Here is a 113565-nt window from a genome sequence, read left to right as displayed (position 1 = left end):
CGGGTCGGGGTTGGTGATCTCGCCGGTGCCCACGCGGAACCACACCGGCAGCCGGGTGTCCGCGGCCAGTGCGCGGTCCAGGCGCCTGCGCGCCGCGTCGCGGATCTCCTCGCGGGCCTTCTCCCCCGCGATGACCGCCTCACGCCGCCAGCTCTCCTCGCTCGCGTGCCGGTCGGCCTCCAGCCTGCGCACCGCGGTGGCCGCGTCGGCTTCGCGGGCGCCGATCTTCCAGCCCAGCTGGTGCACCTCGTGCTCCAGCGCGTCGCGCTCGATGCGGGTGATCCGCCTGCCCGACAACCGGGTGCTGGCGTTCGCGCGGCGCGCTTTGAGCTCCTCGAAGTCGGCGACCTCGTTGCGCAGCTCGACCCGCACCGAGTCGGCCAGCAGCTCCTGCTCGGCGTCCCAGGCCGCGCGCAGCGCGGCCACGACGTGGGCGATCTCGTCGTCGACGCGGTCCAGGTCCTCGTCCGGTCCGGAGCCCGCGCCCGCCAGCCTGCGCTCGAGCACCAGCAGCCGGGCGCTCACCCGCCCCAGTTCGGCGGCGAGCTCCTGGGTCGCGGTGACGAGTTCCGCGACTACCGGCTCGACCGCGTCGAGCCGCTCCTTCTCGGTGGGGGCCACGCCCCCCAGCCAACCCGACGGAACGCGCCAGTCCAGGTGGTCGGCGGGAAAACCACGCGGACGGGCTGACGCCAACGCCCGTGCAGGTCAACCACCCACTACGCACAGTGAGTGAATGAACACGTGGTGATCGGTGTATGCCTGGGGCATGGCGACGTCGGTGCGGGAAACGGAGCGGAAGTACGAAGCGCCTGCGGGCACGGCGCTGCCGGACCTGGCGGGCCTGCCGGGTGTGGCCGCCGCGGCGGGTCCGGAGGAGCAGCGGCTGGAGGCCGTCTACTACGACACCCCGGACCTGCGCCTGGCGCGCGCCGGGTTGACGCTGCGCAGGCGGACCGGCGGGCACGACGCGGGCTGGCACCTGAAGCTGCCGGTGGGCGGCGACACCCGCGAGGAGGTGCGGCTGCCGGTGGGCGAGGCGGCCGAGCACCCGCCGGAGGAGCTGGGCGCGCTGGTGCGGGTGCACGCCAGGGGCGGTGAGCTGGGCCCGGTGGCGCGCATCGAGACCACGCGGCAGCGCTGGCAGCTGGTGGACGCGCACGGGGAGCTGCTGGCCGAGGTGGTGGAGGACCTGGTGTCGGCGCAGGCCGTCCCGGACGGGACCGGGGCCGACTCCTGGCGCGAGATCGAGGTGGAGCTGGGCGAGGGCGGGGAGCCGAAGCTGCTCAAACGGGTGGAGCGGCTGCTGGCCGAGGCGGGCATCCGGCGGTCGACCTCGTCGGCGAAGCTGACCCGGCTGCTGGCCGACCGGCTCTCCTCGCCGGGGCCCGCGCCGGGGTCGGCCGGGACCGCGGGCGGTGTGGTGCTGGCCTACCTGCGGGAGCAGGCGGACGCGCTCAAGCGGCAGGACCCCAGGGTGCGCCGCCAGGAGGACGACGCGGTGCACCAGATGCGGGTGGCGACCCGGCGGATGCGCAGCGCGTTGCAGGCGTTCGGCTCGATCGTCGACCGGGACCGCACGCGCGAGCTGACCGACGAGCTGAAGTGGCTGGCGGGGGTGCTGGGCCAGGCGCGCGACCTGGAGGTGCTGCGCGGGCGGTTCGAGGGCGTGGTCGCCGGGCTGGAGCCCGAGCTGGTGCCCGGACCGGTGGCGGCCCGGCTCACCCGGCACTTCGCGCCGCTGGAGACCGAGGCCCAGCGGGCGCTGGTGGCCGCGCTGGACAGCTCCCGCTACTTCGCGCTGCTGGACGCGGTGGACGCGCTGCTGGCCGACCCGCCGCTGACGCCGCTGGCGGACAGGAAGGCGGTGAAGGTGCTGCCCTCGCTGGTGGAGCGCACCTACCGCAGGCTGGCCAAGCGCGCCGCCGAGGCCACCCGCCACATCGGCGACGACGACACCGCGCTGCACGAGACGCGCAAGGCGGCCAAGCGGCTGCGCTACGCGGTGGAGGCGGTCGAGCCGCTGTTCGGCAAGCGCGCCACCCGCTACCGCAAGCGGCTCAAGGCGTTGCAGGAGCTGCTGGGCGAGCACCAGGACAGCGTGGTGGCGCGGCCCGTGCTGCGGGAGCTGGGCGCGCAGGCGCAGCGCGACAACGAGAACGCGTTCGCGTTCGGTCTGCTGCACGGGCTGGAGCAGGGTCGCGCGCGGCACGCCGAGGAGCGCTTCCCCGCCGCGTGGCGGGCGCTGGGCAGGCCGAAGCTCTCCTGATTGGTCCAGACCTTGACACCGGGTGAGCGGCTTGACACGGTGGGTTCGCCGCCGCCCGCTGCCACCGCGCCGCCAGGAGGATGTCGTGGTCCCCACAGGAATCAGAGCCGGGTTGGGCCGGGTGCTCGCCGCGCTGCTGCTCGTCGGCGGCGTCGCGGGCACGGCGGTGCCCGCCCACGCCGCCGCCCCGGAGTCGCCGTTGCGCACCATCGTGCCCGCGCCCGTGCAGGTCACCCCGCGTCCGGGGGCGGACTTCGCGCTGGAGCCGGATGCCAAGATCCTCACCCAGCCCGGTTCGGCCGAGGCCAGGAAGGCCGGTGAGCACCTGGCGGGCGTGCTGCGCCCGTCCACCGGCTACCGCCTGCCGGTGACGCCCGGCCTGGTGGGCAAGGGCGTGGTGCTGCTGCTGGTCGGCGCGGACCACCGCGTCGGCGCCGAGGGCTACCAGCTCGACGTGACCCGCAAGGCGGTGTTCATCCGCGCCCGCACCGGGGCGGGGCTGTTCGCGGGCGTGCAGACGCTGCGCCAGCTGCTGCCCGCGCGGGTCGAGGCCAGGACCCCGCAGCCGGGGCCGTGGACCGTGCCCGGCGGCAGCGTGCTGGACTACCCGCGCTTCGCCCACCGCGGCGCGATGCTCGACGTGTCGCGGCACTTCTTCTCCGTCGACGAGGTCAAGCGCTACGTCGACCAGATCGCCGCGTACAAGGTCAACCGGCTGCACCTGCACCTGTCCGACGACCAGGGCTGGCGCATCGAGATCAAGAGCTGGCCCCGGCTGACCACCCACGGCGGCAGCACCGAGGTCGGCGGCGGTCCCGGCGGCTTCTACACCCAGGAGCAGTACAAGGAGATCGTGGCGTACGCGCAGTCGCGCCACATCACGGTGATCCCGGAGATCGACATGCCGGGCCACACCAACGCCGCGCTGTCCTCCTACGCCGAGCTGAACTGCGACGGCGTGGCCCCGCCGCTCTACACCGGCATCGAGGTCGGCTTCAGCTCCCTGTGCATCGACAAGGAGATCACCTACCAGTTCGTCGACGACGTGATCGGCGAGCTGGCCGCGATCACGCCCGGCCGGTACATCCACATCGGCGGCGACGAGGCGCACGCCACCACCGACCCGGACTACCAGACGTTCATGGACCGGGTGCTGCCGATCGTGGCCAAGCACGGCAAGGTCGCCACCGGCTGGCACGAGTTCGTCAAGACCGGACCGGACCCGTCGGCGGTGGCGCAGTTCTGGGGCACCTCGCCGGACGCGCCCACCCTGGTCGAGGCCGCCGCGCGCGGCAACAGGATCGTGCTGTCCCCGGCCAACCGGGCCTACCTGGACATGAAGTACCACAAGGACACCCCGCTGGGCCTGAGCTGGGCCGGGTACGTCGAGGTGCGCGACGCCTACGACTGGAACCCCGGCAGCTACCTGCGGGGTGTGCCGGAGTCGGCGATCCACGGCGTCGAGGCCCCGCTGTGGTCGGAGACGCTGAGCGAGTCCGCGCACATCGAGTACATGGCCTTCCCGCGCCTGGCCGCCATCGCCGAGCTGGGCTGGTCCCCGTCGGCCGCGCTGGGCTGGGACGGCTTCCGGGAGCGGTTGGCCGCGCAGGGCCCGCGCTGGCGGGCGGCGGGCGTGAACTTCTACGCCTCGGCCCAGGTGCCCTGGCAGTCCTGACCGGTGCGGTGGGGCGGCAAGTACTACCCGACCGGGTAGTACTTGCCGCCCCACCGGGGGTGCGGGCTAGAACAGCCCCTGGGCGTTCTCGGAGTAGCTGACCAGCAGGTTCTTGGTCTGCTGGTAGTGGTCGAGCATGGCGCGGTGGTTCTCCCGGCCGATGCCGGACTGCTTGTAGCCGCCGAACGCCGCGTGCGCCGGGTAGGAGTGGTAGTTGTTCACCCACACCCGCCCCGCCTGGATCTCCCGGCCCGCGCGGTAGGCCACGCCGCCGTCGCGCGACCACACGCCCGCGCCCAGCCCGTACGGAGTGTCGTTGGCGATCTTGATGGCGTCGTCGAAGTCGTCGAACCGGGTCACCGACACCACCGGCCCGAAGATCTCCTCCCGGAAGACCCGCATCTTGTTGTCGCCCTCGAAGATGGTGGGGGTGACGTAGTAGCCGCCGGACAGCTCGCCGCCCAGGTCCGCGCGCTCCCCGCCGGCGAGCAGCCGCGCCCCCTCGCGCTTGCCGACGTCGATGTAGCCGAGGATCTTCTCCAGCTGCTCGACGCTGACCTGCGCGCCGATCATCGTCTCGGTGTCGAGGGGGTCGCCCTGCCTGATCGCCCTCGTGCGCTCGGTGGCGTCGGCCAGGAACCGGTCGTAGATCGAGCTCTGGATCAGCGCGCGGGACGGGCACGTGCACACCTCGCCCTGGTTGAGGGCGAACATGGTGAAGCCCTCCAACGCCTTGTCGTAGAAGGCGTCGCGGCGCGCGGCCACGTCGTCGAAGAAGATGTTCGGGCTCTTGCCGCCCAGCTCCAGCGTCACCGGGATGATGTTCTCCCCCGCGTAGCGCATGATCAGCCTGCCGGTGCTGGTCTCCCCGGTGAAGGCGACCTTGGCGACGCGGGGGCTGGAGGCCAGCGGCTTGCCCGCCTCCAAGCCGAAGCCGTTGACCACGTTGACCACGCCCGGCGGCAGCAGCTCGGCGATCAGGTTGACCAGCACGTGGATCGACGCGGGCGTCTGCTCGGCGGGCTTGAGCACCACCGCGTTGCCCGCGGCCAGCGCGGGCGCCAGCTTCCAGGCGGCCATCAGCAGCGGGAAGTTCCACGGGATGATCTGGCCGACCACGCCCAGCGGCTCCTGGAAGTGGTAGGCGACCAGGTCGTGGCCGATCTGCGAGATGCCGCCCTCCTGGGCGCGGATGACGCCCGCGAAGTAGCGGAAGTGGTCCACCACCAGCGGCAGGTCCGCCGCCAGCGACTCGCGGATCGGCTTGCCGTTCTCCCACGTCTCGGCCACCGCGAGGGCTTCGAGGTTGTCCTCGACGCGGTCGGCGATGTCGTTGAGCACGCTGGCCCGGTCCGCGGCCGAGGTGCGGCCCCAGGCTCGGGCCGCGCCGTGCGCCGCGTCCAGCGCCCGCTCCACGTCCGGCGCGGTGCCCCTGGCCACTTCGGTGAACACCTCGCCGGTGACCGGGGTCCGGTTCTCGAAGTAGCCGCCCTCGGCGGGTGGCACGTACTCGCCGCCGATGAAGTGGTCGTACCGCTCGCGGTAGCTGACCATGCTGCCCGGTCGCCCTGGTGCCGCGTACTTCGCCATCTGGTCGGCCCTCCCCGCTTCGCCGCGTCGGATGCCGGGAAGTTAGGTGAACCTACGTTGCAGCCGCGTTGCACCCGAACGGATTACATCGGAGGTTGGCACGCGGCCCGTGCTCCGGCCATCCTGGTCCCCCTGGGAGGCAGAGGATGCACAACGACGCGCGCGAGCTCGCCCGCCTGCGCGAAGCGGTGCTGAGCGGATCGCCCGCGCCGGGTGCCCGGCCGCTGATCGTGGAGTCCTGGCGGCGCTCGCTGGCCGCGCGCATCGACCCCGACCGGCACGAGCCGCCGGTGGTGCTGGACCCGCACGAGGTGGCCGACCTGCGCGGCGGGCACCCGCTGGCCGAAGCGCTGCCGGTGCTGCGGGAAACCCTGGTCGGCATCGCGGACGAGGCGGTGCACGTCATGCTCGTCACCGACGCGGAGGGGCGCGTCCTGTGGTGCGAGGGCTCGACGCGGGTGCGCGAGCTGGCCGAGCGGGTGCGGCTGTGCGAGGGCGCGCGGTGGAGCGAGGACGCGATCGGCACCAACGCGATGGGCACCTCGCTGGCCACCGGCTCGTCGGTGACCGTGCACTCGGCCGAGCACCTGGTGCGGACCTACCACGGCTGGACCTGCGCGGCCAGCCCGGTGCACGACCCGGACACCGGCCGCACGCTCGGCGTCGTGGACGTCAGCGGCCCGCTGACCAGCGTGCACCCGGCCACGGCCGCGCTGGTGTCGGCCGCCGCGCGGCTGGCCGAGGCCCAGTTGCGGGCCCGGCTGGCGGCGCGGGAGGAGCGGCTCAGGTCGGTCAACATGCGGCACCTGATCGCGCTGCACGGGGAGCCCGGCGCGCTGCTCAGCCCCACCGGCCGCGTGCTCGCCGCCGAGCCGCACGGCCTGCTGACCTCGCGGGTGGACGTGGACGCGGAGCGGGTGCGCCTGGCCGACGGCCGCGAGGCCGTGGTGGAGCCGCTGGACGAGGGCTACCTGCTGCGGGTGCCGCGGCGGGCGGTGCGGCGGCCGGTGCTGTCGCTGCGGTTCCTGGGCGAGCCCGCCGGGCGGCTGGAGGACCGGGAGCTGGTGCTGACGCTGCGGCACGCCGAGCTGCTGACCGCGCTGGCGCTGCACCCGCGCGGGCTGTCGGCCGAGCAGCTGGCGCTCAAGCTGTACGGCGAGCGCGGCAACCCGACCACGGTGCGGGCCGAGCTGCACCGGTTGCGCGCCCAGCTGGGCGGTGTGCTGCTGACGCGGCCGTACCGGCTGCTGGCCGAGGTGCGCGGCGATTTCCTGGCGGTGCGCGAGGCTTTGCGGGCGCGGGACGTGCCGCGCGCGGCGGCGGCGTACCACGGCGAGCTGCTGCCGCGCTCGGACGCGCCGGTGGTGCGCGAGGAGCGCGAGGACCTGGCGGCGGCGGTGCGCCGGGGCGTGCTCGACTCGGGCGACGTGGAAGCGCTGTGGTGCTACGCCAGCGTCGCCGACGACGCGGAAGTCCTGGACCGCCTGGCCCACCTGCTCCCGCGCACCGATCCCCGGCACGCCCTGGCCACCACCAAGCTCCGCCGCCTCCTCACCACCCCCTGACGCCCACTCCCCCGCGAGTCGAACGCCCAGGTACCGCGAGTTCTACGTTCAGGTAGTGCGAACGCGGCCCCGGCGTCCCCGAGCCGGGCTACCGGGGCCACGGTTCAGCCGAGCCGCCCACTCCGCACAGCGGCGAAGAACGCTCCCACGGCGGCAGGCGTCCAGGCGAGCACCGGCCCGTCGGGGTTCTTGCTGTCCCGCACGGCTAACCTCCCACCGGGCCAGGCGAGCTCGACGCACGAATTGCCGTTCTCACCCGACCTGCCGGCCTTGCGCCACACCAAGGGGAAGCCGGTCATACCAGCCCCTTTCAGTTGTCGCTACGAGCTGCGGCCGCCAGCGTATCCAGCGCAGTCCGTGTGTCCACAGGTGAGAGTGCAGCAGCACTGATCTGCTCGAATAGGTCGACGTGGGCTTGGACCTCACGCTGCTTCTCGTAGTACGTAGCGGACAGCCACCCTTCGGCGTAGGCGACATCCATGCCCGGCGCAGGATCGAACCGCAGCACCGAGAAGGCATACCCCATGCCTCGGTAAGGACCAGCCGACTTCGGCATGAGTTGGAGGTTGACGTGCGGCAACCTCGACATGAGGATCAAGTGCTCGATCTGTGTCGCGATCACTTGAGGACTGCCGACAACCCTGCCGAAGACTTCTTCATCGAGGATCACTCGCAGGCGCGGCGGGTTCGCACCGGTCAGTCGGCGCTGACGTTCAGCACGCAACTCCACTGCCTGTCGCAGCTCTGTCTCAGTTGCATCCGGTTTCGATATCAACCGTACAGCCCTGATGTACTCGGGCACTTGTAGTAGTCCAGCGACGAACGCCGTCTCCAAGGTCCAGACTTCGGTGGCGTACGACTCCAACTTGACGTAGTCCCTGGCGAAATCAGCCACGACGTCGGCATGAGCCACCAGCAAACCGCGCTGGTTGCTCTCCCTCGCCATCCGTAGCAACATGTCCAACTCCGGGGATGCCACGCCATAGGCACCCGCCAAGAGTCGGACGTTCTTCTCCAAGATCGCTTGCTCCGCGTTTTCGATCTTCGAGATGGTCGATCGACTCAGACCGGTCGCCCTGACTACATCGTCCTGGGTCATGCGCGCTTCGTCACGCAACTCGGCAAGGCGGTAGGCCAGCTGCCTGCGACGGATCGGCGGTGCCGGCTTCGGCTCAGCGGTCATGGCACTCCTCGAATCAGGACGCACCCCAGTCTGCCGGTCCTGATCACCTGATGGAGAACGGGTTCACTCGAACGATATGTTCCCCACGCGACGTTCCTGACGCTACATTTTCGTCTGGCCGCTCACCTTGCTCCACTACCTCCCGCGAGGAACCGAGGTGAGGTTCTGACCATCAGGCCTTACTTCGGGTTCGAACATGGAGGTGCAGGTGGACGGCGAGTTCTGGATCACCTTGGTTATGGGCGCAATCGCCGGATTCACCGTCGCGGCAACGATCGCTCCCCTCCTGGTGGCTCGCAGAGTGCACCAACTAGTGCGCACCGAGGTTCGAGCCGCACTACAAGCTGGCGTCGGGCGAGCCAGCGGCAGGCACCGACGAGCCGCCTGATTCCACAACTACCGAAAGGCACACCGCATGAACGAGCTCGCCGATCAGGAACCGCTGTGGGACGAAGCCGGGTTCGCCGACTTCCTCCAGGGGCTCGCCCAGGACGACGCGCCACGGCTGTTCGCCATCGCCCACGAGTACGGCACCCGCCAGGACGGCTGGATCGCCGCGTGGGGCATGGCCTTCGCCGACCGCGCCGACGTCGTGTCCACCGAAGGCGATTTCCGCGCCACGGCCAAGGACCCGGACAGCGCGCTGGCCACCTTCGAGCGCTTCAAGGGTGGCGAGGACGTGAAGCTGCACCTGCTGTGGGTCAAGTCGTAGCTCAACCACAGAACCGCGCCTGCAAGTACCACCCGACCCACCGAAATGGGCCGCTGACTACTACTGAGGTTTGTTTTTGGGGTTGATGTGGCTGGTTGCGGTCGCGGAATGGCCGTCGGTGTGTTAAGCCGGGACGATGAGGCTGGGTGGTGGTCTGACCGGCCCGGAGCGTCAGGAGCGTGAACAGGTCCGGCTCAGGGCGGCGGACCTGTTCGACCAGGGGATGTCCCAGGCCGATATCGCCCGCCTGCTGGGCGTGAGCCCGCAGGCGGTGTCGCAGTGGCGCAAACACTTCACCGAACACGGTGTCGACGGGCTGCTCTCGGCAGGCCCGTCGGGTGCGCGGTGCTACCTCGACGACGAGCAGATCCGCACGGTGCTGCGGGAACTGGACAAGGGCCCGGCCGCGCACGGCTGGGCCGACCAGCGCTGGACCCTGGCCCGCATCGGCCGGGTGATCACCGAGACCACCGGCGTGGTCTATGCCGCCCCCGACGGCATCTGGCGCCTGCTGCGCCGCATCGGCTGGTCCTGGCAGATGCCCCGCACCCGCGCCCTGGAACGCAACGAGGAGGTGATCACCGCCTGGCGCACCGAGGTGTGGCCGCGGGTAAAACATCCGCGGGCCAGACAGCGTGGATCTGCTTCCAGGACGAAGCGGGCGCCTCGATGACCCCACCCACCCGACGCACCTGGTCCCCGGTGGGCCGCACCCCCGAACTGCGCATCGCCGGACGACATCGCAACGGCATCAGCCTGGCCGGCATCTGCTGCTACCACCCCGACCGGGCACCGGTACTGCTCTACGCCACCCGCGAGCACAGCTTCACCAACACCACCTTCCCCGCCCTGCTCACCCGACTGCACCGCCGCCTCAACGCCCCCATCGTGCTGATCTGGGACAACCTCTCGGCACACCTGTCGGGCAAGACCCTGCAATACACCAAGGACAACACCGCCTGGCTGACCGTGGTCCAACTGCCCGCCTACGCCCCCGACCTCAACCCCACCGAAGGCGTCTGGGCACACCTGAAAAACACCAGCCTGGCCAACCTGGCCGCCCGCAGTCTCCCCGAACTCACCCACGCCGCCCGCCGCGGACTACGCCACATCCAACGCCACCCCGCCCTGCTCGCCGGCTTCCTCACCCACACCGGCCTCACCCTCGACCCCACCCCATCAACCCCATAATCAAACCCCGGTACCCGCCTCATGGTCCGCCGAGCCGGGTAGTAGTTACGCGCCCGTCAGGGGGCCACGGGTAGTACTTGCAGGCGCGATTGGTGGTTGGCCGTGGACCCGGATGACGGACGCGGCGACCACCGCCGCTACGGAGCCGAATCCGCCCGCGTGGTCATTCCGGTCCACAAAACCGGCCCCGCCTAGGCTGGGCCGCATGGGCTACTTCTCGCCGGGTGACGTGGTGCTGCGCCGCGAGGTGCTGCACGGCAGGCCCTGGTCGGTGATGCCGCTGCGGGTCGTCGAGGACGGGCCGGACCTGCTGGTGACGTTCAGCGTCCCCGGCACGGTGCTGGGTTTCCCGCCGCACCACCGCCCGCACGGCTGGCAGCTCAAGGGGAACACGGTCTGGCGCGGCCACGGCAGGCTGCAGCTGCACCGCCCGGACCTGGCCTACTCGGTGGACCTGTTCTGGCACGGCCCGCAGCGCCGATTCGCGGGCTGGTACCTCAACCTGCAGGACCCGTTCCGCCGCACCCCCGAGGGCTTCGACACCCTCGATCACGAGCTGGACTACGAGGTGGCCCCGGACGGCACCTGGCAGGAGCTGGACCGCGAGGACTTCGAGCGGCAGGTGGTGGAGGGCAAGTACTCCGCCGAGCAGGCCGAGTCGATCCGCGCGACGGGCCGGGAGATCGTGGCGATGCTGACCGCCGGGACGACGTGGTGGGACCCGGCGTGGGCGCGGTGGGAGCCGGACCCGGACTGGCCGGTCCCGGTGCTGCCCGAGGGCTGGGAGGACTACCCGCAGCCGTGAAGGTCACCCCGCTGTCCCCGGAAACCCTGGTCGCCGAGCTGGTCGACCGGATCGACGCGCTGCCCCGCGACGGCCACGCGCGGGTGGTCGTCGACGGCGCCACCGCGACCAACCCGCACGAGCTGGCCGACGCGCTGGTGGACCCGCTGCGCGCGCTGGGCCGCCCGGTGCTGCGCGTGTCGGCGAAGGACTTCCTGCGCCCGGCGTCGGTGCGGCTGGAGCACGGCCGCACCGACCCGGAGTCGTTCCGGCACTCCTGGACCGACACCGGCGGTCTGCTGCGCGAGGTGCTGGAGCCGCTGGACCCCGGCGGCAGCGGCCGGGTCCTGCCGGCGCTGTGGAACGCCGAGACCGACCGGGCCAGCCGCGCGGACTACGTGGCGCTGGCCCCCGGCGGGGTGCTGCTGCTGGACGGCACGCTGCTGCTGGACAAGTGGCTGCCGTTCGAGCTGGCGGTGCACCTGTGGTTGTCGCCGGGCGCTCTGCGGCGCCGGACCCCGCCGGAGTGGCAGTGGACGCTGCCCGCCTACGACGACTACGAGCCGCAGGCGGACCTCGTGGTGCGCTACGACCACCCCAACCGGCCCGCGCTCGTGGGTACAGTGGAGGGGTGACCCGGCTCCAGCTGCTCTTCGCGCTGCACCTGCCGGGCCTCTTCGCGCTCACCCTGCTGCACTCCCCCGCCGAGCTGCTGGCCGCCGTGACGGCCGTGGCGGTGGTCGTGCTGCTGCTCACCGCCACACCCGCGGTGCGGAGCGCGCCCGCGTGGATCAGGTCCCTGTCGCTGCGCGAGAGGTCGCTGCGCGCCGCTTTCCTGCGGTTGCGCGACCCCGACGCGGCGGGGCGCCCCCGTCCCCGAGCGCCGGGGCTCGGCCCCGCCGCTGTCTAGTCGACGTCCCGAACGCTCGGTTCAGAGTGCGCGAACGCTCGGTTCGCGGTGCTCGAACGCGCGGTTCGCGTGATCGGCAGGGGCAGTGGCCGCCGGTCCCTGACCACGTGAAGACCCGGCGGAGCCGGGTCGATCCAACACGGAGTTCCCCATGTTCCACGCCTTGGGCTCTGCCCTGTCCTCGTTCGCCGCGCCCGCGCTCGCCATCGTCCTGTTCACCGCCGTGGTCCGCCTGCTGATGCACCCGCTGGCCCGCGCCGCCGTGCGCGGCGAGAAGGCCCGCGCGGCGCTGGCGCCGCAAGTCCGGAAGTTGCAGGAGAAGTACGGCAAGGACCCGGTCAAGCTCCAGGAGAAGACCGTGGAGCTGTACCGGGAGTCGGGCACCTCGCTGTTCGCGGGCTGCCTGCCCGCGCTGGTGCAGGCGCCGTTCTTCATGATCATGTACCGCCTGGTGACCACGCCCAGCCCGCTGCTGGAGGACACCCTGCTCGGGGCGCCGCTGGGCGCGCACTGGCTGGGCGAGTTCGGCCACACCCCGGTGTTCCTGGCCCTGTTCGCCGCGCTGACCGCGGTCGCCTACGGGACCTTCCGCTGGCAGGCCGGGATCGCCGCGGACAGCGGTGCGCCGCAGCTGCCCCTGGCGAGGCTGCTGCGGCTGCTGCCGTTCGGCACGGTGCTGGTGGCCGCCGTGCTGCCGCTGGCGGCGGGCGTCTACCTGCTGACCACCACTACTTGGACGCTGCTGGAGCGAGCGCTGCTGCACCGCGCAATTCAGCTCCCGCCTCGTGCAGGTGGCGCAGCACGTGCCCGTACGAGGTGAACAGGCCGCACTCGGCGTAGGAGATGGCGTGCCGGGCGCAGAAGTCGCGCACGATGACCTGCGCCCGGCGCAGGTTGGGCCGGGGCATCGACGGGAACAGGTGGTGCTCGATCTGGTAGTTCAGCCCGCCCAGCAGCACGTCGGTGAACCAGTTGCCGGTCACGTTGCGCGAGGTCAGCACCTGCTTGCGCAGGAAGTCCAGCTGGTGCCCGGCCGACAGCACCGGCATCCCCTTGTGGTTGGGCGCGAAGGAGCACCCCATGTAGACGCCGAACAGGCCCTGGTGCACGGCGATGAACGCCACCGCCTTCAGCGGTGACATCACCAGGAACACGGCGGTCAGGTAGCCCACGACGTGCACCGCCAGCAGGACCAGCTCCAGCCGCCAGCCGCGGACCGAGCGGCGGACCGCGGCGGCGGTGCTGATCGCGTGCAGGGAGAAGCCTTCCAGCAGCAGGAGGGGGAAGAACAGCCAGGCCTGGTTGCGCACCACGAACCGGAAGAAGCCGCGCTTGCGCTGCGCCTGCTCGGCGCTGAACGCCAGCACCGCGATGTCGACGTCGGGGTCCTCGTCCTCGTGGTTGGGGTTGGCGTGGTGGCGGCTGTGCTTGCCCATCCACCAGCCGTAGCCCACGCCGATGAGCAGGTTGCCCAGCAGCAGGCCGGTGGTCTCGTTGGCCCGCTTGCCCGCGAAGACCTGGCGGTGGCCCGCGTCGTGGCCGAGGAAGGCGATCTGGGTGAACACCACGGCCAGCACGGCGGCCACCGCGAGCTGCCACCAGGAGTCGCCGATCAGGACCAGCGCCACGCCGGTCGCGGCGAGGGCGGCCAGCACGCCGCCCAGCCGCCACAGGTAGAAGGGGATTCGCCGGTCGAGCAGGCCGGCCTGCTTGACCTCGCGCGACAGCTCGGCGAAGTCGCTGCCACGCCTGCTCGGTGCTTCGGGAGTCACCCCTCACAAACTACGGCCTCGCCGCCGCGGCTTCATGACAGGCGCAGTTGCAGTTGGGCGAACAACCGCATCAGGGGGTCGTCCAGGTCGAACCCGCCGAGCGCGGCGGCGCGGCGCACCCGGTAGCGCAGGGTGTTGGGGTGGATGTGCAGGCCCGCCGCCGCGGCCCGCACGTCGCCGAACGCGTCGAGGTAGGCCAGCAGCGAGCGGGCCAGCTCGGGGGGCAGCCCGGTCAGCCGGGGGTCGCGCACGCGCGGGTGCTCGGCCAGCAGCGCCAGCGTCTCGCTGACCAGCACCCGCGACCGCACGTCGGCCAGCGTGGCGACCTCGGCGTCCAGGTCGCGGCCCATCGCGTCGAGCACCCGGTCGGCCTCGCCCCTGGAGAGCACGACCTCGTCCACCGAGGGCACCGTCGAGCCGATGGCCGCCTGCACGCGCAGCCCCATGTGCCTGCGCGCGGCGGCGACGATCTCCCTGGTCAGCGGCAGCAGCGACACGCCGGGCGGCAGGTCGGGCAGCAACGCGTAGGTGCGCCCGCCGGACTGGCTGACCAGGGCGCTGCGCCGGTAGGCGGCGGCGTGCACGGAGATCAGCCCGGTCATCTCGGCGCGGCGCAGCTCGACCTGGGTGCGGTCCGCACCGTCGCCGCCGCGCAGCGCGAACACCACGACGGCGGCGGGCTTGGCCGGGTCCGCGCCGATCTGGTCGGCCGCCGACGCGGCGTCCACCCGGCCGTCGAGCAGGGCGGTCAGCAGGTTCTCCCGGAAGGCGGCGGTGGGCTCGCGCTGCCGCACCAGGTGCAGCGCGGTGACCCGCGCCGCGCCCAGCAGCGCCCGCTCGGCCTGCTCGGTCAGCGGGGTGGCGCCCTCCTGCACCCAGATCGAGCCCAGCGGCCTGCTGCCCGCGTGGATGCCGATCGCGATGCGCCGCCGGATGCCCAGCTCGGGCCGCTCGTCGACGCGCACGACCTCCTCGCCCGCGCGCAGCCGCTGGTAGACGCCCCACTCGCGGAGCATCGCCAGGTACGGTTCGGGGCCCTGCCTGCCCAGGATGGACAGCCTGCGCAGCTCGTCGACCTCGTCGCTGGAGCGCGAGTAGGCCAGCACCCGGCTGGCGGTGTCCTCGATGCTGACGATGCCGCCGGTCAGCGCGGCGATGGTCTGGGCCAGCCCGAACAGGTCGCCCGAGACCTCCCCCGCGTCGGCGGTCAGCCGAGCGCTGCCCACCACGGCCCTGACCAGCGACTCCAGGTGCTCCCACCGCACGTCCGGGCGCACCGCCAGCAGCGCGACGCCCGCGTCCGCGGCGGCCTGCCGCAGCACCGGCGCGGGCGCGTCGACCTTGACCGCCACCGCCGCCGCGCCCGCGGCCCCGGCGGCCCGCACCAGCGGCAGCGCCGCCCGCCCCCGCGCGCCGATGACCAGCGCGAAGTCGCCGGGGCGCACGTCGGGGGCGTCGTCGGGGTCGAGGATCACCACGTCGAGCACGTCCACCGCCAGGCCGTGCGGGGCCACCTGGACCTCCACCAGCGGGTCACCCAGCGCGACCAGGACCTGACTCAGGCTCACGGCTTTTGTCCATTCGTACAACGGCGGTGCCGCAAGCCTAGTCGCGCGGATAACGGGCAGCCGGGGGTGGAGACCTACCGTTCTGGGTACCGCAAGCACGTCGAAGGGAGCCGCTCGTGGATGCCGTGACCAAGGTGCCCGCACCGGTGAACGAGCCCGTCCTGACCTACGCGCCCGGCTCGCCCGAACGCGCGCGGCTGCAGGCGAAGCTGGCCGAGCTGGCCAAGGAGCCGCTGGAGCTGACCCTGACCATCGGCGGCGAGCAGCGCGTCGGCGGCGGCGAGCGCTTCGACGTGGTGCAGCCGCACAACCACCGCGCCGTGCTGGGCACCTTCCGGGGTGCCACCCAGCGGGACACCGAGGACGCGCTCAAGGCCGCCCGCGAGGCCGCGCCCACGTGGCGGGCGATGTCCTTCGACGACCGCGCCGCGATCCTGCTGCGCGCCGCCGAGCTGCTGTCCGGCCCGTGGCGGGCCACGCTCAACGCGGCCACCATGCTGGGCCAGTCCAAGACCGCCGTGCAGGCCGAGATCGACGCCGCCTGCGAGCTGGCCGACTTCTGGCGCTTCAACGTCCACTTCGGACGCCAGCTGCTGGCCGAGCAGCCGCAGTCCAGCCCCGGCGTGTGGAACCGCACCGACCACCGCCCGCTGGAGGGCTTCGTCTACGCGATCACGCCGTTCAACTTCACCGCCATCGCGGGCAACCTGCCCACCGCGCCCGCGCTGATGGGCAACGTGGTGCTGTGGAAGCCCTCGCCCACGCAGACCCTCGCCGCGCACCTGACCATGCGGCTGCTCGAAGAGGCCGGGATGCCGCCCGGCGTGATCAACCTGCTGCCCGGTGACGGGCTGGCGGTCTCCGAGGTCGCGCTGAACTCCCCGGACCTGGCTGGCATCCACTTCACCGGCTCCACCAGGACCTTCCAGCACCTGTGGGGCCAGGTCGGCGCGAACATCGCGGGCTACCGCGCCTACCCGCGCATCGTCGGCGAGACCGGCGGCAAGGACTTCGTGCTGGCCCACCCGTCGGCCGACCTCGACGTGCTGCGCACCGCGCTGGTCCGCGGCGCGTTCGAGTACCAGGGCCAGAAGTGCTCGGCGGCCTCCCGCGCCTACCTGCCGCGCTCGGTGTGGAACCGGGTCAAGGACGCCTTCCTGGCCGACGTCGAGTCGCTGACCATGGGTGACGTCACCGACTTCTCCAACTTCATGGGCGCGGTGATCGACCGGCGCTCGTTCGACAAGCTCTCCGGCGTGCTCGACGCCGCGCGCTCGGACTCCTCGCTGGAGGTCGTCGCGGGCGGCACCGCCGACGACACCGACGGCTTCTTCGTGCGGCCGACCGTGCTGCTGGGCAGCAACCCCGAGCACGAGGTGTTCACCACCGAGTACTTCGGCCCGGTGCTGGCGGTGCACGTGTTCGACGACGCCGACTACGACACCGTGGTCACGCAGATGGAGAGCGCCGCGCCCTACGGCCTCACCGGCGCGATCATCGCCAACGACCGGGCGGCCATCGCGCACGCGCAGGAGCGGCTGCGGTTCGCCGCGGGCAACTTCTACATCAACGACAAGCCCACCGGGGCGGTCGTCGGCCAGCAGCCCTTCGGCGGCGGTCGCGCGTCGGGCACCAACGACAAGGCGGGCTCGGTGCACAACCTGCTGCGCTGGGTGAGCCCGCGCTCGATCAAGGAGACCTTCGTGGCTCCGACCTCCTACCGCTACCCGCACCAGGGGTGATGACCGTGCTCCGCTCCACGCTGCTGGCCGCCTCGCGGTCGACCGCCGCGCGCTCGCTGGTCGAGCGCACCCCGCTGACCCGGCCGGTCGTGCGCCGGTTCATCGCGGGCGACGACCTGGACGCGGCCATCCGCACCACCGGCGAGGTGCTCGCCGACGGCCGCCTGGTCACCCTCGACCACCTCGGCGAGGACACCCGCGACGCCGAGCAGGCCGACGCCACCGTCACCGCCTACCTGGACCTGCTGGGCAGGCTGTCCGACGCCGGGTACGCCGACCGCGCCGAGGTCTCGGTGAAGCTGTCCGCGGTGGGCCAGTTCCTGCCCACCGACGGGGAGAAGATCGCCCTGGAGAACGCCCGGCGGATCTGCGCGGCGGCGGGCGCGGCGGGCACCACGGTCACCCTGGACATGGAGGACCACACCACCACCGACTCGACCCTGGGCATCCTGCGCGAGCTGCGGGTGGACTTCCCGTGGGTGGGCGCGGTGCTGCAGGCCTACCTCAAGCGCACCGAGCAGGACTGCCGGGACCTGGCGCACGCCGGGTCGCGGGTGCGGTTGTGCAAGGGCGCCTACCAGGAACCCGCCTCGGTGGCCTATCAGGACAAGGCGGACGTGGACCTGTCCTACGTGCGCTGCCTGAAGGTGCTCATGGCGGGCGAGGGCTACCCGATGGTCGCCTCGCACGACCCGAGGCTCATCGCCATCGCCGCCGACCTGGCCCGCGACCGCGCCAAGGACGGCTACGAGTTCCAGATGCTCTACGGCATCCGGCCCGAGGAGCAGCGCAGGCTGGCCGCCGAGGGCAACCGGATGCGGGTGTACGTGCCCTACGGCGACCAGTGGTACGGCTACTTCATGCGCAGGCTCGCCGAGCGTCCCGCGAACGTGGGGTTCTTCCTGCGGTCGCTGGTCACGACGAGCTGACCTCCGGCTGGTCGCGCGCGGCCATGGCGCGCATCCGCCGCCGGGCGGCCTCCGGGTCGGGGTGGGCGCGCACCACCTCGTCGGCGGCCGCCACGGCCCGGATGAACCGGTCCGGGGTGGCCCTGGCCGTGCGCAGCACCAGCACCGCCCGGTGCGCCAGCTCCAGCGCGGTGTCCAGCTCCCGGCCCGTCTCGGCGCACAGCCGGGCCAGCAGCGACAGCGCGTCGGCGTAGCGCAGCTCGGTGCGCAGCTGCTCGGGCGTGCGGGCCAGGTGCCACAGCAGCAGGGCGCCGCGGGCGCGGGGCAGCGCCCTCGGGTCCGCCGCGCCGTGCAGCAGCACGGCGGTGTGGTGCACGGCCATGGCGAACGCGATGGGCGCGCCGCGGTGGTGGCCCAGCAGGTCGCGCCAGATGTCCGCGGCCTGCTCGGCCAGCCGCAGCGCCCACCCGTGGTGCTCGATCCCGGCCAGCGCGGTGGCCAGGGCGTGCAGCGCGCCCGCCAGCCCGCCCGCGCGGGTCATCAGCAGCCGCCGGGGCAGCCGCCGCTGCGCCGCCAGCACCTCCTCCACCAGCGCGCCCGCCTCGTACTCGCGACCGGCCACCAGCAGCAGCCTGGCCAGCCGGGCCTGCGCGACGACCAGGTCCACCTCGTGCCGCACGGGGTGCTCGGCGGCCAGCGGTCGCGCCAGGAGCACCGCCTCCTCCGCGGCGGCCACCCGGTCGGCGGGCTCGGGCAGCGCGTCGACCAGCGCGACCAGCGACGCGGCCAGCTCCGCCCGCGCCGCGGGCTCGCCGTCCCCGGCCAGCCGCCGCCGCAGCGCCACGGCCTCCCGCGACACCTTCAGCGCCTCGCCCATGCGCTCGGAGCGCAGCAGGACCGCGCCCAGCGCCTCCAGCGCCCCGGCCAGCTCCGGCTCGAACGCGGCCGGGTTGGCCTCGGCCAGCCTGCGCAGCACCCCGATCGCCTCGCGCAGCACGCTGCGGGCCCGTTCGCACTGCCCGAACCCGGACAGCAGCGCGGCGATCGAGACCAGCGTCCTGGCGTGCTCGGGCTCGTAGCGCGGGTCGGCCTGCGCGACCTTGCGCCACCGCCGCACGGCCGCGTCGGCCGCGCCCAGCCCCTCCCGCTTGCGGTCCACGTCGAACAGCCGCACCGCGAGGTGGTGGCTGGCCTTGGCGAAGTCCAGCCGGAACCGCGTCGGGTCGTCCTTGGCCAGCTGCTGGTAGAGCACCGAGGCGCTGGTCAGCGCGGTCAGCGCGTCCTCGCGCCGGTCCACCGCGGCGTAGCGGGCGCTCAGCCGCTCCAGCGCGGCGGCCAGCTCGGGCGTGCCGTCCCCGTCCTCGGCGACCTGGCCGCGCAGCTGGACGGCCTCCTCGGCCGCCGCCAGCGCGTCCTGCTCGCGGCCGACCGCGACCAGCCGCAGCCCCAGCTCGTCCAGCGCGTCGGCCAGCGCGCCCCGGTGCTCGCGCGGGTCGGCCGCGACCAGCTCCCGGTACAGCGCGACCTCGCGTCGCGACGCCTCCACCGCCTCCTCGCGCAGCGAGGCCAGCGCGGCGCGGGCGCTGAGCATCCGGTGCAGCTCGGCCAGCTCCAGCCGGTCCGCGTGCGGCGCGCGTTCCCGCAGCAGGGTGCGGGTGAGCACGGCGGGCAGCGGGTCGCGGTGGAACCGCTCGTCGTGGAACACGTGCCCGGCCACGGCCCGCGCGATCGCCGGGCACTGCGCCAGGGTGACGAGGGTGGCGCCGCTCGCGGTGCGCACGAGGTCCGGTTCGGCGCTGAACAGGGCTTCGACGCGGCGGCGCGCGTGCGGCCAGCGCTCGGCGGCGCGCAGCAGGGTCTCCAGCGCGTCCGGGGAGCGCTCGGGCTCGATGCGCTCGTCCAGCAGCGTCACCGCGAGCACGTCCTCGGCCAGCTTGCCGGGCGGCGGCGGGGCCGGGTCGACGCTGACCAGCCAGCGCACCAGCTCCTGGCCGCCCGCGTGGGCGTTCGCGCCGTGCACCGCGGCCAGCGCCGCCAGGTGCAGGTCGAACGTGGTGGCCGAGGCGGGGGCGGGGCCGGTGGGCGCGGGCAGGTCCAGGGCGGCGGCGAAGTGCTCGCAGGCCGAGGCGAACGAGGTCGCGGGGTCCTCCGGCGAGGGCGCCAGGACCAGCTCGGCGGTGGTGTAGTCGAGCTCGCCCGCGTGCTGCCGCAGCGCCGACCACCACCAGCCCGCGGCGCGGGCGGTCAGCAGCACGCGGACGTGCGCGGCGGGCGTGGTCACGGGTTCCCGCAGGAGCCGGAGCAGCGCGGGCCACGGCCAGCGGTCGGCGTCGTCGACCACGACCAGCACCCGGTCCGGTTCGGCGTCGCGGGCGGCGAACTCCCCGGTCAGCCGCGTCCGGCCGGAGCCGGCCGGACCGTGCAGGAGCAGCAGCGACCAGGGGCTGTCGGCGTCGCGCCAGCGCCTCAACCGGTCCAGCTCGGCCTCCCGGCCGTGGAAGGGCACGACCTCGCGTCGCGGGTCCAGCAGCTCAGCGACAGACGGCGTCCGATCCACGCGCCCATGGTCCCCAGCTACAGCCGCCACGAAAGAGATCCCCGGCCCCACCCCAACGGGCCCACCCCCCGCGCCTGCAAGTACTACCCGACGTGTCCACCAGGGCCGTCAACTACTACCCGACGTCGCGAGCGCCCGGTGCTCGCCACCGGAATTGTCGGGGGTGTGGCGCAAGATGAGCTGTGCTCATCGCCCTCGTGTCGCACGCGGAGAACGCCGGTCGGCTCCGGCCGCTCTCCGACTCCGGCGTGCCCGAGGGGCCCGTGGTGGAGACCGCCGACCTCGCGGGCGCGGTGGCCGAGCACGAGGCCAGGCACCGCCCCCGCTGGCTGTGGGCGGCCACCGCCGAGGTCTACCCGGCCCTGCTGGCCAGGGGTGTGCGCGTGGAGCGCTGCCTGGACCTGCACCACGCCGAGTCGCTGCTGCTGGCCTACCAGGGCCGCCACCACGAGCCCAAGGAGCTGCCCGCCGCAGTGGCCAGGCTGGCGGGCTTGCCGCCGCCCGAGGACCGGGGCCCGCGCAAGCGCGACGCCCAGCCCACCCTGTTCGAGCCCGAGCAGGAGCCGCTGCCCGGCGGCGCGGACCCGCTCGACGCCGTCGTGGCGGTGCACGCCGCGCAGCAGCGGGTCGCCGCGACCCTGCCGCACGCCGATCCGCTGCGCCTGCTGCTCGCCGCCGAGTCGGCCAGCGCGCTGGCCGCCGCCGAGATGACCCACCACGGGCTGCCGTGGCGGGCCGACGTGCACGAGGCGCTGCTGGCGCAGCTGCTGGGGCCGCGCACCGCGCCGGGCGTGCGGCCCGCGCGGCTGGCGGAGCTGGCCGACCGGATCACCGAGGCGTTCGGCGGCAAGCCGGTCAACCCAGACCACCCGCCGGGCGTGGTGCGGGCGTTCGCCAGGGAGGGCATCGACATCCCGTCGGCGCGGGCCTGGGTGCTCAAGTCGGTGGACCACCCGGCGGTGGAGCCGCTGCTGGCCTACAAGGAGCTGGCCAGGCTGTGGGTGGCGCACGGCTGGTCGTGGCTGGACGCCTGGGTGGCCGACGGCCGGTTCCGGCCGGACTACGTGGTCGGCGGCGTGGTGTCGGGCCGGTGGGCCACGCGCGGCGGGGCGGCGCTGCAGATCCCGCGCACGCTGCGCACGGCGGTGCGCGCCGATCCGGGGTGGCGGCTGGTGGCCGCCGACGCCGCGCAGCTGGAGCCCAGGGTGCTCGCCGCGCTGTCCGGCGACCGCGAGCTGGCCGCCGCCTCCGCCGGGGACGACCTCTACACCGCGCTGGCGGCCGGGGCGTTCGAGGGCGACCGGCACAAGGCGAAGACGGCGATGCTGTCGGCGATGTACGGCGGCACCAGCGGTCCGGCCGCCGCGCTGCTGGCCGTGCTGCGCCGCCGCTTCCCCGAGGCGGTCGGCTACGTGGAGGCCGCGGCGGTGGCGGGCGAGCAGGGCCGGATGGTCCGCTCCCGGCTGGGCCGGACCAGCCCGCCGCCCTCGGCGGCGTGGCGCGAGGTGACCGGCAGCGCCGACGACGACGAGGACTCGCTGCGCCGCTCCCGCCGGGCCGCGCGGGACTGGGGCCGGTTCACCCGCAACTTCGTGGTGCAGGCCAGCGCGGCGGACTGGACCGCGGCGCTGCTGGGGGCGCTGCGGCGCAGGCTGCACGCCGTCTCCCCGCAGGCGCACCTGGTGTTCTTCCAGCACGACGAGGTTCTGGTGCACTGCCCGGCGCCGCTGGCCGAGCAGGTGTGCGCGCAGATCACCGCGGCGGGTGAGGAGGCGTCCCGGCTGGTGTTCGGGGCGACGCCGGTGCGGTTCCCGCTCAAGGCGGTGCCGGTGGACAGCTACGCCGACGCGAAATAGGGGTCGTTGCGCCGTTCGGGTGATTGAGACCCGGCCGTGAGAGCGCTCTCATGAAAGCGCTCGCAGTGCAACACCGTGACAAGGAGGTCACCCGCGCATGGAGCCCCGAAGCAACCGCGCCCGACGCGCGCTGGTCGCCGCCGCGGCCGTGCTCGCCGCGGCGCCGGCGGCGGTCGCCGTCACCACGCCCGCCAACGCGTCCGTGCCCTCGACCCCGCCGGGCTGGACGCTGCAGTGGAGCGACGACTTCACCGGCGCCGCGGGCAGCCTGCCCTCGTCGTCGAACTGGATCTTCGACCTGGGCCACAACTACCCCGGCGGGCCCGCCAACTGGGGCACCGGGGAGATCCAGAACTACACCAACAGCCCGAACAACATCAAGCTCGACGGCGCGGGCAACCTGCGCATCACCGCCCTGCGCGACGGCGCGGGCAACTGGACCTCCGCCCGCATCGAGACGCAGCGGTCGAACTTCAAGCCGCCGGCGGGCGGCAAGCTCGCCATCGAAGGCCGCATCCAGATGCCCAACGTCACCGGCGATGCCGCGCTGGGCTACTGGCCCGCGTTCTGGGCGCTCGGCTCGCCCTACCGGGGCAACTACTGGAACTGGCCCGCCATCGGCGAGTTCGACATCATGGAGAACGTCAACGGCCTCAACTCCGTGTGGGGCGTGCTGCACTGCGGCGTGAACCCCGGCGGGCCGTGCGACGAGACCAACGGCCGCGGCGCCAGCCGCGCCTGCCCCGGCTCGTCCTGCCAGTCCGCGTTCCACACCTACCGGTTCGAGTGGGACGACGGCGCCAAGGAGCTGCGCTGGTACGTCGACGGCCAGCAGTTCCACACCGTCAGCCAGAGCCAGCTCGGCGCGGAGACGTGGAACAACATGACCAACCACGCGGGCTACTTCATCCTGCTCAACCTGGCCATGGGCGGCGCGTTCCCCAACGGCGTGGCGGGCTTCAACACCCCCACCGCGGCCACCGTGCCCGGTCACTCGCTGGTGGTCGACTACGTGGCGGTGTGGTCCAGCGGCAACGGCGGCGGCGAGAACCCCGGCGGCAGCGGCTGGGACGCCTACGGTGAGATCCAGGCCGAGCAGGCCACGTCCCGCTCCGGCGGCACCGTCGAGGGCGGGCAGGCCGTGGCGCAACTGGGCAACGGCAACTCGCTGAAGTTCTCCGGCGTCCGGTTCGGCAGCCGCACCGCCACGCAGTTCAACGCCCGCGTGGCCTCCGGCGCGGCCAGCGGCGTCAGCGGGCTGGTCGAGGTGCGGCTGGACAGCCCGACCGCGACCCCCGTGGGCAGCTTCGCCATCGCCAACACCGGCGGCTGGCAGAGCTGGCGGACGGTGCCCGCGAACATCGCGGGGGTGACCGGCACGCACGACGTCTACATCACCTTCACCAGCGGCCAGCCCGCACCGTTCACCAGCGTCGACTGGATCAAGTTCGGCTGACCCCAGCGTCTGCAAGTACTACCCGCCCCGCCGCGACGGGCCGCTGACTACTACCCGCCCCACAACGCGGGTAGTAGTTACGCGCTCCCAGGAGCCGCACGGGTAGTACTTGCAGACGTGTTTGTTGGGTGGGGCGGCGCTAGGTTGGGGCCGTGTACGAGGAACTGCCCGCTCCTGCGGGTCTGCGCTGCCGGTGGCGGCGCTCCTCCACGACCGCCGAGGTGGGCCGGGTGGTGCCGGACGGCTGCACGGACATCATCTTCTCGGCCACCGGCGGCGAGGTGTTCGTGGCCGGACCGGACACCTCGGGCAAGGTCACCGAGATGGGGCCGACCGACCTGCACGCCGTCCGCTTCGACCCCGGCGTCGGCCCGGCGGTGCTGGGCGTACCCGCCCACGCGCTGCGCGACCTGCGCGTCCCCCTGGCGGAGCTGTGGGGCCGCACGGACCGGCTGTGCGAAGAACTCTCCTCGGCACCCGACCCGTCGGCGGTGCTCGCCCGCGTCGCGGTCGAACGACTGCGCGCCACGCCGCCCGACCCGCTCACGCAGGCCATCGCCACAGCGGTCCGCACCTGCGGCGTCGCCGACCTGGCCGACCGGCTCGGACTCAGCGCGCGCCAACTGCACCGGCGGAGCCTGGCCGCGTTCGGCTACGGACCCAAGGCGCTGCAACGGATTCTGCGCTTCGACGAGGCGATGTCGCTTGCCTGGCGGGGAGTCCCGTTCGCCGACATCGCCCACCGCACCGGCTACGCCGACCAGGCCCACCTGTCCCGTGAAGTCCGCGAGCTCGCGGGAGTCCCGCTGGGTCAGCTGATCCGTCCGTAGGCGCGCAACGTCAGCAGTGCCTCGATGGTCACGATCGACCGCCACTCGTGCTCGACCACCGGCGTCCACACCGGCCACGGGAACGTCCAGCCGCCGTCTTCCCGTTGCGCCGCAACGAGAGCGTCCAGATCGCGCGTCATCTCCTCGTCGGTGAACCACCGGCGCGCCAGGCTGTCCGGTCGGGAGGCGTAGTCGTGCGGCTTGTGCGTCTCGCCCGCCGCGTAGCCCTCGTGCGCCCTGCCCTCGCCCAAGTCCACCAAACCCTGCTCCCGCACCAGTTCCCCGAGCCGCGCGGCGGCCCGCTCGGCACGCGGGCGGTCGGGCACGCGGTCGAGGAAGACCAGGCAGGCGTTGGCCTCGTAGGGGTGGCTCTTGGTCAGGTTCTCCACGCGGTCCCAGCAGAACTCCGTGGCGCGGTCCAGCCACGGGTGCTCGACGCCCAGGCGGTGCAGCGCGCCCGCCAGCAGGCCGGTCATCAGCAGGTCGCTGCCCTCATCGATCACCCACCACGGTGCCCTGGGGTGCTCCGCCGCCGTGCCCAGCGCGTTGGGCACACCGCCGTCGGGATTGGCCACGGAGGCCAGGAAATCGCACGCGGGCAGCGCGTGCTCCGGCGCGCCCACCTCGGCGAACAGCTCCAGCGCGGTGCGCGTGTGCAGCGGCTGGCTGCTCGGCCCCCGACCGTCCGGCTCCAGCGCGTGCCCGTACCCGCCGTCGGCGTTGCGGTGCGCCAGCACCGCCGCGACCACCGGCTCGGCTGGCCCGCCGTCGAACAGGAACGCGAAGCGCCGCTGCTCCAGGACGCGGGCGTGGTGCCACAGGAAGGTCCGTGCTCGCTCGATCATGCGGCGACCCTAGGCGTGCTCACCCCATCGGGTCTTGAACGAATCGGACACCTGTCACTCGAACGAGCGCATGTGGGTCGACGCGGCCGATATGCCCCAAACCTCGTGCGATCATCGCTCGCGGGGGGCGGTGCGTGAGGGGAGCGCAATCGTGTTCGACGCTGCCGAGGGAGCGGCCAAGAGGATCGGCTTCGTGGCCGAGAACGTCGCGATGGATGCCGCCGGTCCGGTGGCGCGGACGCGGTTCACCGTTGCCCCGGACCAGGCCCAGAAGTTGATCGTCGGCTTGGAGGAGGCGCTGCGGCACCTCATCGCCGCGCGGCGCTCCGCCGACGAGATCAACCGGGTCGGCTCACCCGGCAAGGACGTCTACAGCGGGATGGCCACGATCTCCCTCCAGCAGGTCGCGGGGCAGAACGAGGGAGGCTACCTGTGGGCCAACCTCAAGGCGAAGGAAGCGCTCGAAAAGACGATCGAGAACGTCCGCAATGCGTTGGAGGAGTACCAGCGGACCGAGTCCGCGGCCACCGACGCGTTCAAGCCAAAGGGATGAGATTCTTGAAGCGCATCATCCGAGCCCTCCTGGCCACCAGTGCCGCTGCGGCTGTGCTGAGCGCGTGCGCCGAAACCGGTACCTCGGACCCGTCGCCCGCGACGAGCGGCGCCCCGCCCGGTGGAGACGCCCTGGACATCTCCCGGTACGTCGACGCTCCCTGCGGCATCCTGAAGCCGGACCAGGTGACCGCGCTGGGCACGTTCCGGGAGCCGGAAGCCGGGACCAGTGTCAGCGGACCGAGTTGCACCTACGAGGGCTCGGACGTGCTCAAGGACTCGACCTACGAGATCATCTTCGTCAACGACGGCAGCACCTACGAGGAAATCGTCGACAACAGCAAATCCGACCCGACCTTCAGCCAGTCCGATGTCTCCGGCGTGCCGATCATGAGCAGCGACGCCATCGACGGGCTGCGCAGCTGCACCACCGCGATCCGCACGTCGGACAAGGACGCGATCCTCGTCCAAGCCGACATCGCCAAGAACGACGCCGAGAACAACGGCCAGGCGTGCGAGGCCACCGAAAAGCTGGCCGCAACGGTGATAGCGAACCTGAAGGGCTGAGGTCATGGCTCCGGGCAACGCGGGCGTGGACCAGAGCGGCTTCGCGACATCAACGACCAGCCGACCCGACACCAGAAGCCGAATCCGCGCTCACCGACGCGTTCAAGCCGGAGGGATGAAGTATTTGAAGCGCATTCCGCGAGTCCTCCTCTCGGGCACCGCCGCGGCAGTCGCACTGGCCGCGTGCTCCGACGTCGGCGGCACGCCGAACCCCGCGACCACCACCACAGCCCTGGGCGTCCCGAGCAGCACGCCGACCGGCGGTGACGCGCTGGACATCTCGAAGTATTTCGACGTGCCCTGCGACGTCCTCAAAGCCGACCAGGTCAGCGCGCTGGGGAAGTTCCGGGAGTTGGAGACCGGGACCAGCGCCAGCGGACCGAGTTGCACCTACGAGGGCTCGGACGTGCTCAAGGACTCGACCTACGAGATCATCTTCGTCAACGACGGCAGCACCTACGAGGAAATCGTCGACAACAGCAAATCCGACCCGACCTTCAGCCAGTCCGATGTCTCCGGCGTGCCGATCATGAGCAGCGACGCCATCGACGGGCTGCGCAGCTGCACCACCGCGATCCGCACCTCCGGCAAGGACGCGATCATGATCCAGATCAGCACGGCGGGCCAGGACGACCCCAACTACGGCAAGGCGTGCGAGGCCACCGAGCGGATGGCCGGAACCGTCATCGCGAACCTGAAGGGCTGAGGTCGTGGCTCCCGGCGACGTGGACATGGATTTCGGCGGCTTCGCCCTCCTGCAAGTGGGCGTCGGGGCCGAGAAGATCTACGGGTGGTTCCACGAGGGCAAGGGCCCCGGTCAGACCACCGACGCGGGTCAGCGGAACTGGGGCGACCTGGCCGACCTGCACAGCGAGATCGCCGACCTGATCAGGAAGGCCGTTCGCGACTCGGGTGCGGTCTGGGAGGGCGTGGCGGGCGACCAGGCCCGCGCTTCCACCATCCCGCTGGCCACCTGGTCCGAGGCGGTGGCGTCCGACGCGGCCGTGGCCGCGAACCGCACCGGTTCCCTCAGCGAGGCGTTCCGACGGGCCTACCACGAGGTCGAGAAGCCCGTCGATGTCCCGGACAAGCCCTGGTGCAACGACGCGGTCCCGTGGGACACCGATTACGACGACGCGGTCGAGAAGAGCCAGCAGGTCAACTCCCGCAACATGCGGGTGTTCAGCACCTACGGCAGCGCCGCGAACGCGGCGAGCGCTGGGCTGCCCACGTTCCGGCCGCCCGACGAGATCGGCGGGGACAGGCCCGCTCCACCCCCGCCGATCACTCCGCCGGTCGTCCCGCCGCGTCACCCCTGGTACCCGGTGGACCGGCCCGGCGGCGGTGACGACCGGGTCGGCGGGGGCACCGACGAGTCCTGGACCGGTCCGAGTGCTCCGCCGCCCAGCGGCGACGACGGCAGCACCCGCCGGTCCGGTGTGGTCCCGGACCGGCCGCTCGGGCCGCCGCAGGTCGACCTGCCGGGCTCGGACGTTGCGCTGCGACCGAGCGACCCGCGCCCGTGGGGGTCGGACGTCCCCGCGTTCGGTCCCCACGCCACGCACAACCCCGGCAACCGGCCCGGCGGGCGTGGCGGTGGTGGTGCGGGCGGCCGGAGTGCGAGCGGCACAGGGGGCGTGCCGCGCATTCCCGGCACGGGCGGTCCTGGTACCGGCGGCCCTGGCACGGGTGGCACCGGCGTGGTCCCCGGCGGCAGAACGGGCGCGCTGGCGCACGGGCCGGGCGGCGGCGCGGCGGCGGGGCGCGGAGGTCCCGGCGGCATGGGCGCGGGCGGGATGGGTGCCGGCGGCGTGGGCGCCGGTGCGGGCCGGGGGCAGGGCGACGAGGACAAGGAGCACAAGTCCGCGTCGTACCTGCAGGAGACCGAGGACATCTTCGGCGACGGCACGATGGTCGCCCCGCCCGTCATCGGCGAGTAGGACCACCAAGGGGGGAACGTGCTGCGGACCAGGGTCGTGGTCCCGGCGGTGGCGCTGTACAACGCCTGGCAGGCGGAGGGCCTGTCCGCGCTGCACAACGCGCTGCTGACGCGAGTCGAGTTCGACGAGGACCGGTTGGCGGAGGGGGACGTGGGCGGGCTCGCCGAGCTGGCCCGCTCCGGGTGGGCCGAGCTGGAGCGGGCGGGGCTGGCTCGCGGCGGGCGGGTCCACCCGGACCTCGGCCGGTCGCTGCGGCTGGTCGCCGAGGCGGGCGCGGAGTACTACGCCTTCTTCAACCAGGGCGACGAGGACACCCGGTCGGCGCTGGTGGTGGTGTCCGGGGACGACGCGCTGCGCGTGGTCCTGCTGCCGGACCGGCACTTCGCGCTGGAGCCGATCCGGCCGGAGGACGCGGTGCGGTCGCTGGTCGCCGCGCTGCCGGAGATGCCGCCGGGGCGCGGCGGGGTGATCTCGCTGCCCGCGGAGTCGTTGCGGGACAACGGACCTCAGCGGGCGGGCTCCGACCACGGCGAGCAGTCGTTCCTCCAGGCCAACTACCGGACCGGCGGCCACGTGGTCGAGGCCGGGCTGGTCCGCAAGCTGCTGGCCGAGCAGCGCTTGGGCGGCGGTCAGCTGTTCGCCGCGCGGCGTGACCGGTTCGGCCGCAAGCACCGGTGCGCCGCGCCGCTGACGTTCTTCGACACGACGACCGGCCGCTACCTGTCCACCCCCTCGACGGGCCGCGACGGCACGGCGTGGATCACCGTGCAGCCCGGCGGCCCCGCCGCGCTGACGGCCAGGCTGCGCCTGCTCAGCGACGCCGCAGCACCTCCCGGTTGAGCTCGGCCGGGCTGCGGTGCCCGGACAGGCCCAGGGTGAGGTCGAAGTCGGCGAGCAGGCCGCGCAGCACGTGCCGCACGCCGACTTCACCGCCGTGCGCCAGCCCGTAGGCGAACGGCCTGCCCAGCAGCACCGCCTTCGCGCCCAGCGCCAGCGCCTTGACCACGTCCGCGCCGGAGCGCACGCCCGAGTCGAACAGCACCTCGACCTGCTCCCCCACCGCCTCGGCGATCTCCGGCAGCACGTCCAGCGAGGCCACCGCCCCGTCGACCTGCCTGCCGCCGTGGTTGGACACCACGATGCCGCTCACCCCGGCGTCGACCGCCTTGCGCGCGTCGTCGGGGTGCTGGATGCCCTTGAGCACGATCGGCCCGTCCCAGTGCTCGCGCAGGAAGGCCAGCTGGTCCCAACCGCGGTCGGTGCCGGTGAACAGCTGCACCCAGCGCAGGATCGCCATCGGCAGGTCCTCCTCCGGTGGCGCGGCCAGTCCGGCGCGGAACGCCGGGTCGCTGAACGGGATCGCGGTGCCCACCCCGCGCAGGAACGGCAGGTACGACTGGTCCAGGTCGTGGGGGCGCCACGCCAGCGTCCAGGTGTCGAGGGTGACCACCAGGACGGTGAACCCGGCTTGGCGGGCCCGGTCCAGGATGCTGGCGCACACGTCCGGGTCGTTGGGCCAGTACAGCTGGAACCAGCGCGCCGCGTCCCCGGCCGCCTCGGCGACGTCCTCGATGGTGTGCGAGGAGGCGGTGGACAGGATGAACGGCACCCCCAGCTCGGCCGCCGCCCGCGCGGTGGCCAGTTCGCCCTCGGGGTGCAGGATCGACTGCACCCCGATGGGCGCGAGCAGCACCGGCGCGGGCAGCTCCGTGCCCAGCAGCGAGGTGCCCAGGTGGCGGGTGGTGGCGTCGGTGAGCATCCTCGGCACGATCCGCCACCGGTCGAACGCCTCCCGGTTGGCCCGCGCGGTGGCCCCCGTCCCGGCCGATCCCGCCACGTACCAGAACGGCCCCGGTCCGAGGCGTTCACGGGCGGACGCCTCCAGCTCGTCGGGGTTGGTGGTGAAGGGCGGCTTGTTGTCCGCCAGGCCCTGCAGGTAGATCTCGTTCTGGTACGCGGCGAAGCTCGTCATCCCACACCATCATCCACTCGGCCAACGGTCCGCCGATCATGCTCTTCCCGGCCCGCGCCACCCGCAAGCACGGGCGCACCGGCGGCCAGCAGGCGCTGCGCCAGCACGCGGCAGCGGTCCCGCAGCTCCGGCGGGTCGAGCACTTCGAAGTCGTGTCCCAGCAGGACCATGTGCATCAGCACGAAGTCGAGGTTGTCCGCGCCGCTGACCACCTCGCAGTGCTCGCCGCGCGGGTGCACGACGGCCGCCGACGCCGGGATCTGCGCCCGCACCACTTCGGCCGACGCGCGCACGAGGCAGCGCGCTTGGTGCCGGTAGACCCGGCTGGCCACCCCCTCCTGCACGTACGCCGCCGCGTCGGGTGCCGCGCGCGGGCGGAAGCGCCAGGTCCGCGCGGACACGTCGGTCATCCGGTCGACGCGGAAGCTGCGCCAGTCGTCGCGGTCGAGGTCGTAGGCCAGCAGGTACCAGCGCCGGTCGGAGGCGACCAGGCGGTACGGCTCGACCCGCCGCTGCCGCACCTGGCCGCCGGACGGGTAGCCGAAACCCGCCTCGACCTCCGCGCGGCACGCCCTGGCCAGGGTCATCAGCACTTCGGGGTCCACCGGTGTGCGGCCTCCGCCGAAGGATTCCACCGAGCCGGACAGGGCGCGCACCTCGTGCCGGAGTCGGGTGGGCAGCACCCGGTCCAGCTTGGTCAGCGCCCGCAGCGCCGCGTCGGTCGCGCCCGCGACCGCGCCACCGGCTCCGGCCAGCAGCGAGACGGCGGTGGCGATGGCCTCCTCGTCGTCGAGCAGCAGCGGCGGCAGGTCCTGGCCGGGGCCGAGCTGGTAGCCGCCGCCGACGCCCTGGCAGGCCTGCACCGGGTACCCCAGCGCGCGCAGCCGCTCGACGTCGCGGCGCACCGTGCGCGAGGTGACGCCGAGCCGGTCGGCGAGTTCCGGGCCGGTCCAGACCTGGCGCTGCTGCAGCAGCGAGAGCAGGGTGAGCACCCGCTCCGTGGTCCCCCGCTCCTCCGCCATGCGACCACCCTGCCAGAGATAGCGGAACGATCCTGTCCGCTAGGGGTGTCACGGTGTCCCCATGAACGATTTCGACTGGAACCGGACGTTGCGCGAGCAGTGGGAGTTCCACTGGGACCACCAGCTCCGGGCCAGGCTCGACGGCCTCACCGACGACGAGTACTTCTGGTCACCGGTGCCGGACGCCTGGAGCGTGCGCCCGCGCGGCACCTCGACCGCGCCGGCGCAGGGGGGCTCGGGGGACTTCACCATCGACTTCGCCTTCCCCCAGCCGGTCCCGCCGCCCTTCACCACGATCGCCTGGCGGCTGGGCCACGTCATCGTCGGCGTGCTCGCCATGCGCAACGCGGCGCACTTCGGCGCGCCGGAGGCGTCGTACGAGACCTGGGACTACGCGGGCGACGCGACCACGGCGCTGGAGCAGTTGGAGACCCAGCTCGACCGGTGGACGGCCGGGGTGCGCGCTCTCGACGAGGCCGGGCTGCGGGCCCCGGTCGGGGACAAGGAGCCCTTCCCCGAAGCGCCCATGGCGGACCTGGTGCTGCACATCCAGCGCGAGCTGATCCACCACCTGTCCGAGGTCTGCCTGCTGCGCGACCTGCACCTGCACAGGAACGGGACGACCCGATGAGCCTCCAGGTCCAGATCACCTTCGACGCCCACGACCCGGCGGCGCTGTCGTCCTTCTGGCGCGACGCGCTGGGTTACGTCCACCCCTCCCCTCCGGGGGTCGACCTGCCCGAGGGCGCTGACGTGCCGGCGGCGTGGGACGAGTTCCTCGCGCGGATCGGCGTGCCGGAGGACCAGCGCAACGACAGTTCCGCGGTGGAGGACCCGGACGGGGTCGGCCCACGGCTGTTCTTCCAGAAGGTGCCCGAGGACAAGGTCGCCAAGAACCGCGTCCACCTCGACGTCCGCGCGGCTCCCGGTTTGCGGGGCGAGGAGCGGATGGCGGCGCTGGAGGTCGAGTGCGACCGGCTGGTGGCGCTGGGCGCGAAGCGGGTGCGCCGCCACGAGCCCGCTCCCCCGCTGAGCGCGGGCCACATCGTGATGGCCGATCCCGAGGGCAACGAGTTCTGCCTGGACTGACGTGCGGTGCCGGGACGGGGGAACCCGCCCCGGCACACCGCCTCAGTGGCGTGCTCCGGCCTTGGCGAACAGCCGCGCGGGCAGCAGCCAGGTCAGCTCGTGCGACCGCAGCACGGCCAGCGGCCCGATCACCGCCAGCAGCAGCACGTAGCCCGCGACGAACGGGGCCACCCGCGAGTCCAGCCCCGCCGCCACCGCCATCGACGCCAGGACCAACGAGAACTCCCCTCGGGTCAGCACGGTCAGGCCGATGTCGACGCCCTGCTGCCGGTCGAACGAGTGCAGCTTGGCCGCGAACAGCCCGGCGCCCAGGTTGAGCGCGATGGTGACCACGACGGCCAGCAGCACCGGCACCACGACCGGCCCCACGGCACGCGGGTCGATGCTGAGCCCGAAGATGAAGAAGAACAGCGCCCCGAAGGCGTCCCGCAGCGGCAGCACGAGCTTGTGCACCCTCGGCGCGACCCCGGAACCGCCCAGCACCGCGCCGACCATGAACGCGCCGATCGCGTCGGAGACGCCCAGTTCGTGCGCGACCGCCGCGCCGGTCACCGCGACGCCGACGAAGCACACCACCAGCAGTTCGTCGTCGGCCGAGCCGAACAGCCCGGTCACCACCCGGCCGCCCCAGCGCGCGACGGCGGCCAGCGCCAGCAGGAACAGCAGCGCCTTGGCGAAGTCCAGCACCGCCGCGCCGAAGCCGTCCGCGCCGCCGAGCACCGGCTGCAGCACCGCCAGGTACACGGCCAGGAACAGGTCCTCGATCACGATGATGCCCATGATCAGCCGTGACTCGGGGTTGCCCATGCGGCCTGCCTCGATCAGCAGCTTGGTCACGATGGCCGATGAGGAGATGCCGATGGCGCCCGCGACGACCAGCGCTTCCCGCGTGCCCCAGCCCAGGGCGAACCCGAACGCCAGCCCGCCGCCGATGTTGAGCAGCAGGTAGCCGGTCCCGGCCACGGCGAGTTTCCGCCCGCCCGAGACCAGGTCGTCCACGGAGAACTCCAGGCCCAGGTAGAACAGCAGGAACACCAGGCCCAGCCCGGAGAGCACGCCCATCTCGGCGGGATCGCGCACCAGGGACAGCCCCGGCGTGTTGGGTCCGAACAGGATGCCGGCCACCATGAACAGCGGGATGGTCGGCAGTCCGATCCGGACGCCCGCCCGCGCGATCAGGCCCGCGGCGAGGAAGGCCCCGCCGACCGCGAGCAGCGCGTGCCCGGTGCTCATCGGCGCTCCAGGGCGATCGCGACGGGAGCGGCGGTCACGACGGTCGAGGCGGTGCCCGCGACCAGGCCGATCAGCAGGGCGGTGGCGAAGTCGGCCAGCGACCCGTCACCCAGCACCAGCAGTGCGGCCAGCACGAACAGCACCCCGATCCCGGTGTTCACGGTGCGTGGCACGGTCTGCAGGACAGCGTTGCCGACCACTGTCGCGAATGGTTGGTCCCCTTGCGCGCGGCGCAACTCCCTCACTCTGTCGAACACCACCACCGAGTCGTTGACCGAATAGCCGATGACCGTCAGCAGAGCCGCCAGGAACACCCCGTCGACCGTCTTGCCCAGCCAGGCGAACGCGCCCACCAGCACGGCGACGTCGGCGACCAGCGCGACCACGGTCGCCAGCCCGAGCCGCCAGTCGAACCGCACGGCCAGGTAGGCCAGTTGCGCGGCCACCGCGATGGCCAGCGCGATCAGCGCGTCGCGGCGCAGCTCCGCGCCCAGGCTGGGGCCGATGAGCTCGTTGCCGACCCGCTCGGCCCCACCGGTCGCGCGGTCCACCGCCGCGCCGATCCGGGCCGCGGCGGCCTCGTCCACCGGTCCGGTCCGCACGGAGATCCCGTCCGCCCCCGAGGTGGTGACCACGGCGTCGCCGAACCCGGCCGCGGCCAGCTCCGCCCGCACGCGACCGGTGTCCACCGCGGCGGCGGTGTAGTCGAACATCCGCCCGCCGGTGAACTCCACGCCCAGCTCCAGCCCCCGCACCAGCAGCCCGGACAGCGCCACCAGGACCAGCAGGCCCGCCGCGAGCAGCCACCTGCGGGGCCGCTGGAACAGCCGCGTGCCGCGCGCGGTCAGCCACGTCCGCACCCGTCCGAGGTCGTGCAGGCCGCTCCACCGGGGCCGCTTCTCCAGCAGCGGCACCACCAGCCGCATCAGCACGCGGCTGAGCACCAGGGCGCTGAACATCGAGGCCAGCACGCCGATGGCCAGCGTCACGCCGAAGCCCTTCACCGGCCCGGTGGCCAGCCAGAACAGCAGCCCGGCGGCGAGCAGGGTGGTCACGTTGGAGTCGGCGACCGCGCTGAGCGCCCCGCGGAAGCCCAGGTCGACCGACCGGGGCAGGCGCTTGCGCCGCGCGTACTCCTCCCGCGCCCGCTCGAACACCAGCACGTTGGCGTCCACCGCCATGCCGATGGCCAGCACGAACCCGGCCAGGCCGGGCAGCGTCAGGGTCGCGCCGACGGCCAGCAGCGCCGCGTAGGCCACGGCCGCGTACCCGGCCAGGGCGAGCACCGCGACCAGGCCCGCCACTCGGTAGGCGAAGATCAGGAACAGGCTGGTCAGCGCCACGCCGATGATCGCCGCGCGGCTGCTGGCCTCGATCGCCTCGGCGCCCAGCGTGGGGCCGACGGTGCGCTGCTCGACCACCTCGACGGGCACCGGCAGCGCGCCGGAGCGGATCACCAGCGCCAGTTCCTCGGCTTCGGCCTGGGCGAACTGCCCGGTGATCTGGGTGCTGGTGCCGATCATGCCGGTGCGGCAGGGCACCGACGGGTCGACCTGCGGCGCGGACACGACGTCGCCGTCGAGCACGAAGGCGATCTGCCTGCGCGGGTCGCCGGGCGCGGCGCAGGCGGCCTCGGCGGTGATCCGCTGCCAGGTCGACGGGGCGTCGCCCTGGAAGTCGACGGTGACCTGCCAGCCGACGCCCGCCGGGTTGGGCGTGGCCCGCGCGTCCCGGATGCCCTCGCCGGTCATCGCCACCGGTCCGAGGGCCAGTCCGGCTCCGTCGGGGGACTGCTCCTGGCCGGGGCCGGTGACCGGGCGCACGGCCAGCTGGGCGGTGCGGCCGAGCACCTCGACCGCTTCGGCCGGGTCCTGGACGCCGGGCAGCTCGACCACGATCCGCCGGTCGCCGGAGCGGGCCAGCACGGGTTCGGCCACGCCGAGCTCGTCGACTCGGCGGCGCAGCACCTCCAGGGCGCGGTCGGTGGCCTCGGCGGTGGCCTCTGGCGGGGTTTCCAAGACGATCCGGGTGCCGCCGCGCAGGTCGAGGCCGAGGCGCGGTTGGCTGGTGAGCAGCAGGAAAGCGGACGCGGCGAGAACGCCCAAGGACAGCAGTCCTCGGACGAGCAGCTCTCGCCGCGCCGGTGGGCGCGGCATGGGAAGGGGACCTCCGGGTGAGGGCGAACGGGGTGGGTTCGGCTACCTGGAGGTGCGGGGAGGGGCGCGTTCGCCGAGCGGGACCTGGCTCAGGCCCTCGGGGGCGAGGTGGGTCGGGTCGACGACGTCGGCGCGCACCACGGGTTGGGGCGGCACGTGCACGGCGGGCTGCACGCCGTCCAGCGGCTTGCCGAGGTGGCCGAGGTGCTGGACCGGGTGCGCCGCCGGGGTGCGGTTGGTGGCGCTGGGCAGGTGCGCCGCGTCGATCGGCGTGGCGACCGCGGCCACCGCGCCGACGTGGACCGGGGCGACGGGGCCGAACACGACGAAGCCCGCGATCAACGACATGATCACGAGCACCGCGCGTCGGGTCATCCGCCCCCCTTCCGACAACCAGGTTAACCGGTGCGGCCGAGCACCACGACGGTTCCGCCCGCGAGCGCGCACAGCCACGCGACGACGAGCGGCTGCACCGTGCTCGCGCCGAGCAGGAGCGCGGCGGTCCAGCCCACCAGCACCAGCAGCGCCAGCCCGAAGGCGGTCGCCACGACCGCGACCTCGGGGCGGTGCCGGGGCAGGTGCAGCAGGGCCCTGCGGACCGCGCGCCCCCGCGCCGCCGGCCGCAGCACGATCACCGCGCACAGCAGCACCAGCGCCCCGGACAGCGCGCCGGTCGCCGGGGTCGGCCTCGGCATCCCCGCCAGGAGCAGCAGCGGCCCGCCGATGACGAGCACCGCGGCCAGCCGGGAGAACGCGGGCCACACCAGCGCGTGCGCGGCGGCCAGCGCCTCGGCCGCGGGGGACGCGGTGGGCGCGGGTGCGCCGCGCTTGCGCCGCACGGTCGCCAGGTTGGCCCGCACGTCCTCGGCGGACGGGTCCAGCCGCAGCGCGGTGCGGTAGGCGTGCTCGGCGGTGCCCCAGTCCCGCACGCGCAGCGCCGCGTCCCCCAGCACCTGGAACGTCCGCGCCTGCTCGGGCGCCAGCCGGGTGGCCTCCCGCGCCACCGCGACGGCCTCCCGCCGTCCGCCGGGGTCGGCGGCGAGCACCTCGGCCAGCACGACCAGGCACCGCCAGTCGCCGGGCGCGCGTCGGGCGCACTCCCTGGCCGCGACCGCCGCCTCGGTGTGCCTGCCCAGCTCGCTCAGCGCCAGCGCGGTCAGCCGCTGCGCCCAGGACTGGTCGCCGCCCAGCACCAGCGCCCGCTTGGCGGCCTCCAGCGCGGGGTCGGGCTCACCGGCGTCGAGGTGGGCGGCGGCCAGCCCGCACCACGCCTCGGGGTGCAGCGGGTCGGCCGCGAGCGCGGGCCGCAGCAGGGCGATCGCCCGGTGCGGGAGTCCGCTGGCGGTGAGTTCGGCGGCCCGCACGACGGCGGTGGTGATCGGCTCGGACATCGCACCTCCCGGACGCGCGCCTCCCGGACGACGCCGATCAGTGTGACAGCGCCCACGTGGTTTCCCGATCAACAATGATCTTGCCTTACTCCATGTGAGCAAATGATCACCCGTTCGGCCCTACAGAGCGCGATGACGTCTACCGCAGGTCCGAGCCGGGGGAATCGCGGCGCGCGGATCGGGCAGCACCTGCGGGCGTTCGGGGCATCGGGGTTGCCAAGGCGGATTTCCCCTGCGTATCAGGCATTTCCGGGGCTCCGTGCGCCGACTGGCCGAAGAGGACCGACCTGCCGGAGCAGCACCGACCCGGCCGCGCGGCCACCGACCGGGGCTGACCCGATTATCACGATCCGTTGCGGTTTAGCCATTTTTCCCTCTTCCAGGTGACCAAGATGAACACGCTGTGCGACGCTATGGCGGCTCGGCACGGTCGCCTGGCGGAACTCCCGTCATGCCACCAGTCCGCGTGCGTCTCCACCCCCGCGAGCGCCCGGATTGGTCCGAGCACCCGTGTCGAGGAAGTGGGAGGTAGGGGGACGTGAGCACAGCCAAGGAGTGGCAGATCGCCTGCCGGGACATCGCATCCCGTCGTCGCGACATGACCGTCTTCGTCAGCCAGGGGCACGTCGTGGTGACCGTGCCGCCGGGTGAGGCCGCGGTGCTGACACCGCTGGAGGTCGGCAGGCTGCGGGCCGCGCTGCGGGACGCCGTGGTCAACGCCTCGGACACCCCCGAGAGCTGACCGGATTCACCCGCGCCCTTCCTACTCGTGGGTAGGTAGTGCCACTATCGGGGCCGTGCGCAATCACGGTCGGGGCACACGGGCACGGGGTGTGCTGTGGTGAACGCCGATCCGCGCGCCACCGCGGTGGCCAACCTGCGCGAGGCGCGGATGGCCCTGGACGAGGGCCGCCCCGGCGACGCGCTGGAGTCCGCAGAGAAGGCGGTGGCCGCGTTCTCCTGGCTCGACGACGCCGAGGGCGTGGCGTTCGGCGTGCTGGCGCAGTCGGTGGCGCTGGGCAAGCGCGGCCTGCTGCCCGGCGCGCTGGACACCATCGACCGGGTGCAGCGGATCGCCTCGGCCAACCGGCACGCGCTGCTGCAGGCGTGGTGCGGCTTCTCGCGGGCGGTGGTGGAGCTGCGGCTGGACTCGCGGGAGCGGTCGCTGCACTCGCTGGCCAGGGCGCTGGGCCTGGCCGAGCTGACCGGCGACGCCGAGCTGACCGGCTCGATCCTGTTCGAGCAGGCCAAGCTCATGCGCACGCAGTACCACGAGCACTGCATGACCCGCACCGACGGGGCCCGGTGCAGCCTGGACGGCGAACCCTGCGTGCGCAAGCTGCGCCGCGCCGAAGCGCTGTGCGGGCAGGCCCGCGACCGGTGGAAGCAGCTGGACGAGCCGCTGCTCATGGCGCGGGTCAACCTGCTGGTCGCGCACGTCCGGCTGGACCTGGGCGAGGTGGAGCGGGCACAGCGCGCGTGCCGCCGCGCCGAGCGGCTGCTGGCGGGCCGGGACCGGCCGGTGCTGCGCGCGGAGCTGCTCATCGCGCGGGCCCGCTGCAGCGGCAGCCGCAACCGGCTGGCCGACCAGATCGCGCAGCTCACCGAGGCCGCCGAACTGGCCATGAGCTGCCTGGCGCGGGAGGTCGCGGTGCGCGCCCACGGCGCGCTCAGCACCGCCCACGAGCGGGCCGGTCAGCTGCGGCAGGCGCTGCGGCACGCCCGGCTGCAGCTGGAGCAGCACCGGCTGTGGGAGTTGCAGGAGGGACGCGACCTGCTGCGGATGCGCGAGCACGACCCGTCGGCCCGGCTGGCGGAACAGCTGGCGCACCACCGCTTCGAGCCGCACCGCGAGCGGACCTTCGCCCCGCCGCGCGGCTACCGGCCGCTGCGCAGCGGCACCACCGCCGAGCAGACCAACCGGCGCATCGCGCGGGCGCTGCAGGCGGGCCTGACCAAGCGCGGCATCGAGGTGCTGCGGCGGGTGGCCGACGGGGCCAGCACCGGCGCGATCGCCGAGGAGCTGGCGCTGTCGCCGAAGACCGTGCAGAACCACCTCCAGCGGATCTACCGGACGCTGGGCGTGCGGGACCGGGCGGGGGCGGCCGTGTGGTGGATCGGTTTGGACGACGCGACCGCCCAGCCGTGAAAGTCGGGGGTTCTACCTACCCCAGTGCGGGCAAACTGGGTGATGAGCTGGACATCTTCGGTGTGCCATGCTCCGCTTGGACGCTTGTCCCCTGGTCGAACGGAGCTTGACGATGGTTGTGCACTCTCTCCGCAGACTCCTGGCCGCCGCGGCCCTCTGCGCGTCGTTCGGAGTCGTCACGGCCACAACCGCGAGTGCGAACGCGGGGACGCCCTGCCAGGAGGGGACGGCGGTGGAACAGACCGCCTCCTGCACCTTCACGCCGCCCTACACGCAGCCCTAGGAAGTGGACGCGAGGCCGGGTCCGCGCGCACAGCGGGCCCGGCCTTGCGGCACAGTGGGGGCGTGAGCACCGACGTGTTGCGCCTGCGTGCGCCGAGGCACCGGGTGAGCCGCAAGGCCATCACCCTCTGGACGCTGCACGCCGTCATCGGCTGGCTCGTGCTGCTGGTGCCGCAGGGCGTGCTGCTCCTGCTGGTGGACCAGCCATGGCCGTGGCAACTGCCGGTCGCGGTCGCGACGCTGGCGCTGGGCACCGCGCACACCGCGGTCATGCCGCGCTGGCGCTACCGGGTGCACCGCTGGGAGTCCACGCCCGAAGCGGTCTACACCCTGTCCGGCTGGTTGAACCAGGAGTGGCGCATCGCGCCCGTGTCGCGCATCCAGACCGTGGACACCAAGCGCGGCCCGCTGCAGCAGATGCTGGGGCTGTCCACCGTGACCGTCACCACCGCCTCGGCGGCAGGCCCGGTGCACATCGAGGGCCTCGACCACGACGAGGCGGTGCGACTGGCCGAGGAGCTGACCAGCACCACCCAGGCCACGCCGGGTGATGCCACGTGAACCCCGAGACGGCTCCGCAGGGCGCACCGGAGCTGCCCGCCGCGCCGGAGTACGCCGAGCCGGTGGTGGACTGGCACCGGCTGGACGGCCGGATGCTGGTCGTCCGCCCGCTCAACGAGCTGATCAACCTCGTCCCGGTGCTGGTCGGCCTGCTCGTGCTCGGCAACGGTGACACCTGGCGGTTCGTCAGCGGCATCGCGGTCATCGCGCTGATCGTCGGGTTGGGCCTGCTGCGCTGGCTGACCACCCGGTACCGGATCACCACCGAGCAGGTCGAGCTGCGCACGGGGCTGTTCGTGCGCAAGCGGCTGGCCGTGCCGCGCGACCGCATCCGCACCGTGGACCTGACCGCGAAGCTGGGGCACCGCCTGTTCGGCCTGTCCGCGATCCGGGTCGGCACCGGCAGGCGCGACACGCCCGGCGAGGACGGCCTGACGCTGGACGCGGTGTCCTCCGCCGAGGCCGAACGGCTGCGCCTGCTGCTGCTGGACCACGCCCCGGCGGAGGAATCCGCCCCGGCCGCGCCACCGCGTCCGAGCACCGTGCTGTCCGCTTTGGACAGAAGCTGGCTGCGCTACGCGCCGCTGACGCTGTCCGGCCTGGTGGGCATGGGCGCGCTGTTCGGCATCGTGATGAACTACGCGCGCGAGTTGGACATCGAGGTGCTGGAGCCGATGACCGACGCGGCGCACTGGGTGGTGGAGCGGCCCCTCGGGCTGACCATCGCGGTGTCAGTGCTCGTCGTGCTGGTGCTGTCGACGCTGGGCTCGCTGCTGCTGTACCTGGTGCAGTACTGGAACTACCAGTTGACCCGCGAGCCCGACGGCACCGTGCGGGTGCGCCGCGGTCTGCTCACCACGCGCTCGGTTTCCGTTGCGGAGCAACGGTTGCGCGGTGTCGAGATCAAGGAGCCGCTGCTGCTGCGGGCGGGTCGTGGCGCGCAGGCCACCTCCGTCACCACCGGCCTGGGCAGCAAGGGCGAGAGCAACCTGCTGCTGCCGCCCGCGCCGGTCGGCGAGGCGCACCGGGTGGCCGCCGAGGTGCTGGGGGTGCCGGAGTCGCCGACGCTGACCCCGTTGCGGCGGCACCCGCGCGCGGCGCTGCGGCGGCGCATGGTCCGCGCGCTGGCGCCGGTGCTGGTGCTCGCCGCGGTGCTGGCGGTGTTCGCGCCGGACTGGGCGTGGCAGGCGGCGCTGGCGCTGCTGCCGTTCGCGGCGTGGCTGGGTTGGGACCGGTACCGCTCGCTGGGGCACGCACTGACCGAGCGCCACCTGCTCAGCCGCGGTGGCTCGGCGCTGCGGGAAACCGTTGCGCTGCAACGCACCGGCATCATCGGCTGGCGGATCTCCCAGTCGTTCTTCCAACGCCGCTCCGGCCTGCTGACCATCTCCGCCACCACCGCCGCGGGCGACAGCGCCTACCACGTGACCGACGTCGGCGAGACCGACGGCCTGGCACTGGCCGACGAAGCCGTGCCGCACCTCCTCCGCCCCTTCCTCGAACCCACCCCCGACGCCGGGTAGTAGCAAGCGTCGCTCAGCCCCACCCCCGGTAGTACTTGCAGACGCCCCGACCACCACGCGAGGCCGCGTCGGTCTGTCGGCATGCCTTTCGCGGAAAATCACGCTTTTCGATTTTCCGCGAAACGCGTGCCGATGGGCCGACTTCCAGGCGGCCGAGCCGCCCCGGCGGAGCCGGGGCCATTGAACACAGCCCGGTAGGCGGTCGGGGAGACGCCGAGGGCGGCGGCCAGTTGTTGGCGCAGGGCCGCGCCGGTGCCGAACCCGGCGTGCCGGGCCACCTGGTCCACCGGCAGGTCCGTGGTCTCCAGCAGGTGCCGCGCCCGCTCCACGCGCTGCTGCGCGATCCACTTGCCGGGGCTGACGCCGGTCTCCTCCCGGAACCTGCGGGTGAACGTGCGCACGCTCATCCGCGCGTGGTCGGCCAGCGCGCGCAGGTCGAGTGGTTCGTGCAGCCGTTCCAGCGCCCAGGCGCGGGCGGGCGCGGTGGACGTGCCCGCCACTTCGGGCACCGGTCGGACGATGAACTGCGACTGCCCGCCGGGTCGCCACGGCGGCACGACGCAGCGGCGCGCCGCCCGGTTGGCGACCTCGCTGCCGTGGTCGTTGCGCACCAGGTGCAGGCACAGGTCCACGCCCGCGCCGACGCCCGCCGAGGTGAGCACGTCGCCGCCGTCGACGAACAGCACGTCCGGGTCCAGGTCCACGGACGGGAACAGCGCGCGGAAGTTGTCCGCGTGCATCCAGTGCGTGGTGGCCCGGCGGCCTTCCAGCAGCCCGGCCGCGGCGAGCACGAAAGCCCCCGTGCAGATGGACATCACCCGCGCGCCGCGCGCCGCGGCGGCGCGCAGGGCGTCGCGCACCTCGTCCTCGACGGTGCCGTCGGCCAGCACCCGCGCGCCGTAGCTGATGCCCGCCACGACCACCGTGTCGGCCTCGGCCAGCAGTTCCAGCCCGTGGTCGGGCGTGACCGTGAACCCCGATGAGCTGCGCACCGGCCTCGTCCCCGGCGTGCACACCCGCACCCGGTACAGCCGCCGATCCCGGTCGTCCCGCGCCGCGTTGAAGATCTGCGGCGGCGTGCCGAGGTCGAAGCCGACGACCTGGTCCAGCGCGAGGACGGCCACCTGGTGCGGTCTCATGGCCGGATACTTTCACATAATGGCCAACGGGCCACTTCCCCGAACGCGGGCCCATCGCGCACGCTTCGGTCGTGACGAGGAGCAAGCAGAACTGGGCGTGGGTGGTCGCGGGCGTGGCGTTCGTCGCCCTGGTGGGCGCGGCGGGCTTCCGGGCCGCCCCCGGCGCGTTGATCGAACCGCTGCAGCGCGAGTTCGGCTGGTCCACCAGCACCATCGGCCTGGCCGTCTCGACCAACCTGCTGCTGTTCGGCCTGACCGCGCCGTTCGCCGCCGCCCTCATGGAGCGCTTCGGCGTGCGCGTGGTCGTCGCCTGCGCGCTGACCCTGGTCGCGGTCGGCAGCGGGCTGACGGTGTTCATGACCAGCAGCTGGCAGCTGGTGCTGTGCTGGGGCGTGCTGGTCGGCCTGGGCACCGGGTCGATGGCGCTGGCGTTCGTCGCCACCATCACCGGCCGCTGGTTCGTCAAGCACCGCGGCCTGGTCACCGGCGTGCTCACCGCGGGCGGGGCCACCGGCCAGCTGGTGTTCCTGCCGCTGGTCGCCTCGATGGCCGAGTCCTCCGGCTGGCGCACCGCGTCGCTGGTGGTGTCCTGCGCCGCCCTCGCCGTGGTCCCGCTGGCACTGCTGCTGCTCCGCGAGCACCCCGCCGACCTGGGCATCCCGCCCTACGGCGGCGACGAGGTGGTCCCCGTGCCGCCCGTGGGCACCGGCGCCGCCCGGCGCGCCGTCACCGCGCTGACCACCGCGGCCCGCACCGGCCCGTTCTGGTTCCTGGCCGCCGGTTTCGCCATCTGCGGCGCCACCACCAACGGCCTGGTCGGCACCCACTTCATCCCGGCGGCGCACGACCACGGGATGCCCACCACCACCGCGGCGGGCCTGCTCGCGCTGGTGGGCGTCTTCGACATCGTGGGCACCGTGCTGTCCGGCTGGCTCACCGACCGCGTGGACCCGCGCCTGCTGCTGGCCGTCTACTACGCCCTGCGGGGCGCGTCGCTGCTGGTGCTGCCGCAGCTGTTCGGCGACCACGTGCAGCCGAGCATGCTGGTGTTCATCATCTTCTACGGCCTGGACTGGGTGGCCACCGTGCCGCCGACCGTGGCGCTGTGCCGGGAGGTGTTCGGCGCCTCCGGCGCCATCGTGTTCGGCTGGGTCTTCGCCTCGCACCAGGTCGGCGCGGCCATCGCGGCGACCGGCGCGGGCCTGGTCCGCGACCACCTCGGCGACTACGCCCCGGCCTGGTACGCCGCGGGGGTGCTCAGCATCGGCGCGGCGCTGCTGTCGGCGCGGGTGCGCAGGCCCTCGCCGGTGGTCGAGCCGGTCGCGGTGGCGCGGGCGTGACCGGATCGGTAACCGGCACCACCCGAAGCGACGGCGTCCACGATGGACCCGGCGACTAGGCTCGCAACGGTGATGGATCGCTTGGTGTGGATCGACTGCGAGATGACCGGGCTCGACCTGGGCAAGGACGCCCTGATCGAGATCGCGGCGCTGGTGACCGACGCGGAGCTCAACGTGCTCGGCGAGGGGGTCGACGTGGTGATCCACGCCGATGACACAGCGCTGGACGCGATGCCCGAGGTCGTGGTCCAGATGCACGCCAAGTCCGGCCTCACCGAGGAGGTGCGCCGGTCCACCACGACCCTGGCCGAGGCCGAGGCGATGGTGCTGGCCTACATCAAGCAGTGGGTGCCCGACCCGCGCACCGCGCCGCTGGCGGGCAACTCCATCGCCACCGACCGCGGGTTCATCGCGCGGGACATGCCGGAGCTGGACGCGCACCTGCACTACCGGATGGTCGACGTGTCGTCGATCAAGGAGCTGTGCAGGCGCTGGTACCCGCGGATCTACTACGCCCAGCCGGGCAAGGGCCTGGCCCACCGCGCGCTGGCCGACGTGCGCGAGTCGATCCGCGAGCTGGCCTACTACCGGCGCACCGCGTTCGTGCCCCAGCCGGGGCCGACCTCGGAGCAGGCGCAGGCCGTGGCCGCCGAACTGCTCGCCGCCGACCGGCCGGAATAGGGTCGATTTCAGTCCCGGCGGGGTGGCACTGTATGCTTCTGCCGCCGGGTCAGCCGGTGATGGTGGGTGTAGCTCAGCCGGTAGAGCACTGGGTTGTGATCCCAGGTGTCGCGGGTTCAAGTCCCGTCACTCACCCCAGGCGAACGCCCCTCGGCCCTCGTGGCCGGGGGGCGTTTTGTCACGTCGGAGGGGGTTTTCCAGGTGAGCGCCACGCTGGTCGCGAAGGACCTGGCCGCCGGGCACGGCGACCGGGTGCTGTTCTCCGGGCTGGACCTGGTGGTCGCCCCCGGCGACGTGGTGGGGCTGGTCGGCGTCAACGGCGCGGGCAAGTCCACCCTCCTGCGCACCCTCGCCGGGCTGCTCCCCGTGGAACGGGGTGTGATTCGCCTCTCTCCCACCACGGCGACCGTGGGGCACCTGCCGCAGGAACCGGACCGGCGGCCCGGCGAGACGGTCCGGCAATTCCTGGCTCGCCGCACCGGCGTGGCCGCCGCGCAGGCGGAGCTGGACCGGGCCACCGAGGCGCTGACCGCGGGCGTGGACGAGGGCTACTCCGAGGCGCTGGAGCGGTGGCTGGCGCTGGGCGGGGCCGACCTGGCCGAGCGCGCCGAGGAGGTCGCCGCCGACCTGGGCCTGACCGTGGACCTCGACCAGCCGATGACCTCGCTGTCCGGCGGCCAGGCCGCCCGCGCGGGCATGGCCTCGCTGCTGCTCAGCCGCTACGACGTCTTCCTGCTCGACGAGCCGACCAACGACCTGGACCTGGACGGCCTGGCGCGGCTGGAGGCGTTCGTCACCGGCCTGCGCGCGGGCACCGTGCTGGTTTCGCACGACCGGGAGTTCCTGTCCCGCACCGTCACCCGCGTCGTCGAGCTGGACCTGGCGCAGCAGCAGGTGCGCACCTACGGCGGCGGCTACGAGTCGTACTTGGAGGAGCGCGAGATCGCCCGGCGGCACGCGCGCGAGGACTACGAGGAGTACGCCACCACGCGGGCGGCCCTGGAGCAGCGCGCCCGCGCCCAGCGCGCGTGGATGGAGAAGGGCGTCAAGAACGCCCGCCGCAAGGCGTCGGACAACGACAAGATCGGCCGCAAGTTCCGCACCGAGGCCACCGAGAAGCAGGCCGCCAAGGCGCGGCAGACCGAGCGCCTCATCGAACGGCTGGACGAGGTGGAGGAGCCGCGCAAGGAGTGGGAGCTGCGGATGGAGATCGCCGCCGCGCCCCGCTCCGGCGCGGTCGTGGCGGTGCTGCGCGGGGCCGTGGTCACCCGCGGCTCGTTCACCCTCGGCCCGGTGGATCTCCAGGTCGACTGGGCCGACCGGATCGCCATCACCGGCGCGAACGGCGCGGGCAAGTCCACCCTGCTGGGCGCGCTGCTGGGGCGGGTGCCGCTGACCTCGGGCACCGCGTCGCTGGGCCCAGGCGTGGTGGTCGGCGAGATCGACCAGGCGCGCGGCCTGTTCCTGGGCGGGGAGCCGCTGGTGGACGCCTTCGGCGCGGCGGTGCCGGACATGGCGCCCGCCGACGTGCGGACCCTGCTGGCGAAGTTCGGCCTGAAGGCGGCCCACGTGCTGCGCCCCGCCGCGTCCCTGTCGCCGGGCGAGCGCACCCGCGCGGCGCTGGCGCTGCTCCAGGCGCGCGGGGTGAACCTGCTGGTGCTCGACGAGCCGACCAACCACCTGGACCTGCCCGCGATCGAGCAGCTGGAATCGGCCCTGGAGTCCTACACCGGCACGCTGCTGCTGGTCACCCACGACCGGCGGATGCTCGACGCGGTGCGCACGACCCGCCGCCTGGAGGTGGCGGCGGGTCGCGTCACGGACCGGTGATCCCCCGCGCTGTCAGCGGTTGCCCTTGACCCACTGGTCCCACGGGACCTGCCAGTCGCCGAAGCCGTCCCACGCCTCCAGCCGGGGGCCGCCGGAGTTGGTCACCACGACGACGTCGCCCTGCTTGGCGTTGTCGAAGACCCACTTGGCGTTCTCCGGGGACAGGTTCAGGCAGCCGTGGCTGACGTTGCGGTGGCCCTGGTCGCCCACCGACCACGGCGCGCTGTGGAAGAAGATGCCGCTGTTGGACATGCGCACCGCCCAGTCCACCGGGGTGACGTAGCCGCCCGCTTCCAGCGACAGGCCGTAGGTGCGCGAGTCCATGACCATGTTGGAGTGCTTCTCGGTGAGCACGTAGGTGCCCACCGGGGTGGGGTTCTGCGCATCGCCCATGGAGGTCGGCATGGTGCGCACGACCTGGCCGTTGACCTTGGTGACGACCTGGTGGGTCTGCCCGTCGGCCTCGTGGATCACCGCGTCGCCGATCGTGGTGGTGACGTGCCGGTCCTCCTGGCCGTAGATGCCGTTGCCCACGTGCTTGCCGTAGATGCGGGCGTCGATGGTCACCTTGGTGCCCGGCGTCCAGAAGTTCTGCGGCCGCCAGTGCACCTCCTTCTCGTTGAACCAGTAGAAGGCGCCCTCGACCTTGGGCTCGGTGGTGATGGAGATCATGGACTCGACGGCGGCCTTGTCCGCGATCGGCTCGTCGAAGTAGAACCCGAGCGGCTGGCCGACGCCGACCGTGGTGCCGTCGAGCGGGTTGATCGACAGGAAGGTCAGCGTGCGCGGCTTGACCGTGGTGAAGGTCGAGGTCTTGGTGACGGGCTTGCCGTCGGAGCCCTGGCCGGTCACCGAGAGGGTGTACCGCTTCTCGTAGCCGAGCGACTCGGTGTTGGTCCACTGCAGACCGTCCGGGCTGAGCTGCCCGGAGACCGCCTTGCCCTCGGCGTTGGTGAGCGAGACCTCGGTCAGCTTGCCGTCGGCGGCGGTGGCCACCACGGGCAGGCCCGGCGCCACGTCCACGGCCTGGTCGGTGACGCCCAGGCTGAGCGACACCGGCTTGGCCGGTGGGGCGGACGAGGTCTCGACGGGCCCCGCCCCGTCGGACCCGCCTGCCCCACCGGAAGAGCACGCTGTGACCAACGTCGCAACAATTCCCAGCGCGGCGATCCGCAGCGCCCCCCTGTTGCCCAACATGTTCATCCCCGTTCCGTCCACTCCACGTCCCCGACTACTAGGAGCACCTGCACACCATCGGTTCAGCGTCCCCCGTCTAGGGGACGCCCCAAGGGTTGACGACGTTGCTCGGGATGCTGGATCGTTATCCCGCGAAGTTCCCCCCGGTTCGGGTGGTCGCACCCGCCCTGACCAGGCGATTGGGAGCTGCGGAGGACGCTGTGCTAATGTTCTCCACGTCGGACGGAGCAAGACAGTCCGAGCGCCGCTAGCTCAACTGGCAGAGCAGCTGACTCTTAATCAGCGGGTTCGGGGTTCGAGTCCCTGGCGGCGCACTCCACGATGAGGCGGTCACCATTCCGGTGACCGCCTCATCGCTTTTACCGGCACTTTTGCCGCCCATGGGCGCTCGAGTCCGATTGGTCCGAACCGACCCGAGCAGGCTCAGCCGATCGCAGGTGCCGAGGCGCGGTTCCGATGCACTGATCGATCGAATTCCGGTGCGGTTGGTGTGGTTCTCCGGCCACACCGCCGTGACGGCGTTCTCCCCGCCGTACGGTCGTCTCCGTCCTACTGGCGTCGCGCGGGGGGTGCCATGGCCGAGGCGGGCGGCAAGCGGTGGACACCACCACCGAATGTGACGAACACCTTGTCGGGGACAGCCGGTGCCGCGCTCCAAGCCGGCGTCGTGCACGGAGGCGTGCACTTCCACCACGATCCACCCCCGTCTCCGGTCGTTCCCCGGCAATTGCTCGCGGCACCCGCTCATTTCACCAACCGGGATGGGGAAGCGGCCGAGCTCGACGATGCCCTGGCACGGTCGCTGCATGGTGGAGAACGCATGGTGACCGTGCTGAGCGGGCCGGGCGGCGTCGGCAAGACCGCGCTGGCCCTGCACTGGGCGCACAGGACGCGGGACCGGTTCCACGACGGCCAGCTGTACGTCGACCTCGCGGGCTTCAGCGGCGACCAGCCCGTGCCGCCCGACGAGGCGCTAGGCCTGTTCCTGCGCAGCCTGGGTGTCCCACCCGGCCGCGTCCCGGTGGAACTTGTCGAGCAGGCCGCGCTCTACCGGTCGTTGACCGCGGACAAGGCCCTGCTCGTTCTGCTCGACAACGCGTTCTCCGCGGCTCAGGTGCGGCCGCTGATACCCGGCTCCGCGACCAGCGCGGTGGTGGTGACCAGCCGCAGCAGGCTGACCGGGTTGGTGGCCGACGGTGCCCGCTTGGTCGACATAGGGCCGTTGACGGCCTCTTCATCGGTGCGACTGCTGGACAGAGCGGTGGGCGGCACGAGAGTCAGCGAGGAGCAGGACCGCGCACGGGCGCTCGTCGTCATGTGCGGCGGTCTGCCGATCGCGGTCCGCGTGGCCGCGGCCAGGCTGGCGGCCAGGCCCCGGTGGTCGGTCAAGCGGGTGGTCGCCGAGCTGAGCGACGAACGCGGTCGGCTCTCGGTGCTATCCCCGTCGCACGAGCTGTCCGTGCAAACCACGTTCGACCTGTCCTACCGCGCGCTGCACCCATCCGCCGCGGCGCTGTACCGCCGCTTGGCGCTGCACCCAGGACACGATTTCGGCTCCTCGATAGCGCTGTCGGTGCTCGACGACGGTGCGGGGGCCGCGCTGGAGGAACTGGTGGAGGGAAGCCTCGTGGAGGAGATCAAGGAGGACCGCTACCGCTTCCACGACCTGCTGCGGTTGCACGCGCGGGAGAAGGCCACCGCGGAGGACGGCGACGACGAGCGCGCCCGAACCGTGCGGCGGATCGCCGAGTGGTACCTGGCCGGAGCGCAGGCCGCGGACCGCGTGGTCACGCCGCATCGGCGGCGGCTGCCCTACGAGTTCGCCGACCCGCCGCCGGTTGACGTCCCCTCCTTCACTGGATCCGAAGCGGCGTTGGCCTGGCTGGAGACCGAGCGGGCGAACCTGATCGCGACGGGCCGCGAAGCACTGGCACACGGGTGGCCGCGACTGGCTTGGCAGCTCTGCGACGTGCTGTGGCCCCTCCTGCTGCACCACAAGCACTACCGCGACCGCTTGGGGATCTACGAGTGCGGTGTCGAGGCCGCTCGTCGGTGGGGCGACCGGTTCGCCGAGGCGGACATGCTCAAGCGCTTGGGCTTGGCGTGCAGCACGCTGCGCCGCTTCGAAGAGGCTGAGGAGCACTTCCTGGCCTCGGAGGCGTGCGCGAACGCCATCGGCGACCGGCGCGGCGCCATCGACGCGCGCGAGGGCATCGCGCTGCTGAGGCTGGACCGCGGTCAGCTCGCCGACGCGGTCGCCCGATTCGGGGAACTGGTGCGCGACAACCGCGAACTCGGCGCCGACCGCGCCTTGGCGCTCACCCTGATCACGTTCGGCCGCACCCTCGCCAAGGTGGGCCGTGCGGCGGAAGCTTTGGCGGCCCTGCGCGAGGCGGACGAGCTGATGGCCGCGCTCCCCGAACCGGACCCGTACAACTCGGCGCGAGTGACCGTCGCCCAAGCCGAGGTACACCTCGGCGCGGACGAGGTGAGGTTGGCGGCCGAGGTGGGGCACCGGGCGTTGCAAGCCATGCGGCAGCTGGGTTCCGACCACGGCATGGCGCAGGCGCACGAGGTGCTGGCAGAGGCCGCTCACCGGTCCGGCTCGGCCGACGGAGCCGCAGAGCACTGGCAACAGGCCCTGCGGCTCCTCACCAAGATCGGCTCGTCACGCGCCGCCCACGTCGAGCAGCGGCTGCGCGCGCTGGAACCACCCACAGGCGGGTGAACTCGCGGTCCGGTGCGTCGGGCACCACAGCGGCAACCCATGCCGCCGCAGCAGTGCGAGGTCGAGCCGCGCCGTCCACCAGGCGTAGAGCGACTCGATGGCGGAGCCGACCGCGTCACCCCACGACAGGCACGACGAAGTGGTGACCCGGTCCAGTTCCATCACCTGCTGCCCGCTCCTCACGACCAACCGCCCCTCCGACACCACGACGATCAACGCGGCGAAGGGGTTGCGGCGTGCCAAAGAGCACAGCAAGTCCATCTCCGCTTTCTCGGGCGCGGCACAGAGGACGACGTCCGCGAGGCCGTCACCGGTGTGGCCCGCTGCCCTCCACCACACGAGGGGACCGGTCAAGGCCATCGCCCGCTCTCGGTGGGCGGCGGCACCGGCGCGACCTGCCGATGCCTGCCGGGCTCGACGAGCCCCAGCAGCCGGTACATGGCCTTGCGCAGTTCGGCAGCGGACCGCCCCGGATGTGAGGTCAACCGCTTCCGCACCTGGTCGCGGATGTGCGGCGCCACGGTCGCGGCGCGTACCAGCTGCTGCTCCAGTGGCTCCCCCATGACCAGTCGTGGAGCCATGCGCCGCAGTAAGTCCTGCGCCGAACCAGTGCTGGTGGCGATGCTCACCGGCGGATCCGCCAGCACCACCGGTCGTCCCGCCGCGGCCGCGTAGACCCCGACCGAGCCGTGGTCCGCGACCACGCAGTCGGCGGCCACGATGACCGCGCGCCAGTCGACGTGAGGGTCAACCACGACGAGCCCGGCGTCACGGCAGTCCGCCAGCCACGCTTCCACCTGGCGCCGCCCGTGGCCGAACCACGCCGCGGGGTGCACGAGCGCCACCACGCGGTAACCGATCGGCGTCAACTCCTCCAGCAGCCTCGGCAGTAGATCCTCGAACCGGGCGAACAACGAATCGAGGCCCCACGTGGAACTGACCACCAGAACGCGTTCGTCCGGCCGGACTCCCAGCGCGGTCCGGTATGCGTCGCGCTGCGGGAGGCTCGCCATCATCCGGTCGTAACAGGGGTCCCCCACGACCACGGAGGCCTCCAGCGCCTCCGGACACTGCCTGCGCAGCACTTCGCGCTCCTCATCGTGGGCCAGCACCAGCGCCTTGGCCAGCAGCTTGCCGTTGTGCAGCAACCGCTGGGCGTCCAATCCGTAGACCACCGGCGAACCGCCCGCTGGGAAGGACTTGCCGTAGCCCGCCCCGTGCGGCATCACCAGCAGGGGCGCGTGAACCTGGTGCAGGCTCCCGTAGGACGCGGCCACCGCGAGGTCGAACTCCTCCCTGACCGCCTGCTCCCAGGGCAGCACGACGCCGCGGGTGGCGCGCAGGAAGTCCGCCACGCCGTTGCTGAAGGTGTCCGGCGCCTGGCTGAACACCACCTGGACCCTGGGGTCCGATTCGATCAGCTCGATCGCCTCCAGCAACCGCTGCCCGCTGACGATCGTGTGCACCACGGCGAGCACCGACCTGCACTCGTCGCGGCTGACCCACCGGTGCGCGTCGATGCCGATGGGCACGTGAAGCCACTCTGGACGTGTCATGCAATCCCCCTCGTACTCTCTCCCGTGCCAAGAGAGTGACGGCGGGGTTTGCCGTGAACTTGCAGTCCGCTTGCACACGGCCAATCGTCGGGTGGGACGGTCGTCGCTTCGGACCAATATCCGATCGATGTGCGCGGCTCACCTACGGGAAGTCGCCGCAGTGAAGCACACTGTATCCACCGAATACGCTGGACCAGCGAAAGGGGCGGCGCTGGTGGAGTTCAAGATCCTAGGCAAGACCCGATTACGCATCGATGGGAATGACTTCGATCTAGGTCCGGCCAGGCAACGCGGCGTGTTGACCATGCTGCTGTACTACTTCCCACGTCCGGTGCAGGTGGACACGATGGCCCAGGTGCTGTGGCCGGCCAGTGTGGCGAACGACGTCAGGAAGTCGCTGCAACCGATCATCAGCAAGTTGCGCGCGGTCCTGCGGGAGTCCCAGTCGGGTGGCTCGATCCTCAAGGAGGGCAACGCCTATCGGCTGCTCCTGCCCGAAATTGTGCGGATTGACTTCCATCAATTCCACAAGTTAGCGACCGAGGGGCGGGCCGCTGCCGCTCGCGGTGATCACCGCGTGGCGAAATCACTGCTGCGTGAAGCCTTGTCGTTGTGGAGCGGCCGCCCGCTGCAGGAGTTGGAAGGGATGTGGGCGGAACGGCTCCGGGACCAGATGGAGACGTATGACCGGCTCCCCGCTCTGCACATGCTGCTGGACAGCCAACTGCACCTCGGCGAGCATGCCGAGGTGATGGCGGTGGCGGGCCGTCTCACCGAGGACCAGATCCCCGAGGAAGCAACGGCGAGCCTCTACCTGCGGGCCTTGGACGGCTTGGGAAAGTACTCCACTGCACTCGACTTCTACGGGCGCTTCTGTCAGAACTTGTTCGACCACGTCGGCTCCGAACCGGGTCCGGTCCTACGGACGCTCTACCAGAGCATCCTGCGCAAGCAGTCGGGCACCGGCACATCCACCGCTCCGCCGCAACTCGCGCCACCGCGCCAACTTCCCTTACCAGCCAAAAACTTCGCGGGTCGCCAGGATCTCCTGGCCAAGCTTGACGCCTTGCACGACGCCACCGGCGGAGAGCGTGGCCACGTCGTGGCACTGCACGGGATGCCGGGCGTGGGCAAGAGCCGCTTGGCCGCCCACTGGGCCAACCTCCGCGCGGACCGGTTCCCGGACGGCCACCTCCACCTCGAACTCCGCGGATTCAGCCCCGGAACACCCATGACCCCCGATGACGCTCTCGCCATCCTGCTCAGGTCGTTGGGGGCGGATCGGATACCCGCCACGGGAGATGAGCGCCGGGTCGAGCTGCACCGGCTCATGGCGAACCGGAGGATGCTCGTCCTGCTCGACGATGCGCAGAGCAGCAACCAAGTGCGCCCGATACTCGCCGCCACTCCCAGCTGCTTCACCATCGTCACCAGCCGAACCCGCCCCTGGGGATTGCCAGTTCGGGACAACGTCGACGTGATCCTCGTTCCACCGCTGTCCCACGACGAGTCGATCTTGTTGCTGCGGAACGAAATCGGCGATCAACGCGCAGATGAGGACCCCGCAGCTCTGCGGGATTTTGCCAGCAGGTTGGACGGCCTCCCCTTGGGATTGCGCATCATTGCCCAGCACGTCGCCCATCGGCCCGAGACACCCGTGGCCGACTTGGTGAACGAGTTCAAGGAACAGGAAGGGCTCGGCATCCTGGGTTCTGTGGACGACAGCGACGACGAAAACGCCACCTTGCCCGTCGCCTTCTCCTGGTCCTACCGCGCGCTGTCGCCGGAAACCGCGAGGCTGTTCCGGCTCCTCGGCCTGCACCCCACAGCCGAGTTCAGCACCGCTGCGGCGAGTGCCTTGCTCGGGGAGCACGATGCCGCCACGAACCGGCACCTGCGAACTCTGACGAAGGTCAACCTGCTGCAGTACGGAACATCGCGGCGGTTCCGACTGCACGACCTGCTGCACGGCTACGCCGTTGACCTGGTGCGGCACGAGGAGTCGCCGCAATCACAGAAGTCTGCGCTGACCCGCCTGCTCGACTGGTATCTGAACTGGACAAGCGCGGCCGCACGCTCCTTGAACCCCCATCGGTCCCCGGTGCCCCCACTGGTGGGCATGTCGGTTTCACCGGAGCCCGACCTCCACGACGAGCACGACGGTCTGGCGTGGTTCACCCGTGAGCGCATGAACCTCGTCATGACAGTTCCGCACGCCGTTCGCCACACTCTTCACGAACACGCCTGGCGTCTGTCCGCCAACATGCACGAAGCGTTCGACCGCTTGGGGTACTACGACGACCTACTGTTGAGCCACCGAGCAGCGTTGAAATCCGCTCGCGTGCTCGGTCATGCCGAAGCGCACGGCGGAACGCTGAGCAATCTAGGTATGACGCACTTCAGGTTGCGCCAGTACCAGCAGGCAACGCAATACATGATGGAATCTCTGGACATTGTGCGCCGCCTAGGTCTCCGCGAACTTGAAGTGATCTGCATTCACAACCTGGCCAGCATACTACTGGAACAAGGTGAGACCAGCGGTGCGATAGCCAGGTACCGACAAGCCCTAGAGTTGACCAGGAAACTCGGCGACCGAGGTATCGAGGCGTCGACGCTGGACCAACTGGGTACTGCGTACCACCGCCTAGGAAATGACGACATCGCCCTTGAATATTACTTCAAGGCATTGCACATACGAGAAGAAATAGGCCACCGAAGAGGGCAGGGGACCACACTGACAGAACTAGGCCGACTCCTCTTCGAACGCGGCGAGCACATCGAGGCGTTGAAGCGCCTGTCATTGGCGGTCGATATCAACCAGAGCACTGGCGACCGACCGCGCACCATTGAAGCGCTGGTAGCCATCGCCGAGATAAACTTCGACTTCGGCGAATTCGAAGAGGCAGTCGCGCACGCGCAACAGGCCGCCTCCCTGTCATCCGACATCGGCGCACGCGACCAGCAGGCACGCGCCTTGCACGTACTGGGTCACGCCCTACTGAAACTAGAGCTGCTGGAAGACGCCGAGCGCTGCTGGTCGGAAGCTTATAAGATTTTCCAGAGCAGTTCGACCACGCCAGAAGCGGACGTGGTGCACAACCACCTGACCGCCCTGCGAGCCCAACTCGCCATTCCCAATTCACGGATCGCTACTGACGGAACTCCGGAACGCCCAGCCGCCGAGTCGACCAAGCACAACCACTGAGAGCAGCACGGAGGATGCCCTTCAGGTGACACCGGTGGACATTGTCGGTCGTTATTTCACTGAAGCGAAGGCACACTTCTGCGGTCTAGACCTTTCACTCCCTTCACGGGAGCGCTCCCAGAAGTGTCGAAACGGCGGTTGAACACCGGGTAACCCGCTAAGCGTTCGCTTAGCGCGCTCGCCCCTACGCCCAACCGGAGGACCCCCGTCAGTGTGAGCTTTCCAGGGTGTGATGGAATGACACCGTGTTTGATCACAACCCCCTGACGGGCGGACGGAAAGCGGTCGTTGCCACCGTGATGGCCATCGGCTTCCTGGTGTCCACCCCAGCGGCCGCCCTGGCTTGGACCGGAATCATCAACGACGTCAACCCGGACAAGACGTCCACGGTCATCGCCAACAAGCGCTGAACCTCGGTTCAACTCGGAGGGATCGACCAATGTTAAGATTATGCATCAAGCGTTTAACGGCGACTAGATGCCGCAGCGCGATCCAGCACGACACACCCTGTCCGGAATCGAACCAGGCGCCATAACGTCGAGGTCGCCAGCGTGGCTGGGGTCGACTGCCCAGCCACGCTCGGCCATGCGCCAGAACCAAGTCGACGAGAGATCTTAACGAAAGCGTCACCGCCGCGCCGCAGCCGAGGTGAACAGGTCGCGCACCAGCAGAGCAGAACCGTCCCCAACCGCCACGGCGAGCAGGTCTGCAGCGCCCTGCGAGAATTTCACGACGCTGTGCAGCGCGCCGAGCCCTGCGGCACGAGCGGCTCCACCTCGTCACCCCACTCGTCCTCCTCTAACGCCCATCGGATACCCATCAGTCGCGCGAAGTACAGCAGGCGGTGGTCCCCCGCCGTCAACTCCGCCCACGTGGTGCTGTTGGAGGACAACGTGCAGGTCCGCTGTACTCCTTGCCCAGCGCCTCGTTCTCGAAAGGCAGCCCAAGGATGACGCGATTACCGGCGGCGCGCACCACAGCGATCTCGCTATCGCAGTACGCGGAGCGATCCGCGGATCCAGCGCGGCAGCGAGCAGGCGGAACACCGGCTGGTTGATGCCCCGGTTCGTCGTGCGGAGAAACGTGTTGAAGTACTTCTATAAGCACGGCCGAGTCGCCCTTGAAGCTGCCCCACTGGCACTCCTTCACCAACCACGTGGACCTGACGCCCGCTCGAGTCGATAGGACGCGCAGCTCGCTCACCGGAGCGTCCGAACGCTCCCGGCTCCGGCTGGCGCACCTACACAGGCCCTTCCCTTTCTTCCATGAAGGCTTGCCGGGATCGTCGATATCGCAGGTGCGGGCTCCTGATCGACTCTTCAGTCACCTCCACCAGCCCTTCCTTGCGCATGAGGCGCAACCACCGGGTGACGGCAGGAGCGGTCAATCCGCTTCGCTCGACCAACTCCGCGCGGGACAGCTGCCCGTCACCGAGGATGTCGAGCAACTGCTCGCGGCGGTCCGCCCGACGAGCGCCCAGCCCGGCGGTTCTGGTGTTCGCGACAAGAGCCGGCGCCAGTGCGTAGCGCGTCCAGCGGCGGCCACCGTGCTGCACCACGAGTTCTCTGGCGACGAGATCGCGGAGTTCAGCGCGGGCGACTTGGGAGTCGAGCCCCGCAGCGGCCCGGTAGGTCTGGTTGTCCAGCAGCTTGCCATCCCGCAACAACGCCAGCGCGACGCACTGGCTGTCCGACAACCCGTGTTCCCCCAACGAGTTGATCCAGGCCACAACCTCATCACCCAGCAGCGTGTGGTTCGGAAACGTCACGCTGAAGTAACTGATCCGGTCCACGAACTCCGGGGCGCTCATTCGCGCTTCCCGCAACGCCTTCACCATGGTGCGGATGCCAGAACCGCGGTTCTCGCACACCGTTCTGGTGCCGCCGGGGACCGGAACGTCCTCCAGCACCTGGATGAGCATCGAGTTGCGCGCCGACGATACGGCCTCATCACCGAGCTGATCCACGGTCACCGGCCCGTAGAGCCCGCCGGGGTTTCGCACCACCAGTCGATCGGGATACATCTCGACCTGAACCTGAGCACCGCGGGATGCGCTTGAAAGGTCTCGGTGCACCAAGGCGTTCACGATCGCCTCGCGCAGGGCCGTCTCCGGGTACTCCCACACGTCCTGCCGTCCCGCACCGATGACGACAGCACGTCTACTCATGTTGCGCCGCAACGCGGCCAGAGTGTCGCGGACGATGACCGGAATCGGTCCTTCGAGCATGACGTTGTCGAGGAACCGCTGTCCTGACACCACATCGGCCCCGTCAACCGTCGGGTAGTGCACAAAGGACAACATCAGCTGCGGAAAGTGCTCCTGGGGATATGTCCCCAATGCGAGCAGCCCTCCCAACGACACCACCAGCTCCCCCGAGCCGTCCTGGACCAGCACGCGAGCACGCCGGAGCGCCGTCGTCTCGTCCAGCTCCGAGAAGGCGTACGGCCTGCTCACCCGCAGACGCGCGAGCAGTTCAGCCACCAACCTGCGGTCGAGGTCTTGCACGCTCGTACCCGGAACGGGCTCCAAGTCGTCACGCGGCTGGCCTCGTTTGGTCAGCAGCATCTGCACCTCGTAGCTGCTGAGCTTGCGATCACCGTCGCCCACGCGCACGTAGCTTCCCTGGGTGATTCCGGCACCGCGGTAGAAGCACGGTTTGATCGCGGCTTCCAGCTCCGCGATCTCGGCGACGACGAGATCCACCCCCTCGAACGAGTGCACGTTGATCAGCGGACGCAGCGGCGGCTCCATCTCCGTCGAGCACCACGACGCAAGATCAGCGGCCACCTTCGCCGCCTCTTGGACACCGGTCGCGGCGAAGCCCGTCGCTTCGTCGAGCCCGAGGATGAGGACGCCACCCCTGGTGTTGGCGAAGGCCGACAGCGTCTCCCGCACCGACGCCGGGAGCTTCCGCTCAGCTCGCTTGACCTCGATGTCCGCGACATCGGCGCCGAGAACCCGGAGGTTCTCGACGATTTCGGCGAGTTCGCTGTCCAGCACGGCCACTTCATAGCATAGTAACAACCATAGTAACTAGCCCTTGTTCCGATGCTAGTTACTATGCTTCGCCGCGCTCAGCCGAAGGCCAGCGCTATCCGCCTGCCCGCCAGCAGGCGCGTGCGCCACACCTCGACGTCCACCGCCAGGTCGGCCTGCCGGTCCAGCCGGTCGTAGGACTTGGACAACAGCCAGTGCGCCGCCGCGGGCGCCACCCGCTCCAGCGGCCCCTGCTCGCTCAACCGGACGAGCGCCACCGCCACGTCCCGCGTCACGAACGCCTTGCGCACCATCCCGCCCGCCAGCTCGTCGACCAGGAACACCATGGCGTGCTCCCGCACCCCGTACGAGTAGGAGCAGATCAGGGCCAGGTATCCCGCGTCGATGGACCGGTCGCAGATCCACGCCTCACCCACCACCAGCTCGGGCGGGAGTGGGGGCGCCGCGCGGGCGGCCCACTCGCGCGGACGCCCGGTGAGCAGGGCCGCCAGCGCGCGCAGCAGCGCCTCGTTGCGCCTGGTGGGCAACGACACCGCGTGCTCGATCACGCCCGCCCAGAACTCCTCGTCCACGGGCACGTCCGACACCGCGTGGCTGACCACCAGCTCGATCTCCAGGGGGTCGGTCAGCTGCGGCAGCGCCCGGCAGCGCCGGACGACCTCCCGCTGAGCGAGGGTCAGCGGCGTCCCGTGTGGACGGCCTACCGGCGCGATCGGCCACCGCTTCGGGCAGTGCGTCTTCCGGCTCACCGGGTCGAGGCTGGCACGGCCGGGGCTGGGTTCCGCGTCACCACACCCGAAAGAGGACAATGCCGTGTCGTGGAGTCATTGCGCCAGGCGATGTGGCGGGCCGCGGCCAACCGCCGGGCCCCGCTGCCGCCCACGTCGGAGCTGTCCGCGACCGAAGTGGACGATGCTGCCCGGGCCGTGCTGCGCCGCGCGTTCGACCACCTGTGGGGCAACGGCTGGCTGCCCTACGACGTGCACGAGGTGGTGCGGCGCAACGAGGACGACCGGGTGCTGTCGTTCCTGGTGGACTCGCTGGCGGCGGACGCCGAGCGGTTCCCGGTGCTGCACCCCCGGTGGCGCGAGCAGCTGGCGGAGGTCGGCGCCGAGGTCTGGTGGGACCGCGACCAGCCGCACCTGGACCAGTGGGCCACCAGGCACATCGAGCGGCGCGACGACGCCGTGGCCGTGGTCGTGGCGCTGCTGGCCCGGCTGATGACGTTGCCCGCCTTGCCGCGGATCATCCCCGAACCGGGCAGCCCGCTGGCCGAGGTCGACCACCACGGTGTGGACCGCAAGGTCCTCAACCGGGTCCGGGGGTTGTTGGCCAAGGCGGAGTCCACGCTGTTCCCCGAGGAGGCCGAGGCGCTGTCGGCCAAGGCCCAGGAGCTGGTGAACCGGCACGCGCTGCAGCGGATGCCGACCGAGGCGCCCGCCGCGACGTCGCGCCGGATGTGGCTGGACAAGCGGTACTTCGACGGCAAGGCGCACATCGTCCACGTCGTCGCCGAGGCCAACCGCGCCCGCGCGGTCGTGTACGACGACCTGGGGTTCGTGGCGCTGGTCGGCGAGGAGCTGGACCTGGAGATCGTCGAGCTGCTGTCCACCTCCCTGCTGGTCCAGGCGACGCGGGCGATGGTGGCGGCGGGCGACGGCGCGCCGAAGGGCGACGAGACGCGGTCGCTGGGCTACCGGAAGTCCTTCCTGCTGTCCTATGCGCACCGGGTCGGCGAGCGCCTGCGGGCGGTGAACCAGGTGGACGACGACCGCTTGCTGCCCGTGCTGGCGCAGCGGAAGAAGGCGGTGGACGAGCTGTTCGGCACCCTGTTCGCCAGCACCACCTCGAAGTCCACGCGCGTGCGCAGCGCGGCGGGCTGGGACGCGGGCCGGGCCGCCGCGGACCGGGCGGATCTGAGCGTCGACCGCTGACCGCGACCAGGTCGCACGGCGTCCCGCACCCCGCGTAGGCCATCATGGCGCGGTGCGGAAGCTGGACACGACCGACGACGTCCGGGCCAGGATGAGCAAGCAGCGCTCCCGCGACACGGGCATCGAGGTGGCGCTGCGCCGCGAGCTGCACCGGCTGGGCCTGCGCTACCGGGTGCACCAGCGCCCCGTGCGGACCGTGCGCCGCGAGGCCGACGTGGTGTTCGGCCCCGCCAAGGTCGCCGTGTTCGTCGACGGCTGCTTCTGGCACGGCTGTCCGGAGCACGGCACGTGGCCCAAGCGCAACGGCGAGTTCTGGCGCGCCAAGATCGAGACCAACCAGGCGCGCGACGCCGACACCGACCGGGTGCTGGCCGACGCGGGCTGGCTCGCGGTGCGGGTGTGGGAGCACGAGGACCCGGCCGCGGCGGCGGACCGGGTGCGGGAGGCGGTGCGGGCGCGGCGCGATCGGTAGCCTGGGCGGGTGCTGTCCATGATCGACCTGTTCGCCGGGTGCGGCGGCATGACCTCCGGCTTCGTCGCGACGGGCGGTTACCGGCCGGTCATGGCGGTCGAGTGGGACCGGCACGCGGCCGCGACGTACGCGGCCAACTTCGGCGAGGACCACATGCGCTGGTCGGACATCGCCGCCGTCCCCGACCGGGAGATCCCGCGCGCCGACCTGATCATCGGCGGTCCGCCCTGCCAGGGGTTCTCCAACCTGGGCTCGCGCGACGTCAACGACCCGCGCAACGGCCTGTGGCGGGAGTACCTGCGGTTCGTGCGCGTGGCGCGGCCCGCGGTGTTCGTGATCGAGAACGTGGACCGGTTCCTCAGCTCCGCCGAGTTCTCCCTGCTGCGCGCCGAGACCGAGGGCTACCAGCTCAGCTCCGGGCTGCTGATGGCGGCGGACTTCGGCGTGCCGCAGCGCAGGCGCCGGGCGATCGTGATCGGTTCGCGGATCGGCCCGATCCCGCTGCCCGAGCCGACCCACCCGCGCGGGAGCTGGCACACCGTCCGCGACGTGCTGGCCGGTCTGCCCGAGCGGCCGGCCACGACGGCGCTGCCCAAGTCGACGGCGCGGTTCTTCGGCACCGAGCTGCCCGGCCGCTTCAAGAGCCTGGACCTGCACGTCGGCCGCAACCCGACGCCGCTGTCGGTGCGGCGCTACCGGCACATCCCGCCCGGTGGCGGGCGGTTCGACCTGCCGGACGAGCTGCTGCCGCGCTGCTGGCGGGAGAAGAAGACCGGCACCACGGACGTGATGGGCCGGATGCGGTGGGACCAGCCGTCGCTGACCATCCGCACCGAGTTCTACAAGCCCGAGAAGGGCCAGTACCTGCACCCGCAGTGGGAGCCGGGCGAGGACGGCCACCGGGTGGACCGCCCGATCACGCACCTGGAGGCCGCGCGCCTGCAGAGCTTCCCGGACGAGTTCGAGTGGTGCGGCACGAAGACCGAGGTGGCCAGGCAGATCGGCAACGCCGTGCCGCCCCTGCTGGCCATGGCGGTGGCCCGGCACCTCCAGCCCTACCTCACCGGCGTCACTCCTTCAGGTGATCACTGCCCGCTGTGCCGCTAGCGGGCCCGGAATTGTCGGACCTCGTCCGTAGCGTCATCGCCATGACGACAGCCACGTACGAAAGCGCGGTCCGGATCGGTTCCACCGAGTACCGCCTGCTGGCCACCGCGGACCCCGACCTGGTGGTGCGGCTCTCCGGCAGCGACCTCTCCGGGGCGCTGGTCGCCGAGGGCGAGCTCCGGCTGCCCGCCGAGGCGGGCAGCGCCGTCGGCAAGGTGCTCGGCCAGGTCTTGGACGCCATGGCGAAGCTGGGCGCGCCGCGCCCGGCCGCCCGCTCCCGGCCCGCCAACGCCAACCAGCCGTGGACCGCCGACCTCGACGATGACCTGCGCACCGCGTGGCTGGCGGCCGAGCCGGACGCGCCCACCGCGGACCTCATCCGCGGCATCGCCCTGCGCATGGAGCGCTCCCCGACCTCGATCCGCTCCCGGCTGGCGCGCGTCGGCTGCGACCCGGACGTGCCGGGGCGGCCCCTGTCCGCCGAGGCGGCGGCGGTGCTGGGAGTTCGGGGTCGGGATCAGGGTGGGCTCGGGGACAAACCCGATCCGCCGAGGTGGGAGGAGGGGTGATGCTCGCGGTGGACGGTTGGCGTTGAGGGGAAGGACCTCCCGTGGAGATCACCGGCATCATCTCGGCCCTGTTCATCGGGTTGCTCATCGGCGGGTTGGGGCGCCTGGTCGTGCCAGGCAAGCAGCGGATCTCGGTGCTGCTGACCGTGCTGGTCGGCATCGCGGCGGCGCTGGTGGGCACCTTCGGCGCGTCGGTCATCGGCGTGGCGGAGACCGACGGCATCGACTGGATCGAGCTGGCCCTGCAGGTGGGGCTGGCGGGTGTCGGCGTGACCGCGCTGGCCAAGCGGAGGAGCCGCCAGCTGAGCTGATCGACTTGGGCTGACCACCGCTGGACTGGCCACCGCTGGACTGACCACCGCTGGACTGGCCACCGCTGGACTGGCCACCGCTGGACTGACCACTGCGGCGGGGGGCGCTTCGGGTCCGGCTCGGGCGTGCCGCGCCCCTGGACACCTCGGGCTGCGGGGGCACATAGAGTCCTCCCGTGCTGGTGCTGCACGGTGTGTGCGCGACCGACGGTCGACTGGGGTGGTGGGCCGAGGACTCCCGGTTGCCCGCGCGAACGGGGAAGCGGCTCGGGCGGGCGGCCGTGGCGCACCCGTTCGCGGTGGGTGAGGACGGGTTGGGCGACCTGCTCGGCGGCAAGGTCGGCGTGCTCGGTCTGAGGTTGCCGTCCTTCGCGTCCGCGCCCTCGGCGTCGCCGGAGCTGGTGCGGGACCCTGCCGCTGTCGGGCCCAGGCCCCGCGGGGCGCTGCGGCTGCGGGAGTGGCTGGTCCCGGTCGGGTGGCTGGGCGAGGAGGTGCCCGAGGACCTGCCCGAAGCGCGGCTCGGGGCGTCGGCCCGGTACCTGATCGACCTGGTGCGGTTCGCCGAGGACCTGGTGAGCCGGGGGCGGGTGCTGGCCTCCGTCGCGGACGAGGTCGCCGAGGCGCGGTGGCGGGCGGCCCTGTCCGGGGTGGACTCGCTGCGGTTCGCCGCGCTGCGGGACGGGATGCCGCCCGCGTTCCGCGCCGCTGACGTGCGGGACCAGCCGGAGGAGCTGCTGCGGCTGGCGCTGGACGGGTTGGTGGACCGGGAGGTCCGGGCCAGGGTGGCGCGGGCACCTCGTGCCGACCGGTCGGTGGTCGGGGCCTGGGTGCGCGCGCTGGTGGGCGACCCGCGGTTCGACGCCGCTGCCGAGGAGGTCGACGGGCTTCGCCGCGCCCTGGCGGGGTGGCACGCGAGCCTGCTGCGGCAGAGCCCGGTGCGCACCTGCTTCCGGCTCAGCTCGCCCGAGCAGGACGAGCCGGGCGGTGACGTCAGCGGCGCCTCCGGTGGCGGCCCCCGCGAGGGGTGGCGGCTGGAGTTCCTGCTGCAGGCGGTGGACGAGCCGAGCGTGCTGGTCCCGGCGGGCGACCTGTGGGGTCGCGACGAGGTGTTGCGGCGGTGGGTGCCGCGACCGGAGGAGGTGTTGCTGGCGGACCTGGGGCGGGCGAGCAGGCTCTACCCCGCGCTGGACCGCGCGCTGGCCCAGCGGCGGCCCGCCGAGCTGGAGCTGGACGTCGAGGGCGCCTACGAGTTCCTGACCCGGTCGTCCCTGCTGACCCAGGCGGGTTTCGGGGTGCTGCTGCCGTCGTGGTGGCGGGCGCCCCGGCAGCTCGGGCTGAAGCTGACCGCGTCCGCGCCGGGCACGGCGGGCGCCGTGGCCAAGGAGAGCGAGCTCGGCCTGAAGGTCCTGGTCGACTACCGGTGGGACTTGGCGGTGGGCGAGGAGGAGCTGACCGAGCCCGAGCTGGCGGCGCTGGCCAGGACCAAGGTGCCGCTGGTGCGGGTGCGCGGGCAGTGGGTGCACGTCAACCAGAAGCAGCTCGCGGCGGGGCTGGCGTTCCTCAAGCGCGGGGGCGGCGGGCGGATGGCCGTGGCCGACGTGCTGCTGCACTCCGGCCTGCGCCCGGACGACGCCGCACTGCCGTTGCCGGTGACGGCGGTCAGCGGCGTCGGGTGGCTGGGCGACCTGCTGTCCGGGCAGGTGGAGCACCAGCTGGAGCCGGTGGAGCCGCCGCGCGGGCTGACCGCGGTGCTGCGCCCCTACCAGCTGCGCGGGCTGTCCTGGCTGGCGTTCCTGGACCGGTTGGGGCTGGGCGCCTGCCTGGCCGACGACATGGGGCTGGGCAAGACAGTCCAGCTGCTGGCGCTGGAGGCGCTGTGCCGCCAGGACCGCACGCGGCCGCCCACGCTGCTGGTGTGCCCGATGTCGGTGGTGGGCAACTGGCAGCGGGAGGCCGCGCGGTTCACGCCGGGCCTGCGGGTGCACGTCCACCACGGGGCCGCGCGGGACGCCGAGGCGCTGCGGTCGGGCCACGACCTGGTGATCACCACCTACGCGGTGGCGACCAGGGACGCGGCGCTGCTGCGCGAGGTCACCTGGGACCGGGTGGTGCTGGACGAGGCGCAGAACGTCAAGAACAGCGCCACGCGGCAGTCCCAGGCGGTGCGCTCCCTGCCCGCGCGGCACCGGGTCGCGCTCACCGGCACGCCGGTGGAGAACCGGCTGGCCGAGCTGTGGTCGGTCATGGACTTCATCAACCCCGGCGTGCTGGGCTCGGTCAACACCTTCCGCGCGCGGTTCGCCGTCCCCATCGAGCGGCACCACGACGAGGACGCGGCGGTGCGGCTGCGGCGGGTCACCGGGCCGTTCGTGCTGCGCAGGATCAAGACCGATCCCCGGATCATCTCCGACCTGCCGGACAAGATCGAGGTCAAGCAGCTGTGCACGCTCACCGTCGAGCAGGCCTCGCTCTACCAGGCCGTGCTGGACGACATGCTGCAGCGCATCTCCGAGTCCGAGGGCATGGCGCGCCGGGGGCTGGTGCTGGCCACGATGTCCAAGCTCAAGCAGGTGTGCAACCACCCGGCCCAGCTGCTCGGCGACGGGTCGCGGGTGGCGGGGCGGTCGGGCAAGCTGGCCCGCTTGGAGGAGATCCTCGACGAGGCGCTGGCCGACGGGGACAAGGCGCTGTGCTTCACCCAGTTCACCGAGTTCGGCTCGCTGGTGGTGCCGCACCTGGCCGCGCGCTTCGACACCGACGTGCTGTTCCTGCACGGCGGCACGCCGAAGAAGGCGCGCGACGCGATGGTGGAGCGGTTCCAGCGGTCCGACGGGCCGAAGCTGTTCGTGCTCTCGCTCAAGGCGGGCGGCACCGGGTTGAACCTGACCGCCGCCAACCACGTCGTCCACCTCGACCGCTGGTGGAACCCGGCGGTGGAGGACCAGGCCACCGACCGGGCGTTCCGGATCGGGCAGCGCAAGCACGTGCAGGTGCACAAGTTCGTCTGCGTCGGCACGGTGGAGGAGCGCGTGGACCGGATGATCGAGGAGAAGCGCGGGTTGGCGCAGCTGGTGGTGGGGGCGGGTGAGGACTGGCTCACCGAGCTGTCCACCGCCGAGTTGCGCGACCTGCTCGCGCTGTCCGGGGAGGCCGTCGGTGAGTGACCGCTGGTACCGGTCCCGGCCGCCGTCGCGGCCGATCCGGGTCGAGGGCGGGTTGACGCTGCGCAGCAAGCGCGGCGACGTCGCCCGGACGTGGTGGTCGCGGCGGTTCCTGGAGGTGCTGGAGTCCTTCGGCATGGGCGGGCGGCTGACCAGGGGCCGGGCCTACGCGCGCTCCGGGCAGGTGATGAGCCTGTCGCTGTCGAGCAGCCTGGTGGTCGCGCTGGTCATGGGGTCGCAGCCGAGGCCGTACCGGGCACGGGTGGCGGTGCGCAAGTTCACCGACGAGCAGTGGCGGCGCGTCGAGCACGCGCTGGCCGACCGGGCGGTGTTCGCCGCGCGGCTGCTCGCGGGCGAGATGCCCGAGGAGGTCGAGGAGGTCTTCGCCGACCTGGGCCTGTCGCTGTTCCCGCGCACCACCCGCGAGTTGAGCATGGACTGCACCTGCCCCGACTGGGAGGTGCCGTGCAAGCACCTGGCCGCCACCTGCTACCTGCTCGCCGAGTCCTTCGACACCGACCCGTTCGAGATCTTCGCCTGGCGTGGTCGGTCGCGGGAGGAGCTGCTGGACCGGCTGCGCGCGTTGCGCGACCCGATGCGGGCGGAGGAGCCCGAGCCGCGGCGGGAGTTCCCGCTGGAGGACTGCCTCGAGTCGTTCTGGCAGCGCCCGCAGGTCGCGACGGTGTCCGATCTCGGGCAATCCGATTTGGGGCAGGTCGCCGAGCGGCACCCGGAGGCGGTGCTGGACGAGTTGGGGCCGCTCACCGCGGCCGGGCGGTCGGTGCCGGAACTGCTGCGCCCGCTCTACCGGGCCATCGCGGAGGGCAGCTAAGTTACCCACTGGTAACGTGCGGTGGACGACGAAGGGAGCCACCCGGTGCTGTTCCACCCCACCAGCTACGACCCCGCGCACCTGGACGCCGAGAGCCGCCGCCTGCTGCGCGCGACCATCGACTGGTTCGAGGAGCGCGGCAAGCGCAGGCTGATCGCCGACGACCAGGCCAGGGTCTGGTACACCGAGTTCCTCGACTTCGTCGCCCGCGAGAAGCTGTTCGCCACCTTCTGCACCCCCGCCGCGCAGGCCAAGGGCCACCCGGACAAGCGCTGGGACGCCGCCCGCAACGCCGCGCTGAGCGAAGTCCTGGGCTTCTACGGCCTGCAGTACTGGTACGCCTGGCAGGTCACCGTGCTGGGGCTCGGCCCGATCTGGATGAGCGGCAACGCCGCCGCCCGCGAGCGCGCCGCCGACCTGCTCGACGACGGCGCGGTGTTCGCGTTCGGGCTGTCGGAGAAGGAGCACGGCGCGGACGTCTACTCCACCGACATGGTCCTCACCCCCGACGGCGACGGGTTCCGGGCCAACGGCGGCAAGTACTACATCGGCAACGGCAACGTCGCGGGCATGGTCTCGGTGTTCGGCCGCCGCGCCGACGTCGAGGGCCCCGACGCCTACGTCTTCTTCGCCGTCGACTCGCAGCACCCGAACTTCAAGCTGGTCAAGAACGTGGTGAACTCGCAGATGTTCGTCAGCGAGTTCCGCCTGGAGGACTACCCGGTCCGCGCCGAGGACCTGCTGCACACCGGCCCCGAGGCGTTCAGCGCCGCGCTCAACACCGTCAACGTCGGCAAGTTCAACCTCTGCACGGCGTCCATCGGCATCAACGAGCACGCGTTCTACGAGGCCATCACGCACGCCCACAACCGGGTCCTGTACGGCAAGCGGGTCACCGACTTCCCGCACGTGCGGCAGAACTTCGTGGACGCCTACGCGCGCCTGGCGGCCATGAAGCTGTTCGCCGACCGCGCGGTGGACTACTTCCGCAGCGCCTCCCCCGACGACCGCCGCTACCTGCTGTTCAACCCGATCACCAAGATGAAGGTCACCAGCGAGGGTGAACGGGTCATCGACCTGCTGTGGGACGTGATCGCGGCCAAGGGCTTCGAGAAGGACACCTACTTCTCGATGGCCGCCCGCGACATCCGCGCCCTGCCCAAGCTGGAGGGCACGGTGCACGTGAACCTGGCGCTGGTGCTGAAGTTCCTGCCCAACTACCTGTTCCACCCGGCCGAGTACGCCGAGGTGCCGACCCGGCACGACCCGGCCGACGACGAGTTCTTCTGGCGGCAGGGCCCGGCCCGCGGCCTGGGCGCGATCCGGTTCCACGACTGGGAGACCGCCTACGCCAAGTTCGCCGACGTGCCCAACGCGGCGCTGTTCCACGAGCAGGCGCGGGCGCTGCGCGAGCTGCGCGTCGAGGAGGGCCAGCAGGAGGACCTGGACTTCCTGCTCACCCTCGGCCAGCTGTTCACCCTGGTCGTCTACGGCCAGCTGGTGCTGGAGCAGGCCGAGCTGACCGAGTTCGACCGCGACGTGCTGGACCAGGTCTTCGACGTGCTCGTGCGGGACTTCTCCGAGTACGCGGTGGCGCTGCACGGCAAGTCTTCCTCCACCGAGGCGCAGCAGCGGTGGGCGCTGGCGCGGGTGCGCAAGCCGGTGGTGGACGGCGAGCGGTCCGCCCGCGTGTGGGAGCGGGTGGCCGCGCTGTCCGGCGCCTACGAGATGAACCCCTGACCCCACCGGGGGAACTCGTTGGTGAGCACCCATCCGCACTCTTGACTGGTGCCATTTTCACCGGGTTCGCTCGGTGGACATGACGTCCACCGGAGATGGGGCGACGCTGCCCATCCGGACGAGGAGTGCGCGTGCATCAACGCAGATCACCGCGACGCGGGTGGGCGGTCGCCCTGGTCGTGCCGCTGGCCGCCGCGGGTCTGGCCGTGACCGGTCCGACCCCGGCGGCCGCCGCCCAGCCGGTCGTCCGCCCGCTGGCGGACGGGCTCGCCCTGACCCCGCCCATGGGCTTCAACAACTGGAACACCACGCACTGCGACGCCGAGTTCAACGAGGACATGATCAAGGGCATCGCGGACATCTTCGTCTCCCGCGGGCTCAAGGACGCGGGCTACGAGTTCGTCAACATCGACGACTGCTGGGCGCTGCCCCAGCGCGGCCAGGACGGCAACCTGGTGCCCGACCCGGTGCGCTTCCCCAACGGCATCAAGGCGCTGGCCGACTACGTGCACGCCAAGGGCCTGAAGTTCGGCATCTACACCAGCGCGGGCACCATGACGTGCAGCACCATCGGCTTCCCCGGCAGCCTCGGCCACGAGCAGCAGGACGCCGACCTGTTCGCCTCCTGGGGCGTGGACTACCTCAAGTACGACAACTGCAACAACCAGGGCGTGGACGCCAGGCTGCGCTACACGACCATGCGCGACGCGCTGAACCGCACCGGCAGGCCGATCGTCTTCTCCATCTGCGAGTGGGGCGAGAACCGGCCGTGGGAGTGGGCCAAGGGCGTCGGCCACCTGTGGCGCACCACCGGTGACATCAGCGACAACTGGGACAGCATGGTCGGCATCGCCAAGTTCAACATGACGCTGGCCGAGCACGCCGGGCCGGCGCACTGGAACGACCCGGACATGCTGGAGGTCGGCAACGGCGGCATGACCGACACCGAGTACCGCACGCACTTCAGCCTCTGGGCGATGATGGCCGCTCCCCTGCTGATCGGCGCGGACCTGCGCGAGGTCGGCGAGGACACCTTCGACATCCTCACCAACCGCGAGATCATCGCGCTGGACCAGGACCGGCTGGGCGCGCAGGCCCGGCTGCTGCGCGCGGAGAACGGCCTGCACGTGCTGGTCAAGCCGCTGGAGAACGGCGACCGGGCGGTGGCGCTGTTCAACGAGACCGACCTGCCCGCCCGGATCGGCACGACCGCCCGCGAGATCGGACTGCCCGCCGCGAGCGGGTACCGGCTGCGGGATCTGTGGGCGCACACCGACACCCACACGGCGGGTGCGATCGACGCGGCCGTGCCGCCGCACGGCACCGCGGTGTACCGGGTCAGCCCCGACCACCACTGGTTCCGCCACCCGCCCGCGGTGGACGCGATCGTGACCCCCGAGCCCGCCTACCCCGGCGCGCTGCCGCTGGTCACGCCGGGCAAGCAGGCGAAGTTCACCACCAGCGTCGGCAACGCGGGCCGGGTTCCGGTCCTCGCCGTGCACGTCGAGCTGCGCCTGCCGGAGGGCTGGCGGGCCCGCCCCACCTCGCCGCCGGTCAAGGCGGTGCTGCCGGGCGGGCAGCGGTTCACCACGACGTGGGAGGTCACCCCGCCGCTCGACGACCCGCCCGGCCGCTACCCGGTGACCGCGGCGATCGGCTCGGCGGCGGGCCGCTGGTCGTTCACCGCGGAGGCCTACCTGCCCACCTCGCCGCCGTCGGGCGCTAGGCAGGTCAGCGACCTGCCCTGGCTGCGCGCGAGCAACGGCTGGGGTCCGGTGGAGCTGGACCGCAGCAACGGCGAGCAGGCCGCGGGTGACGGCGGGCCGATCACCATCGGCGGTGTGACCTACGCCAAGGGGCTGGGCGTGCACGCGCACAGCCGGGTCGAGTACTTCACCGGCGGCCGGTGCTCCGCGTTCCGCGCGGAGGTGGGCGTGGACGACGAGAAGGCCACCGACGGGTCCGTGTCGTTCGAGGTGTGGGCGGACGGCCGCAAGGCCGCCGACAGCGGCGTGCTCACCACCGCCGACCCGGCCGAGGAGCTGGCGGCCGACATCACCGGGGCCACCACCGTGCGGCTGGTGGTCACCGACGGTGGCAACGGCGTCAACAGCGACCACGCCGACTGGGCGGACGCCTCGATCACCTGCGACTGAGCGCACAGCAGGTCATCGACCGGTGGCGGACCGCAGTCCGCCACCGGTCAGTCGGGTGAAGCGTCTTGACTGGCGGTCACGCAGCGGTGTTGGGTCGATCATCACCGACGCGCCCCTGGAGCGAGGAGAAGCCGCCGCATGACCGCGTCCGGAGCACTGCGGGCCCTGCGTGAAGCCCTCGTGCTGGAGCACCTGGAGTCGGAGAACGAGGGCGACTTCGCCACCACGGTGGGCGCCTTCGACCGCCCGCGCTACGAGGTCGCGGCCACCGGGGAGGTCTTCGAGGGCCCGGACGGGCTCTCCGCGTACTACGCCCGCTTCACCTGGCCCGACCAGCGCTCCCGGCTGGTCCGGCTGCACCACGCCGACGAGGCGGTGATCGTGGAGGTGGACGTCGCGGGGACGCACCCGGACAGCGGGCGCCCGGTGCGGACCCGGATGAGCGCGTTCTTCGTCTTCGACGGGGCCAGCCTGGTCGGCAAGCGGGTCTACGGCGGTCACCCGACGCACGCCGGGTGAACCCGCCCTGACCAGCGGATCTGGACAGCGAACCGGGCCGCCACCCCCGAGGGGGTGACGGCCCGGACGAGTCAGGTTCGACTCACATCAAGATCAGAGCGGTCGGACCGCCTGCGCCTGCGGGCCCTTCTGGCCCTGGCCGATCTCGAACTCCACCCGCTGGTTCTCTTCCAGGGTGCGGTAACCGTTGGACTGGATCTCCGAGTAGTGCACGAACACGTCGGCGCCACCGTTGTCCGGGGAGATGAAGCCGAAGCCCTTCTCCGCGTTGAACCACTTGACGGTGCCTTGAACTGCCATCTTGCTACTTCTCCTCTAACGGGTGCCGGATCGCGCTTGCGACCACCGGGTCAGCTAGGGCGGGACTTCGACGCCGGTACCGCGAGGAAAGCCACGCCCGCCACTCCGTTCCGCGAGCGTGGTGGAACACGAACACAGAAAGGTACGACCGAGAACAGTCAACCACGACAGTGGGCCGGCCGTCGAGCAACAGACGGGGGTAAGTCTCGCTGCTACCGTGGGTGACCACGATCACAAGGAGTCCGACATGGCGGAACCGGTGCTGGTGAGCATCGCCTCGGCGCTGGCCACGAGGGCGTTCGCGAGGCTGCACGACCTGGTCAGAACCCGGTTAGCGGATGACCCCGAAGCGAGTGCCGCGCTGGCCGCGGCGCGGGGCGCGGACGCGGGCTCGCCCGCCGTGGCGGCGCTGGGCGAGGTGCTGGAGAACACCGAGCGGCAGGACCCGGCGTTCGGCCGGGAGCTGCGCCGGGAGTGGGAGCGGGCCTCGGCGACCGGCACCGGAGGGGTGGTCAACCAGGTCACCGCCCCGGTCCACGGCACCGTCGTGCAGGCGGGCGACATCCAGGGCGGTGTGACCTTCCGATAGCCCGCAAGGGTGAAGATGGCGTGGTGTCGACGCTCGACCTGCCCCAGACCCGGCTGCAGTTCTTCTTCCTCGGCCTGGTGCTGACCTTCGTGTTCATCCGCATCAGCGTGCGGCTGATCCGGGCGAAGGTGCGCTGGTGGCCGGGCAACATCACCCCCGGCGGCACGCACATCCACCACGTCGTGCCCGGTTCGGTGTTCATGCTGCTGGGCGGGGTGACCGGGTTGGCGGTGCCGGACGACCAGCACGGCCTCCGGGTGGCCGCGGCGGCGCTGCTCGGCGTGGGCGCGGCGCTGGTGCTCGACGAGTTCGCGCTGATCCTGCACCTGCGCGACGTGTACTGGACCAAGGACGGGCGGCTGTCGGTGGACGCGGTGTTCCTCGCCGTGGGGATGACCGGCCTGCTCCTGCTGGGTGCCCGGCCGCTGGGCTACGAGGGGTTCTTCGGCGAGGGGATGCTGCTGCGCGTGCTGGCGGTGCTGGTCAACCTGGGCTTCGCGATCGTCGCGCTGCTCAAGGGCAAGGTGTGGACCGGGCTGCTGGGGCTGCTGGTGCTGGGGCTGCCGCAGATCGGGGCGGTGCGCCTGGCCCGGCCGGGCTCACCGTGGGCGCGCTGGCGCTACCCGGAGGGCTCGCGCAAGCTGCGCCGCGCCTACCGCCGGGAAGCGCGCATCCGCCAGCCCCTGATCCGCGCCAAGATCCGGGTCCAGGAGTTCATCTCCGGCCGCCACGACCTCGAAGGCTGACCGCACCGGCAAGTACTACCCGACACCCCCATCGGGGCGGCTGACTACTACCCGACACCCGGGACTCGCGTCCCGAAGGCTCAGTTCGCGGTGTCCGAACGCGCGACTCGCGGGTGCCGGTGGGCACCCGCGAGGCCGCGGCGGAGGCGCGCTACCCGACCCTGATGCCCAGTTCGGCGCAGTCGGCGGCGACGTCGCCCGCGCACAGGTCGGCGGGCCTGACGATGCCGTCGTCCACCAGGGTGCGCAGGTTGTTCCTGGTGATCAGGTCGGCGCCCAGCAGCACCGACTTCACGTCCCGCCGGGAGACCGGGTCGCGGGTGTTGCCGGTGGCCAGGTCGTCGGCGCCGCTGATGTCGCCGCGCGCCAGGGACACCGCCAGCCAGGCGGCGGCCTCGGCCTCGTCGCGGATGGGCTTGTACACGGTCATGCACTGCTCGCCGCGCAGGATCGCGCGCAGCCCTTCCAGGGTGGCGTCCTGGCCGGTCACCGGAACCCGGCCCGCCAGGCCCTTGGCGCGCAGCACCTCGATCACCGACGCGGCCAGCCCGTCGTTGGCCGCGACCACGCCGTCGACCCGGCCGCCGTTGCCGTTGAGCAGCTGCTCGAACACGGCCTTGCCGCGCACCGGGTCCCACTGCTCGATCGCCTGGGTGGCGACCAGGTCGTAGGCGCCGCTGTCGTACTTGGCGGCGAGCTTGCGGCGGTGCCCGTCGGCGAACTGGGTGGCGTTGTTGTCGGTGGGCGCGCCCTCGATCTCGATGATGTCCGCGCCCGGCCGGTCGCCCAGGCAGCCGATCAGGCCCTCGGCCTGCAGCTCGCCCACGTTGATGTTGTCGAACGAGACGTAGTAGTCGGCTTGGCCGCCGATGGTGATCCGGTCGTAGTTGATCACCGGGATGCCCGCCTGCTTGGCCTTGCGCTCGACCGCGGCGCCGCCCTCGGGGCTCAGCGGCGTGGTCATCAGCACCTTGACACCGCGCTGGATCATGCTGTCGGCGATGCTGGCGAACTTCGCCTCGTCACCGTCCGCGTTGTCGATCATCGCCTCGATGCCCGCGAAGCCCAGGGCCTGGTTGAGCCGGGGCCGGTCCTGCTCCTCCCAGCGGGCCGAGCTCTTGCGGTCGGGCAGGATCACACCGACCAGCGGCCGCTCCTTGGCGGTGCTGACCGCGGTCTCCGCGCCGCCCCCTCCCCCGCAGGAAGTCAGCAGTCCGAGCAGCACAACGCCGGACACGGCTTTTTGAAAGCGTCGCATCGCTCAGTCCTTCAGGCGGTCCTCCGGGGAACCGCGGTCGCAAAACGGGACGCGAAAGTTCAACCCTTCCAGGGGTGGTTCGTCAAGCCGCGCGGCCCGGTAGCGGCCGAATGGTGTCCGAGCCGCGATTATTGATCATTTTTTGGCGACGAAGCGCTGGTCACGGCGTCACTCAGGGCAACCGACTCACTCTCAGTCCACATTCAACTACTCAGCATCATCCAACTAATGACGCCTGCCGCGAGCACGGTTTCCTGTGTCAGTGTGTCGCCGACTGATCATCGCGGGTGAGGGAGAAGAACACCGGTGAGAAGACGCAGAACGGTCCGTCCCGCGCTGGCGCTGGCGGGCGCGGTCGCGCTGGCGGGCGCCCTGGCGCAGCCCGCGGGCGCGGCGCAGGAGACCACCGAGTACACGGTGCTGGTGGAGGACGGCGCGGGCCGGGACGCCGCGCTGGCCGCGGTCCGCGCCGCGGGTGGACGCGTGACCAAGGAGAACACCGCGGTCGGTCTGCTGACCGTGCAGGCCCCGGTGTCGGGCTTCGCGCAGCGGGTCTCCGCTTCCGAGGCGGTGCTCGGCGCGGCGGCGGTGCGCCCGGTCGGGCACGCCCCGACCGCCAGCGGGCCGGGCAACCGGGACTGGCGGGAGGTCGAGCAGGAGAACGCCGCGACCGCTGGTGCCGCCGCTGCCGCCCGCAAGTCCGCCCCGGCGAGCACGGCGGGCAGCGACCCGCTCGACAGCTACCTCTGGGGCCTGCGGACGGTGCGCTCGGACATCGCCCGCGCCAAGCAGGCCGGTGACAAGCGCGTCCACGTCGGCATCATCGACACCGGCGTGGACGGCACCCACCCGGACATCGCGCCGAACTTCGACCGCGGGCTGTCCCGCAACTTCACCATCGACATGCCCACCGACCCCGACGGCGGCGCGTTCGACGGGCCGTGCGAGTTCCGAGGCTGCGTCGACCCGGCCGACCACGACGACAACGGGCACGGCACGCACGTCGCGGGCACCATCGGCGCGGCGGCCAACGGCTCCGGCCTGTCCGGGGTCGCGCCCAACGTGTCGCTGGTCAACATCCGCGCCGGTCAGGACTCGGGTTCGTTCTTCCTCCAGCCGGTGGTGGACGCGATCACCTACGGCGCCGACGCGGGCCTGGACGTGATCAACATGTCCTTCTACGTCGACCCCTGGTACATGAACTGCGTCAACGACCCCACGGCCACGCCGGAGGAGCAGCTGGCGCAGCGCACCACGATCGCCGCGGTCCAGCGCGCGCTGAACTACGCCCACCGCAAGGGCGTCACGCTGATCGGCGCGGGCGGCAACAACCACGAGGACCTGGGCAAGCCGCGGCCGGACACGGCCAGCCCGAACTACCCGCCCGGCCACAACCGGCCCCGGCCGGTGGACAACAGCTGCCTGACCCTGCCCACCGAGGGCGACCACGTGATCTCGATCTCGGCGCTGGGCCCGTCGCTGGGCAAGGCCGACTACTCCAACTACGGCACCGAGCAGACCACGCTGTCCGCGCCCGGCGGCTACTTCCGCGACGGCCTGGGCACCGACTGGTACCGGACCAACGAGAACCTGATCCTGTCGACCTACCCGCGCAACGTGGCGCTGGCCGAGGGCGCCATCGACGAGGCGGGCAACATCACCCCGGCCGGTGAGGCGGCGGGCGTGAAGAAGGACTGCCGGGCCGACTCCTGCGGCTACTACCAGTACCTGCAGGGCACCTCGATGGCCGCGCCGCACGCCGCGGGCGTGGCCGCGCTGGTGGTCAGCCAGTACGGCAAGAAGGACAAGGCGCACCAGGGCACGCTCACGCTGGACCCGGACAAGGTGCTCAAGGTGCTGACCAGGACGGCTTCGCCACGCGCCTGCCCGGTGCCCAGGACGGTGTCCTACGTGCCGGTCGGCCGCACCCCGGAGTTCGACGCCACCTGCGAGGGCGACACCAAGTTCAACGGCTTCTACGGCTACGGCATCGTGGACGCCTACGGCGCGGTCACCCGAGGCGGCGGCTTCCTGTAACGCCCCGACGTCGGCAAGTACCACCCGACAGGGGTCGGGTGGTACTTGCCGACGCGGTACCGCAGGGACGCGGTGTCAGGAGGGCAGCTCCTGCCAGGCCAGCACGGGGGCGGCCAGGTCGCGGATCGCGGCGAGCAGGCCCAACCGGGCGGCCCGCAGCCCCGGCTCCTCGGCCATCACCAGCACCTCGTCGAAGAAGGTGTTGACCGGCCCGGTCAGCCCGCTCGCGGCGGTGACGAACGCGGCCAGGCCGGTGGTGCCCCTGGGCACGGCCGCGAACGCCTCGTGCAGCGCCAGCTCGGCGGGCTCGCGCAGCGCGCCGGGGTCGTACTCCCCCGCCGTGCCCGCCGGCACGATCCGGCGGACCCGCTGCAGCGCCGCCACCAGCGCGGTGAACCCCTCGTCGTCGGCCAGCGCGACCAGCTCGGCCAGCGTCTCGTCGGCCACCGCGGGCGCGTCGGCCAGCGGCAGCACGGCGTTGACGTGCCGGTGGTCGTGGCCCGCGTCGAGCAGCTGCTGCTCGTAGCGCCGCACGGCGAACTCCCGCGCGGCCTCCAGCGCCTCCCGCGGCACCGCCAGGTCCCGCGCGGCCAGTTCCAGCGCCCGCGACAGGGTGATCTCGCGCAGCTCCGGGAACGCCCGCAGCACGCTCACCGCGCCCAGCGCGGCCCGGCGCAGCCCGAACGGGTCGGAGCTGCCGGTCGGGTTGGCCCCGATGCCGAACAGCCCGGCCAGCAGGTCGAACCGGTCGGCCAGGGACAGCAGCGCGCCCGCCGTGGAGCCGGGCAGCGCGTCGCCCGCCGAGCGCGGCAGCTCCATCTCGTACAGCGCCTGGGCCACCTGGGGCGTCTCGCCCGCGCGCAGCGCGTACTCCCGCGCCATCACCCCCGCCAGGCTGGACAGCTCGATCACCATCTGCGAGCCCAGGTCGAACTTGGCCAGCTTGCCCGCGCGCCGCAGCGTGTCGTCGGCCGCGCCGACCACCTCGGCCAGCCGCCCGGCCAGCGCCGCGATGCGCCCGGCCCGGTCGGCCATCGAGCCCAGCTTGTCGGCGAAGGTCAGCTTCTCCAAGCCCGCCTTCATCCGCTCCAGCGGGGTGCGCAGGTCCGCCCGCCAGAAGAACGCGGCGTCCTCGTAGCGGGCGCGCAGCACCGCCTCGTTGCCCGCGCGGACCAAGTCCTCGTCCACCGCGCCGTTGGCCACCGCGACGAAGTGCGGCAGCAGCGCGCCGTCGGCGGACCGCACCGGCAGGTACCGCTGGTGCTTGCGCATCACCGTGGTCAGGATCTGGGCGGGCAGCTCCAGGTAGTCGGCGGAGAACGACCCCAGGATCGGGGTCGGCCGCTCGACCAGGTTGGTGACCTCGTCCAGCACGCCGTCGAAGTCGACCACGCCGCCCACCGACGCGGCCAGCTCCTCGGCCCGCCGCACGATCTCCGCGCGCCGCCGGTCGGCGTCGGCGGTGATGCCGTGACCGGCCAGGAAGTCCAGGTAGCCGTCCGCGCCGGGCACCTCGACGACCGGCTCGGCGGCCGTGCGGTGCACGCGGGTGACCGTGCCGGAGGCCAGCGCGGACACCGCGACCGGCACCGGCGTGTCGCCCAGCAGCGCCAGCAGCCAGCGGATCGGCCGGGTGAACGACAGCTTCGGGTCGTTCCACCGCATGTTCTTCTCCGCGCGCAGCTCGCCGACGACCTCGGCCAGCAGCCCGCTGAGCACCTCGACCGCGCCGCGGCCGACGTCGGTGCGCACCAGCGCGACGTGCTCGACGCCGTTCTCGGTGACCCGGCCCAGCGCCGCGACGTCCACGCCCTGGCCTCGGGCGAAGCCCAGCGCGGCCTTGGTCGGCTCGCCGTCGGCGCCGAACGCGGCGGAGACCCGCGGCCCGCGCACGGTCCGCTCGGCGTCGGGCTCGCGCGGGGCCACGTCGGGGACCAGCACCACGATCCGCCGGGGCGTGCCGTGCGCCTGGACCGCGCCGTGCGCCAGCCGGGTCGCGCCCAGCTTGGCGGCCACCGCCTCGCGCACCGCCTCGACGGTGCGGGTGACCTCGGCGGGCGGCAGCTCCTCGGTGCCGATCTCGAACAGCAGCGTGCGCGGCTGGTCCACGGTGGCGAAGCCGGTGGGCGCGGTGGCCGGCGCGGCGGGCTCGACCAGGCCCAGCGGGTGGCCCAGCTCCTCGCGGCGGGCCGCCCACAGCTGGGCGACCTCGCGGGCCAGGCCGCGCATCCGCGCGAAGGCCCGCGCCCGCTCCGTGGTGCTGATCGCGCCGCGGGCGTCCAGGACGTTGAAGGTGTGCGAGCACTTGAGCACGTAGTTGTGCGCGGGCACGGGCAGCCGCGCGTCCAGCATCCGCCGCGCCTCGGCCGCGTACTCCTCGAACAGCCGCTTGTTGGCCTCCACGTCGGCGTCGTCGAGGTAGTAGCGGCTCATCTCGTACTCGGACTGGCCGAACGCCTCGCCGTAGGAGATGCCCGGCGCGTACGCGATGTCCTTGAAGTGGGAGACGCCCTGCAGCGCCATCATGATGCGCTCGATGCCGTAGGTGATCTCCACCGACACCGGGTCCAGCGACATGCCACCGGCCTGCTGGAAGTAGGTGAACTGGGTGATCTCCAGCCCGTCCAGCCACACCTCCCAGCCCAGGCCCCAGGCGCCCAGCGCGGGCGAGGCCCAGTTGTCCTCGACGAACCGCACGTCGTGCGCGCGCACGTCGATGCCCAGCGCCTCCAGGCTGCCCAGGTACAGCTCCTGGGGGTCGCCGGGGTCGGGCTTGAGGATGACCTGGAACTGGGTGTGGGTCTGCAGCCGGTTGGGGTTCTCGCCGTACCGGGCGTCGTCGGGCCGCACGCTGGGTTCCACGTAGGACACCCGCCACGGCTCCGGGCCGAGCACCCGCAGCACGGTCGCGGGGTTCAGCGTGCCCGCCCCGACCTCGGTGTTGTACGGCTGCACGACGATGCAGCCCCGGTCGGTCCAGTACCTGGTCAGCGCGAGCAGCGCGTCCTGCATGGTCAGCACCGGGGCAGTTTACGAACGGTGGAGGCCGCACCTCACAATCGGGCCTCATCCCTGGTCAGAACGGGTACCCGTCCGGTATCACGACGTGGTCGTCGGGCGCTGTGCGACGCTGTGCGCAACCTGGAGGGCTTCCGGTGCGTCTGACCAGCGAGCACCGGGACAGGGGAGGGAGTGGGAGTGGACAACCGGCCGCCGAGACCAGGCGAACCCGACGGGTTCGGCAGGCGACCCGTTCCCCCTCGGGGTCCCGCCGCGGGCAGGCCGCGCCCCTCGGAGGGGGGGCAGCCGCCCGCGCCGCGCAGGCAGCCACCACCCGAACGACGTTCCCCGGTCGAGGGACGCCCGCCCACGCCGAGGCCGACCGGTCAGCCGGGCCGGGGCGATTCCGGCGAGCGGCGGGTGCCCCCCGGCATCCCCCGCCGCGCCGACCGCGCCCCCGACCGCGCCCCCGATCTGCGGGCCCGACCGGCGGAGCAGCCCACCGAGCGCGCGGTGCGGCCCGCCGACGCGGGTCGTGGGGAGTCCGGTGACCGCGGGTCCCGCCCGGTCGACCCGGACCGCCGGGCGCGCGCCGCCGAACTCGCCGAGCGCCGGGCCCGCGCGGCCGAGCAGGCCGAGCGCCGCTCGGCGGACGCCCCCGGCCGCGCCCGGCCCGGCGACTCCGACGACGCCCGCCGCCCGCGCAGGCCCGCGGCGGAGCGCTCCGGCGAGCGCCCCCGCCCCTCGGCCGCGCGCCCGGCGAGGCGACCGGCGAGGCGACCGGCGCCGCGCAGGCACCCGCGGGCGGGCACCGCGCGCGCCGGGATCGCGGCGGGCCGCGTGGTCGTGGCGTTCCTGTCCGTGGTGGTGCTGCTGGGCACCGGCTACGCCTGGGCCAACTTCCAGTCGCTGAACGACAACCTGACCACCACCGACGTGATCGGCGCGGGGGGCGGTGGCGAGCGCCCGGCGGACGGGTCGATCGACATCCTCATGGTCGGCATGGACAGCCGCACCGACGCCAAGGGCAACCCGCTGCCCGCCGAGATCCTGCGCGAGCTGCAGGCGGGCGACGAGAAGGCGGGCGGGCTCAACACCGACACGCTGATCCTGATGCACATCCCGAACGACAGCGGCAAGGCCGTCGCGGTGTCGTTCCCGCGCGACTCCTACGTCAAGATCGCGGGCAACTACGGCAGGCACAAGATCAACTCCGCGTACGGCTACGGCAAGACCGCCGCGCTGGAGAAGCTCAAGGCCGAGGGCCTCACCGACCAGGCCCAGCTGGAGCAGCAGTCCAAGCAGGCGGGCGCGAAGACGCTGATCGAAACGATCCAGAACCTCTCCGACGTCACCATCGACCACTACGCCGAGATCAACCTGGTCGGCTTCTACGAGATCACCAAGGCCGTCGGCGGCGTGGACGTGTGCCTGACCCAGGCCACCAAGGACAACTTCTCCGGGGCGAACTTCAAGGCGGGCCCGCAGACCGTGCAGGGCCGCGACGCGCTGGCGTTCGTCCGGCAGCGGCACGGGCTGCTGCGCGGCGACCTGGACCGCGTGGTGCGCCAGCAGGTGTTCATGGCGGGCCTGGCCAAGAAGATCCTGTCCGCGGGCACGCTGTCCGACCCCCGCAAGCTCAACGCCCTGATCGACGCGCTGACCAAGTCCATCGTGCTGGACCCCGGCTGGAACGTGCTCGAGTTCGCCGCCCAGATGAAGGACATGACCGGCGGGAACCTGGAGTTCAAGACCATCCCGACCGGCAACCCCGAGCTGGAGACGCCCGAGGACGGCCAGGCCGTCGAGGTGGTCGAGGGCGAGGTCCGGCGGTTCTTCGACCAGCTCGGCAAGGACCCCAACGCCTCCACCGCCCCGGACAGCGGCGTCGACCCCGCCACGGTCACCGTGCAGGTGCTCAACGGCTCCGGGTCGACCGGCCTGGCCGGGCGGGTGCTGGCGGCGCTGGTGGCCGAGAAGTTCGCCGACGGCGGCTCGGGCAACGCCACCGAGGACGTGGCGGCCTCCGTGGTGCGCTACGGCCAGGGCGGCGAGGCGGGAGCGAAAGCGGTCGCCGAGGCGTTGGACGGGTTGCCGACCGAGCAGGACGGCACCGTCGCGGCGGGCAGCGTGCGGGTCCTGCTGGGTCCGGACTACGACGGCCCCGGCGCGCAGAACCTGAAGGGCTCGCCGCTGGTGGGCCTGGACGGCGCGCGGCGGCAGCCGCCGTCGAGCGGGACCGCCGAGCAGCCGATCACCGCCGACGGGGTGCGCTGCGTCAACTGAGAGCCGCGTGCCCCCAGGCGCGTCGGCCGAACGAGCAGGGGGATCGATGGGGGCTTTTCTCCGGCGGGTGCGCTGGAAGCGGGTGCTGGTCGTGGTCGGCCTGCTGGCCGTGCTGGCGTCGGTGCCGTGGGTGTGGGTGCGGACCTCCAGCGCGCCGTACCGGCACACCGCCGCGGAGGTGCCGGAGGCGCCCGTGGCGCTGGTGCTGGGCGCGGGCATCCGCAACGGCAGGCCCACGCCGTTCCTGGCGGGCAGGCTGGACGTGGCCGCGGACCTCTACCACCGGGGCAAGGTCGAGGTGCTGCTGGTCAGCGGCGACAACAGCACCCCGGACTACGACGAGCCCACGGCCATGCGCACCTACCTGATCGGCCGGGGCGTGCCGGAGCGGGCGGTGGTCGCCGACTACGCCGGGCTGGACACGTGGGACTCGTGCACCCGCGCCAAGCGGGTCTTCGGCGTGCGGCGGGCCACCGTGGTGACCCAGGAGTTCCACCTGCCGCGCGCGGTGGCGCTGTGCCGGTCGGCCGGGCTGGAGGCGTTCGGCGTCGGCCACGAGACCTCGCGCGCCTGGGCGGTCACCACCGCCTACGGCCACTTCCGGGAGGCGGTCGCCAGCATCAAGGCCGTGTGGGACGGCCTGGTGGCCAAGCCGGACCCGCGCTTCCTGGGGCCGGAGGAGGACGGCGTGACCCGAGCGCTGCGCGACTGAGTGAACACTCTGCGTAGCAGGGACTAGCCCGATCGAGCGATATAAGACGGACCCGCGTAAGCGCACGTGCATTTGCACTTTTCACCTCCGTTGACCGAAGACGGGGAGGGCAGGCAGTGCACATCGACACGGAGACCTATCAGCGGGTCCTGGGGGACGAACTCCGCACCCTGCGCAAGCAGCGCGGATGGACCAGGAAGCAGCTCAACAGCAGGCTGCAGAGCGACATCTCGCTGCAGACCCTGGCGACCTACGAGCTGGGCACGCGCCAGTGCTCGGTGGTGAGGCTGGTGGAGATCTGCGTTGCGCTGGGTGTTCCCGCGCACCAGGTGCTCGCACGGGTCCACGAACGGGTGTTCGGCGACGCGCCGTCCGGTCACCTGACCGTGGACCTGTCCGCCGTGGTCGCCGACAGCAGGCCGGAACTGGCGCCGCTGCGCCGCTGGGCGCGGGGCAGGCTGGCCCAGTTGCCGCCGCACCGCTCCACCGACGTCCACCTGGACCTGTCGGCGCTGGAGCACATGGCCCAGTTGTGCCAGCTCAGCACAGTCGAGCTGATCCGCACCCTGCGGGAGCTGGACAACCGCCCCCGGTAGCATCGCGGGCGGCGCATTCGTTCTACGGACGCAGGAAGTCGGTTGCCGAACACTCCAGGTGCAGACCCAGCCCGCTTGCCGCTGCGCACCGCGGCGGCCGTGCGACTGGGCAACATGAGTTCGAAGCTGTCGCAGAAGATGGGGCTGGGCGCGGGCGGCATGATCGGTGGCCGCGTGGCGCTCAAGCTCGACCCGCAGGCACTGGCCCGGCTCACCACCGGCCGCCGGGTCGCCCTGGTCACCGGGACCAACGGCAAGACCACGAGCACGATGATGCTCAGCCGGGCGGTCTCGGCGCTGGGCGAGGTGGCGACCAACCACGGCGGGGCGAACATGCCCGACGGGCACGTCACGGCGCTGAGCAAGCAGCCGGACGCGCCCTACGCCGTGCTGGAGGTCGACGAGGGGTACTTCCCCGAGGTGGCGCGGGCGGCCCACCCGGCCGTGGCGGTGCTGCTCAACCTCAGCCGCGACCAGCTCGACCGGGTCGGCGAGGTCCGCACGATCGAGAAGAGCCTGCGCACCGCGCTGGCCGGGGTCCAGGGCACGGTCGTGGCCAACTGCGACGACATCATGGTCACCTCCGCGGCGCGCGACAGCGCGCGCGTGGTCTGGGTGGCGACGGGGACCGGCTGGCACAACGACTCCGCGTCGTGCCCGCGCTGCGGCGACCCGATCCGCTGGCAGGGCGAGCACTGGCACTGCACCGGCTGCGACCTGGCCAGGCCCAGGCCGGACTGGATCACCGGCGACGGCTTCCTGATCACCCCGCAGGGCGTGAAGGTGGACCTGTCGCTGCGCCTGCCCGGCAAGTTCAACCAGGCCAACGCGGTGATGGCGACGGCGGCCGCGGCGGCGCTGGGCGTGCCGGTCGAGGAGGCCGTGCAGCGGCTGCGCGCGGTGTCGAACGTGGCGGGCCGCTACCGGACCATCCAGCGCAGCGGGCACCGCGCCCGGCTGCTGCTGTCGAAGAACCCGGCGGGCTGGAGCGAGACGCTGACCGTGGTCCGCGAGGCCGACCACCCGGCGGTGCTGGTGATCAACGCCCACGAGGCCGACGGGCGCGACCTGTCCTGGCTGTGGGACGTGCCGTTCGAGAAGCTGCGCGGGCGGCAGGTGATCGCCTCCGGCGAGCGGGCCACCGACCTGGCGGTGCGGCTGACCTACGCGGAGGTCGAGCACACCATCGTCCCCGACCCGCTGCTGGCCATCGACGCCATGCCGCAGGGGCCGGTGGAGGTCATCGCCAACTACACGGCTTTCCGCGACCTGAACGCGAGGTCCGCCAGTGAGTAGCTCCAAGGTCCAGATCGCGCTGGTGCTGCCCGACCTGCTGGGCACCTACGGCGACTTCGGCAACGCGGTGGTGCTGGAGAAGCGCCTGACCTGGCGCGGCATCCCGGCCGAGATCGTCACGGTGAACTTCGGCGAGCCGGTGCCGGACTCGTGCGACATCTACGTGGTGGGCGGCGGTGAGGACACCGCGCAGACGCTGGCGGTGCGGCACCTGCGCGAGCACCCCGGCATGCAGCGGGCGGCCTCGCGCGGCGCGGTGATCCTGGGCGTGTGCGCGGGCATCCAGATCTTCGGCGAGCACTTCACCCGCGCCGACCAGGTCACCCACCCCGGTCTCGGGCTGATCGACTCGACCAGCCACGCGGGCGGCAGCCGGGCCATCGGCGAGGTGATCGCCGAGCCGGTGGACGGGCTGTTCCAGGGCCTGCTGACCGGGTTCGAGAACCACCAGGGCCGCACCGTGCTGGGGCCGTCGGCCCGGCCGCTGGCGCGGGTCAAGGTCGGCACGGGCAACGACGGGCAGGTGGAGGGGGCGGTGCAGGGCCGCATCCTGTGCACCTACCTGCACGGTCCGGTGCTGCCGCGCAACCCGCAGATCGCCGACCTGCTGATCGAGTGGGCCACCGGGGAGAAGCCCGCGCCGCTGGAGCTGCCCGCGGTGACGCAGCTGCGCGCCGAGCGCGCCAAGGCCGCCGGGGTCTGAGCTCGCCGGGGTGCGGCTCGTCGAGGTCCTCACGAGCCGCACCCCGTTTTCGCGTTCACGGGTAGTGGTTACCGGCCCTCACGGGGCTGTCGGGTAGTACTTGCGGGCGCGGTGGGGAGCACGTCCTCGACGGCGCGGCGCAGGGTTTCCCGGACCGTCTCCGGGTCGTCCAGCTCCCCTCCTTGCAGCGCCCCGTCGCGCAGCAGCACCAGCACGCGCGCCGCGTGCTCGGGGTCGGGGTGGCCGACCGCCTCGGCCTGCTCCCGCAGCACCTCGAAGAACCACTTCCGGTGCTCGTCGATGACCACCCGCACCGGGTGCGCCGGGTCCGGGTACTCCGCCGCGGCGTTGAGGAACTGGCAGCCCCGGAAGTCCTCCGCCCGCGTGGCGTCGCCGATGATGGCCATGACGTCCACCAGCGCCTCGCGCGCGGGCCGCTCCCGCCTGGTGGCCCGCACGGCCTCGCGGATGCCCCGGCTCGACTCCGCCAGGTAGGCCGCCACCAGGTGGTCCTTGGTCGGGAAGTGGCGGTAGAAGGTCGCCCTGGTCACCGACGCCTCGGTGACCAGCCGGTCGACGCCCACCGCGTGGATGCCCTCGGCGTAGAACAGCCGTGAGGCGGTGCGCAGCAGCCGGTCCTTGGGGTGCAGGTCGCGGTCCGCAGCAGTCTTCATGGGCCCACGTTAGAGAAAGACCAGTCGTTCTGCACGGTGATCCAAGCCACCTTGCACCACCAGAGAGAACGACTAGTCTTTCTCTCAGAAAGACCGATCGTTCTCTCACCGAGGAGCTCCCGATGACCGACACCAAGCCCACCGTCGTCCTGGTCCACGGCGCCTTCGCCGACTCCTCCAGCTGGAACGGCGTGGTCGAGCGGCTGCAGCGGCAGGGCCACCCGGTGCTGGCCGTGGCCAACCCGCTGCGCGGCCTGGAGTCCGACGCCGCCTACGTCGCCGACGTGGTCAACAGCGTGTCCGGCCCCGTGGTCCTGGCGGGCCACTCCTACGGCGGCGTGCTGATCACCCACGCGGCCGGGCGCACGCCCAACGTGGAAGCCCTGGTCTACATCGCCGCGTTCCAGCCCGAGACCGGGGAGAGCGCCCTGGAGCTGTCCACCCGGTTCCCCGGCGGCAAGCTCGGCCCCGAGACCACCGACGTGCTGGTGCACGACGGCGAGCCGGAGCTGTCGATCAAGGCGGAGGACTTCCGCGAGGTCTTCGCCGCCGACGTGCCCGAGGCCGCGGTGCTGGCGGCCACCCAGCGGCCGGTCGTCCAGCGGGCCCTGACCACCCCGCTGGAGGGCGAGCCCGCCTGGCGGCGGCTGCCGTCGTGGGCGCTGGTCGCCACCGGGGACAACGCCATCCCGGCCGCCGCGCAGGAGTTCATGGCCGAGCGGGCTTCCTCGCACGTGGAGCGGGTGGACGCCTCGCACGCGGTGTCGGTGTCCCGGCCGGATGCCGTGGCCGACATCATCCTGGCGGCGGCCCGCGCCACCCGGTGACGCCGACGGCGGCCCCGAGGAGTTCGGGGCCGCCGCGCGTCAGGCGGACACCCTGTCGCGGCGGGCGCGGACCAGCGCGAAGTCCGCCGCGCGGACCTTCCTGGTGCGCATCCAGTACCGCCAGGTGAAGCCCGGCCACACGGTCCGGTTGACCCCCTGGGCGTCGAGGTACCAGCTCTTGCAGCCGCCCTGGGTCCACACGCCCCGGCTCAGCTTGCGCTGCAGCTCCCGGTTGAACCGGGCCTGCACCTCCGGGCGCACGTCCAGCTCGTCGGCCCCGTGCCGGTCCATCAGCTCCAGGCACTGCCGGACGTACCGGATCTGCGACTCGATCATGAACACCACCGAGTTGTGGCCGAGGCCGGTGTTCGGGCCCAGCAGGAAGAACAGGTTGGGGAAACCGGAGACGGTGATGCCGTAGTGGGTCTCCGCGCCCCGCTCGCGCCAGCTCCGCGCCAGGTCCCGGCCGCCCTTGCCGGTGATGTCCAGCTCGTCGAAGGAGTCGATGACGCGGAAGCCGGTGCCGTAGATGATCGCGTCGACCTCGTGCTCGACACCGGCGGCGTCCACCACGCCGTGCTCGCGGACCTCGGCGATGCCGTCGGTGACCACCTCCACGTGCGGCTTGGTCAGCGCCGGGTAGTAGTCGTTGGACAGCAGCACCCGCTTGCAGCCCAGGGTGTAGTCGGGCGTCAGCTTGGCGCGCAGCTCCGGGTCCGGGACCTGCTCGCGCAGGTGCTTCCCGGCGAGGTGCTCGGCGCCCCGCATGATGCCGGGGTGCACCGCGAAGCCCAGCACGGAGAACTCGCGCAGCCAGTACACGAAGTCCCGGTACAGCCGCTGGGTGAACGGCAGCGCGCGGAACAGCCGCCGCTCCCACGGGGTGATCTCGCGGTCGGACTTGGGCAGCACCCACGGGGGCGTGCGCTGGAACAGCGTCAGCGCGCTCACCCGGTCGGCGATCCTCGGCACGAACTGGATCGCGCTCGCGCCCGTGCCGACCACGGCGACCCGCTTGCCGGTGAGGTCGTAGTCGTGGTCCCACCGGGCCGAGTGGAACGTCCTGCCCTTGAAGCGCTCGATCCCCGGCAGCGCCGGGACGCTGGGGACGTGCAGCGCGCCGATGCCCGAGACCAGCGCCTTGGCGGTGTAGGTGTCGCCGGTCGACGTGCTCACGTGCCAGACCTTGGCGTGCTCGTCCCACCGCGCGGCCTCGACCGCGCAGCCGAACCGGATGTGCTCGCGCAGCCGGTGCTTGTCCGCCACCCGGTGCAGGTAGTCGCGGATCTCGGACTGCCGCGCGAACGTGCGCGACCAGCCGGGGTTGAGCTCGAAGGAGTACGAGTACATGTGCGAGGGCACGTCGCAGGCGCAGCCGGGGTAGGAGTTGTCCCGCCAGGTGCCGCCCAGGTCGTCCGCCTTCTCCAGCACCGCGAAGTCGCGCCGCCCGGCGCGCTTGAGCTCGATGGCCATGCCCAGGCCCGCGAAGCCCGTGCCCACCACCAGGACCTCGACCTCTCGGCGCATCGCTTCCTCCCGGTCCGGCTGCATACCGACGAGTAGGTTACTCGAAGTAAGTTACTCGCGGTAGTACCCTCTCGCCGTGACCACCCCGCAGCCGCGCAGGCGGATGCCCAAGGCGCAGCGCAAGGCCCAGATGCTCGACGTGGCCGAGCGGGTCTTCGCCGAGCGCGGCTACCTGGCCGCGTCCATGGACGAGATCGCCGAGCGGGTGGGCGTGTCCAAGCCGATGCTCTACGAGTACTTCGGCTCGAAGGAGGGCCTGCTCATCGGGTGCGTCCACCGCGCCCGCGCCGAACTGCTGGACCGGACGCAGCGGGCCGTCGCGGGCGGGGGCACCCCCGAGGAGGTGCTGCGCCGCGGCCTGCTGGCGTTCTTCGAGTTCATCGCCGAGCACAAGCGGTCGTGGACGATGCTGCGGCAGGAGGCGGCGGTGACCGTGCCCGGCGCGGTGGCGGAGGTCGAGTCCATCCGCACGCAGCAGACCGACCTGATCGCCGCGGTGCTGTCCGGGTTCGCGCGGGGGATCGACCCGCTGGAGGCCGAGGTGTTCGCCGAGGTCGTGGTCGGCGCGACCGAGCGGCTGGCGCTGTGGTGCGAGCGCAGGCCCGAGGTGGGGCCCGCGCTGGCCACCGACTACGCCATGGGCGTGGTCTGGCGCGGCATCGCGCGGCGGCTCGACGCGGACGCCCCCGGCTGACCGGTCGCCCGCTCAGCCCTCCCGCTCAGCCCCGCAGCGCGTCGAGCAGCATCGGCATCGACTGGCGCAGCGCGCGGTCCCAGTACTCCCACACGTGCGTGCCCGGCCCGTACAGGTCGGCGGTGACCGGGATGCCCAGCTCACCCAACCGCGCGACCACCGCCGCGCTCTGCCTGCCCAGCAGCTCCTCCAGCCAGTCGGGCTGCTTGCCCTCGACGTCCAGCGGGCCGGGCGCGCCGTTGCCCGAGGAGATGTACAGCGGCGTGCCGCGCAGCCGTTCGGCCAGGTCGTAGGGGTTGTGCGCGCTCCAGTCCTGCCACAGCGCGTTCGGGTCCAGCCCGGCCTGGGTGACGATCTGCGCCACCAGGTCGCGGGACTGCTGCGACATGGTGGTGTGCAGCACGCCGCTGTAGGAGGCGGCGGCGCGGAAGAAGCCGGGATGGCGGGCGGTGTAGGACAGCGCCCCGAACCCGCCCATGGAGAACCCGGCCACGGCGCGGGTCCGGCTCGCCCGGTAGTCGCGCTCCAGCACCGCGGGCAGCTCGGTGAGGTGGAAGGTCTCCCAGCCCGGCCCGGAGCGCCAGTCGGAGTAGAAGCCCGCCGGACCGCCGTCGGGCATCACCACCAGCACGTCCTCCTCGGCGGTCAGCTCGGCCACGGACGAGGAGCCGGTCCACGACAGGTGGCTGCCGCAGCAGCCGGTCAGCAGGTACAGCACCGGCCAGGTGCGGTCCGGCTGCTCGTGCCAGCGGCGCGGCAGCAGCAGCCGGACCTCGGCGTCGCGCCCCAGCGCGGCCGAGGGGACGGTGATGTCGACCTGCCGCTCCCCCACCACCGACGAGGACGACGTCGAGGCGGTGGCGGACGTGGTCACCGGGGCGGCCCCCGGCGCGGGCGAGGAGCACGCGGCCACCAGGAGCGCGGTCAGGGCGATGAGCGTCTTGCGCGGCACGCGCCGAGGATGCCGCACCCGCCGCGGAACCCGCACGGGGCGTCGCGAAGGTCACGAACCGAACGCGGCCAGGTCGATTCCACGTAGCGGGCGTTCAACCCGGCGGCCCGCGAGCGATAACCCCTGTGTGAGCGTCGCGTCGATCCGAGCACCCCTCATGAGCAGGTGTTCCGCCGTCGATCGCGATCATGCACGCCTAGGATGTCCGGCCAACGGCGACGGGAGCGCAGGCATGGCTACACCGGTGTACAGCGGGGGCGCGAGAGCTCCGCAGCGAGGCAGACCCAGGGACGCGAGCCGGGACGACGCCCTGCGCCAGGCGGCGCTGGAGGTGATGGCCGAGGTCGGCTACCGCGCGCTGACCATGGACGCGGTGGCCTCGCGGGCGCGGGCGGGCAAGGCGACGATCTACCGGCGCTGGGAGTCCAAGCTCGACCTGGTCATCGACACCTGCACCCAGCTCGCCTCGCAGAACCTGCCCGAGCCCGACACCGGGTCGCTGGCGGGCGACCTGCGCGAGTTCCTCAGCTCGCTGGCCGCGTTCCTGTCCGGCCCCGTCGGCAAGGCGGCGCAGGCGCTGGTCGGCGAGCTGCCGCACGAGCCGGAGCTGGCCACCGCGTTCCGCGAGACCTTCCTGATCGCCCAGCGGGACGTGCTGCGCCGCATCCTGGAGCGCGCCGACCACCGCGGCGAGCTGCGCCCGGAGGCCCCGCGCGGCCTGGCCGTGGAACTGGCGGGCGCGGCGCTGATCTACCGGCTGATGCTCACCGGCGACCCGCTGGACGTGGCGTTCGTCGAACGGGTGGTGGACCAGGTGCTACTGCCCCTCGTGGCCGGGGGGCAGTAGCACTCCGCTCAGCGGAACAGCTTGCGCAGCAGCGCGAACCCCAGGATCACGGCCACCGCGATCAGCGAGTACCGGATCTTGGGTTCGTCGAGCTTCGCGCGCACGCTGGCCTTGCCGGACTCCACGAAGCGCTGGGGGTTGGCCCTGGTGCCCAGTTCGTCCAGCGTCGCGGCCAGCGCGTCGCGAGCCTGCTCGATCTCGCGCTGGATGGTGTCGGGGTCGCGAGCCACATCTCCTCCTAGCAGCGGTCAGGGCCACCAAGGTAGTCGGCCACCGCCGCGCGCGGTGATCGGCGTGGCCTTCCGGCGGTCCGGGGAGGGTGGTGTCCCACGGGACCACCCTCCCCGCCGGGCCGATAGGGTTGGCACCACGGGGTCGTAGCCCAATTGGCAGAGGCACACGGTTTAGGTCCGTGCCAGTGAGAGTTCGAGTCTCTCCGGCCCCACCGAGGACCCGCGCGCGGAGACCTCCTGAGGTGGGCACCTCCCGCGCGGCCCCGGTGGTCCGACCAGCAGGTCGGGTCACCGGGAAGGCCATGACGTCGCATTCCGCAATTTCGCGGCTGCATTCGACTTTCCTGCGCCCCCATTCGGCTGCCGCGGTGCGGAAGTCATTGCCCCGAGCACGCCCGTGGTGCCACCCTCGCCGCAGATGAGCGCATGAGGGAGAAGCGTGGCGACCAAATCGGGAACCGGATTTCTGCTGCCGCTGGCACTGGTCGCGGCAGGTGTCTTCTTCTGGCCGCAGATCGAGGACGGAGCAAGCGACATCCTCGGTGGCGCAACCGGCGGTGTCGAACTGATCGGTGAAGGTGAGCACAGCTTCCTGGTGGCCGCGTCCGCTTCATCGCAGGTCCACCGGTGCACACCACGGCAGAGTCTTGCCGACGGCGCCTGCGAGGAGCTGAAGTTCATCGTTCTCGACGCGGCGAAGATGCCGTTCATCGGCAGGAACGTCTCCGAGGCCTGGCAGTCCGGCAAGCCGGGTGTGCTCACGAAGGAATCGAATGCTGAAACGCAGAACCGCAAGTACGTCTGCACGAAGTCGTTTCCCCGGCCGCACGGCGGCGAATGCGACGAATACCCCTTCGCCAGCACGCGGCAGGGCGGGAAGGGAGCGCGCGAGACGGAGGTTCCATCACGCGAGAACCGCTGCCAGGGCGGTACGATCAACGCCCAGCAGATCATCCGGGGCATCAACGACGGGGACGACTACCTCGTGGTCATCACCAACCCCGGACAGATCGCCACGGGCGACTACCAGGGGGTCGACATCGCCATCGACAGGGGGACGTGCGGTTGAGCGACCTGGTCGACCACGGGGACCTCGAAGTGGAGATCAACCACGGACAGGTCTACATCTACTCGGCCCCGCCGTGGCGCACCGACCCGAACCAGGCCAACGCGATGCTGCACGCGCTGGACGACGCGCAGAACTCGGGCCGGTACGTGGGCGTCTCGTCCGGCCTGGTCGACCTCGTCGTCCCGACCCACTGGAACTTCAACGCCCCCATGCGGGTCGAGGTCTGGACCGCCGAACCGCCGCCTGATGACGACAACTGGGACAACGTCGTGGACGTCGACCTCGACATCACCGACGACACCCTCCACTTCCAGGGCTCGGGCGGTCGCCCCCCGATTCCGTGCGCCGTGCCCTCGGGTGCCTACCGCGCCCGGATCGCGGGTCGCGGCTACGACCAGTTGAGGGCGGACGTCGAGGGGATGGACGACTACCGCCTCCAGCTCTGGCCTCGCGAGTCCGAGGCCTCACCCACGCTCAGGAAGTCCTGGCCGGGGTGGAACGCCACCTGACCATGGGTATCGGCACCCCGGACGCACCGGACGCGGCCTAGGAGTCGAACAGCCGGTACGGGCCAGCACCCCGGCTCCCCAGCTCGTCACCGGGGTTGACCAGCCCGCACTGCTCGAAGGACAGGCAGCCGCAGCCGATGCACTCGGTGAACCGGTCCCGCATGTTCTCCAACCGCTTGATGCGGGCGTTGAGCTCGGCGCTCCAGCACTCGGACGCCCTGGCCCAGAACTCGCGGGTGGGCGCTTGGCCCTCGGGCAGCTTGGCGAGGGCGTCGCCGATCACCGACAGCGGGATGCCCAGGTGGTGCGAGGCGCGGATGAAGGCCACCTGCCGGAGCACCTCCCGGCGGTAGCGGCGCTGGTTGCCCGCGGTGCGCCTGCTGCGGATGAGCCCCTTGCGCTCGTAGAAGCGCAGAGCCGAAGCGGGGACGCCGCTGCGCTCGGACAGCTCGCCGATGGTGATCTCGGTGGCCTGCGCGGGCACCGGTGCCATGTGGATCACTCCCAGTTGACTTGAACCCTTGTTCAAGTTTGACGCTCTTGGTGTCGGAGCGGTGATCGAGTTCGAGGGAGAACCCATGTCCGCAAGTCAGTGGCCCGACATCACCCGTCCCGACGTCGGCACCGCCCTGGTCGCGGAAACCCCCGCCGGGGCGGCGGAGGTGTTCGCCGCGCTGGAGCGCGCCCCGTGGCCGGACGGGCTGCTCTCGGTCAACGCGTTCGTCGGCGCCGAGGACGCGACGGCGCTGACCTACACCCAGTGGGCGGCTGGGGCGGCCGACCCCGCGTTCTTCGAGCGGCTCACCGGCACCGAACCGGTCGAGTACCGGCTCTACCGCAGCACCGGCAGGCAGGTCCCGGCGGCTCCCGGCTGCGCCGTCGTCGTCAGCGTCGAGTTCGACGGACCCGACGAGCAGCGGCAGCGGCGCTGGGTCGACACCGTCTTCGACGCCCTGACCAGCGAGGCCGCACCGCCTGCCGGCCTGATCTCGGCCAACTTCCACCTGAGCACCGACGGCACCCGGTTGATCAACTACGCCGAGTGGACCGACGCGCGGGCCCACCGCGACGCCATGGCCAAGTCCGGCCAGGGCACCGTGGGGTCCGCGCCGCAGTGGCGGCGGGTCCTGGACTTCCCGGTGCGTCGCCGGGAGTTCCGGCGGTACCACCTGCTGCGCGGCCTCTCCGCCCCGTCCCGACCCCAGGTCCTGGTGACCGGCGCGACCGGCGCGGTCGGCGGGCAGGTGGTCGCGCAGCTGCGCGCTTCGGGGACGCCGGTACGGGCCCTGGTCCGCGACCCCGGTTCCGCCGCACTGCCGGACGGCGTCGACGTCCGGCGCGGCGACCTCCTCTCACCGGAGACGGTGGCCGCCGCCGCGGAGGGCGCGGACGTCGCCTTCCTGATGTGGCCCTTCCCCACCACCGACGTGGTCCCCGCGGTGCTGGACGCCCTCGCCCGCCACGTCCGCCGAGTCGTCTTCCTGTCCTCCGGGGCCGTCCGCGACGACCTGGAGGAGCAGGAGAACGCGATCGGCGCGTGGCACGCGGAGGTGGAGCGGGCGATCGAGCGGTCCGGGCTGGAGTGGACGTTCCTGAGGCCGCACGCCTTCGCCACCAACACCCTCGCCTGGGCGCCGCAGATCCGCGACGGCGACGTGGTGCGCGGCGTCTACGGGGCAGCCGCCATGCCCCTGCTGCACGAGGCGGACATCGCGGCCGTGGCGGTGCGCGCCCTGGTCGAGGGTGGTCACGTCGGCAAGCGGTACGTGCTCACCGGCCCGGAGGCGCTGACGCAGGCCGAGCAGGTGCGCGTCATCGGCGAGGCGATCGGCCGCCCGCTGCGCTGGGAGGAGATCACGCCGGAAGCGGCGCGGCAGCGGATGCTCGACCAGTGGCCTGCGGCGGTGGTCGACGTCATGCTCGGCGCGCAGGCCCGACTGGTGGCCGAACCGGGTCCGCGCACGTCCACGGTGGAGGAGGTCACCGGGGTGCCCGCGCGCACCTTCCGCGAGTGGGCCACCGACCACGCGGCGGACTTCCGCTGAGATCGCCCCACCGGGCGGCCCGCCACGAGCGGGCCGCCCGGTGCGCGGGTCAAGCCCAGAGGGCAGGTGACAGGAGGGGAGTCGCTTCAAGGGGCGGCAGTCCGTCATCGAGGTGCCGCAACTTCTGATAAACGGCGCGCATCGCGGCTTTGTCCGGGATGTGCTGCCCACCCGCCGCACACGCCAGAACTGTCAGCGTGTTCACCAAGGTGATCGATCCCACAGCACAACCGCTCATCCGGAGCCGTTCGAGCCTGCTGATCTCCGAGGTGGCGATGCGCGCTCCAGCGCCGTCATCGATCAGCACGGTGACCTTGTCACCCGACTCGGCGGCGACCACCGCGTGCGCGATGACCATGGTCTCACCCAGGTCTTTGCGATCCCTCACCCGTTGCGCGAAGGACTGCCGGGTGATCCGGTGGACGACGGCCGCGAGTTCGGGGTGTCTGGTCGTCGGAGAGGACCTCCACCCAATGGGGCGTGAGCTTCCGCCAGACCGCCGCGGCGGGGCGGAACCTCTCATCCTGCCGGGATTTGCGGAAAACCTCCTCCTGCACGGTCTCCGGGGCGCTGAGCCTGCCCAGCACACCGATGAGAAGGCGTTCTTTGTTGATGGAGAAGAAATTCAGGCCGGGTCCGGCGTCGATGATCGGCCGGTGGCTCATCCAGCGTCCCGAACGTCGGGAGGATCGCCATCCAGCGCGTCGAGGGCCTCGTCCAACGCCTCCAGATCCACGTGCACGTCCGGCAGTTCCGCCGGATCGGCCCACACCACCGGCCGCTCGACGGGCACCACGCCCGCCTCCCCCAGGTCCGCTTCGACAACGGCGGATTCGACACCACGCAAGGTGGCTATGGCCTGCACGGGGAGCACGCCCTCCACATAGCCCCTGATCGCGCGGGCCAGCAGCCGTTGCGGCGCTCTGCGCTGATCGGATTCGACCTGCAGCGCCCGGTACTGGTCCCCCCACCCGAACCGGATGGCCAGGTGAGGCGCGGACAGGGCCATCCACTCCTGCTTGGTGGCGGTGTCGATGTACTCGGCTTGGTGCAGCGCGATGGCGGCGATGGCCGGTGAGACCAGGAAGCGCTGGACAATCGCGGACAAGTCGGATCGCGTGATGGTCTCCCGCGCCCCGAGGAACTCGCGGAGGCCGTCGATCGGCACGAGCAGGTGCCGGGCGAAATCATCGGCTCGGACCTCGGCTGGGGTCCGCTCACTCCAGTTGCCCGCGGTGCTGTCCCTCCAGTCCTGGAACAGCACGTGGCCGAGCTCGTGGGCCAGTGTGCTGCGCTGTCGCATCGGGTTCTGAGTGCGCGCGACGCCGATGAACACGGCACCACGCGTCGGGTCGCGCATCGTCAAGCCGTGCTCGTCCGGTCCCGCGTCCAGCACCGCGACGTCGATGCCGGTCGTCTGCTCGATGAGCGCCACGAGATCACCCAGCGGCTGCGTGCCCAGGTGGTGCTCCTGGCGGAACCGCTCGGCAGCGGCACGCCCCTCGGTTTCCGCGCTCAGCGCCCCGCGCCCGTCCCGGACGATCGCCGGGACAGCTTGATCGTCCAGGTAGTCGTTCAACTCCAGGAAGTGCAGCAGGGCCTCACGCATGTGCTCCATGCCGGAGTCACGGGTAGCCCGCGCCACGCACTGCGCCCGATCGGCCACCGCGCCGACCCCGGTGAGCTGGGCGACCGTGTGGCCGGTCGCCCACGCGATCGCCACCACCTCGGGCATCTTCGCCGCACGATCCCCCGAGATGATCCGCGACAGGGTCGACTGCGAAATGCCGGTGGCATCGGCGAGAGCGCGCTGGCTGAACCCCGCGACGATGCGGGCGCGTTCGATGAGCGCGCCGACCTGCGGCTCCATCAGCACCTCACAGACTGAATCATGATCATAAGACTTGATTCAGGATACGCCTCATCCGATGCGCCCGCCAGGTGAAGGGGGCCGTTCCCCCTCACCGCCGCACGAGCAGGTCGGCCACCCGCAGCAGCGGGTCCAGGCCGCTGAACACCGACTCCACCCTGATCCGCCCCGTGCTCGTGCTCACCAGGTCCGCCCCGGCCAGGCTCCACTCCGGCACGACGCCGTCCAGGTGCGCCCGCACCAGCGCCGGGGTGATCAGCGCGGGCACCACGGCGGGGTCGTCGACCCGCACCCGGAACCGCCGGTCGAACTCCTCGTCACCGGTGGCCTTGCCGTCGCGGTAGCCCGCGCCGCGGGCGATCCGCGAGCCCAGGCCGCGCCGCCGCACCGCGATCGGCGGATAGGTGAAGGGCAGGTGCACGACGTGCACCGTCAGGTGGTGGGTCGTGGTGGAGGTCGACCGGGTGCTCTGCCCGTTCATGTCGGTCTTGGAGGACGTGCTGGTGGTGTCGTACTGGTAGTGCGCCACGGTCACCGGGTAGTGCCGGAAGCCCTCGACCTGCAACCGCACCTTGCGGGCGTCCCCCCGTGGCAGGCAGGCGGTCCACGGTCCACCGCCGCCCTCCCGGTAGCGCCACCCCTGGGCGGCGGCCCACGCCGAGACGGTCGCGCGGTACTTGCGGTCCGCGGCGACACCGGCCGCGATCAACAACGCCGCCACCGCCAGCACCGCGAATGCGATCATCACCACGACGGACCCGTCGACCACCGCGCACCCCCTCTCCTACCCCAGTAGTCCGCTCGGACCACCGCGGTATTACAGGTAGCGCAGGACCTCCAGCATCGACTGCGGGTCCACCGACGCCGGGTCGGGCTCCACGCAGTGCTCCAGGGCCTTGGTGACGGCCTCGGCGTCCAGGCCCACCCCGATCAGCACCAGCTGCGTCAGGCGCGGCTCGTCGGCGGCCCACGCGGAGCGCTTGAACCGCAGGTAGGCGCCCACGGTGTGCAGGGTGAACTTCTGCCGGTGCCCCGGCACGTCGAAGTGGGCGAACCCCTTGATCCGGTACAGCCCGGCGGGCCGGTCGTCGAGGAAGGCCATCAGCCGGGTGGGGTTCAGCGGCTGGGCGGAGGTGAACGACACGCTCTCGTACGCCTGGTGGGCGTGCGGCTCGTCGTCCTCCGCCAGGTCGTCGAAGGACAGCTGCCCGTAGCGCTGCCGGGGGCGCGGGTCGAACAGCAGCGCCGGGTCGACGCGGCCGTGCGTCGCGGCGACCACGGGCACGCCGGGCTTGAGCCGGTCGACTTCGGCGAGCAGGCCGCTCGCGTCGGGCACCCGGTCGACCTTGTTGACCACCACCAGGTCCGCCACGCGCAGGTGCCTGGCCAGGTCGGCGGGCGGTTCGGCGGCGTCCACCAGCAGCACCAGGCCGCCGTAGCCGACGCCGGGGTGCTCGCTGCCCAGCACCAGCCGGACCATGGCCTGCGGCTCGGCCAGGCCGCTGGCCTCGATGACGATCACGTCGACCTGGCCGACGAGCTTGCCCAGCAGCTCGTCCAGGCCGCTCACGTCGACCGCGCAGCACAGGCAGCCGTTGCTCAGCGACAGCGTCGAACCGACCTGGCCCGCGACGCTCATCGCGTCGATGCCGATGCTGCCGAAGTCGTTGACCACCACGCCGACGCGGGTGCCGCGGGCGGTGGCGAGCAGGTGGTTGAGCAGCGTGGTCTTGCCCGAGCCCAGGAAGCCCGCGACCACGATCACCGGCGTCTTCACGGGCCGGATTGTCCACCAGCCGCCGTCGGCGGGGATCGGGAGGTTTTCCCGACCGCCGTCGGCGGGAACCCCGGAGGCGAGGAGGTGGTCGAGCCAGCGCCGAACCGCAGGGCCAGCCACGTGCTGCTGCCGGGCCTCGCTATCCGCGACCACCGGGTGGTCCCACCGCCCGCGCTCCAGCGGGTGATCCGCAGGCACGCCAGGGGGTTGGCCGCCCGACGTCGAGCACCGGGTGTGGTTTTCCGCACCCCGGCGTGAGGCGAGCATCATGGCGGGTGCCCTCGGCGCGTTCGTAACGTGGCAATCATGGACGTCACCTGGATCACCGACCTGATGGACTCGCTCGGGGCACCGGGCGCGGGCCTGGCGATCGCGCTGGAGAACCTGTTCCCCCCGCTGCCCAGCGAGGTCTTCCTGCCGCTGGCCGGGTTCACCGCGAGCAAGGGCGGCATGAGCCTGTTCGCGGCGATCCTGTGGACCACCGTGGGCTCGGTCGCGGGCGCGCTGCTGCTGTACTACCTCGGCGCGCTGCTCGGTCGCGACCGGCTGCGCCGGATCGTGCAGCGGATGCCGCTGATGGACGTCTCCGACGTGGACAAGTCCGAGGAGTGGTTCGCCAAGCACGGCAAGTCGACCGTGTTCTTCGGGCGGATGATCCCGGTCTTCCGCAGCCTCATCTCGATCCCCGCGGGCGTGGAGCGGATGCCGGTGCCGCTGTTCGTCGCGCTGACCGCGGCGGGCAGCCTCATCTGGAACACCGCCCTGATCATGGCGGGCTACTTCCTGGGCGAGAACTGGCACGTCGTCGAGAACTACGCGGGCGTGCTGTCCAAGGTGGTGCTCGGCGTGGCCGCGCTGGCCGTGGTGTGGTTCGTGGTGTCGCGGGTGAAGAAGCGCTCTCACGCCCGCAAGTAGCGCAGGATCGCCAGCACCCGGCGGCTGTAGCCGTCCACACCGGACAACTCCAGCTTGTCGAAGATCGAGTTCACGTGCTTCTCCACCGCGCTGCGCGAGATGTGCAGGCGGGTCGCGATCGCGTTGTTCGTGTGGCCCTCGGCCATGCGCGCCAGCACCTCCCGCTCGCGGTCGGTGAGCCCGCCCAGCGGGTGCGCGCTGCGGGCCAGCAGCTTGCGCACCACCTCGGGGTCGAACGCCGCGCCGCCCGCGCCGACCCGGCGCAGCGCGTCGAGGAACTCCTCCACCTGCGCCACGCGGTCCTTGAGCAGGTAGCCGACGCCGTCGGCGTGCTCGGTGAGCAGGTCGACGGCGTAGCGCTGCTCGACGTACTGCGACAGCACCAGCACGCCGACGCCGGGGAAGCGGCGGCGGATCTCCAGCGCGGCGCGCAGCCCCTCGTCGGTGTGCGTGGGCGGCAGCCCCTCGTCGGTGTGCGTGGGCGGCATCCGCACGTCGGTCACCACCACGTCGGGCAGGTGGGCGGCGGTGGTGGACAGCAGCGCCGCCGCGTCGCCCACCGCGGCGACCACGTCGTGGCCCTCCTCGGCCAGCAGCCGCACCAGGCCCTCGCGCAGCAGCGTCGAGTCCTCGGCCAGGATCACCCGCACGGGACCTCCGCGGTGACCGCGGTCGGCCCGCCCGCCGGGCTGCGCACGGCGAAGCGGCCGTCCAGCGCGAGCACCCGCCGGGACAGCCCGGCCAGCCCGCCGCCCTCCGGGTCCGCGCCACCCACGCCGTCGTCCTCCACCAGCACGCGCACCACGCCGTCGCCGTCCGCCACCCGCACGGAGATCATCGTCGCACCCGAGTGCTTGGCCGCGTTGGTCACCGCCTCGCACACCACGAAGTAGACCGCGGTGGCCACCTGCGGCGGCAGGTCCCCCGGCGCGCACTCGATCCGCACCGGGATGGCGGAGCGGTCCGCCACGGCCTCCAGCGCCTCGCGCAGGCCCAGGGTGTCCAGCGCCGTCGGGTACACCCGCCACGCCACCTCGCGCAGGTCGCCCAGCACCTGCTGGGACTCCTCGTGCGCCTGGCGCAGCAGCTCCTCGGCGCGGTCGGGGTGCCGCCGCGCCCGGCCCAGCAGCATCCCCAGCGCGACCAACCGCTGCTGCACGCCGTCGTGCAGGTCGCGCTCGATGCGGCGGCGCTCGGCGTCGACGGCCGCCACGATGCCCGCGCGGCTGGCCGAGAGCTGCTCCACCCGCTGCCGCAGCAGCTCCGCCTCGCTGGGACCGAGGAAGCGCCGGGCCACCTTGGCCTCCAGCGCCGCGACGCCCATCACGCCCTGGACCTCGATGTAGAGCAGCACCAGGCCGATGAAGCAGCTCCAGGCGACCTCCGGCCAGTCCACGTTGGGCGCCCCGTCCTCGGCGATCAGCCAGACGAGGTAGCCGGCCACGTAGAAGCCGTAGTAGAGCCAGACCAGCACCAGCCCGCCGAGCAGCCCGACCGCCGAGCGCACCGCGACGTACCGGGCGGCCTGCTCGGGGGTGGGCGGCGCGCTGTCCACGCCCAGCGCCCACCGGACGCGGCGGCGCTCCCAGTCGGCCAGCCGGGGCAGCAGGGGGCGCGCGAACACCAGCGCCAGCAGGCCCGCCAGCGCGCTGGCCGAGCCGAGCGACAACCCCGCGAAAACCCGGACGGCCCTCCCCACGTCCCCGAGGTTATCGGCGCCCCACCCCAAGTCGCCCGCAAGTACCACCCGCCCCACGGGAACGGGCCGGTGACTACTACCCGGCCCACGGCCGTTCACCGCGCGGGTAGTAGTTGTGCGCTCGGCGGGAGCCCTCGGGTAGTACTTGCAGGCGGGGTCAGGCGGCGGCGGGGGCCAGCAGGTGCTTGATCTCCTTGACGGCGGCGCGTCCGGCGCGCGTGGCGCCGACCGTGCTCGCCGACGGCCCGTAGCCGACCAGGTGGACGCGCGGATCGGCCACCACCCGCGTGCCGTCGAGCCGGATGCCGCCGCCGGGTGCGCGCAGCTTGAGCGGGGCCAGGTGGTCGATGGCGGCGCGGAAACCGGTCGCCCACAGGATCGCGTCGGCGCGCTCGTGGCGGCCGTCCGGCCACACCACGCCGTCCTCGGTGAACCGCTCGAACATCGGCCTGCGCGCGAGCACGCCACTGGCCAGCGCTTCCCGCACCACCGGGGTGAGGTTGAGCCCGGTCACGCTCACCACGCTGCGCGGCGGCAGGCCCGCGCGGACCCGCTGCTCCACCCGCGCCACCACCGCCCGGCCCAGCTCCGGGGTGAACGGCTCGTCGTGGAACTCCGGTTCGCGCCGGGTGACCCAGGTGGTGGTGCCGTGGCGGGCGATCTCCAGCAGCTGCTGCACCGCCGAGGTGCCGCCGCCGACCACGACGACGTGCTGCCCGGCGAACTCCTCCGGGCCCCGGTACTGCGAGGAGTGCAGCTGACGGCCCCGGAACAGCTCCTGGCCGGGGTAGCGCGGCCAGAACGGGCGGGTCCACGTGCCGGTGGCGTTGATCAGCGCCCTGGTGTCCCAGACGCCCCGATCGGTCTCCACCCGCAGCAGGCCACCCCGGTCGCGGACGGCCAGCACCCGCACGGGCCGCCGCACGCGCAGGTCGTTGCGGCGCTCGAAGTCGGCGAAGTAGGCGGGCAGCACCCGGTTCGCGGGCGCGTCGGGGTCCGGGGCCTCGAACGGCATCCCCGGCAGGTCGTGGATGCCGTGGACGGTCGCCATGCGCAGCGTCGGCCAGCGGTGCCGCCACGCGCCGCCGGGGCCGTCGGCCTCGTCCAGGACGACGTGGTCCAGGCCCGCGCGGCGCAGGAAGTAGGCGCTGGACAGGCCCGCTTGACCCGCGCCGATCACGACGACGTCGGTGTTCACGTGCATATCAACACCTTCGGGGGACCCGATCTTCCAGGGCGGCTTTGTGACCCCCGACCCCCGCTACGGTCGTGCGACACTGAACCGGAGTCGAGGCAGGGAGGCAGCACCGTGACCGCACTCGCGCATCACCCGGTCGGTCCGTTCACGGTCGAGGACTGGCACGCGCTCACGCCACGTCCCGACGGCTCCCGCCTAGAACTCGTCTGGGGACATTTCCAAGTGACACCACCTCCATCCATGCACCACCAGTACGCGGGCGACGAACTCCGGGCGGTGCTGAAGGCCGCGCTGCGCGAAGCGGGTCGGACCGACCTCTACGTCGTCACCGGCATCGGCACCGAGATCAGCACCGAGCGTCGCACCGCTCTCATCCCCGACGTGGCGGTGTTGAGCACGCGCCCGGTCGGCAAAGCCGCCCATGCCGCCGATTTGGAACTGACCGTCGAGGTGGTCTCGCCGGGCAACAGCCGCCAGGAGCAGGCCGCCAAGATGGCGGGCTACGCCGCGGCGGGCGTGCCGTTCTACTGGGTGGTGCGCCAGGACCGACTCGGGGCGTCGTCGATCACCGCCTACCGGCTCAAGGACGACGAGTACGTGGAGGAGCTGACGGCGGGCCCCGGTTCGCCGGTGACCATCACGGCCGCACCGGTGCCGGTGACCTTCGACCCGGCCGTGCTGCACCCCTGAGCGCTCGGTCACACCGCCACCTGGAAGGCATCCGGGGATGCGCGCGTTGTGCCCCGTATGAGCCGACTCAGTGACGTACCGCTGTCCGTCCTCGAACTCGCCCCGGTCACCTCGCAGACCGACGCCAGGACGGCGCTGCGGCACACCACCGAGCTGGCGCAGCACGTCGAGCGCCTCGGCTACACCCGCTTCTGGCTGGCCGAGCACCACAACATGCCGGGCATCGCCAGCTCGTCGCCCGCGATCGTCATCGGGCACGTGGCCAGCGCCACGAAGACGCTGCGGGTCGGCTCCGGCGGCGTGATGCTGCCCAACCACCCGCCGCTGGTGGTGGCCGAGCAGTTCGGCACGCTCGTGGCGCTGCACCCGGACCGGATCGACCTCGGCATCGGCCGCGCGCCGGGCACCGACCAGCGCACCGCGCAGGCGCTGCGGCGGACCGCGGGCCCGCTGTCGGTGGACGACTTCCCGCAGCAGCTGACCGAGCTGATGGGCTACTTCGAGGGCACCGAGGAGCTGCACGCGGTGCCCGCGCAGGGCAACAAGCCGCCGCTGTGGCTGCTGGGGTCCAGCGGTTACAGCGCGCAGGTCGCGGGCCTGCTGGGGCTGCCGTTCGCGTTCGCGCACCACTTCAGCGCGGAGAACACGCTGCCCGCGCTGCGGCTGTACCGCGAGCGGTTCCAGCCGTCGGCGGTGCTGGACAAGCCGTACGCCATGGTCTGCGCGTCGGTCATCGTGGCCGACACCGACGAGCACGCGCGCTGGATCGCGGGTCCGGGCGCGCTGTCGTTCGTGCGGCTGCGCAGCGGGCGGCCCGGTCCGCTGTCCACGCCGCAGGAGGCCGCCGACTACCCGTACACCGACCTGGACCGGTTGATCTTCGAGGAGCGCATGGCCAACCAGGTCATCGGCTCCCCGGAGACGGCGAAGGAGCAGCTCGAGCAGCTGCTGGCGGACACCGCGGCGGACGAGCTGATGGTCACGACCATGGTCGCCGACCAGTCCGACCGGCTGCGCTCCTACGAACTGCTGGCCGCCCTCCATTCACCCGATCGAGTGAAGACTGAAGTTGAGGTGTAGCAGTCGGCCTAATGCGCGCGATGATGAAGGTGAGCGCGCACGCCCCCCGACGCGCTCCCTAGCTCCCAGGCGGTCCGCCGCCTGACGCACGGCCGCCGCCGCGATCCGCGTGGGCGCCGCCCGGTGTGGCGGCGCCCACGCGGGCCGCCGTGCGGAATCACGGTCCGGCCACAGCCGTGCACCAGGTGCGACTCAAGGCCCCGGATCATTCCCCGCTCCCCCTTTCGCCGCGTCATGGTTGGTGGCAGCCGCAACAAGCCCACCGCCGGGGCGGGAAGGGGAGGTTCGTGAGGTTCACCCGACAGGCCGTCGGCATCTGCCTGGCATTGGCCTTGACGGGGTGCGCGGACCCGACCGACGCCTCCTCCGCCGCGCCCGCGAGCGCGGCGCAGAGCCCCGCGGCGGTCCAGCGCGCCGACCGCGCGCCGTCGTCCGCCCCGATCCCGACGTCCTTCGGCGCGGAACGGGTGTGGGCCAACGGCATCTCCATCACCGTCGCCCAGCCGAAGTCGCTCAAGCCCAGCGACACCTCCTTCCCCAAGGCGCCGCGCACCGCGGTGTTCGTGGTGACGCTGGTCAACGGCACCGACACCACCTACCGCACCAGCCAGCTCTCCGTGCGCGCCCTGGTCGACGGCCAGCCCGCCGCCGAGGTGCTGGACTCGGTGCAGGGCCTCAACGGCGCCGCCGCCGCGATCACCGAGCTGCCGCCGGGCGGCGACACGGCGCTGACCCTGGCCTACGCGGTGCCGGAGAACCCCGTGCGGGTGTGCCTGGTCGTCGAGCCCAACATCGCGGGCGAGGACCTCGGCGCCACGTTCGAGGGCAACGCCTGACCCGGTAGCGTCTGCCGCCATGACCGAGCAGAACCGCCTCTCCCCCGGCGACCAGGCCCCCGCGTTCACCCTGCCCGACAGCGAGGGCAAGCCGGTCTCGCTGTCGGACTACCTCGGCCGTTCCGTGGTCGTCTACTTCTACCCGGCGGCGGGCACGCCGGGCTGCACCAAGCAGGCGTGCGACTTCCAGGAGAACCTGGCCGACCTGGCGGGCTCCGGCTACGAGGTCATCGGCATCTCGCCGGACAAGCCGGAGAAGCTGGCGAAGTTCGCCGAAGCCGAGGGGCTGCGCTTCCCGCTGCTGTCCGACGTGGACCGCAGGGTGCTGGCCGAGTGGGGCGCGTACGGCGAGAAGAAGAACTACGGCCGGGTCGTGCAGGGCGTGATCCGCTCCACGTTCCTGGTCGACCCGCAGGGCAAGATCGCCAAGGCGATGTACAACGTGCGCGCCACCGGCCACGTCGCCAAGCTGCTGCGCGAACTGCCCGCCTGATCACCGGGAGGCCGCCATCACCGGTTTAGAGGCCGTCGCGGGCAAGCTCGGCCAGGCCGTCGCGCAGCACGCGGCCAAGTCGTGGCTGGAGCGCCGCCGCAAGGCCGAGCAGCGCACCGCGTCGCTGGCCGAGCTGGCCGCCGAGGAGCTGTCCTCGACGCGCCAGCGGGACCGGCTGGACCACCTCGTGCGGGGCATCGGCCACCAGGTCGGCGACCAGCTCGAACCGCTGCTGGCCGCGAAGTTCGACGCGCTGGCGCCGAACGAGGTCACCGCGGCCCTGGACGCCGTGGTGGACGCGCTGGGCTCGCTGGACCTGTCCGACGAGGCGCTGCTGGCCGCCGACGCCGACCCGGAAGCCCTGGCCCGCCAGGTCCGCGCGTCCGTCCGCCGCGAAGCGGGCCTGTCCGACCTGGCCACCCGCCTCTACGACGTGGCGCTGGACCAGGCGTGCCGGTACCTGGTGCAGGTCATCCGGCACCTGCCCGCGTTCCAGCCGCGCGCGCTGGCCGAGGTGCTGAGCCGGGCGAGCGCGCAGACCGCCGCGCTGGACGAAGTGCTGGCCAGGCTGCCCCGCACCAGCCTGCACGCCCCGCGCGGCACCGACGACGACTTCCGCGACGAGTACCTGCGCTACCTCGCGAGTGCGCTGGACCGGCTGGAACTGCTCGGCCTGACCATGCGCGACCGCCCCAAGCTGGCGTTGAGCGTGGCGTACCTGAGCCTGAGCGTCACCGGCGGCGACACCCGCACCTCGCCGGTGGACCGCTGGTTCGGCGTCGACCGCGGCGGTTCCCTCCGGGTCGAGGCGGCGATCGGCAACGCCTCCCGGACGCTGGTCCGCGGTGAGGCCGGTTCCGGCAAGACGACCCTGCTCGACTGGCTGGCCATCACGGCCGCGCGCGAGGCCTTCACCGACCAGTTGAAGTCGTGGAACGGCTGCGTGCCGCTGGTGGTCCGGTTGCGCCGCTACGCCGACTCGGACCTGCCGCGCCCCGAGCAGTTCCTCGACCACGCGGCGAGCTGGCTGGTCGGGCTCATGCCGGACGGCTGGGTGCACCGGGTGCTGCGCTCCGGCCGCGCGTTGGTCCTGGTGGACGGCGTGGACGAGGTGCCCGCGCACCGGCGCAGGTTCGTCCGGGAGTGGCTGCGCGAGCTGGTCACCGCGTTCCCGGACGCCCGCGTCGTGGTCACCTCCCGGCCTGCGGCGGCGGACCAGCGGTGGTTGGAGCACGAGGGCTTCGGCTCGGTGCTGCTGGAGCAGATGACGCCCGGCGACGTGCGGGTGTTCCTCCAGCGCTGGCACGAGGCCGCGCGCGACGCCGAGTCCCTGCCCTGCGCGCCTGAGGACCTGCCCGAGGCGGAGCGCGGGCTGTTGCGGCAGCTGGACAACCGGCCGCACCTGCGGGCGCTGGCGGCGAGTCCTCTGCTGTGCGCGATGCTGTGCGCGTTGAACCTGGGGCGGACGTCGGACCTGCCGCAGAGCAGGATGGACCTGTACCGGGCGGCGCTGACGATGCTGCTGGACCTGCGCGACGCCGAGCGGCGGATCGCCGGGATGCTGACCGGCGGCGAGAAGACGGTGCTGCTGCGGGACTTGGCGTGGCGGCTGACTGAGGCGGGCCGCAGCGAGTTCCCGCTGGAACGGGTGATCGGGTTCGTGGCGCGCAAGCTCAAGTCCATGCCGAACGTGAGCGGGTCACCGGAGGCGATCCTGGCTCACCTGCTGGAGCGCAGCGGGGTGCTGCGGGAGCCGGTGCCGGGGCGGGTGGACTTCGTGCACCGGACGTTCCAGGAGTACCTGGCGGCCAGTGAGGCGACCGAGGAGGACCGGGTCGAGACGCTGGTCCGCAACGCGCACCTGGACACCTGGCGGGAGACCGTCGTCATGGCGTGCGGGCACGGAAAACGTTCGCAGACCAAGGAGTTGCTGACCCAGGTCCTCGACCGGGCCGACTCGGAGCCCAAGCGGGCGCGGAAGCTGCGCCTGCTCGCCGCGGCCTGCCTGGAGACGGTGACCGACGTGGCCCCGGAGGTGCACGAGCGCGTCGACCACGTGATCCGCGAGCACCTGGTACCGCCGAGGAGCATCAAGGAGACCCGCTCCCTGGCCTCCGTGGGCCGACGGGTGCTGCACTACCTGCCCGAGACGCTGGACGGGTTGTCCGAGGCGGCAGCGGCGGCCACGGTCCGGGCGGTCGCCCTCACCGGGGACGCGGACGCCATCCCCCGCCTGGCCCGCTACGCCCCAGATGGCCGCTTGGCCGTCCAGCGCCAGTTGGAGCAGGCGTGGGAGTACTTCGAGCCGAAGCGCTACGCGCACGAGGTGCTGGCCGACGCACCGCTGCACAACGGCGGGATCATGATCAGGAAGTCGTCCCACATCGAGCACCTGTCCGTGTTGCGCAGGCTCGAACGGGTCACGATCGACCTCGGCATGGAGGAGCCTCAGGCAGACCTCGCGTTCCTCACCGGTGTCGATCATCTCATCGAACTCTTCGTGCACCTGCGCGGCGAAGTGGACCTCCGGCCGCTGAAAGCCCACCGGAAGCTGAAGACGCTGGTCATCAACCAGGCGGATGTGCTGCGCCACTGCGATGTTCTGGAGCGGTTGCCGAACCTCACCTGGCTCGCGCTCAGCTCACGCGTACCGGCGCACCTGCTGGCGGACATCGCGCCGCACATCCGCCACCTCACCGAACTGACGCTGATCGGACCGTCGACCGGCGACTTGCGGATGATCACCGGTCTCACCGCCCTGCGCGAGTTGCAGCTGTACCAGTGGTCCGATGACCGCCCGATCGACCTCCGGCCGCTGCGGGACATGCCCCTGCGCACCCTCGGCCTGTCGGATTCGGATCAGCACATCGGCCTGGACGAACTCGACCCACGAGTGGAGGTCAAGTACTACTGAGCCAGCTCCCGCAGGTGGGGCAGCAGCAGGCGCAGGGCACGCCCCCGGTGGGACAGCTTGTCCTTCTCCTCCGCCGACAGCTCGGCCGAGGTCACCTCGTACCCCTCCGGCACGAAGATCGGGTCGTAGCCGAACCCGTTCTCCCCGCGCGGCTCCCGGATGATCGTCCCGCGCCACTCCCCCCGGACCACGGTCTCGCCGCCGGGCCCGGCGAACGCCGCCGCGCACACGAACGCCGCGCCGCGCCGCTCGTCGGGCACGTCCCGCAGCTGCCCCAGCACCAGCTCCAGGTTGGCCTGGTCGTTGCCGTGCGCCCCGGACCAGCGGGCGGACAGCACCCCCGGCATCCCGTTCAGCGCGTCGATGGAGATGCCCGAGTCGTCGGCCACCGAGGGCAGCCCGGTGGCGGCGAAGGCGTCGCGGGCCTTGGCCAGCGCGTTTCCCTCGAAGGTCGGCTCGGTCTCCGGGGCTTCGGGGAACGCGGGCACGTCGTCCAGCCCCAGGACGGAGAACCCCTCGGCGGCGACGATGCGGCGCAGCTCGCCGAGCTTCTTGGCGTTGCGGGACGCGAGCAGCAGCTTCACTTGGACTTCCTCGGCTTGGGTTCGGGCAGCACACCGGGGTAGGGCTGGGCGAGCGCCTCGGCCTGGAGGCGGTTGAGCTCGGCGCACCCGGCCAGTGCCAGGTCCAGCATCTTGTCCAGGGTGGAGCGCGCGAAGGTGGCGCCCTCGCCGGTGCCCTGCACCTCGATCAGCGTGCCCGCGTCGGTGGCCACCACGTTCATGTCGACCTCGGCGCGCGAGTCCTCCTCGTAGGGCAGGTCCAGGCGCACGCGGCCGTCCACCACGCCCACCGACACCGCCGACACCGCGCACGACAGCGGCTGCGGGTCGGCCAGCCGCCCGGCCGCCGCCAGCCACGTCACCGCGTCCGCCAGCGCCACGTAGGCGCCGGTGATGGCCGCGGTGCGGGTGCCGCCGTCGGCCTGGATGACGTCGCAGTCGATGACGATGGTGTTCTCGCCCAGCGCGGCCAGGTCGATGCACGCCCGCAGCGAGCGGCCGATGAGCCTGCTGATCTCGTGCGTCCGGCCGCCGATGCGGCCCTTGACCGACTCGCGGTCGCTGCGGGTGTGCGTGGCCGACGGGAGCATCGCGTACTCCGCGGTCACCCAGCCCAGTCCCGACCCGGAGCGCCACCGGGGCACGCCCTCGGTCACGCTGGCCGCGCACAGCACCCTGGTGTTGCCGAACTCGATCAGCACCGACCCCGCGGGCCACTGCTGGAAGCCCCGTGTGATCCGGATTTCGCGCAGTACGTCGTCGTTCCTGCCATCGCTCCTCAGCACGCCACTACCCTAAGGCGCTGAACCAGGGCACGGCCCACCGGCGTAGGGAGAGGCATGGCACTCGCAGACGACCTGGTGACCGTCTTCGGTCTTCCGGCGCACCCGCTGCTCGTCCACGCCGTCGTGGTGCTGCTGCCGCTGTCCGCGGTGGGTGCGACCGCGGTGGCGCTGGTCCCGCGCTGGCGGCAGCGCTACGCCTGGCCCCTGCTGGGCCTGACGCTGCTGGGTGTGGGCGCGGTCCCGGCGGCCCAGGCGGCGGGTGACCAGCTCTACGCCCGCCTGGCCGCCCTGGAGAACCCGCTGATCCAGCGGCACGCCGAGCTGGGCAACGACCTGCTGCCCTTCGCGCTGGGCTTCGGGGTGGCCGTGGTGGCGCTGCTGGTGGCGGACCGCCTGGCCGACCGGGAGCGGGCCGCCTCGGCGGAGGACGGCACCGAGGTGCCCAGGACGTGGCGGCGCGCCGCGGTCGTGCTGTCGGTGCTGGTGGTCGCCGCGGGCGCGGCGGCGACCGTGCAGACGGTCCGCATCGGCCACAGCGGTTCCACCGCCGTCTACGACGGGGTGGGCACCAGCTGACGCCCAGGCGTCCGGGCGGGGGCGGGTAGTGGTTACCGGCCCTCTGGCGGATGGCGGGTGGTACTTGCCGACGCGGGGAGGTGGAGGGGGGCGGGGGTGGCCTTCTTCAGGGTCCTGGTGACCGTGCACAGCTGCTCCACGGCTCGCCGCACGGCGGTCTCCAGGGTGGCGCGCTGGTCCTCGTCCAGCGCCGACAGGTCGTAGTCCAGGGTCACCGGCACCTCGTCGAGCTGGTGCGCGCCCTCGGGGCGCACGTCGCCGGCGCGGGCGGTGAAGCCGTCGCCGACCCGCCTGGTGATCAGCGTCTCCGCGGTGACCGCCGCGCAGCCCGCCGCGGCGGCCAGCAGCAGCTCGACCGGGGAGAACGAGCCGGGCTGGTCCTTGCGGCCGATGCGCACCGACGCGCCGCGGTCGTTGGTCGCCTCGAAGCTGTGCTGACCGGTGTGGCGCACCTCGATGTCGGCCATCTAGTCGGCTCCGATCGGGTAGTTCCCGCCGCGGCGGGCCAGTTCGACGGGGCCGTCGAACTCCTCGCGCGCCTCGGCGAGCACGACGTGGGGGTCGGTCCAGGGGGCGATGTGGGTCAGCAGGAGTTTGCCCACGCCCGCCTGCCGGGCCAGTTGGCCCGCCTGCCTGCCGGACAGGTGCAGGTCGGGCGGGCGCTCGTCGGCGTGCTGCCAGGTGGCCTCGGACAGCAGCAGGTCCACGCCGCAGGCCAGCTCCGGCAGCACGTCGCACGGCCCGGTGTCGCCGGTGTAGACCAGGGAGGCCGTCCCGGTGGCGATCCGGAACGCGTAGGCCTCGCAGGGGTGCGCCACCCGCGCCGCGGTGACCTCGAAGGGGCCTATCCGGGTGGTCCGCTCGGCCAGCGCGTGGAACTGGAAGACCTCGGCCAGGTCGACGCGGGCCAGTTCCTCCGCGCTCTCCGCGTAGGCCCTGGCGAACCGGTCCGGCGCCTCGCCGGGGGCGTGCACCGGCAGCTTGCGCCCGGTCGGGTCGTAGGGCGGGTTCGGGTGGTAGCGGCGCAGCACGAACAGACCGGGGAAGTCGCTGCAGTGGTCCGGGTGCAGGTGGGAGAACAGCAGGGCGCCCAGCTCGAACGGGTCGCGGTGGGCCTGCAGGGCGGCCAGCACGCCGCTGCCGAAGTCGACGGCGAGGCAGAAGCCGTCCGCCTCCACCAGGTAGCCGGACGAGGGGGCGTCCGGTCCCGGCACGCTGCCCGAGCAGCCGAGGATGGTCAACAGCACCTGTGGAGCGTGCCGGCTCATCAGTGGCCGTGGAAGACGCGATTTTCCAGCTGGGGGAGGAATCGCCGCGCCAGCCGGGTGAAGGGTTCGGGGTCGCCGGTGCACTCGAACCGGCGCTCGGGACTGCCCGTGCGGAACAAGTCGCGCTCGGTGAGCACGCGCACCACGTCCTTGACCGTCTCCTCGGCGCTGGACACCAGCGTCACCGCCTCTCCCATGACGATCTGCAGCACGCCCGTCAGCAGCGGGTAGTGGGTGCAGCCGAGCACCAGCGTGTCCACCTCGGCGCGCTGCAGCGGCTCCAGGTAGGCCTGGGCCAGGCCGAGCACCTGCCTGCCGGAGGTGGTGCCGCGCTCGACGAAGTCCACGAACCGGGGGCAGGCCACCGCGGTCACCTCGACATCCCGCGCCGCGGCGAACGAGTCCTGGTACGCGCCGGAGGTGATGGTGCTCTGCGTGCCGATCACGCCCACGCGCCCGGTGCGGGTGGTGGCCACCGCCCGGCGCACGGCGGGCAGCACCACCTCGACCACCGGCACGTCGTAGCGCTCGCGGGCGTCGCGCAGGCACGCCGCGGACGCGGTGTTGCACGCGATGACGAGCATCTTCACCCCGTCGGCGACCAGCCGGTCGGCCACCGCCAGCGCGTGCTCGCGCACGCGGGCGATCGGCAGCGGCCCGTACGGCCCGTTGGCCGTGTCGCCCACGTAGTGGATGCTCTCCTCGGGCAGCTGGTCCATGATCGCCCGCGCGACGGTCAGCCCGCCCACCCCGGAGTCGAAGACGCCGATCGGCGCGTCGGCGTTCACCCGCGCCGACCAGTTCGCGCGTCGCGGGCCACGCCCCAGGCGGCCAGCACCCCGCCCAGCGCGCCGAACAGGTGGCCCTCCCAGGACACGCCCGGCTGGCCGGGCAGCACGCCCCACAGCGCCGCGCCGTAGGCGGCGAACACCAGCACGGCCACCGCGATCTGCCAGGCGCTGCGCGCGAACAGCCCGCGCACCAGCAGGAACACCAGGAAGCCGAACACCAGCCCGGAGGCGCCGATGTGGCTGCCCGGCGAGCCGAGCACCCACACGCCGAGGCCGCTGGTCAGCCAGATGACCGCGGTGACCTGGAGGAACTGCTTGATCCCCGCGGAGGAGGCGAGGAAGCCCAGCACCAGCAGCGGGACCGCGTTGCCGGTCAGGTGCGCCCAGCCGCCGTGCAGCAGCGGGTACCAGATCAGGTTGTCCCACTCGGAGAAGTCCCTCGGTCGCACGCCCTCGTCGTCCAGGCTGCCCGGCAGGACCGCGTCCAGCGCCTCCACCACGTACAGCAGGGCAACGAAGCCCAGCACCACCACGGCCGACAGGACCGGCTTGGGCGGGATGACCCGCTTGGCCGCGGCCTTGGGCGGCCTGGGCGGCTGGGACGGCTGGACGGCGGTGGGGTCCACGTCCCCAGGCTAACGCGCCCGGCCTGCTCGCGGGGCGTCCGCGGCGTGCGCTGCTCGGGTCGGCCACGCTCGCGACCGCGGGCGACCCGCTGGAGCGGATCATCGCCCGCACGGCGGGCTGCCCGTCCGGGCAGCCCGACTAGGCTGTGCCGGTGTCGATCGACGTAGCCGTGCGCGCGCAGGCCGAACTGGGTGAAGACCCCACCTGGGACCACAGCAGCGCGACCCTGCTCTGGGTGGACGTGCTGGCCAGCGAGGTGCACCGGTACGCGCCCGCCCGCGACGACGACGCGGTGCTGGTGGTGCCGCAGCACGTGGGCGCCGCCAAGCCGCGCTCGCGCGGCGGGCTGGTGCTCAACCTGCGCGACGGCGTGGCGCTGGTCGAGCCCGACGGCGCGAAGACGTGGCTGGTCTACTGGGCGCGCGACGGGGTGCGCGGCAACGACGCGGCGGTGGACCCGGCCGGGCGGCTGTGGGCGGGCACCAGCCGCTACGACCAGGCCGACGGCGGTGGCTGGCTGGCCCGCGTGGAGCCCAACGGCGACGCCAAGGTGGTGCTGGACCGGGTCGCGGTCAGCAACGGCCTGGGCTGGAGCCCGGACGGCTCGCTGATGTACTACGTCGACTCCGCGCAGGGCCGGGTCGACGTGCTGGACTACGACCGCGACAGCGGCCAGGCGGTCAACCGCCGCCCGCTGTGCGAGGTGGACCGCGGCGTGCCGGACGGGCTGTGCGTGGACGCCGACGGCTGCGTGTGGGTGGCGCTGTGGGGCGGCGGCGCGGTGCGCCGGTACACGCCGGCGGGCGAGCTGGACCTGGAGGTCGAGCTGCCGGTGGACCAGCCGACCGCGTGCTGCTTCGGCGGCGAGGACTTCACCGACCTGTACGTGACCACCGCGCGCACCGGGTTGTCCGAGGCCGCGCTGGCCGAGCGCCCGCTGTCCGGGTCGGTGCTGGTGCTGCCCGGCGTGGGCAGCGGGATGCCCTCGACCGCCTTCGCGGGCTGAGACTTCGCGGGTCCGGCCTTCGCGGGCTGATCTCACGGGCTGGCGGGTGGGCACCCGTGCGGGGACGTCCCCGCACGGGTGTCACGCCCAGAGGTGGCCGTCGAGCCGCGCGGACGCCTCGTCCAGCGTCCCGGCGTACGCGCCGGTGGACAGGTACTTCCAGCCCGCGTCGGCCACCACGAACGCGATGTCCGCGGCCTCGCCCCTGGCCACCGCCTTCTCCGCCACCGCCAGCGCGGCGTGCAGGATCGC

Annotated in this window: 107 protein-coding genes and 3 tRNA genes (2 of these 110 cut by a window edge); 68 read left to right on the top strand and 42 right to left on the bottom strand. The window is 72.2% G+C overall.

Going from position 1 to position 113565, the window contains the following annotated elements:
• Window positions 1-621: the 5' portion of a hypothetical protein gene (locus tag JOF41_RS01415; protein ID WP_189222203.1), read on the bottom strand. Its footprint begins 177 nt before the window's first position; 621 of the gene's 798 nt are visible here — the first part of the coding sequence; its start codon is at window positions 619-621; its stop codon lies off the left edge, out of view.
• 148 nt (window positions 622-769) lie between these two features.
• On the opposite strand from JOF41_RS01415, the gene JOF41_RS01410 reads away from it, so the two are divergent.
• The gene (locus tag JOF41_RS01410) at window positions 770-2269 is read left to right on the top strand and encodes a CYTH and CHAD domain-containing protein (protein ID WP_209615509.1); all 1500 of its coding nucleotides are present in this window, start codon (window positions 770-772) and stop codon (window positions 2267-2269) included.
• An 85-nt stretch (window positions 2270-2354) separates the two neighbouring features.
• Complete coding sequence (locus tag JOF41_RS01405; RefSeq protein WP_209615503.1) at window positions 2355-3944, top strand: beta-N-acetylhexosaminidase; 1590 nt, start codon at window positions 2355-2357, stop codon at window positions 3942-3944.
• A 66-nt stretch (window positions 3945-4010) separates the two neighbouring features.
• Here JOF41_RS01405 and exaC read toward each other — a convergent pair whose 3' ends face one another.
• Entirely contained in the window at window positions 4011-5534 is a 1524-nt protein-coding gene (gene exaC / locus JOF41_RS01400) for an acetaldehyde dehydrogenase ExaC (protein WP_189222206.1), read from the bottom strand.
• Window positions 5535-5680: 146 nt separating this feature from the next.
• On the opposite strand from exaC, the gene JOF41_RS01395 reads away from it, so the two are divergent.
• Complete coding sequence (locus JOF41_RS01395) at window positions 5681-7099, top strand: GAF domain-containing protein (protein ID WP_189222207.1); 1419 nt, start codon at window positions 5681-5683, stop codon at window positions 7097-7099.
• 104 nt (window positions 7100-7203) lie between these two features.
• Here JOF41_RS01395 and JOF41_RS01390 read toward each other — a convergent pair whose 3' ends face one another.
• On the bottom strand, window positions 7204-7398 hold the full coding sequence (locus tag JOF41_RS01390; protein WP_209615499.1) for a DUF397 domain-containing protein: 195 nt from the start codon (window positions 7396-7398) through the stop codon (window positions 7204-7206).
• Between the two features lie 11 nt (window positions 7399-7409).
• Window positions 7410-8282: a helix-turn-helix domain-containing protein gene (locus tag JOF41_RS01385; protein WP_209615496.1), complete on the bottom strand. Its 873-nt coding sequence runs from the start codon at window positions 8280-8282 to the stop codon at window positions 7410-7412.
• Between the two features lie 415 nt (window positions 8283-8697).
• Here JOF41_RS01385 and JOF41_RS01380 point away from each other — a divergent pair, with 415 nt between their 5' ends.
• From JOF41_RS01380 to JOF41_RS01350, 7 genes are all read left to right on the top strand, one after another.
• Window positions 8698-8994, top strand: coding sequence for a hypothetical protein (locus JOF41_RS01380; protein WP_189222210.1), 297 nt, complete (start codon window positions 8698-8700; stop codon window positions 8992-8994).
• A 136-nt stretch (window positions 8995-9130) separates the two neighbouring features.
• The gene (locus tag JOF41_RS01375) at window positions 9131-9667 is read left to right on the top strand and encodes a winged helix-turn-helix domain-containing protein (RefSeq protein WP_189223275.1); all 537 of its coding nucleotides are present in this window, start codon (window positions 9131-9133) and stop codon (window positions 9665-9667) included.
• Complete coding sequence (locus JOF41_RS01370; RefSeq protein ID WP_209615493.1) at window positions 9664-10185, top strand: transposase; 522 nt, start codon at window positions 9664-9666, stop codon at window positions 10183-10185. Before JOF41_RS01375 ends, JOF41_RS01370 begins: the two co-directional genes overlap by 4 nt.
• A 205-nt stretch (window positions 10186-10390) precedes the next feature.
• The gene (locus JOF41_RS01365; RefSeq protein WP_209615490.1) at window positions 10391-10990 is read left to right on the top strand and encodes a ribonuclease FAU-1 family protein; all 600 of its coding nucleotides are present in this window, start codon (window positions 10391-10393) and stop codon (window positions 10988-10990) included.
• Window positions 10987-11604 (top strand): nucleoside/nucleotide kinase family protein, encoded by a 618-nt coding sequence (locus JOF41_RS01360; protein ID WP_209615487.1) that lies wholly within the window; start codon window positions 10987-10989, stop codon window positions 11602-11604. The genes JOF41_RS01365 and JOF41_RS01360 overlap by 4 nt, the downstream gene beginning before the upstream one ends.
• A complete protein-coding gene (locus JOF41_RS01355) occupies window positions 11601-11879 on the top strand; it encodes a DUF6412 domain-containing protein (protein WP_189222214.1) in 279 nt (92 codons plus the stop codon). The genes JOF41_RS01360 and JOF41_RS01355 overlap by 4 nt, the downstream gene beginning before the upstream one ends.
• Before the next feature lie 151 nt (window positions 11880-12030).
• Window positions 12031-12699: a YidC/Oxa1 family membrane protein insertase gene (locus tag JOF41_RS01350; RefSeq protein WP_189222215.1), complete on the top strand. Its 669-nt coding sequence runs from the start codon at window positions 12031-12033 to the stop codon at window positions 12697-12699.
• Here JOF41_RS01350 and JOF41_RS01345 read toward each other — a convergent pair.
• Window positions 12608-13651, bottom strand: coding sequence for a fatty acid desaturase family protein (locus JOF41_RS01345; RefSeq protein ID WP_229795185.1), 1044 nt, complete (start codon window positions 13649-13651; stop codon window positions 12608-12610). The genes JOF41_RS01350 and JOF41_RS01345 overlap by 92 nt on opposite strands.
• A 32-nt stretch (window positions 13652-13683) precedes the next feature.
• Window positions 13684-15219, bottom strand: coding sequence for a PucR family transcriptional regulator (locus tag JOF41_RS01340; RefSeq protein WP_189222216.1), 1536 nt, complete (start codon window positions 15217-15219; stop codon window positions 13684-13686).
• A gap of 116 nt (window positions 15220-15335) precedes the next feature.
• On the opposite strand from JOF41_RS01340, the gene pruA reads away from it, so the two are divergent.
• Complete coding sequence (pruA, locus tag JOF41_RS01335; protein WP_189222217.1) at window positions 15336-16961, top strand: L-glutamate gamma-semialdehyde dehydrogenase; 1626 nt, start codon at window positions 15336-15338, stop codon at window positions 16959-16961.
• 5 nt (window positions 16962-16966) lie between these two features.
• Window positions 16967-17890 (top strand): proline dehydrogenase family protein, encoded by a 924-nt coding sequence (locus JOF41_RS01330; protein WP_189222589.1) that lies wholly within the window; start codon window positions 16967-16969, stop codon window positions 17888-17890.
• On the opposite strand, the gene JOF41_RS38090 is transcribed toward JOF41_RS01330, so the two are convergent.
• Entirely contained in the window at window positions 17877-20426 is a 2550-nt protein-coding gene (locus tag JOF41_RS38090; RefSeq protein ID WP_209615484.1) for a tetratricopeptide repeat protein, read from the bottom strand. The genes JOF41_RS01330 and JOF41_RS38090 overlap by 14 nt on opposite strands.
• Before the next feature lie 182 nt (window positions 20427-20608).
• Between JOF41_RS38090 and JOF41_RS01320 the strand changes: the two genes are divergently transcribed.
• From JOF41_RS01320 to JOF41_RS01310, 3 genes are all read left to right on the top strand, one after another.
• Window positions 20609-22282 (top strand): bifunctional 3'-5' exonuclease/DNA polymerase, encoded by a 1674-nt coding sequence (locus JOF41_RS01320; protein ID WP_189222219.1) that lies wholly within the window; start codon window positions 20609-20611, stop codon window positions 22280-22282.
• A 97-nt stretch (window positions 22283-22379) separates the two neighbouring features.
• On the top strand, window positions 22380-23738 hold the full coding sequence (locus tag JOF41_RS01315; protein ID WP_189222220.1) for a carbohydrate-binding protein: 1359 nt from the start codon (window positions 22380-22382) through the stop codon (window positions 23736-23738).
• 152 nt (window positions 23739-23890) lie between these two features.
• A complete protein-coding gene (locus JOF41_RS01310; protein ID WP_209615481.1) occupies window positions 23891-24568 on the top strand; it encodes a helix-turn-helix transcriptional regulator in 678 nt (225 codons plus the stop codon).
• On the opposite strand, the gene JOF41_RS01305 is transcribed toward JOF41_RS01310, so the two are convergent.
• Complete coding sequence (locus tag JOF41_RS01305; RefSeq protein ID WP_209615479.1) at window positions 24550-25413, bottom strand: hypothetical protein; 864 nt, start codon at window positions 25411-25413, stop codon at window positions 24550-24552. The genes JOF41_RS01310 and JOF41_RS01305 overlap by 19 nt on opposite strands.
• A gap of 34 nt (window positions 25414-25447) precedes the next feature.
• Here JOF41_RS01305 and JOF41_RS01300 point away from each other — a divergent pair, with 34 nt between their 5' ends.
• From JOF41_RS01300 to JOF41_RS01280, 5 genes are all read left to right on the top strand, one after another.
• Window positions 25448-25966, top strand: coding sequence for a hypothetical protein (locus tag JOF41_RS01300; RefSeq protein WP_209615476.1), 519 nt, complete (start codon window positions 25448-25450; stop codon window positions 25964-25966).
• 5 nt (window positions 25967-25971) lie between these two features.
• Complete coding sequence (locus JOF41_RS01295) at window positions 25972-26532, top strand: DUF3558 domain-containing protein (RefSeq protein WP_209615472.1); 561 nt, start codon at window positions 25972-25974, stop codon at window positions 26530-26532.
• A 115-nt stretch (window positions 26533-26647) separates the two neighbouring features.
• On the top strand, window positions 26648-27238 hold the full coding sequence (locus JOF41_RS01290; RefSeq protein WP_209615469.1) for a DUF3558 family protein: 591 nt from the start codon (window positions 26648-26650) through the stop codon (window positions 27236-27238).
• Window positions 27239-27242: 4 nt separating this feature from the next.
• Window positions 27243-28472 carry a PPE domain-containing protein gene (locus JOF41_RS37595; RefSeq protein WP_209615466.1) on the top strand — a complete coding sequence of 410 codons (1230 nt, stop codon included), beginning with the start codon at window positions 27243-27245 and terminating at the stop codon, window positions 28470-28472.
• 18 nt (window positions 28473-28490) lie between these two features.
• Window positions 28491-29312, top strand: a complete 822-nt coding sequence (locus JOF41_RS01280) for an ESX secretion-associated protein EspG (protein WP_209615463.1) — start codon at window positions 28491-28493, stop codon at window positions 29310-29312.
• On the opposite strand, the gene JOF41_RS01275 is transcribed toward JOF41_RS01280, so the two are convergent.
• On the bottom strand, window positions 29284-30444 hold the full coding sequence (locus JOF41_RS01275) for a lactate 2-monooxygenase (RefSeq protein ID WP_189222227.1): 1161 nt from the start codon (window positions 30442-30444) through the stop codon (window positions 29284-29286). The two genes, JOF41_RS01280 and JOF41_RS01275, sit on opposite strands and share 29 nt — an antisense overlap.
• Window positions 30441-31466 carry a helix-turn-helix transcriptional regulator gene (locus JOF41_RS01270; protein WP_189222228.1) on the bottom strand — a complete coding sequence of 342 codons (1026 nt, stop codon included), beginning with the start codon at window positions 31464-31466 and terminating at the stop codon, window positions 30441-30443. The genes JOF41_RS01275 and JOF41_RS01270 overlap by 4 nt, the downstream gene beginning before the upstream one ends.
• Before the next feature lie 61 nt (window positions 31467-31527).
• On the opposite strand from JOF41_RS01270, the gene JOF41_RS01265 reads away from it, so the two are divergent.
• Both JOF41_RS01265 and JOF41_RS01260 read left to right on the top strand, forming a co-directional pair.
• Entirely contained in the window at window positions 31528-32097 is a 570-nt protein-coding gene (locus JOF41_RS01265; protein ID WP_189222229.1) for a DinB family protein, read from the top strand.
• Window positions 32094-32555 (top strand): VOC family protein, encoded by a 462-nt coding sequence (locus tag JOF41_RS01260; protein WP_209615460.1) that lies wholly within the window; start codon window positions 32094-32096, stop codon window positions 32553-32555. The genes JOF41_RS01265 and JOF41_RS01260 overlap by 4 nt, the downstream gene beginning before the upstream one ends.
• 42 nt (window positions 32556-32597) lie before the next feature.
• Here the strand turns inward: JOF41_RS01260 and JOF41_RS01255 are convergent, their stop codons facing one another.
• Genes JOF41_RS01255 through JOF41_RS01240 form a run of 4 tightly spaced genes read right to left on the bottom strand, consistent with a single transcriptional unit; the run spans window position 32598 to window position 37335 of the window.
• Window positions 32598-33788, bottom strand: coding sequence for a cation:proton antiporter (locus tag JOF41_RS01255; RefSeq protein WP_209615457.1), 1191 nt, complete (start codon window positions 33786-33788; stop codon window positions 32598-32600).
• Complete coding sequence (gene secD, locus JOF41_RS01250; protein ID WP_209615453.1) at window positions 33785-35944, bottom strand: protein translocase subunit SecD; 2160 nt, start codon at window positions 35942-35944, stop codon at window positions 33785-33787. The genes JOF41_RS01255 and secD overlap by 4 nt, the downstream gene beginning before the upstream one ends.
• A 42-nt stretch (window positions 35945-35986) precedes the next feature.
• A complete protein-coding gene (locus JOF41_RS01245; protein WP_209615450.1) occupies window positions 35987-36319 on the bottom strand; it encodes a hypothetical protein in 333 nt (110 codons plus the stop codon).
• Between the two features lie 23 nt (window positions 36320-36342).
• Window positions 36343-37335, bottom strand: coding sequence for a tetratricopeptide repeat protein (locus tag JOF41_RS01240; RefSeq protein ID WP_209615446.1), 993 nt, complete (start codon window positions 37333-37335; stop codon window positions 36343-36345).
• A 538-nt stretch (window positions 37336-37873) separates the two neighbouring features.
• On the opposite strand from JOF41_RS01240, the gene JOF41_RS01235 reads away from it, so the two are divergent.
• The 4 genes from JOF41_RS01235 (at window position 37874) to JOF41_RS01220 (ending at window position 41850) form a co-directional block, all read left to right on the top strand.
• A complete protein-coding gene (locus JOF41_RS01235) occupies window positions 37874-38077 on the top strand; it encodes a hypothetical protein (protein ID WP_189222235.1) in 204 nt (67 codons plus the stop codon).
• A gap of 99 nt (window positions 38078-38176) precedes the next feature.
• The gene (locus tag JOF41_RS38085; protein WP_307867163.1) at window positions 38177-39484 is read left to right on the top strand and encodes a LuxR C-terminal-related transcriptional regulator; all 1308 of its coding nucleotides are present in this window, start codon (window positions 38177-38179) and stop codon (window positions 39482-39484) included.
• 345 nt (window positions 39485-39829) lie between these two features.
• Complete coding sequence (locus JOF41_RS01225) at window positions 39830-40327, top strand: PH domain-containing protein (protein ID WP_229795189.1); 498 nt, start codon at window positions 39830-39832, stop codon at window positions 40325-40327.
• Between the two features lie 92 nt (window positions 40328-40419).
• Entirely contained in the window at window positions 40420-41850 is a 1431-nt protein-coding gene (locus tag JOF41_RS01220; RefSeq protein ID WP_209623982.1) for a PH domain-containing protein, read from the top strand.
• Window positions 41851-41948: 98 nt separating this feature from the next.
• Here the strand turns inward: JOF41_RS01220 and JOF41_RS01215 are convergent, their stop codons facing one another.
• Window positions 41949-42989: a GlxA family transcriptional regulator gene (locus JOF41_RS01215; protein WP_209615443.1), complete on the bottom strand. Its 1041-nt coding sequence runs from the start codon at window positions 42987-42989 to the stop codon at window positions 41949-41951.
• A 71-nt stretch (window positions 42990-43060) separates the two neighbouring features.
• Here JOF41_RS01215 and JOF41_RS01210 point away from each other — a divergent pair, with 71 nt between their 5' ends.
• The 4 genes from JOF41_RS01210 to JOF41_RS01195 all read left to right on the top strand — a co-directional run bounded on the left by JOF41_RS01210 (window position 43061) and on the right by JOF41_RS01195 (window position 46840).
• On the top strand, window positions 43061-44329 hold the full coding sequence (locus JOF41_RS01210) for an MFS transporter (RefSeq protein WP_189222237.1): 1269 nt from the start codon (window positions 43061-43063) through the stop codon (window positions 44327-44329).
• A 69-nt stretch (window positions 44330-44398) separates the two neighbouring features.
• On the top strand, window positions 44399-45010 hold the full coding sequence (gene orn / locus JOF41_RS01205; RefSeq protein WP_209615440.1) for an oligoribonuclease: 612 nt from the start codon (window positions 44399-44401) through the stop codon (window positions 45008-45010).
• Window positions 45011-45072: 62 nt separating this feature from the next.
• A tRNA-His gene (locus tag JOF41_RS01200) sits at window positions 45073-45148 on the top strand.
• 63 nt (window positions 45149-45211) lie between these two features.
• A complete protein-coding gene (locus JOF41_RS01195) occupies window positions 45212-46840 on the top strand; it encodes an ABC-F family ATP-binding cassette domain-containing protein (protein ID WP_189222239.1) in 1629 nt (542 codons plus the stop codon).
• Between the two features lie 12 nt (window positions 46841-46852).
• On the opposite strand, the gene JOF41_RS01190 is transcribed toward JOF41_RS01195, so the two are convergent.
• A complete protein-coding gene (locus JOF41_RS01190; RefSeq protein WP_189222240.1) occupies window positions 46853-48043 on the bottom strand; it encodes a L,D-transpeptidase in 1191 nt (396 codons plus the stop codon).
• A 235-nt stretch (window positions 48044-48278) separates the two neighbouring features.
• Between JOF41_RS01190 and JOF41_RS01185 the strand changes: the two genes are divergently transcribed.
• Both JOF41_RS01185 and JOF41_RS01180 read left to right on the top strand, forming a co-directional pair.
• Window positions 48279-48351 (top strand) — tRNA-Lys (locus tag JOF41_RS01185).
• 506 nt (window positions 48352-48857) lie between these two features.
• A complete protein-coding gene (locus JOF41_RS01180) occupies window positions 48858-50765 on the top strand; it encodes a P-loop NTPase family protein (RefSeq protein WP_189222241.1) in 1908 nt (635 codons plus the stop codon).
• Here JOF41_RS01180 and JOF41_RS01175 read toward each other — a convergent pair.
• Both JOF41_RS01175 and JOF41_RS01170 read right to left on the bottom strand, forming a co-directional pair.
• Window positions 50706-51026, bottom strand: a complete 321-nt coding sequence (locus tag JOF41_RS01175) for a hypothetical protein (RefSeq protein ID WP_189222242.1) — start codon at window positions 51024-51026, stop codon at window positions 50706-50708. The two genes, JOF41_RS01180 and JOF41_RS01175, sit on opposite strands and share 60 nt — an antisense overlap.
• Before the next feature lie 89 nt (window positions 51027-51115).
• Window positions 51116-52321, bottom strand: a complete 1206-nt coding sequence (locus JOF41_RS01170; RefSeq protein WP_209615437.1) for a UDP-N-acetyl glucosamine 2-epimerase — start codon at window positions 52319-52321, stop codon at window positions 51116-51118.
• A 214-nt stretch (window positions 52322-52535) separates the two neighbouring features.
• Here JOF41_RS01170 and JOF41_RS01165 point away from each other — a divergent pair, with 214 nt between their 5' ends.
• Both JOF41_RS01165 and JOF41_RS01160 read left to right on the top strand, forming a co-directional pair.
• Window positions 52536-55526, top strand: a complete 2991-nt coding sequence (locus JOF41_RS01165) for an ATP-binding protein (RefSeq protein ID WP_189222244.1) — start codon at window positions 52536-52538, stop codon at window positions 55524-55526.
• 245 nt (window positions 55527-55771) lie between these two features.
• Window positions 55772-55936 carry a hypothetical protein gene (locus tag JOF41_RS01160; RefSeq protein ID WP_189222246.1) on the top strand — a complete coding sequence of 55 codons (165 nt, stop codon included), beginning with the start codon at window positions 55772-55774 and terminating at the stop codon, window positions 55934-55936.
• An 830-nt stretch (window positions 55937-56766) separates the two neighbouring features.
• Here JOF41_RS01160 and JOF41_RS01155 read toward each other — a convergent pair.
• Both JOF41_RS01155 and JOF41_RS01150 read right to left on the bottom strand, forming a co-directional pair.
• On the bottom strand, window positions 56767-58533 hold the full coding sequence (locus JOF41_RS01155; protein WP_229795196.1) for an ATP-binding protein: 1767 nt from the start codon (window positions 58531-58533) through the stop codon (window positions 56767-56769).
• 68 nt (window positions 58534-58601) lie between these two features.
• Window positions 58602-59273: a hypothetical protein gene (locus JOF41_RS01150; RefSeq protein WP_209615434.1), complete on the bottom strand. Its 672-nt coding sequence runs from the start codon at window positions 59271-59273 to the stop codon at window positions 58602-58604.
• A 69-nt stretch (window positions 59274-59342) separates the two neighbouring features.
• Here JOF41_RS01150 and JOF41_RS01145 point away from each other — a divergent pair, with 69 nt between their 5' ends.
• From JOF41_RS01145 to JOF41_RS01095, 10 genes are all read left to right on the top strand, one after another.
• The gene (locus JOF41_RS01145; RefSeq protein WP_209615431.1) at window positions 59343-60458 is read left to right on the top strand and encodes a DUF2786 domain-containing protein; all 1116 of its coding nucleotides are present in this window, start codon (window positions 59343-59345) and stop codon (window positions 60456-60458) included.
• A 91-nt stretch (window positions 60459-60549) separates the two neighbouring features.
• On the top strand, window positions 60550-60930 hold the full coding sequence (locus tag JOF41_RS01140) for a very short patch repair endonuclease (protein ID WP_189222593.1): 381 nt from the start codon (window positions 60550-60552) through the stop codon (window positions 60928-60930).
• Between the two features lie 18 nt (window positions 60931-60948).
• On the top strand, window positions 60949-62037 hold the full coding sequence (locus JOF41_RS01135) for a DNA cytosine methyltransferase (RefSeq protein ID WP_209623981.1): 1089 nt from the start codon (window positions 60949-60951) through the stop codon (window positions 62035-62037).
• 41 nt (window positions 62038-62078) lie between these two features.
• The gene (locus tag JOF41_RS01130; RefSeq protein WP_209615429.1) at window positions 62079-62606 is read left to right on the top strand and encodes a hypothetical protein; all 528 of its coding nucleotides are present in this window, start codon (window positions 62079-62081) and stop codon (window positions 62604-62606) included.
• A gap of 41 nt (window positions 62607-62647) precedes the next feature.
• Entirely contained in the window at window positions 62648-62917 is a 270-nt protein-coding gene (locus JOF41_RS01125) for a GlsB/YeaQ/YmgE family stress response membrane protein (RefSeq protein WP_189222253.1), read from the top strand.
• A gap of 176 nt (window positions 62918-63093) precedes the next feature.
• A complete protein-coding gene (locus tag JOF41_RS01115; protein WP_209615426.1) occupies window positions 63094-66081 on the top strand; it encodes a DEAD/DEAH box helicase in 2988 nt (995 codons plus the stop codon).
• The gene (locus JOF41_RS01110; RefSeq protein ID WP_209615423.1) at window positions 66074-66910 is read left to right on the top strand and encodes an SWIM zinc finger family protein; all 837 of its coding nucleotides are present in this window, start codon (window positions 66074-66076) and stop codon (window positions 66908-66910) included. Before JOF41_RS01115 ends, JOF41_RS01110 begins: the two co-directional genes overlap by 8 nt.
• Window positions 66911-66931: 21 nt before the next feature.
• A complete protein-coding gene (locus tag JOF41_RS01105; protein ID WP_372448460.1) occupies window positions 66932-68650 on the top strand; it encodes an acyl-CoA dehydrogenase family protein in 1719 nt (572 codons plus the stop codon).
• Between the two features lie 131 nt (window positions 68651-68781).
• Window positions 68782-70806 (top strand): NPCBM/NEW2 domain-containing protein, encoded by a 2025-nt coding sequence (locus JOF41_RS01100; RefSeq protein WP_307867161.1) that lies wholly within the window; start codon window positions 68782-68784, stop codon window positions 70804-70806.
• Window positions 70807-70944: 138 nt separating this feature from the next.
• Window positions 70945-71325 (top strand): nuclear transport factor 2 family protein, encoded by a 381-nt coding sequence (locus tag JOF41_RS01095; protein WP_189222259.1) that lies wholly within the window; start codon window positions 70945-70947, stop codon window positions 71323-71325.
• 93 nt (window positions 71326-71418) lie between these two features.
• On the opposite strand, the gene cspE is transcribed toward JOF41_RS01095, so the two are convergent.
• Entirely contained in the window at window positions 71419-71625 is a 207-nt protein-coding gene (gene cspE, locus JOF41_RS01090) for a transcription antiterminator/RNA stability regulator CspE (RefSeq protein ID WP_015098655.1), read from the bottom strand.
• 247 nt (window positions 71626-71872) lie between these two features.
• Here cspE and JOF41_RS01085 point away from each other — a divergent pair, with 247 nt between their 5' ends.
• Complete coding sequence (locus JOF41_RS01085; protein WP_209615418.1) at window positions 71873-72214, top strand: hypothetical protein; 342 nt, start codon at window positions 71873-71875, stop codon at window positions 72212-72214.
• A 23-nt stretch (window positions 72215-72237) separates the two neighbouring features.
• Window positions 72238-72960: a hypothetical protein gene (locus JOF41_RS01080; RefSeq protein WP_229795199.1), complete on the top strand. Its 723-nt coding sequence runs from the start codon at window positions 72238-72240 to the stop codon at window positions 72958-72960.
• Between the two features lie 151 nt (window positions 72961-73111).
• On the opposite strand, the gene JOF41_RS01075 is transcribed toward JOF41_RS01080, so the two are convergent.
• A complete protein-coding gene (locus JOF41_RS01075; RefSeq protein ID WP_189222265.1) occupies window positions 73112-74218 on the bottom strand; it encodes a sugar ABC transporter substrate-binding protein in 1107 nt (368 codons plus the stop codon).
• A 306-nt stretch (window positions 74219-74524) separates the two neighbouring features.
• Here JOF41_RS01075 and JOF41_RS01070 point away from each other — a divergent pair, with 306 nt between their 5' ends.
• On the top strand, window positions 74525-76255 hold the full coding sequence (locus JOF41_RS01070) for a S8 family serine peptidase (RefSeq protein ID WP_189222267.1): 1731 nt from the start codon (window positions 74525-74527) through the stop codon (window positions 76253-76255).
• A gap of 75 nt (window positions 76256-76330) precedes the next feature.
• Here JOF41_RS01070 and JOF41_RS01065 read toward each other — a convergent pair whose 3' ends face one another.
• Window positions 76331-79267, bottom strand: coding sequence for a glycine--tRNA ligase (locus JOF41_RS01065; RefSeq protein WP_244989865.1), 2937 nt, complete (start codon window positions 79265-79267; stop codon window positions 76331-76333).
• Window positions 79268-79675: 408 nt separating this feature from the next.
• Between JOF41_RS01065 and JOF41_RS01060 the strand changes: the two genes are divergently transcribed.
• The 5 genes from JOF41_RS01060 to JOF41_RS01040 all read left to right on the top strand — a co-directional run bounded on the left by JOF41_RS01060 (window position 79676) and on the right by JOF41_RS01040 (window position 84848).
• Window positions 79676-81541 (top strand): LCP family protein, encoded by a 1866-nt coding sequence (locus JOF41_RS01060; protein WP_307867160.1) that lies wholly within the window; start codon window positions 79676-79678, stop codon window positions 81539-81541.
• A gap of 46 nt (window positions 81542-81587) precedes the next feature.
• Window positions 81588-82253: a SanA/YdcF family protein gene (locus tag JOF41_RS01055; RefSeq protein ID WP_189222269.1), complete on the top strand. Its 666-nt coding sequence runs from the start codon at window positions 81588-81590 to the stop codon at window positions 82251-82253.
• A 116-nt stretch (window positions 82254-82369) separates the two neighbouring features.
• The gene (locus JOF41_RS01050) at window positions 82370-82849 is read left to right on the top strand and encodes a helix-turn-helix domain-containing protein (protein WP_209615412.1); all 480 of its coding nucleotides are present in this window, start codon (window positions 82370-82372) and stop codon (window positions 82847-82849) included.
• 75 nt (window positions 82850-82924) lie between these two features.
• Window positions 82925-84145, top strand: a complete 1221-nt coding sequence (locus JOF41_RS01045) for a Mur ligase family protein (RefSeq protein ID WP_307867158.1) — start codon at window positions 82925-82927, stop codon at window positions 84143-84145.
• The gene (locus JOF41_RS01040) at window positions 84138-84848 is read left to right on the top strand and encodes a type 1 glutamine amidotransferase (protein WP_189222274.1); all 711 of its coding nucleotides are present in this window, start codon (window positions 84138-84140) and stop codon (window positions 84846-84848) included. Before JOF41_RS01045 ends, JOF41_RS01040 begins: the two co-directional genes overlap by 8 nt.
• A gap of 68 nt (window positions 84849-84916) precedes the next feature.
• Here the strand turns inward: JOF41_RS01040 and JOF41_RS01035 are convergent, their stop codons facing one another.
• Window positions 84917-85522: a TetR/AcrR family transcriptional regulator gene (locus tag JOF41_RS01035; protein WP_209615409.1), complete on the bottom strand. Its 606-nt coding sequence runs from the start codon at window positions 85520-85522 to the stop codon at window positions 84917-84919.
• 122 nt (window positions 85523-85644) lie between these two features.
• On the opposite strand from JOF41_RS01035, the gene JOF41_RS01030 reads away from it, so the two are divergent.
• Window positions 85645-86349, top strand: a complete 705-nt coding sequence (locus JOF41_RS01030; RefSeq protein WP_209615406.1) for an alpha/beta fold hydrolase — start codon at window positions 85645-85647, stop codon at window positions 86347-86349.
• A gap of 39 nt (window positions 86350-86388) precedes the next feature.
• On the opposite strand, the gene JOF41_RS01025 is transcribed toward JOF41_RS01030, so the two are convergent.
• Window positions 86389-87876, bottom strand: coding sequence for a flavin-containing monooxygenase (locus JOF41_RS01025; protein WP_209615403.1), 1488 nt, complete (start codon window positions 87874-87876; stop codon window positions 86389-86391).
• A gap of 76 nt (window positions 87877-87952) precedes the next feature.
• Between JOF41_RS01025 and JOF41_RS01020 the strand changes: the two genes are divergently transcribed.
• Window positions 87953-88570, top strand: coding sequence for a TetR/AcrR family transcriptional regulator (locus JOF41_RS01020; protein ID WP_372448459.1), 618 nt, complete (start codon window positions 87953-87955; stop codon window positions 88568-88570).
• 25 nt (window positions 88571-88595) lie between these two features.
• Here JOF41_RS01020 and JOF41_RS01015 read toward each other — a convergent pair whose 3' ends face one another.
• Window positions 88596-89522, bottom strand: coding sequence for an alpha/beta hydrolase (locus JOF41_RS01015; protein WP_189222282.1), 927 nt, complete (start codon window positions 89520-89522; stop codon window positions 88596-88598).
• A gap of 232 nt (window positions 89523-89754) precedes the next feature.
• On the opposite strand from JOF41_RS01015, the gene JOF41_RS01010 reads away from it, so the two are divergent.
• Window positions 89755-90369, top strand: a complete 615-nt coding sequence (locus tag JOF41_RS01010) for a TetR/AcrR family transcriptional regulator (RefSeq protein WP_189222284.1) — start codon at window positions 89755-89757, stop codon at window positions 90367-90369.
• Between the two features lie 8 nt (window positions 90370-90377).
• On the opposite strand, the gene JOF41_RS01005 is transcribed toward JOF41_RS01010, so the two are convergent.
• Window positions 90378-90599: a DUF3618 domain-containing protein gene (locus JOF41_RS01005; protein ID WP_189222286.1), complete on the bottom strand. Its 222-nt coding sequence runs from the start codon at window positions 90597-90599 to the stop codon at window positions 90378-90380.
• A gap of 141 nt (window positions 90600-90740) precedes the next feature.
• Between JOF41_RS01005 and JOF41_RS01000 the strand changes: the two genes are divergently transcribed.
• From JOF41_RS01000 to JOF41_RS00990, 3 genes are all read left to right on the top strand, one after another.
• Window positions 90741-90814: transfer RNA gene (locus JOF41_RS01000), tRNA-Leu, on the top strand.
• A gap of 227 nt (window positions 90815-91041) precedes the next feature.
• On the top strand, window positions 91042-91671 hold the full coding sequence (locus tag JOF41_RS38080) for a NucA/NucB deoxyribonuclease domain-containing protein (protein ID WP_209615400.1): 630 nt from the start codon (window positions 91042-91044) through the stop codon (window positions 91669-91671).
• The gene (locus JOF41_RS00990) at window positions 91668-92180 is read left to right on the top strand and encodes a hypothetical protein (RefSeq protein ID WP_209615397.1); all 513 of its coding nucleotides are present in this window, start codon (window positions 91668-91670) and stop codon (window positions 92178-92180) included. Before JOF41_RS38080 ends, JOF41_RS00990 begins: the two co-directional genes overlap by 4 nt.
• A 37-nt stretch (window positions 92181-92217) precedes the next feature.
• Here the strand turns inward: JOF41_RS00990 and soxR are convergent, their stop codons facing one another.
• Window positions 92218-92673 carry a redox-sensitive transcriptional activator SoxR gene (gene soxR, locus JOF41_RS00985; protein WP_209615394.1) on the bottom strand — a complete coding sequence of 152 codons (456 nt, stop codon included), beginning with the start codon at window positions 92671-92673 and terminating at the stop codon, window positions 92218-92220.
• Window positions 92674-92758: 85 nt separating this feature from the next.
• Between soxR and JOF41_RS38075 the strand changes: the two genes are divergently transcribed.
• Window positions 92759-94225 (top strand): NAD(P)H-binding protein, encoded by a 1467-nt coding sequence (locus JOF41_RS38075; protein WP_307867156.1) that lies wholly within the window; start codon window positions 92759-92761, stop codon window positions 94223-94225.
• Between the two features lie 49 nt (window positions 94226-94274).
• Here the strand turns inward: JOF41_RS38075 and JOF41_RS36525 are convergent, their stop codons facing one another.
• The 4 genes from JOF41_RS36525 to JOF41_RS00960 form a co-directional block, all read right to left on the bottom strand.
• The gene (locus JOF41_RS36525; RefSeq protein ID WP_244989476.1) at window positions 94275-94583 is read right to left on the bottom strand and encodes a PIN domain-containing protein; all 309 of its coding nucleotides are present in this window, start codon (window positions 94581-94583) and stop codon (window positions 94275-94277) included.
• Between the two features lie 303 nt (window positions 94584-94886).
• The gene (locus JOF41_RS00970; RefSeq protein WP_244989475.1) at window positions 94887-96095 is read right to left on the bottom strand and encodes a helix-turn-helix domain-containing protein; all 1209 of its coding nucleotides are present in this window, start codon (window positions 96093-96095) and stop codon (window positions 94887-94889) included.
• A 91-nt stretch (window positions 96096-96186) separates the two neighbouring features.
• The gene (locus JOF41_RS00965; RefSeq protein ID WP_209615391.1) at window positions 96187-96864 is read right to left on the bottom strand and encodes a hypothetical protein; all 678 of its coding nucleotides are present in this window, start codon (window positions 96862-96864) and stop codon (window positions 96187-96189) included.
• Between the two features lie 48 nt (window positions 96865-96912).
• Window positions 96913-97881: a CobW family GTP-binding protein gene (locus JOF41_RS00960; protein ID WP_307867696.1), complete on the bottom strand. Its 969-nt coding sequence runs from the start codon at window positions 97879-97881 to the stop codon at window positions 96913-96915.
• Between the two features lie 75 nt (window positions 97882-97956).
• On the opposite strand from JOF41_RS00960, the gene JOF41_RS36520 reads away from it, so the two are divergent.
• Both JOF41_RS36520 and JOF41_RS00955 read left to right on the top strand, forming a co-directional pair.
• Entirely contained in the window at window positions 97957-98130 is a 174-nt protein-coding gene (locus JOF41_RS36520; RefSeq protein ID WP_244989474.1) for a hypothetical protein, read from the top strand.
• Window positions 98131-98178: 48 nt separating this feature from the next.
• On the top strand, window positions 98179-98787 hold the full coding sequence (locus JOF41_RS00955; RefSeq protein WP_189222295.1) for a DedA family protein: 609 nt from the start codon (window positions 98179-98181) through the stop codon (window positions 98785-98787).
• Here JOF41_RS00955 and JOF41_RS00950 read toward each other — a convergent pair.
• The 3 genes from JOF41_RS00950 to JOF41_RS00940 form a co-directional block, all read right to left on the bottom strand.
• Window positions 98772-99437: a response regulator transcription factor gene (locus JOF41_RS00950; RefSeq protein WP_209615388.1), complete on the bottom strand. Its 666-nt coding sequence runs from the start codon at window positions 99435-99437 to the stop codon at window positions 98772-98774. The genes JOF41_RS00955 and JOF41_RS00950 overlap by 16 nt on opposite strands.
• Window positions 99428-100486, bottom strand: a complete 1059-nt coding sequence (locus JOF41_RS00945) for a sensor histidine kinase (RefSeq protein ID WP_209615386.1) — start codon at window positions 100484-100486, stop codon at window positions 99428-99430. Before JOF41_RS00945 ends, JOF41_RS00950 begins: the two co-directional genes overlap by 10 nt.
• Before the next feature lie 157 nt (window positions 100487-100643).
• The gene (locus JOF41_RS00940) at window positions 100644-101690 is read right to left on the bottom strand and encodes an FAD-dependent oxidoreductase (protein WP_209615384.1); all 1047 of its coding nucleotides are present in this window, start codon (window positions 101688-101690) and stop codon (window positions 100644-100646) included.
• On the opposite strand from JOF41_RS00940, the gene JOF41_RS00935 reads away from it, so the two are divergent.
• The 5 genes from JOF41_RS00935 to JOF41_RS00915 all read left to right on the top strand — a co-directional run bounded on the left by JOF41_RS00935 (window position 101601) and on the right by JOF41_RS00915 (window position 107697).
• Window positions 101601-102374: a Uma2 family endonuclease gene (locus JOF41_RS00935; protein ID WP_307867155.1), complete on the top strand. Its 774-nt coding sequence runs from the start codon at window positions 101601-101603 to the stop codon at window positions 102372-102374. The two genes, JOF41_RS00940 and JOF41_RS00935, sit on opposite strands and share 90 nt — an antisense overlap.
• A gap of 57 nt (window positions 102375-102431) precedes the next feature.
• Window positions 102432-103454, top strand: coding sequence for an LLM class flavin-dependent oxidoreductase (locus JOF41_RS00930; RefSeq protein WP_209615380.1), 1023 nt, complete (start codon window positions 102432-102434; stop codon window positions 103452-103454).
• A 287-nt stretch (window positions 103455-103741) separates the two neighbouring features.
• Complete coding sequence (locus JOF41_RS00925) at window positions 103742-104290, top strand: hypothetical protein (RefSeq protein ID WP_189222304.1); 549 nt, start codon at window positions 103742-103744, stop codon at window positions 104288-104290.
• 19 nt (window positions 104291-104309) lie between these two features.
• Window positions 104310-104783 carry a thioredoxin-dependent thiol peroxidase gene (gene bcp, locus JOF41_RS00920; protein ID WP_209615377.1) on the top strand — a complete coding sequence of 158 codons (474 nt, stop codon included), beginning with the start codon at window positions 104310-104312 and terminating at the stop codon, window positions 104781-104783.
• A gap of 16 nt (window positions 104784-104799) precedes the next feature.
• Window positions 104800-107697, top strand: a complete 2898-nt coding sequence (locus tag JOF41_RS00915; protein WP_209623974.1) for an NACHT domain-containing protein — start codon at window positions 104800-104802, stop codon at window positions 107695-107697.
• On the opposite strand, the gene rdgB is transcribed toward JOF41_RS00915, so the two are convergent.
• Both rdgB and rph read right to left on the bottom strand, forming a co-directional pair.
• Complete coding sequence (gene rdgB, locus JOF41_RS00910) at window positions 107691-108281, bottom strand: RdgB/HAM1 family non-canonical purine NTP pyrophosphatase (protein ID WP_209615372.1); 591 nt, start codon at window positions 108279-108281, stop codon at window positions 107691-107693. The two genes, JOF41_RS00915 and rdgB, sit on opposite strands and share 7 nt — an antisense overlap.
• On the bottom strand, window positions 108278-109045 hold the full coding sequence (gene rph / locus JOF41_RS00905; RefSeq protein WP_189222311.1) for a ribonuclease PH: 768 nt from the start codon (window positions 109043-109045) through the stop codon (window positions 108278-108280). The genes rdgB and rph overlap by 4 nt, the downstream gene beginning before the upstream one ends.
• 54 nt (window positions 109046-109099) lie before the next feature.
• On the opposite strand from rph, the gene JOF41_RS00900 reads away from it, so the two are divergent.
• The gene (locus tag JOF41_RS00900) at window positions 109100-109621 is read left to right on the top strand and encodes a DUF2231 domain-containing protein (RefSeq protein WP_209615369.1); all 522 of its coding nucleotides are present in this window, start codon (window positions 109100-109102) and stop codon (window positions 109619-109621) included.
• Between the two features lie 32 nt (window positions 109622-109653).
• On the opposite strand, the gene JOF41_RS00895 is transcribed toward JOF41_RS00900, so the two are convergent.
• The 4 genes from JOF41_RS00895 to JOF41_RS00880 are packed head-to-tail and all read right to left on the bottom strand — an operon-like array spanning window position 109654 to window position 112306.
• A complete protein-coding gene (locus JOF41_RS00895; protein WP_189222315.1) occupies window positions 109654-110088 on the bottom strand; it encodes an OsmC family protein in 435 nt (144 codons plus the stop codon).
• Window positions 110089-110868, bottom strand: a complete 780-nt coding sequence (locus tag JOF41_RS00890) for an MBL fold metallo-hydrolase (protein WP_209615366.1) — start codon at window positions 110866-110868, stop codon at window positions 110089-110091.
• Window positions 110869-110888: 20 nt separating this feature from the next.
• Window positions 110889-111677, bottom strand: coding sequence for a glutamate racemase (gene murI / locus JOF41_RS00885; protein ID WP_189222319.1), 789 nt, complete (start codon window positions 111675-111677; stop codon window positions 110889-110891).
• The gene (locus JOF41_RS00880) at window positions 111674-112306 is read right to left on the bottom strand and encodes a rhomboid family intramembrane serine protease (protein WP_189222320.1); all 633 of its coding nucleotides are present in this window, start codon (window positions 112304-112306) and stop codon (window positions 111674-111676) included. Before JOF41_RS00880 ends, murI begins: the two co-directional genes overlap by 4 nt.
• 152 nt (window positions 112307-112458) lie before the next feature.
• Here JOF41_RS00880 and JOF41_RS00875 point away from each other — a divergent pair, with 152 nt between their 5' ends.
• On the top strand, window positions 112459-113313 hold the full coding sequence (locus JOF41_RS00875; protein ID WP_306344659.1) for an SMP-30/gluconolactonase/LRE family protein: 855 nt from the start codon (window positions 112459-112461) through the stop codon (window positions 113311-113313).
• 81 nt (window positions 113314-113394) lie between these two features.
• Here the strand turns inward: JOF41_RS00875 and JOF41_RS00870 are convergent, their stop codons facing one another.
• On the bottom strand, window positions 113395-113565 hold the 3' portion of the coding sequence (locus JOF41_RS00870) for a PLP-dependent cysteine synthase family protein (protein WP_189222323.1). It continues 780 nt past the right edge of the window; 171 of the gene's 951 nt are visible here — the last part of the coding sequence; the start codon falls outside the window, past its right edge; it ends in the stop codon at window positions 113395-113397.

This window comes from Saccharothrix coeruleofusca, from assembly GCF_017876325.1.
Classification (GTDB): Bacteria; Actinomycetota; Actinomycetes; order Mycobacteriales; family Pseudonocardiaceae; genus Actinosynnema; species Actinosynnema coeruleofuscum.
Note: the sequence above shows the minus strand (reverse complement) of the source record. Positions and strands in the feature narration are given on the sequence as shown.

What these genes read in the sequence shown, in the direction of transcription:
- JOF41_RS01410 (WP_209615509.1), top strand. Translation starts at nt 770, where the DNA reads ATGGCGACGTCGGTGCGGGAAACGGAGCGGAAGTACGAAGCGCCTGCG.
- exaC (WP_189222206.1), bottom strand. Translation starts at nt 5,534, where the DNA reads ATGGCGAAGTACGCGGCACCAGGGCGACCGGGCAGCATGGTCAGCTAC.
- JOF41_RS01395 (WP_189222207.1), top strand. Translation starts at nt 5,681, where the DNA reads ATGCACAACGACGCGCGCGAGCTCGCCCGCCTGCGCGAAGCGGTGCTG.
- JOF41_RS01390 (WP_209615499.1), bottom strand. Translation starts at nt 7,398, where the DNA reads ATGACCGGCTTCCCCTTGGTGTGGCGCAAGGCCGGCAGGTCGGGTGAG.
- JOF41_RS01385 (WP_209615496.1), bottom strand. Translation starts at nt 8,282, where the DNA reads ATGACCGCTGAGCCGAAGCCGGCACCGCCGATCCGTCGCAGGCAGCTG.
- JOF41_RS01380 (WP_189222210.1), top strand. Translation starts at nt 8,698, where the DNA reads ATGAACGAGCTCGCCGATCAGGAACCGCTGTGGGACGAAGCCGGGTTC.
- JOF41_RS01375 (WP_189223275.1), top strand. Translation starts at nt 9,131, where the DNA reads ATGAGGCTGGGTGGTGGTCTGACCGGCCCGGAGCGTCAGGAGCGTGAA.
- JOF41_RS01370 (WP_209615493.1), top strand. Translation starts at nt 9,664, where the DNA reads ATGACCCCACCCACCCGACGCACCTGGTCCCCGGTGGGCCGCACCCCC.
- JOF41_RS01365 (WP_209615490.1), top strand. Translation starts at nt 10,391, where the DNA reads ATGGGCTACTTCTCGCCGGGTGACGTGGTGCTGCGCCGCGAGGTGCTG.
- JOF41_RS01350 (WP_189222215.1), top strand. Translation starts at nt 12,031, where the DNA reads ATGTTCCACGCCTTGGGCTCTGCCCTGTCCTCGTTCGCCGCGCCCGCG.
- JOF41_RS01315 (WP_189222220.1), top strand. Translation starts at nt 22,380, where the DNA reads ATGGAGCCCCGAAGCAACCGCGCCCGACGCGCGCTGGTCGCCGCCGCG.
- JOF41_RS01305 (WP_209615479.1), bottom strand. Translation starts at nt 25,413, where the DNA reads ATGATCGAGCGAGCACGGACCTTCCTGTGGCACCACGCCCGCGTCCTG.
- JOF41_RS01290 (WP_209615469.1), top strand. Translation starts at nt 26,648, where the DNA reads ATGAAGTATTTGAAGCGCATTCCGCGAGTCCTCCTCTCGGGCACCGCC.
- JOF41_RS01275 (WP_189222227.1), bottom strand. Translation starts at nt 30,444, where the DNA reads ATGACGAGCTTCGCCGCGTACCAGAACGAGATCTACCTGCAGGGCCTG.
- JOF41_RS01270 (WP_189222228.1), bottom strand. Translation starts at nt 31,466, where the DNA reads ATGGCGGAGGAGCGGGGGACCACGGAGCGGGTGCTCACCCTGCTCTCG.
- JOF41_RS01265 (WP_189222229.1), top strand. Translation starts at nt 31,528, where the DNA reads ATGAACGATTTCGACTGGAACCGGACGTTGCGCGAGCAGTGGGAGTTC.
- JOF41_RS01260 (WP_209615460.1), top strand. Translation starts at nt 32,094, where the DNA reads ATGAGCCTCCAGGTCCAGATCACCTTCGACGCCCACGACCCGGCGGCG.
- JOF41_RS01255 (WP_209615457.1), bottom strand. Translation starts at nt 33,788, where the DNA reads ATGAGCACCGGGCACGCGCTGCTCGCGGTCGGCGGGGCCTTCCTCGCC.
- secD (WP_209615453.1), bottom strand. Translation starts at nt 35,944, where the DNA reads ATGCCGCGCCCACCGGCGCGGCGAGAGCTGCTCGTCCGAGGACTGCTG.
- JOF41_RS01245 (WP_209615450.1), bottom strand. Translation starts at nt 36,319, where the DNA reads ATGACCCGACGCGCGGTGCTCGTGATCATGTCGTTGATCGCGGGCTTC.
- JOF41_RS01240 (WP_209615446.1), bottom strand. Translation starts at nt 37,335, where the DNA reads ATGTCCGAGCCGATCACCACCGCCGTCGTGCGGGCCGCCGAACTCACC.
- JOF41_RS01220 (WP_209623982.1), top strand. Translation starts at nt 40,420, where the DNA reads ATGCTGGTCGTCCGCCCGCTCAACGAGCTGATCAACCTCGTCCCGGTG.
- JOF41_RS01215 (WP_209615443.1), bottom strand. Translation starts at nt 42,989, where the DNA reads ATGAGACCGCACCAGGTGGCCGTCCTCGCGCTGGACCAGGTCGTCGGC.
- JOF41_RS01190 (WP_189222240.1), bottom strand. Translation starts at nt 48,043, where the DNA reads ATGAACATGTTGGGCAACAGGGGGGCGCTGCGGATCGCCGCGCTGGGA.
- JOF41_RS01180 (WP_189222241.1), top strand. Translation starts at nt 48,858, where the DNA reads ATGGTGACCGTGCTGAGCGGGCCGGGCGGCGTCGGCAAGACCGCGCTG.
- JOF41_RS01175 (WP_189222242.1), bottom strand. Translation starts at nt 51,026, where the DNA reads ATGGACTTGCTGTGCTCTTTGGCACGCCGCAACCCCTTCGCCGCGTTG.
- JOF41_RS01170 (WP_209615437.1), bottom strand. Translation starts at nt 52,321, where the DNA reads ATGACACGTCCAGAGTGGCTTCACGTGCCCATCGGCATCGACGCGCAC.
- JOF41_RS01140 (WP_189222593.1), top strand. Translation starts at nt 60,550, where the DNA reads ATGAGCAAGCAGCGCTCCCGCGACACGGGCATCGAGGTGGCGCTGCGC.
- JOF41_RS01135 (WP_209623981.1), top strand. Translation starts at nt 60,949, where the DNA reads ATGATCGACCTGTTCGCCGGGTGCGGCGGCATGACCTCCGGCTTCGTC.
- JOF41_RS01130 (WP_209615429.1), top strand. Translation starts at nt 62,079, where the DNA reads ATGACGACAGCCACGTACGAAAGCGCGGTCCGGATCGGTTCCACCGAG.
- JOF41_RS01095 (WP_189222259.1), top strand. Translation starts at nt 70,945, where the DNA reads ATGACCGCGTCCGGAGCACTGCGGGCCCTGCGTGAAGCCCTCGTGCTG.
- cspE (WP_015098655.1), bottom strand. Translation starts at nt 71,625, where the DNA reads ATGGCAGTTCAAGGCACCGTCAAGTGGTTCAACGCGGAGAAGGGCTTC.
- JOF41_RS01085 (WP_209615418.1), top strand. Translation starts at nt 71,873, where the DNA reads ATGGCGGAACCGGTGCTGGTGAGCATCGCCTCGGCGCTGGCCACGAGG.
- JOF41_RS01075 (WP_189222265.1), bottom strand. Translation starts at nt 74,218, where the DNA reads ATGCGACGCTTTCAAAAAGCCGTGTCCGGCGTTGTGCTGCTCGGACTG.
- JOF41_RS01065 (WP_244989865.1), bottom strand. Translation starts at nt 79,267, where the DNA reads ATGCAGGACGCGCTGCTCGCGCTGACCAGGTACTGGACCGACCGGGGC.
- JOF41_RS01055 (WP_189222269.1), top strand. Translation starts at nt 81,588, where the DNA reads ATGGGGGCTTTTCTCCGGCGGGTGCGCTGGAAGCGGGTGCTGGTCGTG.
- JOF41_RS01035 (WP_209615409.1), bottom strand. Translation starts at nt 85,522, where the DNA reads ATGAAGACTGCTGCGGACCGCGACCTGCACCCCAAGGACCGGCTGCTG.
- JOF41_RS01030 (WP_209615406.1), top strand. Translation starts at nt 85,645, where the DNA reads ATGACCGACACCAAGCCCACCGTCGTCCTGGTCCACGGCGCCTTCGCC.
- JOF41_RS01025 (WP_209615403.1), bottom strand. Translation starts at nt 87,876, where the DNA reads ATGCGCCGAGAGGTCGAGGTCCTGGTGGTGGGCACGGGCTTCGCGGGC.
- JOF41_RS01010 (WP_189222284.1), top strand. Translation starts at nt 89,755, where the DNA reads ATGGCTACACCGGTGTACAGCGGGGGCGCGAGAGCTCCGCAGCGAGGC.
- soxR (WP_209615394.1), bottom strand. Translation starts at nt 92,673, where the DNA reads ATGGCACCGGTGCCCGCGCAGGCCACCGAGATCACCATCGGCGAGCTG.
- JOF41_RS38075 (WP_307867156.1), top strand. Translation starts at nt 92,759, where the DNA reads ATGTCCGCAAGTCAGTGGCCCGACATCACCCGTCCCGACGTCGGCACC.
- JOF41_RS36525 (WP_244989476.1), bottom strand. Translation starts at nt 94,583, where the DNA reads ATGGTCATCGCGCACGCGGTGGTCGCCGCCGAGTCGGGTGACAAGGTC.
- JOF41_RS00970 (WP_244989475.1), bottom strand. Translation starts at nt 96,095, where the DNA reads ATGGAGCCGCAGGTCGGCGCGCTCATCGAACGCGCCCGCATCGTCGCG.
- JOF41_RS00955 (WP_189222295.1), top strand. Translation starts at nt 98,179, where the DNA reads ATGGACGTCACCTGGATCACCGACCTGATGGACTCGCTCGGGGCACCG.
- JOF41_RS00940 (WP_209615384.1), bottom strand. Translation starts at nt 101,690, where the DNA reads ATGCACGTGAACACCGACGTCGTCGTGATCGGCGCGGGTCAAGCGGGC.
- JOF41_RS00930 (WP_209615380.1), top strand. Translation starts at nt 102,432, where the DNA reads ATGAGCCGACTCAGTGACGTACCGCTGTCCGTCCTCGAACTCGCCCCG.
- bcp (WP_209615377.1), top strand. Translation starts at nt 104,310, where the DNA reads ATGACCGAGCAGAACCGCCTCTCCCCCGGCGACCAGGCCCCCGCGTTC.
- JOF41_RS00900 (WP_209615369.1), top strand. Translation starts at nt 109,100, where the DNA reads ATGGCACTCGCAGACGACCTGGTGACCGTCTTCGGTCTTCCGGCGCAC.
- JOF41_RS00895 (WP_189222315.1), bottom strand. Translation starts at nt 110,088, where the DNA reads ATGGCCGACATCGAGGTGCGCCACACCGGTCAGCACAGCTTCGAGGCG.